The organism is Massiliimalia massiliensis, assembly GCF_900155615.1.
Lineage (GTDB): Bacteria > Bacillota > Clostridia > Oscillospirales > Ruminococcaceae > Massiliimalia > Massiliimalia massiliensis.
Genome location: NZ_FUHT01000003.1, coordinates 171,602 through 286,944, shown reverse-complemented (window position 1 = coordinate 286,944; position 115,343 = coordinate 171,602). Strand labels below are relative to the sequence as shown.

107 protein-coding genes, 1 tRNA gene and 1 pseudogene (2 of these 109 running past the window's edge) are annotated in these 115,343 nt (G+C 46.7%); 36 read left to right on the top strand and 73 right to left on the bottom strand.

What is annotated here, in order from left to right; genetic code table 11:
- Window positions 1–42, bottom strand: the 5' end (the start) of a protein-coding gene (locus tag CZ360_RS05405; RefSeq protein WP_077533178.1) for a MarR family winged helix-turn-helix transcriptional regulator. 408 nt of this gene lie to the left of the window's left edge; the window shows 42 of its 450 coding nt (coding positions 1–42); its start codon is at window positions 40–42; its stop codon lies beyond the left edge, outside the window.
- Between the two features lie 290 nt (window positions 43–332).
- Between CZ360_RS05405 and CZ360_RS05400 the strand changes: the two genes are divergently transcribed.
- A complete protein-coding gene (locus tag CZ360_RS05400) occupies window positions 333–1,223 on the top strand; it encodes an alpha-hydroxy acid oxidase (RefSeq protein ID WP_077533177.1) in 891 nt (296 codons plus the stop codon).
- Window positions 1,224–1,286: 63 nt separating this feature from the next.
- Here CZ360_RS05400 and CZ360_RS05395 read toward each other — a convergent pair whose 3' ends face one another.
- The 3 genes from CZ360_RS05395 to CZ360_RS05380 all read right to left on the bottom strand — a co-directional run bounded on the left by CZ360_RS05395 (window position 1,287) and on the right by CZ360_RS05380 (window position 7,117).
- Window positions 1,287–4,610 (bottom strand): PAS domain-containing protein, encoded by a 3,324-nt coding sequence (locus CZ360_RS05395; RefSeq protein ID WP_077533176.1) that lies wholly within the window; start codon window positions 4,608–4,610, stop codon window positions 1,287–1,289.
- A gap of 276 nt (window positions 4,611–4,886) precedes the next feature.
- Window positions 4,887–5,273: a TIGR04076 family protein gene (locus CZ360_RS05390; RefSeq protein WP_229407996.1), complete on the bottom strand. Its 387-nt coding sequence runs from the start codon at window positions 5,271–5,273 to the stop codon at window positions 4,887–4,889.
- 1,280 nt (window positions 5,274–6,553) lie between these two features.
- Entirely contained in the window at window positions 6,554–7,117 is a 564-nt protein-coding gene (locus CZ360_RS05380) for a hypothetical protein (protein ID WP_143530158.1), read from the bottom strand.
- Window positions 7,118–8,095: 978 nt separating this feature from the next.
- On the opposite strand from CZ360_RS05380, the gene CZ360_RS05370 reads away from it, so the two are divergent.
- Window positions 8,096–9,283 carry a hypothetical protein gene (locus CZ360_RS05370; protein ID WP_077533172.1) on the top strand — a complete coding sequence of 396 codons (1,188 nt, stop codon included), beginning with the start codon at window positions 8,096–8,098 and terminating at the stop codon, window positions 9,281–9,283.
- 80 nt (window positions 9,284–9,363) lie between these two features.
- Here the strand turns inward: CZ360_RS05370 and CZ360_RS05365 are convergent, their stop codons facing one another.
- The gene (locus tag CZ360_RS05365) at window positions 9,364–10,047 is read right to left on the bottom strand and encodes a hypothetical protein (protein ID WP_077533171.1); all 684 of its coding nucleotides are present in this window, start codon (window positions 10,045–10,047) and stop codon (window positions 9,364–9,366) included.
- 69 nt (window positions 10,048–10,116) lie between these two features.
- Here CZ360_RS05365 and CZ360_RS05360 point away from each other — a divergent pair, with 69 nt between their 5' ends.
- Window positions 10,117–10,668 carry a zinc ribbon domain-containing protein gene (locus tag CZ360_RS05360; RefSeq protein WP_077533170.1) on the top strand — a complete coding sequence of 184 codons (552 nt, stop codon included), beginning with the start codon at window positions 10,117–10,119 and terminating at the stop codon, window positions 10,666–10,668.
- 436 nt (window positions 10,669–11,104) lie between these two features.
- Here CZ360_RS05360 and CZ360_RS05355 read toward each other — a convergent pair whose 3' ends face one another.
- From CZ360_RS05355 to CZ360_RS05345, 3 genes are read right to left on the bottom strand one after another with little or no spacing between them, the layout of a single operon-like run.
- On the bottom strand, window positions 11,105–13,525 hold the full coding sequence (locus tag CZ360_RS05355; RefSeq protein WP_077533169.1) for a DEAD/DEAH box helicase: 2,421 nt from the start codon (window positions 13,523–13,525) through the stop codon (window positions 11,105–11,107).
- A 6-nt stretch (window positions 13,526–13,531) separates the two neighbouring features.
- Window positions 13,532–14,314, bottom strand: coding sequence for a hypothetical protein (locus CZ360_RS05350; protein WP_205411105.1), 783 nt, complete (start codon window positions 14,312–14,314; stop codon window positions 13,532–13,534).
- A 51-nt stretch (window positions 14,315–14,365) separates the two neighbouring features.
- Window positions 14,366–17,533, bottom strand: a complete 3,168-nt coding sequence (locus CZ360_RS05345; RefSeq protein WP_077533168.1) for a type I restriction endonuclease subunit R — start codon at window positions 17,531–17,533, stop codon at window positions 14,366–14,368.
- Window positions 17,534–17,629: 96 nt separating this feature from the next.
- Here CZ360_RS05345 and CZ360_RS05340 point away from each other — a divergent pair, with 96 nt between their 5' ends.
- Window positions 17,630–18,223 carry a restriction endonuclease subunit S gene (locus CZ360_RS05340; RefSeq protein ID WP_077533167.1) on the top strand — a complete coding sequence of 198 codons (594 nt, stop codon included), beginning with the start codon at window positions 17,630–17,632 and terminating at the stop codon, window positions 18,221–18,223.
- Here the strand turns inward: CZ360_RS05340 and CZ360_RS05335 are convergent.
- The 7 genes from CZ360_RS05335 to CZ360_RS05310 all read right to left on the bottom strand — a co-directional run bounded on the left by CZ360_RS05335 (window position 18,220) and on the right by CZ360_RS05310 (window position 24,147).
- On the bottom strand, window positions 18,220–18,753 hold the full coding sequence (locus tag CZ360_RS05335) for a restriction endonuclease subunit S (protein WP_077533166.1): 534 nt from the start codon (window positions 18,751–18,753) through the stop codon (window positions 18,220–18,222). The genes CZ360_RS05340 and CZ360_RS05335 overlap by 4 nt on opposite strands.
- Before the next feature lie 11 nt (window positions 18,754–18,764).
- Window positions 18,765–19,748 carry a site-specific tyrosine recombinase/integron integrase gene (xerA, locus tag CZ360_RS05330; protein WP_077533165.1) on the bottom strand — a complete coding sequence of 328 codons (984 nt, stop codon included), beginning with the start codon at window positions 19,746–19,748 and terminating at the stop codon, window positions 18,765–18,767.
- A gap of 135 nt (window positions 19,749–19,883) precedes the next feature.
- Window positions 19,884–20,060: a hypothetical protein gene (locus CZ360_RS14145; protein WP_162841206.1), complete on the bottom strand. Its 177-nt coding sequence runs from the start codon at window positions 20,058–20,060 to the stop codon at window positions 19,884–19,886.
- On the bottom strand, window positions 20,057–21,193 hold the full coding sequence (locus CZ360_RS05325) for a restriction endonuclease subunit S (protein WP_077533164.1): 1,137 nt from the start codon (window positions 21,191–21,193) through the stop codon (window positions 20,057–20,059). The genes CZ360_RS14145 and CZ360_RS05325 overlap by 4 nt, the downstream gene beginning before the upstream one ends.
- Window positions 21,183–22,688 carry a type I restriction-modification system subunit M gene (locus CZ360_RS05320; RefSeq protein WP_077533163.1) on the bottom strand — a complete coding sequence of 502 codons (1,506 nt, stop codon included), beginning with the start codon at window positions 22,686–22,688 and terminating at the stop codon, window positions 21,183–21,185. Before CZ360_RS05320 ends, CZ360_RS05325 begins: the two co-directional genes overlap by 11 nt.
- A 62-nt stretch (window positions 22,689–22,750) precedes the next feature.
- Window positions 22,751–22,954, bottom strand: coding sequence for a helix-turn-helix domain-containing protein (locus CZ360_RS05315; protein WP_077533162.1), 204 nt, complete (start codon window positions 22,952–22,954; stop codon window positions 22,751–22,753).
- A 143-nt stretch (window positions 22,955–23,097) separates the two neighbouring features.
- On the bottom strand, window positions 23,098–24,147 hold the full coding sequence (locus CZ360_RS05310) for a hypothetical protein (RefSeq protein ID WP_077533161.1): 1,050 nt from the start codon (window positions 24,145–24,147) through the stop codon (window positions 23,098–23,100).
- 382 nt (window positions 24,148–24,529) lie between these two features.
- Between CZ360_RS05310 and CZ360_RS05305 the strand changes: the two genes are divergently transcribed.
- The 19 genes from CZ360_RS05305 to CZ360_RS05220 all read left to right on the top strand — a co-directional run bounded on the left by CZ360_RS05305 (window position 24,530) and on the right by CZ360_RS05220 (window position 39,265).
- The gene (locus tag CZ360_RS05305) at window positions 24,530–24,853 is read left to right on the top strand and encodes a hypothetical protein (protein ID WP_077533160.1); all 324 of its coding nucleotides are present in this window, start codon (window positions 24,530–24,532) and stop codon (window positions 24,851–24,853) included.
- Between the two features lie 57 nt (window positions 24,854–24,910).
- On the top strand, window positions 24,911–26,257 hold the full coding sequence (locus CZ360_RS05300; protein WP_077533159.1) for a ThiF family adenylyltransferase: 1,347 nt from the start codon (window positions 24,911–24,913) through the stop codon (window positions 26,255–26,257).
- A gap of 17 nt (window positions 26,258–26,274) precedes the next feature.
- The gene (locus CZ360_RS05295; RefSeq protein ID WP_077533158.1) at window positions 26,275–27,759 is read left to right on the top strand and encodes an AAA family ATPase; all 1,485 of its coding nucleotides are present in this window, start codon (window positions 26,275–26,277) and stop codon (window positions 27,757–27,759) included.
- 249 nt (window positions 27,760–28,008) lie between these two features.
- A complete protein-coding gene (locus CZ360_RS05290; RefSeq protein ID WP_077532447.1) occupies window positions 28,009–28,572 on the top strand; it encodes an MT-A70 family methyltransferase in 564 nt (187 codons plus the stop codon).
- A gap of 6 nt (window positions 28,573–28,578) precedes the next feature.
- Window positions 28,579–28,773, top strand: a complete 195-nt coding sequence (locus tag CZ360_RS05285) for a hypothetical protein (RefSeq protein ID WP_077532448.1) — start codon at window positions 28,579–28,581, stop codon at window positions 28,771–28,773.
- A 16-nt stretch (window positions 28,774–28,789) separates the two neighbouring features.
- A complete protein-coding gene (locus CZ360_RS05280) occupies window positions 28,790–30,946 on the top strand; it encodes a type IV secretion system DNA-binding domain-containing protein (protein WP_077532449.1) in 2,157 nt (718 codons plus the stop codon).
- Complete coding sequence (locus CZ360_RS05275; protein WP_077532450.1) at window positions 30,943–31,908, top strand: replication-relaxation family protein; 966 nt, start codon at window positions 30,943–30,945, stop codon at window positions 31,906–31,908. Before CZ360_RS05280 ends, CZ360_RS05275 begins: the two co-directional genes overlap by 4 nt.
- A gap of 111 nt (window positions 31,909–32,019) precedes the next feature.
- Entirely contained in the window at window positions 32,020–32,286 is a 267-nt protein-coding gene (locus CZ360_RS05270) for a hypothetical protein (RefSeq protein ID WP_077533157.1), read from the top strand.
- Window positions 32,283–32,471, top strand: coding sequence for a hypothetical protein (locus CZ360_RS05265; RefSeq protein ID WP_077533156.1), 189 nt, complete (start codon window positions 32,283–32,285; stop codon window positions 32,469–32,471). The genes CZ360_RS05270 and CZ360_RS05265 overlap by 4 nt, the downstream gene beginning before the upstream one ends.
- A gap of 301 nt (window positions 32,472–32,772) precedes the next feature.
- Entirely contained in the window at window positions 32,773–33,003 is a 231-nt protein-coding gene (locus CZ360_RS05260; protein ID WP_077533155.1) for a hypothetical protein, read from the top strand.
- A 78-nt stretch (window positions 33,004–33,081) separates the two neighbouring features.
- Complete coding sequence (locus CZ360_RS14000; RefSeq protein WP_159438119.1) at window positions 33,082–33,222, top strand: hypothetical protein; 141 nt, start codon at window positions 33,082–33,084, stop codon at window positions 33,220–33,222.
- A 242-nt stretch (window positions 33,223–33,464) separates the two neighbouring features.
- The gene (locus CZ360_RS05255; protein ID WP_456085450.1) at window positions 33,465–33,674 is read left to right on the top strand and encodes a DUF5049 domain-containing protein; all 210 of its coding nucleotides are present in this window, start codon (window positions 33,465–33,467) and stop codon (window positions 33,672–33,674) included.
- Between the two features lie 29 nt (window positions 33,675–33,703).
- Window positions 33,704–34,363, top strand: a complete 660-nt coding sequence (locus CZ360_RS05250) for a DUF5688 family protein (protein ID WP_077533154.1) — start codon at window positions 33,704–33,706, stop codon at window positions 34,361–34,363.
- A 31-nt stretch (window positions 34,364–34,394) separates the two neighbouring features.
- Window positions 34,395–34,643, top strand: a complete 249-nt coding sequence (locus CZ360_RS05245; protein ID WP_077533762.1) for a DUF7678 domain-containing protein — start codon at window positions 34,395–34,397, stop codon at window positions 34,641–34,643.
- Window positions 34,644–34,657: 14 nt separating this feature from the next.
- A complete protein-coding gene (locus CZ360_RS05240) occupies window positions 34,658–35,722 on the top strand; it encodes a hypothetical protein (protein WP_077533153.1) in 1,065 nt (354 codons plus the stop codon).
- Window positions 35,703–35,927 carry a DUF4314 domain-containing protein gene (locus CZ360_RS05235; RefSeq protein WP_077533152.1) on the top strand — a complete coding sequence of 75 codons (225 nt, stop codon included), beginning with the start codon at window positions 35,703–35,705 and terminating at the stop codon, window positions 35,925–35,927. Before CZ360_RS05240 ends, CZ360_RS05235 begins: the two co-directional genes overlap by 20 nt.
- A 90-nt stretch (window positions 35,928–36,017) precedes the next feature.
- Complete coding sequence (locus CZ360_RS05230; RefSeq protein WP_077533151.1) at window positions 36,018–36,305, top strand: helix-turn-helix domain-containing protein; 288 nt, start codon at window positions 36,018–36,020, stop codon at window positions 36,303–36,305.
- A 67-nt stretch (window positions 36,306–36,372) separates the two neighbouring features.
- The gene (locus tag CZ360_RS05225; RefSeq protein ID WP_077533150.1) at window positions 36,373–37,686 is read left to right on the top strand and encodes a recombinase family protein; all 1,314 of its coding nucleotides are present in this window, start codon (window positions 36,373–36,375) and stop codon (window positions 37,684–37,686) included.
- Window positions 37,679–39,265: a recombinase family protein gene (locus CZ360_RS05220; protein WP_077533149.1), complete on the top strand. Its 1,587-nt coding sequence runs from the start codon at window positions 37,679–37,681 to the stop codon at window positions 39,263–39,265. Before CZ360_RS05225 ends, CZ360_RS05220 begins: the two co-directional genes overlap by 8 nt.
- 396 nt (window positions 39,266–39,661) lie before the next feature.
- On the opposite strand, the gene CZ360_RS05215 is transcribed toward CZ360_RS05220, so the two are convergent.
- The 12 genes from CZ360_RS05215 to CZ360_RS05160 all read right to left on the bottom strand — a co-directional run bounded on the left by CZ360_RS05215 (window position 39,662) and on the right by CZ360_RS05160 (window position 49,109).
- Window positions 39,662–39,743 (bottom strand) — tRNA-Leu (locus tag CZ360_RS05215).
- Window positions 39,744–39,796: 53 nt separating this feature from the next.
- Entirely contained in the window at window positions 39,797–40,720 is a 924-nt protein-coding gene (locus CZ360_RS05210; RefSeq protein WP_077533148.1) for a bifunctional riboflavin kinase/FAD synthetase, read from the bottom strand.
- A gap of 7 nt (window positions 40,721–40,727) precedes the next feature.
- Window positions 40,728–41,624, bottom strand: a complete 897-nt coding sequence (truB, locus tag CZ360_RS05205) for a tRNA pseudouridine(55) synthase TruB (protein ID WP_077533147.1) — start codon at window positions 41,622–41,624, stop codon at window positions 40,728–40,730.
- A gap of 65 nt (window positions 41,625–41,689) precedes the next feature.
- The gene (locus CZ360_RS05200) at window positions 41,690–42,640 is read right to left on the bottom strand and encodes a DHH family phosphoesterase (protein ID WP_077533146.1); all 951 of its coding nucleotides are present in this window, start codon (window positions 42,638–42,640) and stop codon (window positions 41,690–41,692) included.
- 28 nt (window positions 42,641–42,668) lie between these two features.
- Complete coding sequence (gene rbfA / locus CZ360_RS05195) at window positions 42,669–43,010, bottom strand: 30S ribosome-binding factor RbfA (RefSeq protein ID WP_077533145.1); 342 nt, start codon at window positions 43,008–43,010, stop codon at window positions 42,669–42,671.
- A gap of 58 nt (window positions 43,011–43,068) precedes the next feature.
- Window positions 43,069–45,636 carry a translation initiation factor IF-2 gene (gene infB / locus CZ360_RS05190; protein WP_077533144.1) on the bottom strand — a complete coding sequence of 856 codons (2,568 nt, stop codon included), beginning with the start codon at window positions 45,634–45,636 and terminating at the stop codon, window positions 43,069–43,071.
- The gene (locus CZ360_RS05185; RefSeq protein WP_077533143.1) at window positions 45,626–45,970 is read right to left on the bottom strand and encodes a L7Ae/L30e/S12e/Gadd45 family ribosomal protein; all 345 of its coding nucleotides are present in this window, start codon (window positions 45,968–45,970) and stop codon (window positions 45,626–45,628) included. The genes infB and CZ360_RS05185 overlap by 11 nt, the downstream gene beginning before the upstream one ends.
- A complete protein-coding gene (gene rnpM / locus CZ360_RS05180) occupies window positions 45,963–46,244 on the bottom strand; it encodes an RNase P modulator RnpM (RefSeq protein WP_077533142.1) in 282 nt (93 codons plus the stop codon). The genes CZ360_RS05185 and rnpM overlap by 8 nt, the downstream gene beginning before the upstream one ends.
- A gap of 21 nt (window positions 46,245–46,265) precedes the next feature.
- Complete coding sequence (nusA, locus tag CZ360_RS05175) at window positions 46,266–47,348, bottom strand: transcription termination factor NusA (protein ID WP_077533141.1); 1,083 nt, start codon at window positions 47,346–47,348, stop codon at window positions 46,266–46,268.
- Window positions 47,349–47,385: 37 nt separating this feature from the next.
- Window positions 47,386–47,862, bottom strand: a complete 477-nt coding sequence (locus tag CZ360_RS05170; protein ID WP_229407995.1) for a ribosome maturation factor RimP — start codon at window positions 47,860–47,862, stop codon at window positions 47,386–47,388.
- Between the two features lie 127 nt (window positions 47,863–47,989).
- Entirely contained in the window at window positions 47,990–48,340 is a 351-nt protein-coding gene (locus tag CZ360_RS05165; RefSeq protein ID WP_077533139.1) for an MmcQ/YjbR family DNA-binding protein, read from the bottom strand.
- A gap of 16 nt (window positions 48,341–48,356) precedes the next feature.
- Complete coding sequence (locus tag CZ360_RS05160; RefSeq protein ID WP_077533138.1) at window positions 48,357–49,109, bottom strand: exodeoxyribonuclease III; 753 nt, start codon at window positions 49,107–49,109, stop codon at window positions 48,357–48,359.
- 234 nt (window positions 49,110–49,343) lie between these two features.
- On the opposite strand from CZ360_RS05160, the gene htpG reads away from it, so the two are divergent.
- Window positions 49,344–51,242, top strand: coding sequence for a molecular chaperone HtpG (gene htpG / locus CZ360_RS05155; protein WP_077533137.1), 1,899 nt, complete (start codon window positions 49,344–49,346; stop codon window positions 51,240–51,242).
- A gap of 30 nt (window positions 51,243–51,272) precedes the next feature.
- Window positions 51,273–51,791, top strand: coding sequence for a peptidylprolyl isomerase (locus tag CZ360_RS05150; RefSeq protein ID WP_077533136.1), 519 nt, complete (start codon window positions 51,273–51,275; stop codon window positions 51,789–51,791).
- A gap of 96 nt (window positions 51,792–51,887) precedes the next feature.
- Here the strand turns inward: CZ360_RS05150 and CZ360_RS05145 are convergent, their stop codons facing one another.
- The 31 genes from CZ360_RS05145 to CZ360_RS04995 all read right to left on the bottom strand — a co-directional run bounded on the left by CZ360_RS05145 (window position 51,888) and on the right by CZ360_RS04995 (window position 83,595).
- Window positions 51,888–52,151 carry an HPr family phosphocarrier protein gene (locus CZ360_RS05145; protein WP_077533135.1) on the bottom strand — a complete coding sequence of 88 codons (264 nt, stop codon included), beginning with the start codon at window positions 52,149–52,151 and terminating at the stop codon, window positions 51,888–51,890.
- 234 nt (window positions 52,152–52,385) lie between these two features.
- The gene (trmD, locus tag CZ360_RS05140; RefSeq protein ID WP_077533134.1) at window positions 52,386–53,093 is read right to left on the bottom strand and encodes a tRNA (guanosine(37)-N1)-methyltransferase TrmD; all 708 of its coding nucleotides are present in this window, start codon (window positions 53,091–53,093) and stop codon (window positions 52,386–52,388) included.
- Window positions 53,083–53,607 (bottom strand): ribosome maturation factor RimM, encoded by a 525-nt coding sequence (gene rimM / locus CZ360_RS05135; RefSeq protein ID WP_324612699.1) that lies wholly within the window; start codon window positions 53,605–53,607, stop codon window positions 53,083–53,085. The genes trmD and rimM overlap by 11 nt, the downstream gene beginning before the upstream one ends.
- A gap of 148 nt (window positions 53,608–53,755) precedes the next feature.
- On the bottom strand, window positions 53,756–53,989 hold the full coding sequence (locus tag CZ360_RS05130; RefSeq protein ID WP_077533132.1) for a KH domain-containing protein: 234 nt from the start codon (window positions 53,987–53,989) through the stop codon (window positions 53,756–53,758).
- A gap of 13 nt (window positions 53,990–54,002) precedes the next feature.
- Window positions 54,003–54,242 (bottom strand): 30S ribosomal protein S16, encoded by a 240-nt coding sequence (rpsP, locus tag CZ360_RS05125; protein WP_077533131.1) that lies wholly within the window; start codon window positions 54,240–54,242, stop codon window positions 54,003–54,005.
- A gap of 91 nt (window positions 54,243–54,333) precedes the next feature.
- Window positions 54,334–55,707 carry a signal recognition particle protein gene (gene ffh, locus CZ360_RS05120; RefSeq protein ID WP_077533130.1) on the bottom strand — a complete coding sequence of 458 codons (1,374 nt, stop codon included), beginning with the start codon at window positions 55,705–55,707 and terminating at the stop codon, window positions 54,334–54,336.
- A 31-nt stretch (window positions 55,708–55,738) separates the two neighbouring features.
- Complete coding sequence (gene ylxM, locus CZ360_RS05115) at window positions 55,739–56,101, bottom strand: YlxM family DNA-binding protein (protein ID WP_077533129.1); 363 nt, start codon at window positions 56,099–56,101, stop codon at window positions 55,739–55,741.
- A 157-nt stretch (window positions 56,102–56,258) separates the two neighbouring features.
- Window positions 56,259–56,642, bottom strand: coding sequence for a DUF4190 domain-containing protein (locus CZ360_RS05110; RefSeq protein WP_083712055.1), 384 nt, complete (start codon window positions 56,640–56,642; stop codon window positions 56,259–56,261).
- Between the two features lie 22 nt (window positions 56,643–56,664).
- Window positions 56,665–57,315 carry a glycerol-3-phosphate 1-O-acyltransferase PlsY gene (plsY, locus tag CZ360_RS05105; RefSeq protein WP_077533127.1) on the bottom strand — a complete coding sequence of 217 codons (651 nt, stop codon included), beginning with the start codon at window positions 57,313–57,315 and terminating at the stop codon, window positions 56,665–56,667.
- A gap of 15 nt (window positions 57,316–57,330) precedes the next feature.
- Window positions 57,331–58,665: a ribosome biogenesis GTPase Der gene (gene der, locus CZ360_RS05100; protein ID WP_077533126.1), complete on the bottom strand. Its 1,335-nt coding sequence runs from the start codon at window positions 58,663–58,665 to the stop codon at window positions 57,331–57,333.
- 408 nt (window positions 58,666–59,073) lie between these two features.
- On the bottom strand, window positions 59,074–59,256 hold the full coding sequence (gene rpmF, locus CZ360_RS05095) for a 50S ribosomal protein L32 (protein ID WP_077533125.1): 183 nt from the start codon (window positions 59,254–59,256) through the stop codon (window positions 59,074–59,076).
- A gap of 35 nt (window positions 59,257–59,291) precedes the next feature.
- Window positions 59,292–59,792 (bottom strand): YceD family protein, encoded by a 501-nt coding sequence (locus CZ360_RS05090; RefSeq protein ID WP_077533124.1) that lies wholly within the window; start codon window positions 59,790–59,792, stop codon window positions 59,292–59,294.
- A 196-nt stretch (window positions 59,793–59,988) separates the two neighbouring features.
- Window positions 59,989–60,393 carry a hypothetical protein gene (locus CZ360_RS05085; protein ID WP_077533123.1) on the bottom strand — a complete coding sequence of 135 codons (405 nt, stop codon included), beginning with the start codon at window positions 60,391–60,393 and terminating at the stop codon, window positions 59,989–59,991.
- Between the two features lie 79 nt (window positions 60,394–60,472).
- Complete coding sequence (locus tag CZ360_RS05080; RefSeq protein WP_077533122.1) at window positions 60,473–61,810, bottom strand: glucose-6-phosphate isomerase; 1,338 nt, start codon at window positions 61,808–61,810, stop codon at window positions 60,473–60,475.
- A gap of 193 nt (window positions 61,811–62,003) precedes the next feature.
- Window positions 62,004–63,218 (bottom strand): D-alanyl-D-alanine carboxypeptidase family protein, encoded by a 1,215-nt coding sequence (locus tag CZ360_RS05075; protein ID WP_077533121.1) that lies wholly within the window; start codon window positions 63,216–63,218, stop codon window positions 62,004–62,006.
- Between the two features lie 204 nt (window positions 63,219–63,422).
- Window positions 63,423–64,334 (bottom strand): ornithine carbamoyltransferase, encoded by a 912-nt coding sequence (gene argF, locus CZ360_RS05070; RefSeq protein ID WP_077533761.1) that lies wholly within the window; start codon window positions 64,332–64,334, stop codon window positions 63,423–63,425.
- A gap of 75 nt (window positions 64,335–64,409) precedes the next feature.
- A complete protein-coding gene (locus tag CZ360_RS05065; protein WP_077533760.1) occupies window positions 64,410–65,597 on the bottom strand; it encodes an aspartate aminotransferase family protein in 1,188 nt (395 codons plus the stop codon).
- Window positions 65,598–65,629: 32 nt separating this feature from the next.
- Window positions 65,630–66,508 (bottom strand): acetylglutamate kinase, encoded by an 879-nt coding sequence (gene argB / locus CZ360_RS05060; protein WP_077533120.1) that lies wholly within the window; start codon window positions 66,506–66,508, stop codon window positions 65,630–65,632.
- A gap of 54 nt (window positions 66,509–66,562) precedes the next feature.
- Window positions 66,563–67,804 (bottom strand): bifunctional glutamate N-acetyltransferase/amino-acid acetyltransferase ArgJ, encoded by a 1,242-nt coding sequence (argJ, locus tag CZ360_RS05055; RefSeq protein WP_077533119.1) that lies wholly within the window; start codon window positions 67,802–67,804, stop codon window positions 66,563–66,565.
- A 32-nt stretch (window positions 67,805–67,836) separates the two neighbouring features.
- Window positions 67,837–68,880: an N-acetyl-gamma-glutamyl-phosphate reductase gene (gene argC, locus CZ360_RS05050; RefSeq protein WP_077533118.1), complete on the bottom strand. Its 1,044-nt coding sequence runs from the start codon at window positions 68,878–68,880 to the stop codon at window positions 67,837–67,839.
- A 33-nt stretch (window positions 68,881–68,913) separates the two neighbouring features.
- Window positions 68,914–70,311: an argininosuccinate lyase gene (gene argH, locus CZ360_RS05045; RefSeq protein WP_077533117.1), complete on the bottom strand. Its 1,398-nt coding sequence runs from the start codon at window positions 70,309–70,311 to the stop codon at window positions 68,914–68,916.
- A 96-nt stretch (window positions 70,312–70,407) separates the two neighbouring features.
- The gene (locus CZ360_RS05040; RefSeq protein ID WP_077533116.1) at window positions 70,408–71,628 is read right to left on the bottom strand and encodes an argininosuccinate synthase; all 1,221 of its coding nucleotides are present in this window, start codon (window positions 71,626–71,628) and stop codon (window positions 70,408–70,410) included.
- A 209-nt stretch (window positions 71,629–71,837) separates the two neighbouring features.
- Window positions 71,838–72,287, bottom strand: coding sequence for a GNAT family N-acetyltransferase (locus tag CZ360_RS05035; RefSeq protein ID WP_077533115.1), 450 nt, complete (start codon window positions 72,285–72,287; stop codon window positions 71,838–71,840).
- Window positions 72,288–72,382: 95 nt separating this feature from the next.
- On the bottom strand, window positions 72,383–74,500 hold the full coding sequence (rnr, locus tag CZ360_RS05030; RefSeq protein ID WP_159438117.1) for a ribonuclease R: 2,118 nt from the start codon (window positions 74,498–74,500) through the stop codon (window positions 72,383–72,385).
- Window positions 74,501–74,760: 260 nt separating this feature from the next.
- Window positions 74,761–75,015 (bottom strand): preprotein translocase subunit SecG, encoded by a 255-nt coding sequence (secG, locus tag CZ360_RS05025; protein WP_159438116.1) that lies wholly within the window; start codon window positions 75,013–75,015, stop codon window positions 74,761–74,763.
- A gap of 251 nt (window positions 75,016–75,266) precedes the next feature.
- Window positions 75,267–77,513, bottom strand: a complete 2,247-nt coding sequence (locus CZ360_RS05020; protein WP_077533112.1) for a DNA gyrase subunit A — start codon at window positions 77,511–77,513, stop codon at window positions 75,267–75,269.
- A gap of 30 nt (window positions 77,514–77,543) precedes the next feature.
- The gene (locus CZ360_RS05015; RefSeq protein ID WP_143530157.1) at window positions 77,544–79,523 is read right to left on the bottom strand and encodes a DNA gyrase/topoisomerase IV subunit B; all 1,980 of its coding nucleotides are present in this window, start codon (window positions 79,521–79,523) and stop codon (window positions 77,544–77,546) included.
- Between the two features lie 37 nt (window positions 79,524–79,560).
- Window positions 79,561–80,733 (bottom strand): hypothetical protein, encoded by a 1,173-nt coding sequence (locus CZ360_RS05010; protein ID WP_077533110.1) that lies wholly within the window; start codon window positions 80,731–80,733, stop codon window positions 79,561–79,563.
- Window positions 80,734–80,797: 64 nt separating this feature from the next.
- Window positions 80,798–81,277: an acetolactate synthase small subunit gene (gene ilvN / locus CZ360_RS05005; protein WP_077533109.1), complete on the bottom strand. Its 480-nt coding sequence runs from the start codon at window positions 81,275–81,277 to the stop codon at window positions 80,798–80,800.
- Between the two features lie 16 nt (window positions 81,278–81,293).
- On the bottom strand, window positions 81,294–82,982 hold the full coding sequence (gene ilvB / locus CZ360_RS05000; protein WP_077533108.1) for a biosynthetic-type acetolactate synthase large subunit: 1,689 nt from the start codon (window positions 82,980–82,982) through the stop codon (window positions 81,294–81,296).
- Between the two features lie 214 nt (window positions 82,983–83,196).
- A complete protein-coding gene (locus CZ360_RS04995; protein ID WP_229407994.1) occupies window positions 83,197–83,595 on the bottom strand; it encodes a helix-turn-helix domain-containing protein in 399 nt (132 codons plus the stop codon).
- 250 nt (window positions 83,596–83,845) lie between these two features.
- On the opposite strand from CZ360_RS04995, the gene CZ360_RS04990 reads away from it, so the two are divergent.
- Complete coding sequence (locus tag CZ360_RS04990) at window positions 83,846–84,133, top strand: sigma-70 family RNA polymerase sigma factor (protein ID WP_159438114.1); 288 nt, start codon at window positions 83,846–83,848, stop codon at window positions 84,131–84,133.
- A gap of 573 nt (window positions 84,134–84,706) precedes the next feature.
- Here CZ360_RS04990 and ftsH read toward each other — a convergent pair.
- The 7 genes and pseudogenes from ftsH to CZ360_RS04955 all read right to left on the bottom strand — a co-directional run.
- A pseudogene (gene ftsH / locus CZ360_RS04985) lies at window positions 84,707–86,575 on the bottom strand (ATP-dependent zinc metalloprotease FtsH); the annotation flags it as partial.
- A gap of 47 nt (window positions 86,576–86,622) precedes the next feature.
- The gene (hpt, locus tag CZ360_RS04980) at window positions 86,623–87,165 is read right to left on the bottom strand and encodes a hypoxanthine phosphoribosyltransferase (RefSeq protein ID WP_077533105.1); all 543 of its coding nucleotides are present in this window, start codon (window positions 87,163–87,165) and stop codon (window positions 86,623–86,625) included.
- Window positions 87,155–88,522 carry a tRNA lysidine(34) synthetase TilS gene (gene tilS / locus CZ360_RS04975; RefSeq protein ID WP_159438113.1) on the bottom strand — a complete coding sequence of 456 codons (1,368 nt, stop codon included), beginning with the start codon at window positions 88,520–88,522 and terminating at the stop codon, window positions 87,155–87,157. Before tilS ends, hpt begins: the two co-directional genes overlap by 11 nt.
- On the bottom strand, window positions 88,506–89,861 hold the full coding sequence (gene dnaB, locus CZ360_RS04970; RefSeq protein ID WP_077533103.1) for a replicative DNA helicase: 1,356 nt from the start codon (window positions 89,859–89,861) through the stop codon (window positions 88,506–88,508). Before dnaB ends, tilS begins: the two co-directional genes overlap by 17 nt.
- 81 nt (window positions 89,862–89,942) lie before the next feature.
- On the bottom strand, window positions 89,943–90,389 hold the full coding sequence (gene rplI, locus CZ360_RS04965) for a 50S ribosomal protein L9 (protein WP_077533102.1): 447 nt from the start codon (window positions 90,387–90,389) through the stop codon (window positions 89,943–89,945).
- 23 nt (window positions 90,390–90,412) lie between these two features.
- Window positions 90,413–92,401 carry a DHH family phosphoesterase gene (locus CZ360_RS04960; protein WP_077533101.1) on the bottom strand — a complete coding sequence of 663 codons (1,989 nt, stop codon included), beginning with the start codon at window positions 92,399–92,401 and terminating at the stop codon, window positions 90,413–90,415.
- Between the two features lie 152 nt (window positions 92,402–92,553).
- Window positions 92,554–94,596, bottom strand: a complete 2,043-nt coding sequence (locus CZ360_RS04955) for a ribonuclease J (protein WP_229407993.1) — start codon at window positions 94,594–94,596, stop codon at window positions 92,554–92,556.
- A 609-nt stretch (window positions 94,597–95,205) separates the two neighbouring features.
- On the opposite strand from CZ360_RS04955, the gene nadB reads away from it, so the two are divergent.
- Together nadB and nadC are read left to right on the top strand one after the other, a co-directional pair.
- Window positions 95,206–96,651, top strand: a complete 1,446-nt coding sequence (gene nadB / locus CZ360_RS04945) for an L-aspartate oxidase (RefSeq protein ID WP_077533099.1) — start codon at window positions 95,206–95,208, stop codon at window positions 96,649–96,651.
- A gap of 13 nt (window positions 96,652–96,664) precedes the next feature.
- Window positions 96,665–97,504, top strand: a complete 840-nt coding sequence (gene nadC, locus CZ360_RS04940; RefSeq protein ID WP_077533098.1) for a carboxylating nicotinate-nucleotide diphosphorylase — start codon at window positions 96,665–96,667, stop codon at window positions 97,502–97,504.
- A 69-nt stretch (window positions 97,505–97,573) separates the two neighbouring features.
- On the opposite strand, the gene CZ360_RS04935 is transcribed toward nadC, so the two are convergent.
- Window positions 97,574–97,834 carry a Smr/MutS family protein gene (locus CZ360_RS04935; RefSeq protein ID WP_205411104.1) on the bottom strand — a complete coding sequence of 87 codons (261 nt, stop codon included), beginning with the start codon at window positions 97,832–97,834 and terminating at the stop codon, window positions 97,574–97,576.
- Between the two features lie 292 nt (window positions 97,835–98,126).
- Here CZ360_RS04935 and lexA point away from each other — a divergent pair, with 292 nt between their 5' ends.
- On the top strand, window positions 98,127–98,702 hold the full coding sequence (gene lexA, locus CZ360_RS04930) for a transcriptional repressor LexA (RefSeq protein WP_143530155.1): 576 nt from the start codon (window positions 98,127–98,129) through the stop codon (window positions 98,700–98,702).
- Window positions 98,703–98,744: 42 nt separating this feature from the next.
- On the opposite strand, the gene CZ360_RS04925 is transcribed toward lexA, so the two are convergent.
- Window positions 98,745–99,854 carry a Gfo/Idh/MocA family protein gene (locus CZ360_RS04925; RefSeq protein WP_077533096.1) on the bottom strand — a complete coding sequence of 370 codons (1,110 nt, stop codon included), beginning with the start codon at window positions 99,852–99,854 and terminating at the stop codon, window positions 98,745–98,747.
- Between the two features lie 346 nt (window positions 99,855–100,200).
- On the opposite strand from CZ360_RS04925, the gene rplM reads away from it, so the two are divergent.
- From rplM to CZ360_RS04910, 3 genes are all read left to right on the top strand, one after another.
- Window positions 100,201–100,629 carry a 50S ribosomal protein L13 gene (gene rplM, locus CZ360_RS04920; protein ID WP_077533095.1) on the top strand — a complete coding sequence of 143 codons (429 nt, stop codon included), beginning with the start codon at window positions 100,201–100,203 and terminating at the stop codon, window positions 100,627–100,629.
- Between the two features lie 17 nt (window positions 100,630–100,646).
- Window positions 100,647–101,045 (top strand): 30S ribosomal protein S9, encoded by a 399-nt coding sequence (rpsI, locus tag CZ360_RS04915; RefSeq protein WP_077533094.1) that lies wholly within the window; start codon window positions 100,647–100,649, stop codon window positions 101,043–101,045.
- Between the two features lie 207 nt (window positions 101,046–101,252).
- Window positions 101,253–101,435 (top strand): DUF6472 family protein, encoded by a 183-nt coding sequence (locus CZ360_RS04910; protein WP_077533093.1) that lies wholly within the window; start codon window positions 101,253–101,255, stop codon window positions 101,433–101,435.
- A 42-nt stretch (window positions 101,436–101,477) separates the two neighbouring features.
- Here the strand turns inward: CZ360_RS04910 and CZ360_RS04905 are convergent, their stop codons facing one another.
- The 6 genes from CZ360_RS04905 to glgB all read right to left on the bottom strand — a co-directional run bounded on the left by CZ360_RS04905 (window position 101,478) and on the right by glgB (window position 112,203).
- Window positions 101,478–103,322, bottom strand: coding sequence for a glycoside hydrolase family 13 protein (locus CZ360_RS04905; RefSeq protein WP_159438111.1), 1,845 nt, complete (start codon window positions 103,320–103,322; stop codon window positions 101,478–101,480).
- 128 nt (window positions 103,323–103,450) lie between these two features.
- On the bottom strand, window positions 103,451–105,925 hold the full coding sequence (locus CZ360_RS04900; protein ID WP_229407992.1) for a glycogen/starch/alpha-glucan phosphorylase: 2,475 nt from the start codon (window positions 105,923–105,925) through the stop codon (window positions 103,451–103,453).
- Between the two features lie 292 nt (window positions 105,926–106,217).
- Window positions 106,218–107,648 (bottom strand): glycogen synthase GlgA, encoded by a 1,431-nt coding sequence (gene glgA / locus CZ360_RS04895; protein ID WP_077533756.1) that lies wholly within the window; start codon window positions 107,646–107,648, stop codon window positions 106,218–106,220.
- A gap of 143 nt (window positions 107,649–107,791) precedes the next feature.
- Window positions 107,792–108,910 (bottom strand): glucose-1-phosphate adenylyltransferase subunit GlgD, encoded by a 1,119-nt coding sequence (glgD, locus tag CZ360_RS04890; RefSeq protein WP_159438110.1) that lies wholly within the window; start codon window positions 108,908–108,910, stop codon window positions 107,792–107,794.
- Window positions 108,911–108,948: 38 nt separating this feature from the next.
- Window positions 108,949–110,139, bottom strand: coding sequence for a glucose-1-phosphate adenylyltransferase (locus CZ360_RS04885; RefSeq protein ID WP_077533089.1), 1,191 nt, complete (start codon window positions 110,137–110,139; stop codon window positions 108,949–108,951).
- Between the two features lie 33 nt (window positions 110,140–110,172).
- Window positions 110,173–112,203: a 1,4-alpha-glucan branching protein GlgB gene (gene glgB, locus CZ360_RS04880; RefSeq protein ID WP_324612698.1), complete on the bottom strand. Its 2,031-nt coding sequence runs from the start codon at window positions 112,201–112,203 to the stop codon at window positions 110,173–110,175.
- 408 nt (window positions 112,204–112,611) lie between these two features.
- Here glgB and CZ360_RS04875 point away from each other — a divergent pair, with 408 nt between their 5' ends.
- The 4 genes from CZ360_RS04875 to CZ360_RS04860 form a co-directional block, all read left to right on the top strand.
- Entirely contained in the window at window positions 112,612–112,974 is a 363-nt protein-coding gene (locus CZ360_RS04875; RefSeq protein ID WP_159438108.1) for a DUF134 domain-containing protein, read from the top strand.
- Between the two features lie 23 nt (window positions 112,975–112,997).
- Window positions 112,998–113,825, top strand: coding sequence for an Mrp/NBP35 family ATP-binding protein (locus CZ360_RS04870; protein ID WP_077533087.1), 828 nt, complete (start codon window positions 112,998–113,000; stop codon window positions 113,823–113,825).
- A 130-nt stretch (window positions 113,826–113,955) separates the two neighbouring features.
- Window positions 113,956–114,627, top strand: coding sequence for a response regulator transcription factor (locus CZ360_RS04865; protein ID WP_077533754.1), 672 nt, complete (start codon window positions 113,956–113,958; stop codon window positions 114,625–114,627).
- An 11-nt stretch (window positions 114,628–114,638) separates the two neighbouring features.
- On the top strand, window positions 114,639–115,343 hold the 5' portion of the coding sequence (locus tag CZ360_RS04860) for a sensor histidine kinase (RefSeq protein WP_077533086.1). It continues 969 nt past the right edge of the window; 705 of the gene's 1,674 nt are visible here — the first part of the coding sequence; it begins with the start codon at window positions 114,639–114,641; its stop codon lies off the right edge, out of view.

The window sequence follows — 115,343 nt, the reverse complement described above, 5'->3', positions numbered from 1 at the left end:
AATTCTTCGTATACTCATTAACAAATCGGTGGTATGCGCCATATTAGACATCCTCTCTGACCAGTCCATAATAGTTCGCAGAAAAATAGTTTTTCAGAAAACTATTTTTCTGCGAACTATTATACCTCTTTCCTTCTTCCCTGTCAAACAGTGAAGATAACAAAGATTTCTCTAAAATACGGTACTTATTTGGCCGCTATTGTGGGGGAGAGAGTATTTGACACATTGCTCTGTCCCGGTTACAATAGAATTAATGAAAGACAGGCCTATACAGATTCTGTCAAAACAACAGCATACTTTTCAACTGATTTGATTAAAATGGAGGGAACGAGATGAACACAGCAGGAAATCCAGCCAGTTCAAACGAGATTACCCGGAATTATCTGGACTCTATCCTTATTGAAATGAGGCATATTGATAATACTCTGCCGGATACCACCTTTCGCCTGTTTGGGGAAGAATTCGCAACGCCGATTACTACTGCGGCATTATCCCATTTGGGGAAGGATTCCGAACATGGGATGGTCGAATTCGCACGGGGCGGCGCAATGGCAAATGCCATAGTCTTTACTGGGATGGGTGATACCAAAGAGCTCGAAGACATGGTCGCTACCGGTGCCAAGGTAATCAAAATCATCAAGCCATATGAAGACGAAAACCTGATCTGTGAAAAAATTCGGCACGCGGAGGACTGCGGAGCGTTTGCTGTAGGGATGGACATTGACCATGCGTTTAACAAAAAAGGGGAATATGACAACATCCTGGGATTTCCAATGCGTCCTAAAACGCTTGACGATCTGAAGCGCTATGCGGGCATGACCTCTTTACCCTTTATTGTGAAAGGGGTGCTGAGCAGGGTTGACGCGGAAAAATGCGCGGAGATCGGAGCATCTGGAATCGTCCTTTCCCATCACAACGGTATCATCGATTATGCGGTTCCCCCGTTGATGATCCTGCCGGAAATTATGAAAGCCGTAAATGGGAAGCTCGCTGTTTTCGTCGATTGTTGTATGGAAAACGGAGCAGATGCTTTTAAAGCCCTGTCATTAGGCGCAACGGCTGTCTCTGTAGGACGAAAGCTGATGAAGCCGCTGTCGGAGCAGGGTGCAGAGGGTGTTGCTGAGACGATCAGGCTTATGACTACACAGCTTAAAGGAATCATGGCAAGAACCGGTGTTGCCAATCTTTCCAGCTTTGATCCGTCCGTGCTGCGGCTCCCATAAGCAGAAAATAGGAAGTGAAGCTAATAGCTTCACTTCCTATTTTTATTTTATCCGATAGTTACTCTATTCTTTTTCCAGCCATTGCCGAAGCGCCGCCATCATCTGTCGGATATCCAATGGTTTGGCAAGATGCATATTCATTCCCGCCTGCTGCGCAGCATAAATATCATCCGCAAATGCATTTGCGGTTAGCGCAATAATAGGAATCTGGGAAGCGTCCGGCCGTTGCAGCTTTCGAATCGCTTTGGCGGCTTCATAGCCATTCATCACCGGCATCTGAATATCCATCAGAATCAGGTCATAGTACGCCGGGAGCGAATCATAAAATCGATCAAGAGCAGCTTGCCCATTTGCAGCCTCTTCTACAATCAGACCTTCCATTTCAAGAAGCTCCCGTGCGATTTCCCGGTTTAGGTCGTTATCGTCTACCAACAAAATTCTCCATTGACGATCTGAAGAAAGCGGCGCCTGTGATAAACTTTTAACGTTTTCCTTTTCCCGCAAAGCATTAGAAAGCCGCAGGTAAATTGTTGTAATAAAGCGGGAGCCCTGATTCAGCCGGCTTTCCACCTCAATCGTTCCGTTCATCATACGAACCAGGCTTTGGGCAATTGACAGACCCAGGCCAGTACCCTGCACTGAACTGGTACGGGCGTCCTCTGCCCGTTCAAAGGGTTCAAAGAGTTTTTCCATAAACTCCTCTGAAATTCCATACCCGTTGTCCTCGACGATAAACTGATAACAGCCAATTCCACTGTCCGAGCTGAGCAGCTCATTGACAATCAGCCGAATGGTTCCATGCTCCGGCGTATATTTCACGGCGTTTGTCAGCAGATTCAGCAGGATCTGCCTTATGCGAACCATATCTCCCTCTACATTATCATGTATCAGCTGCCCAATCTCTACAGTGAGCCTTTGATTTTTGCCTTCTGTCTCCTGAAGGATAATTCCTTCCGTTTCCTCCAGCAGCTGATGAAGATGAAAAGGCGCAATATTGAGCTGGGTATTCCCGCTTTCAATCTTAGACATATCTAGAACTTCATTAAGAAGCTGAAGCAGATGATCGCTGGACAAACGTATCTTTGCCAAGCAATTTTTGACCTTCTCTGGATCCGATAAATTCTGTTCGGCAATACTCGTCATACCGACTACTGCGTTCATTGGTGTCCTGATATCATGGGACATACGGGAAAGGAAGTCGCTTTTTGCCAGATTCGCGCGCCTCGCCGCCTCATAGGCTTCCTGCAGCGCATGCTTTGCCAGCTCCTCTTCCTGCTTGCGCTCCAGCTCCTGACGGTGTTCCTCTGTTACATTCCGAAAGCTTAGAACCAGGCTGCCCACCTGTTCCTTATCCCGTTCAGCCAGATAAATTTCCATCCGCAGCCAACGCCCCGCTCCCTGGCGCTCTTCCCAATATTCTATCGATATGCTGTCATTCACGCTGTGCAGAGAACGGTTTAGCTCTTCCGAGTCCAGTAATATAGAAAGCCGTTCCTGATCCTGTTCGGCCACACAGTTTTTAAGATATGCCCGAGTGTTTTCAAAAAACCCATCCTGACGTTCATAACGCAATAATGTTCCTGCCATCCCCGGCAGACGGATGCCATAGCTCCAGTCACCCCGGATATCTACATAGTAAATCCCAAGATAGGCACTGTTGACTGCACGGATCGCAGATTGATTCATCTCAAGCTGTTGGATATTGGCACTCAGCTCCTGCTTTTCCTTTTGAATATTTCGAATGGTTCCAACAACTTGGCAGGGAGCGCCATGCCGGCGTATCACCTTACCGGTAACATGATACCACCAATAACCATCCTCCTCCGGCACCTGCGGTGTACGAAAGCGGCAGTCAAACGCTTCTCCCCCTCCGCCGCAGATGTTATGCAAAGCCTTGGGGAGATCCTCCGGATGAATCACCTTTTCCCTTTTCAAAAGCTTTTGATAGTCCGGGAATTCATTCATCTCCACATAGCTTTTTCCATGCTCGTCTATTTGCGGCTCATAAGCGATGAACGTATCAGTCTCCATCGTATATTCGTACATAACATCGGAGCTGCTTTCCATTGCCAGCCGGTACATTTCTCTTTCCCGCTTCAGCTGTTCTTCCAGTTCCCTGCTTTCCGTAACGTCAATAAACATTCTCTGGATTACCTGAGTTTCATCCGACAGCCGCAGAAGCGCATTGCTTCCTTTCAGCCAATGAATACTCCCATCCGGCCAGATTACACGGTATTCCAGCCACACCCGGTCTCCCACCTGCCGCAATGACCGATAAGAGTCGCGCAAAATATGACTATCCTCAGGATAAACCGTATCAGCGATGCCCTGACTCCAATCGCGCTGCTCCACAGTAAGCGGATCGCATCCAAGCAGGGTAACCGCTGCAGGGTTAATCGAAACCAGTTCGAACTCATCTTCCTTTTTCAACAGCCTGAGAATACCGCAGGGTACCGTGTTATAGATACTGCTAAGCAGTTCCTGTTGACGCCGCATATTCTCGGCGCCGTGCTCCGCATCCGTAACGTCAAGATAGAGTGTATTGAGGATGGTCTGCCCATTTTCATCCTTAGATTTCCTGCCGCTGTCCAACACCCACTTAAGAGACCCGTCCTTACACCGGACGCGATATTTCCGTGAATATTCCTTCCTGCCATTTTGAAAATCCTCAGCAAAGCCTTTGCGTACCATCTCACGATCCGGCGGATAAATTGCACCAACCCCATTGCCGCCGGTCACCTGCAAAAACTCCTCTACTGTATATCCAAACAAAGCCGCCGCGTCATTGCTGACATAAAGATAGCGATAAGGATCGGAAGCCTCACAGATTGCCAAGCCACCCGAAACAGACGACATAATTATCTCTAGCTGATGGTTTTTTTGTTTCATTTCTGATTCAAGCTGCCTCAGACTCTCCTGAACGTATTCATAGGATTGTCTGCCAATGCCATCCGGAAACTGCTCATTTTCCAGAAGCTCCATGTAGGGGTTGGAGCAGTGCAGATGAATACATTCCGGCTCTGCATCCGCCCACCGGAATACAAAGGTCATACGTTGATGCACCTTCAGATACATTTCTGTTGCAGGATCTGTAGCAATCCACATCCGTCCCGTACAGATAAAAAGATTCTGTGCTCCTTCAATTACATCATAGTCTTCCTCGGTGACAGTGCATTTCGCAATAGCGCCTTTAAATTGTCTGAAAAATGAGGCGACCTGTTCCCTGCCAACCGCATACTGCTCCTCCCCGGCCCCAAACCAGCTAATCTCCGGGCCAAAGGTCGCAATAACACCCTCCACATCATTTTCACAATAATGCAGATGCATCATCCGGCTGGCTTCCGCTTTCACCCGGTCGATTTTCTCCTGACATCCTCGATACTCCATTATTTATCCTCTACTTTTCCCAAATCAAATCCTCTGGTCATCCCATAATACAAGCTGGAAATCTCGTATAGATCGTCCTATAGTTCAAATGATGTCTCGTTCTGATATCCTTATTATAAAGAATGTAGGAAAGAAAAACAAGATACAGTCTGCATACCTGACCATATAGTATCAAAATTTAAGGAGGCAAGCCTCTCTCTTCCGCTTTAAAATATCAGCGCTGTACAGAATATCCGTACAGCGCTGGCCAAAGCTTCCGGCACTAAAGAATATACTCTAGTCCTCTGCATCGATTCGCTCAATTTTAAATATTACCGGTCGTGTCCCATCATTGCAGCAGGCAATCATCATTTTCTCGTCGTTGGTCCATCCCTTCATAATCGATCCGCCCTGTAACGCAGTATACACATACCGGCTGATTGCGTCCCATGCCTCAGAACAGAATTTTCCGTCCAGCATATGCCAAAAATCGTCTCGCTCTTGGTTCCTTTCCAGAATAAACTCCTGGCCCACCTCAAATATGGGACATTCTCCTGATTTAGGATCAGCCAGATACTGCTCCTGTAAATCCTGATAGCATTCCTTACGGATCACTGTAATCTTGCATTTGTGTTCCATATCAAATTCCTCCATTCGTTCTGCCCGGAAAACAACTATGGTCATTTTCGGCCAAGCCTCTCTTTTCAGCCGATACGGAAATACCTGTATATATGCCCTGTATCATTTTGTCCGTATTTCAAAAAGAAGCCCGCCCGAGCTATACCATCATTATACATGATTTATTGTTCAAATAAAAGTACGGAGATTCTTAAGACGAGAAAAGCAGAGACTTCCAAAATTACAGTAACGAAAATCGGAGACCAGCTCCTTCAGCATGACTATTCTGTTAAAATCTTAAAAGCAAATCATGGCGTGCTTTGCCGCTCAGTAAAGAGCTTTCTGTTTGATTCCGGCGACACCTGCTATGACGAAGCTATTATCCAACCTCAAAAGAATGGTTCCTTTCATTCGAATTATCATCAATGTGATTTATATCCTGCGATCTTTTATGAGCATAGTATAAATGAAATACAAAAATAAGAAACAGAGGCCGCAATTTGGAACTCAAAAATGAGACATCCAAATTTCGGCCTCTGTTCACATGTCTGCCGGATATAACAAAGACGCCGGCTAAAGCGCGGGCATCTCGTCCGTGATAAAGAAAAGAACCCGGAGCGCAAATTGGCTCCAGGCCCTGCCTGTCTTATGACGTCGCCCTTGATACAAGAAAAACCTTCGCACGGCTTGCTTCTTAGCTTAATTCTTTTGCGTGATATACGAAAAACGTATGCACCAATTATGTCAGACATGCCTGTACGGTATATCTATATGCACCAGTTTTTTCCAGCCTATATTTAAAGTGAAACTTTGCACCAATTTTAGATAAAAATCTCACGGCCCTGCCCTGCGGTTGTGTGTAGAGTAGAAGCCGTGAGAAAATAAGAAATTGCGCTAATTTTGACGTTAATCTAGGAGCGCGGTACTAAAGTTTGATAGTCGCCGTTTTATTAGATCAGAGTGAATCCTTATAACCGTTTTACGTAAACAGAGCACTGCGAGTTGAAAGGCGAAGCGGACAAGCCAAAAATCAGAGTAGAAATATTACTAAAACTTTAAACTGGATAACGTTTAAAATATCGCAAGAAAGATTGGCCGCAAAAAACACTATTCTGTACTATTTTACAAAAGCTTACTATCGAAATCGTTAGCGAATCTAAACAGATTCTCTGCTGAGTCTGAATTGAAAAATACAAGTCCGATATTCTTCACTTCCTGGTAACCTTGAGCTTTTATTTTTTTCATGAACTCAATATCTGCTTTCGTATCTTTTCTAGTAGGATAATAAGAAACCCCTGAGTTCTCATGAATATCTAAAAGAGCATCCTCTTTCCATTGGTCATGCTCTAGGATATGTCCGCCTTTCGGTTCGATAATACATTGATAATACATTGATAATACATTGCGTGGTTAATGTAGTCATTAATAATCATCAAATAATCAGGGAAGAAACGTCGGCCATCTTCTGGATTATAGAAACAGTAATCAAGTTCGTTGCGAATGACGTAAATTTCTGCATCTTTATATTTTTCTCTAAGCTTGCCAATTTGGCCGCCTATCCATTTTACAAAACGTTTTTCTTCACTAGTGCCATAATTTTCGTCATAGGCATACCATTCCGCATGCTTGATATCGTATCTTAAATCCGGCTTAGCATTCTCGCTCTGAGATTTTGAGCGCTCGTCATTTGTAATAAAGGTTTTCTTACCGGTAATAGGGTCTATGGTTGGAAATGATGTGAGATAAATAGACTTTTCTACTTCGAAGATTTCGCGAAGCGGACGAGGTCTAAATTCGCGGTCACCAATTATCCTTGGCATTCCAAGATCAATTTTCTTTCGTACTTCCGGTAGAATTGTACCGACTAATAACTGAAGCTTTTCTTGTGGACCTATCGCAACTTTATTCAAACCCATTTTTACAGATAAGCAGCTTCAAGCAACAAATTGACCCACAGGTTAGCGCTCATAGTCCCGAACCCCTCACCCTAGAAGATAAACTCGAAACTAATGTGAATATATCACCAAAACGGCAAAATGTCTATGGTGAGACTGAAGTATGTCGCATACGTCAAAAGCAGAAAGCATTGTCCGAGATAGAAATTCAAGCCGTATGCAAAAGATACCAGTCAGGAGATTCAGTTTATAAACTAGCCGAAGACTTTAAGTGCCATAGAAGTACCATAAGCGCGGTATTGAAGCGTAATGGCGTAGAAGTATCACATAAAGCATCCACGAAGCCGGAACTCGTCAAAAGAGTAATAGAACTATATGCAGAAATGAAGACCCCAAAAGAAGTTGGCGCTATCGTAGGACTAGACTGCGGAACGGTACGGCAAGTACTAAAAGAGAACGGAATCTATATCCGCAAAAGCTGGGAGTATCCCAAGAACAAATAATCAACCTTAATATAGAAATAAGTTAAAATATCAATATGAGTCCATCGAACCACAGTAAAAGGACAAACGATTCAGGAAAATGGTCTTTCATATTCTTTATAGTACTTTTGGTTGTCATGATAATATATAGCGTTACAAAATCAAATCGGTTAGACGAAACAATAGAAGCATGTTCACGCTATGGGATCGATAGTACAACCTGTCAGCAAAAGCAATCTACATATCACATTGAATGCAGAAAGCTGGACGACATAGGCGTTTCTTACAGAATCTCATGCAAAAACCTATAATGCTATAAATATTAATCATAAGACTTATTCCTCTGTCCATTGTTTTGCATAATCGAGAATGCGACGGTAATGGTTCATGTTTCCAAACATCTTAAGATCGCCCAAGGCGCTGTGCGTACTACACCAATTGAGTTCCTTGCATCGAGGAAGTAATTATCGTTTTTCTTGATATAATAAAGACAGTAACTGGATGAATCATAATGACAAATTCAAAATCAGGAAAGAAAACGACACTAAGCAACCCTATCAGTAAACATAAAGACGATTCTTCAAAATCAAAAGCAGCAAAAATTAAGAAGAAACTAATCATCCTTAAGCTTCTCGTTCTCGTTCTTTGTATTATAGTAATTGGCTCCATAATAAGGTCATTATTAGCCAAACCATCTGATAATGAAGTAGATTCCAGCATAAAATTCAATATGAATGAAGCCATTATTCTTACTCCCCTTGAAGATTATAGGAATATGCTCAACGACGATAGGATGTCAATGGAGATATATAAGGATCGCTTTGGGGAGATTCCGGAGTTTGAGCGAACCAATCCTGACGACGATTCTCTTTATAACTTATACGTGGCCAAAATCACCGATACCTTAAAAATGTATATAGTAGCTTATAATGAAAACCACTCAATTGCTCAAGTCAGATGGGTATTAGATAATTCTGGAGAAGACATAACGTCCGAGAGGTTATTGGCAGAAGATCTGTTCGAAACAACCATTGTCTATGAGTACGGCGATTCGGTACAGAAAGAGGATGAATTTAAGGAGCTCGAAAACGCAATGGGAGCTATCGCACTTGAAACCGCCAGCGATTCCGATAAAACATATAAATTCAAAGACGATATTTACAGAATTAGAAAGAGCGGAAATATTATCACTTACTATTTTACTGATGTGGAATATGATCATATAGAGGAAATGTACATCAAAATAACCCCTGATGTTACATATGACATAATAGATTCGCAATATTATTCGTCAAACAATTCTGGTGATTCGAAGGGTTCTGTGACGACCGATACAAAAGAAGGTGTAGAAAATAAAATCAGAGGTCTCATTAATGAAGAATTTGAAAATACTGATATTATATCTATTTCAATTATTGATGATTTCGGAACAGAAGAAAATGATGACTATGTTGCTATCATCTCACTAAGATATAATCAAGAAAATAATGGAATAAAATCGAAAAAAGTATTAGGACTCTATAATACTGATCTTGCCGCATACATCGGTACAGAAATTCCTAATGTAGAAAAACTTACAATAACTTGGGAAGTTCCGCATCTAGAGAATGCTGCCGCAAAAAGATCCTACGAACGAAAAGGCGAATGGATGCAAACGTCTGACGAACATTGGGACCCACAATTCAACTCTAACAAATAATTGAATCACTCTTCTCAAGACATAGAGACGAGCTGCTAAACTTCTTAGCTATTTTATGAAATCAACGAAGAAGAATGTCACTACCCAGTGACAGCTATTGCGCGAAATAGCGAACTTGTAATAAATATATCAACTAACGGAAATGGATCGCCTTCCAACTTTTGATCCACTAATGCATAAGCTATTTCCCCAAGCTCTGGGGAGCCTCCGATAGTTTCCGGCATCTCTATAGTCATGGGATCTTTCAAAAAAGAAACACAGTTCCCAGCCATTTTAAATACAAGTTTTTTATTAGAGATGTTTGTCTCATTCAAGTCTTCTTTTATCTTTGCTATGATTTTCTTTTTATCCTTCTCCATTTCTGAATAAATGTCGCTCACTTCAGTATATTCGGAGTTAATTGAGCCTCTCTTTGCATCCTTATGTTGATTATAAGTTTTGCAATATAATGCACCAAGAACGGCACCAAATAAACAAGCCGCTAATTGGTTTAGTTTATCCGAGTCTTCTTCTATTTTATCAGCTAAAGTTTCATAGTAGCTCATAGGCTGGAATGTTAAAGCTTCTCTATTGGAGTTACTATAAAATACCGATGCAACATTTTTGCACTTTACATCTAATGATCGAACAAAAGAACCATAATCATTGATAGCAGCGTAATCTTTACAAAACTCAGAGCAGCGAGACGAAACAAGATCACAAATCTTATCGAGTCCTTTTTTCTCTTCGCTTTCATTAGCATAGCCCCAATTAAATAACGACATAAGTAATCCTTTTTAAAATCTACTGCATTTAGTATAATATATGCAAGGATAAATAGCGAGTTTTCGAAAATGTATTGTACGTCATGCGGAAGCCAGATAAATCAGAATGATAACTTTTGTGCCTCATGCGGAACTCTGGTTAAGAATAAAACAAAGAAAAAGAATAGTAAAAACCAAGAACTAATAGAAGGACTAAAGAGTTTTGCGAAAGCTAGAGATAGTTACTACTTGCAGACACTTAGAGCTGAGATGTCCGACGATGAAATAGCCGAAGCATCGAAGTATGCTACTATTATTCTGGTTGATGCCTGGAAGTGGGAAAATGTATTTGGAAAACTAAAACCTCCAACAAGGCAACAATGGAATTGGGACAGTAAAAGGGTGACCGTAGTTTTCACATATTTCGGAATCACCAATCAAGAAAAAGAATTAATCCTTCGTGAGCTTGGAACAAACCTTACAGTAAATGATGTTTATTGGGTCAGTGGCTTTTCGATATATCCAGTTAACAATCTACTACAAAAAGGCTGGTCGTGCTATTCATGCGACAATATGTCCTTTATCATGTATCCTTCTGATAGGTCAACCATAATAAAGAAGGCAAAAATAAAGTTTAAATAAAAAGTGAGAACAGAATGGCAGCCACGAATAAAAACAATAAATCATTCCATGTAGTACACGAAGGTGAAGCGCTAGACGACTTGTTTAGCGATATTGAGACACCAGCAGGAAAGGTTGTAGCTTGGATTATTCTAATGGTCATACTTATAGCCTTAGGGTTTCTTTTAGGTGTTTTTTGACAAGAAAAGTGAAAAAACATTTTCATTTAATAAGCCCGCATTAAGGCGAGCTTATTATTTATGGCATTTTCTTTAGCTTCCTATTCAGCTTATATCGCCCCCACAGAGCATGAATCCACCAGCCTATCCTCTCGAGCATATCGAGTCTCCTATTTAAGTATGAGTACAAGATACTCATCTTTCCGTAACCATACAAGCATGAGTTTAATACTCTTGTTATCTTATTCTCGAATCAGAAAATTCTAAAAACGAGGAAATTACAGAAAGCGACTAAGCTCAAATCTATAAAAGTCGTCGGCTTCTTTCAGATAGGTCTCAAATAAAGCATTTGTAATAAGGTTTCCATTCCTATCAAATGTAATATTTTGCAGCTGGTTATCTTTTTCTAGTCGATTGATCAAATTGATCGTTAAACCGGTCTTTACGAGATATATCTTTTTCCTATCCGTCGTTCCATAAAGAATTTCATAGTATTCATCTTCACTCAGTATAGAATAGTCCAACATCAGCTGGAAGAACATACGTAATTTGAAACTTACAAAGTCCTCCTCAATCTTCTGCTTTACAATAGCGATGTTCGCTAATTGCCGACTGTTCTTTTTGCTTAGATCAATATAAACATTATGATAGGACTCGCGTCCGATTGTTGTATAGGGCTCTTCACCATAGCTTTCTCCGATGTACATTAAGCTATCGCCTTCAGCAATACGCCTTTGGAAATAGGCAACTTCTCCAGCAACGTTCTCCTTAAGCGACTGCTTTCTATTTTTAAAAAACATCTTATAATATGCGATCGCTTTATCGTTCTTTAAACGGGCGAATTCATCATCGATAATACTACCATCACAATGTCTAATAAATAGGTAGCGTAATCGCTCCAAAAAATGGCTCTCGTGTAGCTTAGGATGATCCTTAATTCGATTGATTTTTTCCAGGATCATCTGACAAAGATCGTCTGAAATAGTATATATAGTATTCATCCCGAGGGCAATCATTTGACGTTTTAGCTCTTGTATCGGATCTTTAGCAATAGAAAAGAAAAGGTTTTCATTCTCGACAATCTCTTTACACTTGTCGACATTGTCCTTATTTTCCTTATTCTCGATATCGAAATTCTCGAGGGTAGGATTCTTAACGTTATCCGCAAAAACCGAACTGCGTAAAAGTCGCATTTTATTTTCAAAATTACCTCTACGTCTGTTGTATTCTTCGCTATTGACGAAATGAACCTGAGGCATTAGTAACCCAAGGTTCGGTGGTTGTGAAAAAACAAGGTTTAACCTGTTCACTCGACCTATTAGATTTGTAAGATCTTTCCCATATAAATTAGTTCCGTTAAGGATAAATAGCGAACTAATAGGTAAATTGATACCCTCCAGAATGACCTTGTTTGCAATTATGAACTTAAGCTCAGGAATTTGAGAGTATTTGTATTCTAAGTATTCTTTTACGTTATCTGGCATTTTACCATGCAAATAGATGATGCCTTTCTTAATATAGTCGATAGCGTAAAAATCGTCATGGACGTATTCTTTAAGGCTTTTAATAACCTCCTTCAATACTGGACTGTCTTGAACTGTTGTTATTAATTGAGAAAACTCTTCTGCAAATTGCTCAATTTTCCTAGGCGCATACAGATAGCAGAAAGATTTATCAGTTGCATTTTGATTGATATAGCTAAACATTGTTTCGCTATGACCGACAGGAAAGAACGTGTCGGTAAAACGATTGTACTTCTGGACTGTACCATCTATGCAATACTCGAAAAGCTCGGGTTCTTTAATGTTGAATCTAATGCGCTGTTCAAATATCTCCTGCGATTCATCTGTTTTGAGGTTGTTCGTATCCGTAACTAACGGGGACAGATATATCACTTCAGATTCTTTACTGCGCTGACGATTAAGCCTTATTAAGCGAGATAGTAGTATTGACCGAGAATCACGTTCCAGGAGCCTATGAGCCTCATCAATATATAAGCAGTCAAAGAATATATCGTGCTTATCGAGAAGCCTTAACGCTCTTTCTTGAGTCAATACGGCAATAAAACGTTCTTCATTGCTATACATTTCATCGTGTATAATAATTTTAGCGCCAAACTTCTTACGGCGAATAGTACGATAGCTTTGCATCAAAAGGGATTTTGTAGGAACAATAACGGCAACCCGCTTAAAGGTCTCCCAATGCGTAGCAATATGATCAAGAATAATACTGCTTTTTCCAAAGGAGGTAGGGGCAATATAGCAAATGTCTTTACTGGTACTATTTAATATCCGATCTCTTGTATGCTTTTGCCCATACGTTTCGATAATCGACTCGCGTTTATAGCCATCATCAATCAGGGTGGGGATAATTGCAGAAGTGATATTGTCTATTTGTATCTGTTTAAGATCAGCTATAGCACGAGAGATAGGATAATATCCAATATTAATACTAAAATCATAGAGCGGAGTAAAATCATTAAAAGACAAGGAGTATTTCAAAATGATGAAATAGGCCAACTCCACAAATGAGGTAAGCCGGTTGTCTCTTTCATATTTTCTCAATAGTATAATCGCTACCGTCAAGAGAAAAGTCTTTTCATTTTCGTCGAGTCGCGTCGGAGCGACGGTCAATTTTTCCATCGCTGCATTATATAGCGGCAGCGTTCTTAAATTTTGGATCAGCCTATTATCATCCATTCATTATCACTCCGATTCAATATATTCTATAAAAAGATCTGTCGAACGATGTGTTACGCATATTACGTGGACATGCTTACCCTTCAGTTTATCTGAAAGGTGTTCAATGTCTCTTTTAATAAGAACATGATCTGGTTGCGACCAAACTCCAGAAAGAAACACAGTTCCGCAAGGCATAGTATTAAACTCTTCAATTGAACGGAATTTACCATTTGTGAAGTCATTTGCGAGTTCTTTTATGTTTTTACGAATATTAGCTGCAGTGCCTACATCGTACTGACTGGCGTGAGAATAGGCTTCTTGCCATGGATTGTTTGGTAGTTCTTTTTTCCCACTTTTATCTCTACCGGATACCTTCGCCGAAAGATCATTTATGGCCAGAGTAACTTTTCCTGCATGAGATACATCCTTTGAATCTATAGATCCCGCCTTACTTTCCATCAACCATTCCAGTCCGTCCTTAGAGTAATATCCATCAAAGCCCTTCTTAATTGAATTCTCTTCAAGGTTTAGAAACAAGCATTCCTGCTTGAAATCAGCGAGCCTGATATATAGATGAACAAAAAACTCAGCCGTTGCTCCCATAATCCATTCTGGGTTCTTGGAAGAAAATAAGTTCCTTACACGTGTTTTTACCGTAGAGAGACTTGATCCCGATTTTCCCTCACATATCGACACGAAATTCTCATCAAGAACGGCTTTTGTTGCTTCGTCTATATTTTCAATATCAATAATTGTAAGAACTGTATTGTCGGAAATCGCATGTTCCTCACAAACAAATGGAATCATATAATCATAACCTCTCACTCAACAAGAATCAGTATTAAACGGGCCACATCTCTAATCATTTCTCTTTCCGTATGGAGCACGTTCTTCGGCAACCATGGAAAGCTCCTCGTCGTGGTAAGAATTCTCATAAGGAATGACTTTTTTGGCGACATCCTCAGTATCCATTACATTATCCGTCCAAAGCTCACACTGTAACATTACAGTCTTAAGCGCATCGTCCATGCCTTCTGGCGGATACTTGTGCTTTTTCAGAAGTTTCTTAATCAGCATACGCATCTTAGCTCTGGCTGAATCTCGCTTTTGCCAATCAATCGTCCTATTCTTTCTAAGCGTTTCTGTGAGCTCCTTTGTGATAGCAATAAGCTCATCGTTTTCGTAGAAATCTTTAATGGCACGAGGCTTCGTCAGAGCATCATAAAAAGCAAGTTCATCTGCGGTAAGTCCGAGATTTTCGCCTTCCTCCTGAGAAGCGGCAATCTGATGGGCTAGATTCAAGAGTTCCTGAATAACTTCTTCGTTTGTCAGCATGCCATTCAAGTAGGCTTTCATCATTCTCTGAATAATCTCACTAAACTTTTCCGACTTGACGACATTTGTCCGGCGATAAATTGAGACCTGTTCCGCTATCAATTTCTTCAAGAGCTCAACAGCAAGGTTTTTTTCTTTCATTTTCGCAATTTCTTCAAGGAACTGCGGATCAAAAAGATTAAACTCTCCGCCCACATCGGTAAATAGATTTATAACTCCATCGCTCTTGATACTTTGCTTGAGAAGTTCATTGATGCGCCTATTCATTTCCGGCAATGAAATTTTCTTCTCCCCGCCAGTATTTGACAGCCTTAGAACAAGTACCCGGACTGACTCGAAGAATGCAGCCTCAAAGCGGTCATCCTCGTTCACCAGGGAAGAACAGAGCGATAAAGCTTGATGGAGTAATAAAGCTTCACGGATAAAGCCTTCTCTCTTTTTCTCATTTCGAACATCAACAATAAAGTTGACCGCACCGCTGATAGCCTTTGCACGCTCAAGGTCTGTGCCAGTCTTAAACTTGGAATAATCATACCCATAGAACAAATCTCGACAAATGGAGAGCTTCTCGAGGAATTTCGGGTATGCGACCTTTGCAACATCAGTGTCGCCATAGTTCTTTTTATCTCGTGCCGTATAATCATTCATTGCTTGTTTGAGAGCAGAAGCAATTCCGACATAGTCTACGACCAAGCCACCTTCCTTATCTTTGAATACACGGTTTACACGTGCGATAGCTTGCATGAGATTATGTCCGGACATTGGCTTGTAAACATACATCGTAGCAAGCGACGGAACATCAAATCCAGTAAGCCACATATCTACCACAATAGCAATCTTCATTGGGCTATTGTTGTCTTTAAAGAGCTTCGCCAAGTGATCTTTGTGGCGTTTATTTCCGATAATCTTGCGCCATTCTTCCGGATCTTTATTGCTTTCGGTCATCACGACACCGACTTTTTCAGTCCAGCTCGGACGGAGTTCCAGAATGCGATTATAGATTTTCATGGCAATTGCCCGAGAATAAGCTACAATCATCGCCTTTCCGGTCAAGAGATTCTCGCGGTAATTCTCATAATGATCAAGGATATCATTTACAAGCGAGTTTATCGTGTTGTCGTTGCCAAGAATCGCCTCCATTTGGCCTAGCTCACGCTTACTACGTTCCACAACGGACGGATCGGCGTTATTTGCCATGATTTCATATTCTGTATCAATCAGCTTCAAAGTATCAGCATCAAGATTCAGCTTAATAACACGGCTTTCATAATACACCGGGCGGGTTGCGCCATCCTCGACAGCCTGAGTCATATCGTAGACATCAATATAATCACCAAAGACTTCACGGGTACTGCGGTCTTTAGAGGAAATCGGAGTACCTGTAAAGCCAATATATGTAGCATTCGGAAGGCTATTACGAATAATACGTGCCGTACCTACTACACGCTTGGCGATTTCCTCGCCTTCCTCGTTGGTTGTAATCTTAATCTTTTCTGTTAATCCATACTGGCCACGATGCGCCTCGTCTGCCATCACGATAATATTCTTACGTTCAGAAAGCGGTTCTTGAGATTCCTCAAACTTCTGCATCGTTGTAAAGATAATACCATTCGCCTGACGTCCGGCGAGCAATGTTTTTAGATGCTCGCGACTTTCAGCATGCATCGGTTCCTGACGCAGAAATTCCTTACATTTTGCAAATTGACCATAAAGTTGATCATCAAGGTCATTACGGTCAGTCAGAACTACAATAGTCGGGCTATTCAATGTTTTCTGCAAAAGATGGGCATAGAAAACCATCGACAGAGATTTGCCACTGCCTTGTGTATGCCAAAATACGCCACCCTTACCATCACCGCCATCGGCGGATGCTTTCTTAGTGGAGGCAATGGCTTTATTTACGGCGAAATACTGGTGATATCCTGCCAGAATCTTAAAGACATTTACGCCTTCATTAGAGAAACAGATAAAGTTTCTTATGATGTCCAGCAGCCGCTCTCTCTGAAACATTCCTTCAAAGAAAGTATCAAACTGGGCATACTGCGTGTTCTCGTAATTTCCGTCTACGGTTTTCCATTCCATAAAACGGTCTTCGCCAGAAGTGATGGTTCCAGCTTTTGACATTAAATGGTCGCTTATAACGCAGATCGCATTATAGACGAACATAGACGGAATCTCATGCTTGTAGTTTTGAAGCTGCAAATACGCTTCACTTGCGTCGGTTTCTTCTCGCGACGGAGATTTCAGCTCCACAATAACCACAGGAATACCATTCAAGAAGAGCAAAACATCCGGGCGCTTATTGCTGTTTTCAATAAATGTCCATTGGTTAGCCACAATGAAAGAGTTATTGTCGGGGTTCGCATAATCTACAAGATATACGACAGCAGAACGCTCAGCGCCATTAACAAAATATCTAACCGGAATACCGTTTTGAAGATAGTCCATAAAGACAGAGTTTTTCTGGACGAGCGAATCATTTTCAATATTCTTCAGCTTATTAAGAGCCTCAATGAGCGCATCCTGCGGCAGTGTTGGATTTAAGCGCGACAAAGCATCCTCTAATACTTCTTCGTAAAGAGGATTGTGGAGATCACGTTCAATATCTGGGCCATACAAATGTTGATAGCCCATATTTTGGAATAATTCTATGACGGAATTCTCATAATCCGCCTCTGTATAACCAGGCATAATATTTCGCTCCTTTGCGTATATTTTACCCCATTCATAAGGTTCGGTCTATTAAACAAGAATTTAGAGCAGCAAGCTCAGGCAATATATCAGCAGATGTTTATTGATAACGCAAGCTCAGATTGGACAGAAGGCACACTGAGCGATATAGCCGATATTACAATGGGACAGTCCCCAAACGGAAGCAGCTATAACGAAGATGGTAATGGTACAATTTTCTTCCAAGGTCGAGCTGAATTTGGTTTCAGATTTCCAACTGTTCGCCTTTATACAACAGAACCGAAGCGAATGGCTTGTGCTAATGACACTTTAATGAGTGTTCGAGCACCTGTAGGCGACCTAAATGTGGCTCATACCGATTGTTGTATCGGTCGAGGACTTGCCACTATTCATTCAAAGAATAATCATCAGTCTTTCGTGCTATACACAATGTTTTCTCTCAAAAAGCAGTTGGATGTTTTTAATGGAGAGGGTACTGTGTTTGGGTCAATTAACAGAAATTCGCTAAACGAAATGCCTCTCCTCATACCATCAAGTGAAAAGCTTGATGAGTTTGAGGCGTTAGTTGCTCCAATGGATGCCGCTATTCGCAACAATTACGATGAAATCTGTCGTTTAGAGCAACTTCGTGATTCGTTATTGTCTAAACTTATGTCAGGTGAGCTTGATGTTTCCGACATTGAGATTTAAACCGCTAAATTCTTGTTTATCTCTGCATTTGCAGCTATCTTATCATCCAGCGACTTTAAGACTCCGGATATACGTTTCTGTTCATCATAAGGCGGAATCATGATATCCAAATTCTGAACCACACTCGTCTGTACCCGCTGTCTGCCAGATGATCCTACCATCGACTTTATTGCAGGATCACGAACCAGAGGGCTACAAACAAGATAATAAACAAAGTCTTCATCCACGCCATCCTTAGCGCGGAACACAATATACTCGGTAGAGCCGAAGCCGACCTCCCCGTCATCAAGAATATTCACTTTCGCAGTTTTTCCATTCTCTAAGCAAGGAGTAATTCTAGCCATAATCGTGTCTCCATTGCGAAACTTCGTGCCACCAGAAAATGATTCAAACTCATATTCTGGTATATCTCGGCAGAACGGCTGTAGCTTGTCCATGGCAATTTTCTTAGCAATCGCTCCTTTTGTAATTGATTCCTTCGGATTGAAATCTGCTATATCTTTCAGTTTTCTTGATGTCCAACCAGTCATTTTAACCCTCTCTATCCTATGTATTTCTTGTGCGCCAACTTAACGTTACTCTGTTTAACCATTGCATACTGTAAGGTTGTGTCTATTTTACTATGCCCCAATAGTCGCTGCAATTGCTCAATAGGCATTCCTTTATCTATCGCCATCGTTGCTAATGTCCGACGGAACTTGTGTGGATGCACCTTTTGGATGCCCAGCTTCTGCCCAAGCTCCCTAAGCCGAACCTCAACGCCGCCGATATTTAATCGCTCATGCGGAGCTCGTAAAGAAACAAAGAGAGCGGGGCAAGAATCTGAACGGCTTTCCAAGTAGTTCTGTAGGTGGATTTTTGTTCTCGCATCAAAATATACCACACGTTCCTTGTCGCCTTTTCCGAACACAACGCATTCTCGATCTGTAAAGTTAATGTCCTCACGATTCAGTAGAACCATTTCTCCCACACGCATTCCGGTCGAGGCGAGCATATCTATCATCGCCAAATCGCGTAATTCCGTACATCCATCCCGCATCAGTTCCAAAGATTCATCGGTATAAGTTTCTTTGATGCTGGTAGCTGTTTTGACCTTATGTATTCTGCGAACCGGGCTTTTTAAGATATAATCTTCATCTTCAAGCCAGGCAAACAGGCTCGACAGTATCCGGCGCACATTATCCACAGTTACACGGCTTAGGTTCTTTCGTTCCTGATATGTCGTCAAATAATTACGCAAGTCCTCCGTAGTAATTCGGCGCAAACTTTTTCTAATCCCCGAACGCATGGCGTCAATGGTAGTCTGATAGTATTTCAGCGTCTTCTCGGAACATCCTTCTATTCGCTTTGCGGATAGGAATGCCTTAATCAGGCTTTCGCTGTCGTCCTCCTGTTCGATTTCAGATGCTGTAACCTCATAATAAAATAGTGTATGCTCCAGCACTTCTTGTAGCTTTTTTACTCCAAAATTATCGAGGAAGGGAAGCATTTGCTGCACAACCTCGCTGACGATTTCTTCTTTCATCTCGTCATCCTCCTTCATAATGATTATTCCAGAGAACGACGCCAACGGCTGTTCAAATGGCTAACTCTCGCCGTTGATGAGAGTTTTAAACAAGAATTTAGCGGCTTAACCTTTGAGCTTCTGGTACTGCTTTTTTCATGCACGAGATGGCTTTCTACAAATTCCATCCTTGCTTACAAAGGCGCAAACACCAGTAAGCCCATTATTCCCGCAGATATCAGGATTATTTTGACGGCAACCATAGGTCTGTAATTCGGTGTCCACCTCGTTAAGAGGTGCATTAAAGGGAACCCTCAGTTCCTTTTCATTCATAAAGGCACCTCCGAAACATCAAGATGTCCTGACATAAGCTGAGGGAGTAACTCATCGCGAAGGGATGCAAGTTCACGGTTCTCTATATGATTCGCAATAACAAGGTCGTACAGAGGAGTAAGCATACCACCTATTCGGTCATAGTCGGAATGTGGGGGAATCAGCACTTCAGCTTTTGCTAGTTCTTCACGCTTGATATGTCCCATTGTCGTAGCCATGTCTGCAGCGATAGCCGCGAACTTTTGCAAGTGGTGGTTTGTCCATGCGTAATAGAACCATTTATCGTAAGAGGAGGATGTGACTTTGAATAAATGCTGATTCAATCCGCAAGTCCCTCCACACCAAAGGTCAACAAGGAGGCTGCCTGACCATGAGAATATTACGTCGCCATCATGGACAATGTACTCAGGCTTGATTGAAGGCGAGCATAATTCGCTATTTGAATCGCAGAAACCTTGGCGCAGTTCCTTGATTTTAAGAACAGGTAGACCTTGCTCATCATCCTTTGGACGGTATTTCTGCATGGCGAGTCCATTTAGGTAATCTGCAATACCAAGGAGAGAGCTTTCTTGCCAGCCATCCGGGATGCTGTCGAGCGAGAGGAACTCTTGGGCGAAAATATTCTGTGCTTGCTGAAGTAAATTCTTGTTTATCTTCTTATTTAATGCAATCTTGGCATCTATATCAGATAAAATTCCTGCAATTTTCTGTTGCGTTGATAAATCAAACGCAGGTACCTCATATTGCATGATTGCAGTTTTATCGCCACGGGGCATTTTTGTGCCTTTCGATGTAGCAGTCGAATACTCAAAGAAAGCGTCGTCTGCGAGCACATAATAAAGGAATTTGGCATCCATATCTTCTTTTGCTCTAAGAACTAAGACATCATTAGAGCAGCCGCCGTCATATTCAGCAAACCAAATCTTCTTAAAGTATGGTCTGATGTTTGATACTAAAACATCGTTTTTTCGATATGCTTGCGTCTGAACGACGCTTGGTAACGAAGATGCGACATCAACTCCGCCTCTATTAGGTAGCATATTTTCTGTGGAGATGTAAGTTGTATCTGTTAGGCTTAATACCTCAACTTTTTCCTTGGCATAGGAGCAAATATCGCCTAATTTATATTTCATACCCGATCGCCCCCAATTTCTTGCGGATTTCGTCCTCTAGCTCATGAGACTTCGCAAACATATCAGAGAGTTCGGATGTCAAACGCACCATCTTTTCCTCGAAGGGCTCGCCATCATCCTCTTTTTCCTCAATACCTACATAGCGACCCGGCGTGAGAATATAATCCTGTTTTTCAATATCCTGCAGAGTAGCAACAGAGCAGAATCCTTTCTCGTCTTCAAGCTTTCCTTCTTGGAATGCTGTAAAAGTATCCGCCAGCTTTTCAATATCTTCATCTGTAAAATCACGATGCTTGCGGTCAACCATATGTCCCATCTTACGAGCATCAATGAAAAGTGTTTTGCCTTTCTGCTTTTTATTCTTGGATATGAACCACAAGGTTACTGGTATTGTAACGCTATAGAAAAGCTGTGTCGGTAAGGCAATAATACCCTCAACCAGATCTGCTTCGATAATCTTTTTGCGAATGTCACCCTCACCTCCAGACTGAGTCGAGAGCGCCCCATTCGCCAATACGAGACCAATTTTTCCATTCGGGGCAAGATGGTAGATCATGTGCTGAATCCATGCAAAGTTGGCATTATTGGCAGGAGGCAGACCATACTTCCAGCGTGGATCATCTTTCAGCTTTTCTTGATTCCAAGGATGATAGTTAAAAGGTGGATTCGCCAAAATGAAGTCTGCTTTTAGCGTTGGATGAAGGTCATGCGTAAATGTATCCGCCTGATGTTCGCCGAAATCAGCATCGATGCCGCGAATCGCCATATTCATCTTCGCCATTTTCCAAGTATCGGCCTGCGCCTCTTGGCCATAGACAGCAACAGTGCCTCTACGTCCGCTGTGCGCTTGAACAAATTTTGCACTTTGAACAAACATACCACCAGATCCACAGCATGGGTCATAGACACGGCAGTTATCAAATGGCTTCAAGATAGAAACGAGAGTCTTAACAACGCTGGATGGAGTGTAGAACTCACCGCCTTTTTGGCCTTCAACTGCGGCGAACTGAGCAATACAATATTCGTAAGTCCGACCGAGTAGATCTTTGCTGCCATCAGTATCGCTCATATCCATATTTGTGAAGAGGTCGACGACATTACCAAGTACACGCTTGTCCAGATCTGGATTGCTGTAATTCTTCGGAAGAACATTCTTTAATTTTTTATTATCCGCCTCAATGGCTCGCATGGCATCATCAATAACTGTTCCGATTTCCGGAGTGTGTGCGGCGGCAGCAATAGTAGACCAACGTGCTTTTTCCGGAACAAAGAAAATATTTTCTTCTTCGTAGGCATCCGGATCATCTTCAAAGCCATCACCTTCGGCTAATAGCTCTTGATAACGTTTATCAAATGCGCTGGAAATATAGCGTAGGAAGATGAGACCGACAATAACTTTTCTATAATCGGCAGCAGGAATATGTCCCCAAAGGACACATGCCGCATCCCAAATTTGTTTTTCAAAACCAATATTGGCATTATTTTTTTCAGCCATGAATGACTCCTCCATCTGTATCTTTTAAGAATATCATAATTAATCTATTAGAATCATCGTCTCTATTCATCGACAAATTCCATAATATCATCCATAGTAACATCAAGCGCTTTGCAGATTCGTCCGAGGACATCCGTTGTTACATTATCGCCATGTGTAAGTTTGTTCATTGTATAGTGGCTCACATTTGCCATCTGCTCGAGATCTTTCTTTTTTAAGTCCCGATCAATAAGAAGTTTCCAGAGCTTTTTATAGCTTACATTCATAGTCTCAACCTCGCTTACATTTTATCAGTAAGTTACTACAGCTTATTATATCATACTGAGTTTGAAAATTCAAATAAATGTTAGTGTTCAAAAACAAAAATAAAAAGTAATCCGCCAAGATATTAAAAATCTTGGCGGACTTTTTACTCTTGTCGCAGAGTCCATTCATAATCTTTTAATACTTCAGCATTTTCACAAATCATTTTTCCTTGCTCGTCGACTCTCATTGAATATCGAATTGGTTCTCCACTGGATGTGTCCACGTATTGTGCCTCGATAACGGAAGGCGGAAATATAATATAAGGTGCTGGAGGTACACGAAACTTTGCGAATAGACTATTATACCCCTCCTGAGAAGCCATTGGTGGAATTCTATTGGACTCAATTCCAATAGCAAATATTTGTAATAATGAAGCGTAATGCATGAACTCATCTGAAAAAATGTCTTGTAGTGGTGCTATCGCAGCCATAAGTTCCACAAAATCGTCATCCGTATATTTCGTATGATTTACCGTATCTAACGCGAATTTATCACCGACACGTGTTTTCTGCTTTTCGAGTTCGGTAAACATGTCATAAACAAGCGCTTTTAGAAATTCTGATTCTTGTTTATCTCTTTTGAGTTCTTTAATCACAAAGGCAACCCTTGGAGACAAATTAGGCGTATTCCTGATAAGTGTTTCTCTCAGTATTGCATACTTTAGTGCAGTGGCTAGGAATAAACATAGACCTTCCACTTTCCCTTTTCCAATTGATATTTCTGAACTTCTTGCCAAACACTCTAAAGTTATAGATACTTCCTCCGGGATAAATACATCGGTTTGAATAATATTCCATATTGCCATAGAAAGGTCAAAGTACTCATGAGGCGATATCACTTCGGGTATTATTTTTATGAATCGCTCTACTGCAATACCTACTGCACCATCTTTTTTAAATGCAGCTACTACGGCTTTTGGTACTGGACGCTCACCTTTTCTGAATTTTGATAGTGCCGTCTTATCAATTGCCTCATTGAATACGAGATGCTTCTCTTTTTCGTCCTTTGTCATAGCTGCTGGCAAGAGAATATATCTGTCTATGTTTTCGCGAGTAGGTTTAACTTTTCCTCCATATTCTAATTCAGTGTCGATATCTCCACTACAAAATTTCACAAATTCATTTTCAAATGCCACATAGTTTAATTCTTGCATCTCTAAGGCCCCTTTCATGTCAACTCAAACGTCAACTCTACGTCAACCTCACTGTCGGCTACATTTAAATTTGCCTGCAATATAATAACGTCAAGAAAAGCGAGAGGTGCTAAATACGAGACCTAACCACTCTCAGATTTATATATTATAACATTTTTTCTCGCTTTTCTCAATCTCGAAGAAGGAGGTGAGACTTATGAAAAAAAGAGATGACATCATCTCTAGAGTTAATGCCGGATCCAAAGGTGGTAGCAGCGAAAGTCAGGATACTGATTTTACGCGTTCATTGCCCCCAGGGACCTTCAGGAACTCTTAACCCCACATCTTTTGGCGAAGAGCCTTCGGGCTCTTCGCAATCTTCAACCGAAAGAAGGTGCAAAGAATGTATGGAGAACACGTAAGGCTAAAGTACCGGGATATAGACGACCTTATGACTTATGAATTCGTGTTCTTCGATTATGGAGATGACGAAGAGTCATGGTGTATCTACATTATCTCGGATATTGATTATGGCACGAGGCCAAGCGACTGCCACAGTGCGCATTGGCTGAAAAACGAAGACGAATCATTCAGATATATATGCTGGGAGGGAGAAATTACAAGTTTTGAAGATGCATTGACCATTGCTTCTGTTTGGGCTGATTGCACAACCAGGTATATAGAAGGCCCTTTCGACTTCGACTTTTATGCGCACTCTTATCAATAAGCGCCCAACGCAAATGTATCCGTAAAAATCTAACAAAACAAAAAGGAGAAAACCACTATGAAGTTTACGAAAAAAGAACAATCATTAGCTCCTACGAAGGAAGCACTCAATAGAATTCAGCAGTTTATCGCATGCAAACAGCCTGAACAGCTCGCCATGCTCGGTTCGTCGGATGGAAAGCATATAGATACTGTATTTTTCGTTGATAAATCAAAATCTACACAAACCAGCTGCGAACCAGATGTTGAAGTCTGTAATAAAAAGATTCGGGAGTGGTATGAAAGAGGCATTGAATTCCGTGGATTCGTGCATTCGCATCCAGGCGCTTATTCTCAGCTATCCGACGCTGACATTGAATATGCCGATAGGATTATGGAAGCCTTCGACATGGAAAGTATCGAACTTCCAATCATAATCTTAGATCCACGATATGATGGCGGCTGCGCCATTTTCTGGTATACGCTGGAACGCAATAAAGAATTTACTGGCGAACCTCGCGAAGTTAATATCTTACCCGGAAGCCAACCACAGGTTCCATCGAACTTATTTTCTAAAATTCAGAGCACGGTTCCCATCAATGAGCTTCAGGAATCTACTATCATCCAAGTTGGCTGCGGTGGTTCTGCTGGGGCTACAGAAGCGATGGCGAGATGTGGTGTAGGCAATTTTATCCTTATAGACCCCGATATTTGCGAGGCTCGTAACGTCTTGACTCAGCGTTCCTATATAGCCGACTCGGGACAAGCAAAAGTAAAAGCACTCGCCAATAAGATTCTCAATGTTAATCCAAAAGCGAAAGTAGATATTCATTGGAGGGCTATTGCTAAAGATACTACTATCGAAGAATTCGTCGAAATGCTTCCGGAGAACACATTCAAAGATCCGAGCAAGGTTCTCATAGTAGCAAGTACAGATGATTTTTCTGCTCAGGATGCAATCCTAAACCTTGCATTAAAACTATGTGTTCCGTTTATGGCTCCACAGATGTACGCCGATGGATTGGCTTCCGAAATCACTTTCTATTACCCTGGTATCACCAAGGCTTGCCCAAAATGCATCCTGCACAATAGATACGAGGAATACGCAAAAGGATATAAAAATACTGTAACATCCGAAGGAACGATTTATCCGTCTGTTTTGCAAACAAATGCTCTTGAGGTGCAGATAGCCATGATGCTTTTGCTGTACCGTAAAGGAAATAATCGATATACAAATATGCTTGATGAAGTAGCCGATCGGAATCTCGTACTTTTACTCCTCGCTCCAAATGCAGGCAAAAACTATGGTTTAGATTTCATGGATACTGCGATGCATGAAGAATTCTCTTTCTTTGGCGAAACGCTTTGGGTTCCAGTAAAACCTTTGTCTGGTTGTCCTATATGTAGTTATAGTCTCGATACATAATCCGGGAGGTGATTTAGTTGATTGAGCTTAGCATTTTCAGAGATGCAGATCTTGCGAATTTAAAAATTGATTTAGATACACTGGATAATGAGCCGATTGGCGCCACTTATGACTATGAGTGCCGCCTTACAGAAAGCTGCTCTCCGAGGGAACTAGTATTGAGGTTCTGTAAGCCAACCCGAGATACTTACGGTATATTCACGGAACCATATTTTGCATACTCGGGAGGAAACCTATTAATAAAGGCACTGTCAGATATCCATGCACTGAAATTCGACTGTTGGAATACTTTCGAACGAGGGCTTCGTTTACTTGGGGAGGGAGACAATGTCTCTCCCGCCCCATCATTAAATACTTCACCATCAGGGCAATCTCTGCAATTAGAAGTCGATGAAGAACTGGAATCACAAACAGATATAACGTCTGTTACAGACTGGAACGCTATTTCTGTGCCGGAACAATCCGAGTCAAAGATACCGAGTTTTGAACATCTAAAGGAACGTCTGCAAAAGATGGTGATCGGCCAGGACGATTCCACCGAAGCTATCGCCTATATTGTGGCGCAGCACCTTGCCAAGAAGAATCCTACAAAGCCTGTCTCCATATTGGCCTCCGGGCCGCCTGGTGTCGGTAAATCTGAAACTGCAAAGACACTGGCGAAGATTCTATCTCAAGATTGTGAGCAGGAATATGCCATATCCTGGACAGACCTCAATAACTTTACGGAGGCTTTCTCAGTTTATCGCCTGATCGGCGCTCCTGCCGGATATGTCGGTTATGAGGATGAAGCTGTTTTTGAAGTGGTTGCTAGGAATCCCTACACGATATTTATCTTTGATGAGCTGGATAAGGCGCATCCAGAGGTTTTGAAAACCTTTATGGCCATTTTGGACGAAGGCCGTTGCGCATCCCGAAAAGCACTCAGCGATGGTTCAAGGGAGTTCGACTTTAAACATTGCATTTTCTTCTTTACTTCCAATTATGATCTCAGCTCCAGTCAGCCCGCTAAACGTAGGATAGGCTTTACTGTATCGGATGACGTTGAGGATATTCATCTGGCGGAAAATGAGGTACATATCAGCTACCGGGGTGGTCAGACAGATCCTGTATCGGATATATCCTTACCTATGCGCATCTACCGGGAAAATGAGGCGGCACGAAAAGCTTTTGTTGGCGTAGGCGTGCTCCGTGAGATTGCCTCCAGATTTCAGTGCTTTGTCAACTTCAAGCCCCTTTCTGCCAAAGCGAAAACCCGTATTCTGGCTAAGCAGATTATTGAGATGGGATTCGAATATTCTCACGCCATCTCCTACATTGCGCCGGGTATCATGCAAGGCCTTATTGATGCAGCTATGTCTGGCGATAGCCTGACGGTGCGATCCTTTAAGTCAGTGATTGAAGGTTACTTAGCTCCTGTATTCGCAAGAGCAGAAGCCATAGAAAACCGAACCTATCGGCTGGAGGGTACTCTGGAAGAACCACAGATGATTCCTGCAGATTAGAGGCAACAATGCCTTAAAACAACATATTTCAAGCACTTGTGCAAATATTACAACATCGTTTTTTGTATGCCACAAAATGCATTTTCACCTCTGTTAGCGGGTGTCGCATCGCTATAAAAGCGAAAACAAAATTGACTTTTTGTCAACCTGCTTTTGTGGTTTACTCACTGCAAAGGCCGACAAAGCCTGGCACATTAACAAATCGATTGGGCGGTCGCTGTGACCGCCCGGAAAGGAGAACAAACTATCATGCCCGCAAAGAAATATTCCACCATCCTTGCTGATCCGCCTTGGAGTATTAATCAAAAAGGGAAGCGAGGAGCTGTCATGCATTATCAACTCATGTCTTTAGAAGATATTAAAAATATGCCCGTCGCCGATCTAGCGGAAGAAAATGCACATCTATGGCTGTGGATTCCAAATGGGTTGCTCCAAGAGGGATTAGACGTCATGAAAGCCTGGGGATTTAAATATCGCGACCCCTTTTACTGGATTAAACCCCGTCTCGGGTTAGGAAACTACCTGAGAAATGCAAGCGAAACGGTTCTGTTTGGAACACGTGGAAAAGCTCCTGTGAAGTTTAAAGCTCAGCCAAACTGGCTCTTTGCGCCACTTCAGGATCATTCCCATAAGCCGGAGGAAATGTACCCCATTATTGAGCGCGTATCTCCCGGCCCGTATTTGGAACTGTTTGCCAGAAGACCACAGCCAAACTGGGATGCATGGGGCAACGAAATTGCATCCGATGTTATGATTCCCGGCTACCCCGTACCGGAATACAGCGATAAAGCAAAAGAACGTGAGGAGGTCTGATCATGTATGAATTCACCAGAAAGCCTTATTGCCAGAATTCTCAAATGGGCTTTTGCCCTCTTCATTGCTGCGATTGTGCTCCGCTGGACTGTATGTATCATCATGGAAATCTGGTGGGTACTCGTACTCCTCGCCGCCATTGGCATTGGAATTTATGTTGCTTTTCGTGTCTGGAAGAACCGTCATGGAGGACAATGGTAAGAAAGGAGGGCGAGCTATGACCAGGCATCAAATAGAAACCATATGCTGGAAGGAGTTCGTCTGGCGGCGCTCATTCAAACTGGAACAGGTCCATGAGATGCTGGCACACCTGGCTACCGTATCCTCCCGTGGAGCTGTCATTTGGGAAATCCGTGCGAGGGATGGCTTTATCAGGCACTTGCTGGGCGCAGACCCAGCAAGTATCCACAAAATCACCGAAGCACTCCAAGTACATGGAGAGATTGAATTCTATCCGGTTGACGAACATAACCGTAAGGCAGTTGATACGGTAAGGCAAATAAAAGTATCTCATCCGAGCTTATCGCTTCGTACAGATATCGCCGAATCTACAATTCGAGCAGGGCTGGCGGCTATGGCTGCCACAGCCCGTGGCGAGGAAGCGGTTTTACAGACCATTCTCGGTGCAGCCTATCCGCCCAGCACAATTCCGAAGAATCTTCCCGATCCAAATGCCGGATGGCTACAGGCAGTGCTTGGAAATGTATCTCAGGCCTCCACCGAAACTCGAAAATCCATCAAAGAGAAAGCAGAGCAACATACCTTTCAAGCTATTGTTCGCATCGGCGTTTCTGGTGCAAGTGCAAAATATCGTATTAACTGCGTCCTGAGCGCATTACGCACTCTGGAAGCGGCTGGCGTCAGAATCTATGATGAATTTGATAAACCCGCGAAGCTGAATACTGCCCATGTGCCATGGCATTTTCCGCTGAGGTTATCCGTTAAAGAACTTGCGGGATTTCTAATGCTACCATCTGGCGATGAGGAACTACCAGGAATGTCTGGCGTCCATCCTCGAGCAATGTACCCACCGACGTGGTATAGGGAACCGACAAACAGGTTTAATAGCCGTTCTTTTGGAGTAACTCTAAATCCAGCAAACGGTCAGAAACTTAGTATTTCTCCTGACGATAGCCTCATGCACACATGGCTTGTAGGCCCAAGTGGTGTAGGCAAGACAACAGTGATTTTGAATCTGGTATTATCTGACATTTACGCTGGGCGCAGTGTATTAGTGATTGACCCAAAGGCAGACTTGGTTACAAGTATCCTTGAACGCATTCCAGCCTCCCGTGCAGATGATGTCGTTGTGATTGACCCTTCCGACGATAACCCTGTAGGTTTCAATCCCTTGGCTTTGCCGGGCAACCCCACACTTATGGCAGATGCTATCTTAGCGGTCTTTAAAGAGATCTTCTCAGATAACTGGGGTGTTCGAAGTCAGGATGTGCTGAGCGCGGCGTTATTGACTTTGGTGGAGACAGACGGAGCATCACTGTTGTGGCTGCCGCCACTTCTGACAGACGAGAACTTCCGCCATAAGATCACAAAAGATGTCAAGGACAAAATAACACTCAAACCATTCTGGGAAACCTTTGATAACCTCCGCCCCGCCGAGCGCGAACAATGGGTTGCACCTGTGCTCAATAAAATGCGCCAGTTCCTGTTTCGACCGGGACTGCGGGGCGTCTTGGGGCAGAGCCATCCCAAGTTCCAGCTAACGGATTTGTTCTCTCAACGTAAGATTGTCCTCGTCCCCTTGAATCGCGGCACAGTAGGCGCAGAAAGCGCCAGACTGCTGGGTAGCCTAGTGGTAGGCCTTACCTGGACGTTAGCCCTTTCTCGGGCGAACGTCGCGCCGGAACGCCGCCATTTGGTCTCCTTGTATATCGACGAGCTGCAAGATTACCTGACCTTGCCTACGGATTTATCCGATGCTTTGGCACAGGCCAGAGGTTTAGGAGTTGGCATTACCATGGCGCACCAGTATCGCGCACAACTCCCCTATGAGATTCGTGCCGGTATTGATGCCAATGCAAGGAACAAAATCATATTTGGACTGAATGCCAGCGATGCCAGAGAAATTGCAACAATGGCTCCCGGCTTGGAAGCATTGGATTTTATGCTCTTGCCAAGATATCAAATCTATACAAATTTTATGTCGGGTGGTAGACAGACTGGCTGGATACAGGGAAAGACAATCCCCGCTCCACCGGCACTCCATACTGCGGCAGAAATTAAGGCACGAAGTCAGACTCGCTATGGCCGCTCCAGCGGTGAGGTTGAGGCAGAATATCTCAAACTATTTGAGGAAGCCCCGAGCCTGATCGGTCCAGATCTTGATGATTCTGTCATCGGTCGGAGGAAAATATGAAGACGAACCGCCCGACCTTTCGCAGCGATGAATATGCCGATGATTCTCCCGACATATCGGCACAAAAACCGTTTAAGGGAAGCGACCCCTACCGCCATGTAGCGGTAGCCTATTCCCCCGGCGAGGAGGTGATCCCCATAGGAGTCAGAGTCGGAAGAAACCAACTGGAAAAATACAACGAGGAGCTATCAACACGCGACCGAGAGATTCTTGCATCTCTAAAAAAGTGCAAGTTTCTGCTTACCGGGCAGATCCAGCGTCTACATATAATCAATGCATCTACGCAGAAGGCTGCTAGGCGAGCCGCCGCCAGAGAGCTTCGTAAGCTGAAAGATTATGGTCTTGTAAACACGCTCGAGCGAAGGATTGGTGGCACTCGTGCCGGATCAGGTTCTCTGATCTGGCATCTCACAGAAGCTGGAGAGCGTTTCCTGGCAATAGGAAGTTCTGAGCAATATTCGCGAAGACGCTATTTAGAACCCTCACGCATGTTTCTACGGCACTCTCTGGCTGTATCAGAATGTTATGTTCAGCTTGTAGAGATTTGTCGCAGGACTCCGGGGCTGACATTACTTACCGCTGACTGGGAACCGGATTGCTGGCGACCATATACCCAGCACGGCAAAATCGTCTCATTAAAGCCAGATCTGTTCGTAGCCACGAAAAGCGATGGCTACGAGGACAGGTGGTTTATTGAGATTGATTTAAGCACGGAATCGCCATCTACTGTTATCGGCAAATGTGATCGCTATCGCGACTACTATCGTTCTGGATTAGAGCAGAAGCAATTCGGTGTGTTTCCGGTAGTTGTATGGTTAGTGCTGGATGCAGGACGCAAGGAACGACTCCGTTCCGCCATCCAAGAGGCGTATCCGAAGGGTGGCAAATTGTTCATTGTCATTACGGCAGATGAATTTGAACGCCTGATCCGGCAAGGCTTTGACGCAAAAGATCTATGCTAGTGGTTATCCTCTGGCAGAGACGTCAAAAGCCTGCGGCATGCAAGTCGAGGCATCTCGCTGAGACGAAAAAGGCAAATGACTGTTTTTACTAATTTTAACGAAAGGAATTACATGATACAAAGACCAAGCCAGGAAGAGATTGAAAAAGGCTTAGCAGAATTTAAGGGCGACTACAAAAGAATTCTCCGAAACATCACGAATTGTTTGGAGTTCGATTATAAGGCAATCTGTTCGCTCAGAACGCTCTTGGCTGATTCTAAGGAAGATATCGCTGAAATCAAAAGAACCATCCGTCCATATGTCGTAGATCTCATCTATGTCTTGATTCTCGATGAAAAAGATCTGAATAGCGGCGAATACGGGGTGGATGAAGAATGACGCGAAAAACTCTCACCGAAGAAGAAATTAAAAGCAAATACAACTCTATTTCAGAATGCCTTGCCATCTGCTACATCCAATCCAAGAGAATATTGGAAGATGCAGAAATACTCAATATGGATACGAAGCCCATCAAAGAAGACTTAGCCTGTTTCACTCAAGAATTCATGCAGCTTTGTATGTAGCAAGTACCTTCCCCAAAAAACAAACACAGCAAAAACAAAACATTAGAGCCTTTTGTAGTCTATGCAAAAGATACTCTCGGCTTGCATACCCCAGGCCTTTGGCAAAAATGCAATTACGCTTGATCAAGAACGGATTAGCCGGCGTTTCCGGCTAAGTACCTTATACACCCCTAAAACAGACTAGCTCATAGTAGAACATTCTTAAAGTCGCCGGAGGCCTGAAGCGTGCAAGTCGGGCAAACATAATCAGCAAACGAAAACCTATCTATTTTAGACTATTAACTTTAACGAAAGGATCAATATGGATTACCACACACTCGTCAGTCTATATGACGCGCATAGCGATGCCGTCAGCGAGCTGGAGCACGCTTGCGAACACTTTAACCAAGCAGTTATCGATATGCATAGCTACAACATCTCGCTAATCGGCACAGCGGGGCAGCTCCGGGAATTTATAGATAAACTGGAATGTTGCTATAAAAGCATTATCGAATTTCAGGACAGTAAAGATAAAGAGTTGAAAGTAAAATAAGGTTTTCGCGAATTGAGACGTTTGTCTCCGGCTTGCATACTTCAGGCCTCAGGCACCATAAACGAAGGAGGTAAGCCAATGAAGAAAAATACGCGAGGTCGCAAAATGTGCTCAGACTCCGTCCGAGTATTCCCTGTATTCCGAAAAGAGCCGGATATTGAAAAACTTGGACTTGTATTAATCGAAATCGCAAAAGATCTCGCAGATAAAAACAACTAATTTAAAAAGGAACTTTATGAAAAATATCACCCCTATCTACAGCAAGGAGAATGAGATGTCATAACTATTATGACATCAGATATATAAGCTAAGGTCGTTTGGCTCGTATATTGTCATTCTTCTAAAACAAACGACGGCACCTTATAAAAGTATATATGTCCGTTAGAAAGGAGGGTTAAGGACAGCTCTAAAAGCCCAATCGCACATTAACAATCCAGTCTTTAGAAAAGGAGGTCTTCTCTATGATGACAAAAACCATTAAGGAACAGATTCTGGCTATCCGGGATACTGGAGAAACCAATATGTTTGACGTAAACGCCGTCCAGTATATCGCTAACCGCGAAGGATACTATGAACTGGTCGTTTACCTGATGGACAATCGTAAAGAGTACAGCAACTTCATCATGACAGGCACCGCACCAGGGCTTGAAAATGATGACGGCGAAATGTAACTGAAAGACGTAGAAAGGGGGATATTTCTATGATGTTAGATTTTAACGATGACAGAACCTACACCAAGGATGTAGTTCTTGCAAATGTCAGATACGCATTGCTCGATCCCGAATCACTGCAAGATGATGCGTTCTCTGCTGAATTTCTAGATATGGCAGTTGTATTCGCTATAGTTGACACTTCTAATCCATATCGAATTAGGTACAAGATTATTGATGCAGTAGATATAGTTTCATTAGACATTAAGCTCAATGAGATCATGGAAGCTGCCAATGAGAACTGCAAGAAAGCCGGGTACAATATCATGCTTATGGAAGATGCCATATCTGAGATTACCGGAACGGAGATCTCAAGCAACGCATTTTGTCCGATGTATGTTGGGACAAATCCTGAACGCATACTCGGAGCTTCCATTCTTATGTATGAGACATATCTTGAGAATCTTGCGGCGCAGATAGAGGATGACCTCTGTATTGCACCGTCAAGCATTCACGAGGTTCTCATTTTTCCGCTTTCGCTCATACATCCCACAAAGATCATTGAGACGGTACGAGATGTAAACCGAACAGTCGTATTACCACAAGAGAAACTCAGCGATAATGCATATATTTATCGCCGAGGCACTCATACTATCTCGCAGGCCACGCTGAAGAATCCTGATGATTCCACTTGCGAACAAAATGATTAAGAGCGATGAATATGTAAAGGAGAAACAAATTATGTGGCAAGAAGGAACTATTGGTATTCCGGTAAAGAAAGAGGCTGAAAAAGAATACATAGCGGTTCACTACACCTTAAAGGTATATGATGAGCCGAGCAAATTTGGAATCAATCACGGCAAAATCTCAAAATTGCAGTTAAAGCAAAACGGAAAAATTGTCGCTAACTATGACCGTGGCTGGGATATTCACCCAACCACAAAGGAAGCCGAAATGGCTCTCTGTATCTTGTTAACCCGACACAATTAAAGGAGGTCTCTATTATGACGACTATGAAATACGCCGCATCTGGCGAACAGAGAAAGCAACTCGTAAACGCATTGTCTGAGGTTATCGGATGTGAGTCCAAATATCTCAGAGCTCCGAGTTATGGTTATGAGGTTGGAGCGTGCATTGTGAATCGTGCCGGAGATATTGAATTTCCGGATGACATGACCGAAGAAGAAATCGAAGCTATTGTCAAGAAACTTACCTGGCATGGCTTTGAGAGAACTCTGGATGAGTCTACGGAAGAAATCGACGGCGCACCTGTATTGGAAGAGTCTTCTCCCGGAGCAGAAGATCCGACTGAGGAAAATGTATCCGATGCCGTGGATGCGACCGTCGAAGAATCTGAAGATATTTTAGACGAAACCGTCGTTAATGAAGACAAAATCGGCGCAACTGAGGATTATGATACTTCTACAGAAACATCAACAGAGTCCATTAAAGAACCGGAAGCTCCTGTTATGCCAGAAGGCAACTTTGAATCAGCGGAAGCTACGGAAGAAGTTACGGACGAACAATCGGAGGAAACTCCTCTTCCGGAAGCGACCGAGCCAAAGAAGATCGTGATTGAGCTGCCAGGCTCTTACCTTGATGAGGCTGAACTTGGCAGAGTCAGAGCGATTGTTGCCAGTAAAGCAACGGTTCTCAAGAAAGCGCTCGAAACAGACGATCTGTCCATTGAGCGTAAAGAGGACAAGGTTTGCTTTCCGTGGTTCACTGATCATGGCATTGACGGAGAGGCGAAAGCATATATGCAACTTGTATCTGGTATTGCGAAGAGAGCCAAAATGCTCACTCGCGTTACGACTACGGAAAGTCCGTCAGATAACGACAAATTTACAATGCGACTCTTTCTCGTATCTCTGAACTTCAAAGGGCCAGAATATGCCTTTGCTCGTAAATTCCTGCTTCGCAACCTGTCTGGAAACAGCGGTTGGCGAACCGAGGAAGCGAAAGCAAGACATGATGCCCGTAAGATCAGAACAGAAATTGAAGCACCGGAAGTAACCATTGGGCAAGCATCTGAAGGAGGCGAAGACCATGCAGAACTTTCCGAGTAAGGGAGTCGTCGAAAGACTACGAAGAATGTACCCGACAGGAACCAGAATAGAGCTTGTCTCTATGAATGATCCATATACTAAATTAGTTCCCGGAGATCAAGGAACGGTTGAATTCGTTGATGATATCGGGACAATTCATGTTAACTGGGACTGCGGCTCCGGCCTTGGTGTCGCTTATGGCGAGGATATTATCCGCAAAATTTAGGGCTATACCCACTCACACGCCAGCCCCAAGTGGGCTGGCAATTCTATAGTTAAGCCTATCGCACATTAACAGAGAGGAGGCATCAATAACATGCTCTTAAAAGACAAGCAGGCAATCGAAGCCCTTAGAAAAGAAAACTATTCGTATGCCTGTATTGCAAAAACACTTGGACTTTCGCCAAATACCGTAAAGTCTATCTGTCGCAGGAACGGCTATGTACCTAAGCAGGAGTTCAAGACAAAGGCCGAGAAAAGTGTCTTACAGATATGTAAAAACTGTGGTCGCATTTTGGATTGTTCTAATAGTCATAAGAAATACTTTTGCTGCGATGCTTGTCGCATAGAATGGTGGAAAAATGCCAGAAGAAAAGGAAAATAATAATCCATTTTCAACTGGATTTTTCTCCTTAAAAGAGTGATGAATGTCATTACAGGAGGTGAAATCTATGCAAATAACCGAAATAAATGCTACAAAACTGCCGGATATCGGAATAAAACGTGTCGCCGCATACGCCCGTGTATCTTCCGAAAAAGGAGAAGCACTACATTCTTTATCTGCACAAATCAGCTATTATAACGAGTATATTTCCAATCATATCGGCTGGGAGTTTGCTGGTGTGTATGCTGACGAGGGCATTTCCGGGACAAAGGACTCACGTCCCGAGCTCCAGCGCCTATTAGCGGATTGCCGCAAAAAAAGGATAGATCTCGTCATTACGAAATCTATCACCCGCTTTGCCAGAAACACAGTAACGCTCCTTGATACAATTCGGGAACTAAAGTTGCTAAATATTGATGTGTTATTTGAAAAAGAAAACCTTCACAGCCTTGGCGCAAATGGGGAACTCATGCTAACGCTCCTAGCAATGTATGCAGAGGAGGAAGCACGTTCAGCCAGCGAAAACCAAAAATGGCGCATCCGAAAGATGTTTGAGGAAGGACGACCAAATACTGGCCGCATGCTGGGATATTACCTGAAAGACGGTCAATTAACCATTATTCCTGAAGAAGCGGAAATTGTCCGTATGATTTTTGATGATTACCTCTCCGGAATGGGGAGGCTTGCTATCGCTAAAAAGCTGAATGCTATACATGTTCCTACGGTGCGAGGCTGTGATGATTGGCGCGAAGGCAGTATCTATCGAATTCTCCATAATGAGAAATATACCGGAGATATGATTCTGCAAAAAACCTACGTTGAGGATTTTCGAACGAAGAAAGGAGTCATTAACCGAGGTGAGAAAAGAAAATACTTTGTAGAAAACAGCCACGAGGCGATTATCTCAAAGGAAATTTTCGAACGGGCACAAGCCGAAGCAGAACGCAGAAAAGCCAAGATAAAGTTACCCGAAAAACGCATGAAAACTATCTTTACAGGTATGCTTATCTGCGCTTGCTGTGGTAAGCATTTCAATAGAAGAGTCGCGAATGCCAGCACTAAATATGCGAAGCCCGCTTGGATATGTGCAACATTCATGAGGAAAGGAAAGAAATATTGCAATAACCGGCAAATACCAGAAAAAATATTGATAGCAAAGACAAAGGAGGTTCTTGGCTTGCCGTCGCTCGAGGATATTGATCTAAAAGATTATATATCCGAGATTGTCTGCGGTAAAGATTACGACCTTACTTATATTATGAATTCTGGTGCGGAAGTTAAAACAATATGGCATCCCTATTCCCGAAAAGACAGTTGGAATGAGGAAATGCGACAACAAGCGCGAAATAGAACCTTAGAAAGGAGTACCTTGTATGAATAACGCAAAACGAGTGACTGTTTGGGAACCGATAGATATCCAAGCTATGTGTGAAGAAGAATCGGAAATTCCCAAACTAAAAGTTGCCGCATATGCCCGTGTTTCTACGGAGCAGGACGAGCAACAGTCCAGTTATGAGGCACAGGTGGATTATTATGGCAAATATATCCGTAGTAATCCGGCCTGGGAATTTGTCGGTATCTACGCCGACGAAGGTATAACCGGGACAAATACTAAAAAACGTGATGGTTTCAATCGTATGATCGCCGACGCAAAAGCTGGCAAAATTGACCTGATTCTTACGAAGTCAATCAGCCGCTTCGCTCGCAATACCGTTGATACGCTTCAGACAGTTCGTGAGCTTTCCGCCCTCAAAATCGAAGTAATCTTTGAAAAAGAGGGAATCCGAACCTTAGATAAGCAATGCGAAGTTATGCTGACAATCATGTCCAGCCTTGCGCAGGAGGAAAGCCGGTCTATCTCGGAAAATGTTCGCTGGGGAATGCAGAAAAGTATGCAGGATGGTAACATCTCTTTGCCATATAAACGTTTCCTCGGTTATAGAAAAGGCGAAGACGGCAGGCCGGAAATCGTACCAGAAGAGGCTGAAATTATCAGAGATATCTACAAAATGTTTCTTGATGGAAAAACGATCCGCACCATTGCGGACACTTTGACCGAACATGGCATTAAGACGCCCGGCGGAAAAGATAGGTGGTCAGTCAGTACTATTAAAAGTATTCTCTCAAACGAGAAATACAAAGGCGATGCCTTGCGTCAAAAGACCTACACTGTAGATTATCTGTCGAAAACAGTCCGAAAAAACAATGGCGAAGTAAAACAGTACTATGTGTCGAACTCGCATGATGCCATCATCGACGAAGATACTTTTAATCTGGTACAAGCAGAGCTTGAGCGAAGAAGCAATTTTAGGTCTGCCCTAAGAGATAACAGCGTGTTCAGTACGAAGATCATTTGTGGTGAATGCGGATATTTTTACGGCAGGAAAGTGCTTCATAGCAATAGTAAAAAGCATCGAAAGGTCGTGTGGTATTGTAACCATCGGTATGATGGTGAGGAAAAATGTACATCTCCCAGCATTTCTGAATCAGATATTAAAAAATACTATTTGGAAGCCTTGAAAAAACTACTTTCTAACAAGGATTCATACATTACAGAATGTCAGGAGCGTCTCGAGAATGAAGATATATTAGTACAGCTTAAGGAAACGCGCCTGCAGGCTGAGATTTCACTTGAGAACCTTATGGTAGAAATTCAGGAGTTAGTCCATGAAAATGCCAGAAAGTCTCAGGATCAGCAAAAATACCGAGCTAAATTCAATCAACTTGTCCAGCAAATTGATGAACAGAAAAAACGTATAGCCGACTTGAAAGCCGAAGAACTTAAAACGGTAGGTATGCGCGAGAAGCTCCACCGATTTGTAGAAACGCTGGAAAACTACCAAGATGTTACGGTATTTACAGAGCAAGAATGGAACAACTTAGTAGAGCGCATAGTTGTAAAGCCGGATTCGCTTGACTTCAAATTTAAGAATGGCGAGAAGATAAAAATCACAATCTAATCTCAGGCAAACTATATACCACAAAATATGAGCGGCCAGCAATGACCGCTCTTTTTCTTGCTTTAATTTATTGGTCTTTTACTACTCATAAGCCTCATGAAATTCCAGATTTTGTAAAATTGGTGCAGTTATGAAAAGCCGTGTGGCTTATGTTTATTTGCCTCAATTTCAAAAAAGCCGTGAGCTTATGCTTGCGATGCACCAATTCTATCAAACAAAGACCAGCAAAATTGGTGCAAACTGATACTGAATTTGTAACCGTGATTAGAAAAGCACTCGTTTTCTAAGCCTGCGCTCATACTTTTTCCATCAAAATTGGTGCAGATATAAAGAAAAACCCCCGAGAAATCGGGAGTTTTTCTCACGCCATTTTGTATCAAAAGTGACGTCTAAACCTGGTGCGGGAGATGGGACTTGAACCCACACACCGAAGTACTGGCTCCTAAGACCAGCGCGTCTGCCATTCCGCCACTCCCGCAAAAGCTGTTATAACAGCTTTATTAGTTTATCACATTTCTAAAAAACTGTCAATCAAACAGCCGAATTTCCCTGAAAGAAATTTTTTGCTTCATTGATATCGTGATGCATCCTGCCGGATAATTGTTCTAAGCTGTCAAATTTTTTCTCCCCACGAATGAACTGATGCAGCTTTACCTTTAATTTACAGCCATATAGGTCCCGTTCGATGCCAATAATATGTGTTTCTGCCAAAGGCTGCCGTTCTCCTTCAATAGTCGGCTTAATTCCAATATTTGTAATGCTGGGATATGCAATCCCATCAATTTCCGTCGAAGAGATATACACACCAAACCGCGGCAGACAGATAAACGAATCCAACTCCTGGTTAATGGTGGGGCAACCGAGCTGGCGGCCAAGCTGACGGCCATAAATCACCTTACCACTGATAAAATAGCAATAACCCAACAGCCGGTTAACGGTGTCAATATCTCCCTCGGCAAGACAAAGTCTGATTCGCGTTGAGCTCACAGGCTTGCCATGGTCTAAATATGGCGGCACCACCTCAACCCGCGCTCCAATTTGTGCTGCAAGCTCAGTTAAGAGCGAAACATCTCCCGATGCATTTCTGCCAAAGCGATAGTCTTCTCCGCAGCATATGATTTTTGCGTGAAGGATATCACAGAGAACCTGATTTACAAACTCTTCCGCTTCCATTTTCCGAATCTGTTCAAACTTCGGCATATAAACAGCCTGGACAGGAAGCTTCGCAAGCCGGTCAATCCGGCTCTCAGCTGTCAGAATATCCTTTTGATAAGCCTTTTTGTCCGGTCGGTCAGAACGAGCAAGAAAGGTCAAAACAGCAACGCGCAGATTCTCCTGATGCGCGGCTGCAGTCATGATTACCTGCTTATGGCCTAAATGCACACCATCGAACATCCCAAGAGCTACGGCAGTATCTGAACCGCTTTCCTGTGTTAAATCAAAGTAAACATCCATGCTGATCCTAATCCCTTTTAAACATTTTTTCGATCTTCAGTTCCATCTCTTTTAAATTCAGGCTTGCAAGTCCTAGAAAAGCCTTGTTCTGGTCAAAAACCCGGTGAAGTCCCTCTGCATTCTGAAACCTGACCCGGTTTAAATCCAGCTTCACGCCATTCTGAAATTTTGCCGCCTGCGTCCTGTTTAGATAAATCGCTGGAAAACATTCAAAAACCTTCTCAACAGGCAGCAGATGATGCTCCAGCTCTCCCCTGTCGGCAGCCTGTTGCAGTTCCTCCAATGTCAGGCAGTCCTGCAAGGTAAAATCGCCTGAACAATGCCGGATCAAGGCGGTCAGTACCGCCCCGCAGCCTAACTTGTCTCCGATATCACTGCAGAGCGAGCGGATATAAGTCCCTTTTGAACAAAGCACCTCTAGCTCGCCTTCCTGAGTCTGCTCGTCAAAATCGCGCAGCATAAGCCTGCTAACCGTCACCTGGCGGGGTTTTCTCTCTACAGTTTCTCCGCTTCTTGCGATATCATAAAGCCGCCGTCCGTTAACTTGTACAGCCGAATACATGGGTGGAAGCTGCGAGATTGTACCTCGAAATTCATCTAAAACCTGTTCCAATTGTTCTCTTGAAGCATGGCTTGGTTCATTTTTTAGGACAGTCCCGGTAATATCCAGCGTGTCAGTGGTCATTCCGAGCCGAAATTTAGCGAGGTATCCCTTTGTACTATTTGGCATAATGTCGCAAACCTTTGTCGCCGTCCCAAAAAACAAAGGCAGAACACCGGTTGCCATTGGATCCAGAGTTCCGGCATGGCCTACCTTTCGCGTCTGTGTGATCCCCCGCACCTTTGCCACCACGTCAAAGGAGGTCCAGCCGGAGGGCTTATTAATACATATGATCCCATTCATGTATTACAAATTCTCCTATTATGATTCTGCAAAAAACGGACAGTATGATCCTGTCCGTTTCTCCCCTACTGTTCAAAGCAAGGTACAATTACATCAAGAAGGGCTTTTTTCGCTTGCTCCAGGGGGCCATCCACTACGCATCCGGCAGCGCGGATATGTCCGCCGCCGCCCAGCTTTGCACAGACTGCGGCAGCGTCTACAAACTGGCAGGTACGCAGGGACACCTTATATCCGCCCTCAAGCCGTTCCCGCATTGTAACGCCAACCTCGACCCCCTCGATCTGCCGGGGTATCGCGGCGACGCCATCCAAATCAGCCGTATCAATCTGGGAATTGCGGATCATTTCCTGTGTGATCACAATCATCGCTACGCGATGTTCACAATAAAATTCCATTGTTTCCAGCACTTCTTTTTCCACTACGATCCGGCTTTTGGATTTTGTATCAAACAGACCCCGGTTAATCTGTTCATACGCACAGCCGCGTTCAAACAATTCAGCCGCAATTCGGTGGGTTTCTGCAGTTGTATTGGAAAACTTAAAGCATCCAGTATCGGTCGAAATACCGGTATAAAGACAGTTTGCCATAAGCGGACTAATCTCAGCACCCAGCTCAAGCACCAATTGGTAGATGATTTCACAGGTAGCCGCCGCTTTGCTGTCAATATATACCGCATCTGCTTCCATCGTATTGGATCGGTGATGGTCAATGCAAATATCAATCTGATCCTGGAAATGCTCCAGATAGGTTCCCAAAAGCTGCGGAGAAGCGATATCGACCGTTACAATACAGTCGGGCTCAAATTCATCCTCCTCAAACTCTTGAAACAGATAAGAGAATTTTTTCGGAAACGGATCAGAGCAGATTACGTTCGCCCGTTTTCCCAGCTTCCGCAGGGCATAGTAAAGCCCCATCCCGCTGCCCAGCGTATCTCCGTCCGGATTCTGATGTGTAATAATGAGAATCCGGTTTTTCTGTTTCAGCTTTGCTGCAATTTTCTGTAAATCTTCTGTCATGGCTTTGTTCCCTTTCTGAATCGGAAAATTACCGATTCAAATCCTCCAGCATTTGATTGATCTGCGCGCCGTATTCGATCGAATCATCTGCAATAAAGGTGAGCTCCGGGCATTTACGCAGATGAAGCCGGTTGGACAGCTCCCGCTTGACAAAGCCCGTTGCGCTTTTCAGCCCTTCTACTGATTCCTTCGATTTTTCAAAACCTTCAATCGCGCTGACATAAACTTTACAGTACGACATATCGTTGGACACGGATACCTTGACAATGCTGAGCATCGATGAGATCCGCGGGTCTTTCAGTTCCCGCAGGATAGCGCTGAGTTCCCGCCTGATATCCTGTGTCACTCTTCCTATTTTAAAACCAGCCATTTTGTTCCTTTTCCGAAACCGAGCCTGAATTTGTCAGTCCCGGCTTCTTATTCCTGGGCTATTTGTCTTCGATATATTCCTCCAGCAGGAAGGATTCGAAAATATCGCCCTCTTTGATATCGTTATATTTGTCCAGGCCAATCCCGCATTCATACCCTTGGGCAACCTCCTTGACGTCGTCCTTGAACCTTCTGAGGGAGTCGATCTTATCCTCCACCAGAACGATTCCGTCACGGACAACCCGGATCAGTGCGTTACGCGCCACTTTTCCTTCCAACACATAGCATCCTGCTACGACGCCGACATTGGAAATCTTATAAACCTGACGCACTTCCGCACGGCCAAGCTCCACCTCACGGGTTTTCGGAGTGAGCATACCGCGCATCGCCTGTTTCACATCGTCGATTGCGTCATAGATGATGCGGTACAGCCTGATCTCTACCTCGCCGGATTCGCTCATCTCGCGGGCATTGTTATCCGGCCGTACATTAAATCCAATAATAATCGCGCCGGAGGCCTGTGCCAGCATTACGTCGGAACGGTTGACCGCACCAACACCACCGTGGATTACATTAACTCTGACTTCATCATTACTGAGTTTTTCCAATGACTGGCGGACTGCTTCTACAGAACCGTTTACGTCTGCTTTCACGATGATCGGCAGTTCCTTCAGCTCGCCTTCCTTCATCTGATCAAACAGGTTATCAAGCGTTACCTTCTGGAACTGTTTAAACTGCTCTTCCTTCTGTTCGTGCTTCCGCTTTTCAACCAATTCTCGGGCAAGGCGTTCATTTGCAACTGCGGCAAATTCGTCCCCTGCAGTCGGCACCTCGTCAAGACCGGCAACCTCAACCGGCACGCACGGTCCGGCTTCCTCTACCTTGAGTCCCTTGTCGTTGGTCATCACACGGACACGGCCAACGGCAGTGCCTGCAATCAGCACATCTCCGCTCTTTAAGGTACCGTTCTGTACCAGCAGCGTGGCGATCGGGCCGCGGCCCTTATCCAGGCGGGATTCAATTACGGTTCCCTTCGCAAGACGGTTCGGATTTGCTTTAAGCTCCAGCATATCAGCAGTCAGAAGCACCATATCCAGCATCTGGTCGATGCCTTCCCCGGTCAGTGCGGAAACCGGACAGCAGATGATATCGCCGCCCCATTCCTCCGGCACCAGGCCATGTTCCGTCAGTTCCTGTTTTACCCGGTCGGGATTCGCAGTCGGTTTATCCATTTTATTGATCGCAACGATAATCTGTACCTTTGCCGCCTTCGCATGGTTGATGGATTCAACCGTTTGCGGCATGATACCGTCATCCGCCGCGACTACCAAAATTGCAATATCCGTTGCCAGCGCGCCACGGGAACGCATCGCTGTAAACGCTTCGTGTCCCGGTGTATCCAGGAAGGTAATGTTCCTGTCATGTACCTTCACCTGATATGCACCGATATGCTGGGTAATCCCACCGGCCTCCGTTGAGGTAACATCAGCATTCCGGATTTTATCAAGAATCGAGGTTTTACCATGGTCAACGTGTCCCATAACAACGACGATCGGACTTCTTTCCTCGAGGTTTTCCTCTGTGTCTGCTTCCTCTTCGAAAAGTCGTTCTTCAATGGTTACAATGACCTCCTTTTCAACCTTCGCGCCCAGCTCATCGGCAACAAGCGCCGCGGTATCAAAGTCGATTACCTCATTCTGGGCAACCATTGCACCCATCATCATCAGCTTTTTAATCACTTCGGAAACATTCACTTTTAAGCGGCTCGCCAGCTCCGATACAACAATTTCGTCTGGAATCTGGACGGTAAGCTGCTGTTTTCTGGCGCGCTGCAGAGCCAGGCGCTGGAGCTTCTCCGCCTCTGTTTCCTTTTTATTGGAATATTTGGCCTTCTGGCGCTGGGCGGCCTTATTGCCGAATTTCTGTTTTTTCACATTATTTTTATACCGGTCAGCAGGCGCAATCTGTTCATATTTTTCATTATATTTATCCAGATTGACTTCCACCTTCGAGGTATCTACATGCCGAACCACCTTTTCATACGCCTCGGAATTTTCTGCCATTTTCGGCGCATGAACGGTATTGACCGGCTGCTGCGGCCTTGCCGGCGCTTTGGTCTGTGGCTTTGCTGCTTTCGGTTTTGCATTCAGGGAAACATTTTTTGCAGCCTCAAAGCGGTTGCGGTCCTGTAATTTATTATGCCCGGTTTTCGCAGCCTGAGTCTGCTGCTGTGGACGCGGAGCTGGTTTTCTTTCCTGCACCTGGCCCTGTGATTTTGTCTGTCTGGACTGCTGCTGTGGTTTCACTGGCGCTTTGGCCTGTGGCTTCGCTGTTTTCGGCTGCGATTTTTCCGCATTTTCCACCTTGGCTGGTTTTGCTGTCTTTTTTGGCTGCGGTTTTGGCTCTTCCTTCTTCGGACGGTTCTGCATTGCAAAATAGGCATCCAGGTTCTGGACTGTTCCCTTCTGCGATACATAGTGCTCAAACACCACGTTAAGCTCCTCTTCGGTCAGTGCGGTCATATGTTTTTTGGTTTCACCAAAATGTTTTTCTATCAGCGCGATGATTTCCTTATTAGGGACATTTAAGTCTTTCGCGACTTCGTGCAATCTGTACTTAATCTCCATATTCGGCATCCTCCTTCTCATTTTCCATATGGTTTGCTTCATCTATGACGGTCAAAAGTTTTTCTGCAAATGCTGGATTGGTCACCGCGATTACGCCAGCTCTTTTTCCAATCAAATACCAAAACTCATCCAATGACAGTTCTGTCTTTTTCAGCGCAACATCAAATTGACCACACAGGAACCTAATCTCTTTCTCTGTCTTTGGGGAGAGATCCCTGGCCAGCAATACCAGCCCGGCTTCTCCTTTCTGCATTGCCTGCTTCACCAGGTCAAATCCGATTACCAATCCGCCGATCCTCTTGCAAAAGGTTACTGTTTCTATCAGTTTATTCATCCTGTTTTAGTTCGTTCTCCATTCCGTCATAAATTTCATCCGGGATTCTGCAGGAAAAGGCCCGCTCCAGGCCGTGATTTTTTCTTGCGGCCTGCAGGCATTCTACCTTGGGGCAAAGATAAGCGCCGCGTCCTGCCTTTCTTCCAGTCAAGTCCAGCGAAATTTCGCCTTCCTTATTCTTGACTACACGTACAAGCTCACGCTTCGGCTTCATTTCATTGCAGCCAACGCATTTTCTCATCGGTATTTTTTTTACCCCTTTTTTTCCTTGCATCGTTTTTTCTCTCCCGTTTTGTTAGATTTCTATCGGAGCGTCCTCGTCCTCATCTTCTCCATAAAAACCGCTTTCCGGCTTGATATCAATCTTATATCCGGTCAGCCGTGCAGCCAACTTCGCATTCTGGCCTTTATTTCCGATTGCCAGCGAAAGCTGGTTATCCGGTACCGTTACACGACAAATACGGTTTTCTTCATCTATAATCTCCACCTTCAGTACATCGGAAGGGGACAATGCCTGTGCGATAAATTCCTCCGGGTTTTCGCTGTAGCGCACGACGTCGATTTTTTCACCATGCAGTTCATTTACAATATTGGCTACCCGCATTCCTCTATTTCCAATACATGCGCCGACCGGATCTACCTGGCTGTCCTTGGAAAATACCGCAATTTTTGTTCTGGAACCAGCCTCCCTGGAAATGGCCTTGACTTCTACCGTTCCATCGAAAATTTCAGGAACCTCCTGCTCAAACAGGCGTTTCACCATATCCCGATGGGTTCTGGAAACCTTGATGGAGCAGCGGCGATCAGTGCTCACCACATCGCTGACATATACTTTGATCCTCTGGCCTTCCACCAGTGCTTCACCCGGAATCTGCTCGTTCTTGAAGAGGATCACCTCATTCTTGTCAATCTCTACAGTCGCGTTTCCGGTTCTCGGTTCCACCTTCTGGACTGTAGCAGTGACCACCTCGTTGAGCTTGGACTGATACTGCTCATACATCTGTGCCTTGACCGCATCGTTAATCGCCTGATGGATCAGGTTCTTCCCTGACTGCGCCGCGATCCGGCCGATCTGCTTGGTATCCAGCTTGATGGTAAGCTTTCCGCCCAGCTTAGCCCGCTTGTTTTTTTCGAGTGCCTCCTCCAGGCTGATCTGGGTGCCCTCGTCTTCCACTTCTTCCACGATATCCTTTACAATGGAAACCTTAAATTTGTTTTCCGCCTGGTTAATATCGATCACAACATTATCTTCCCCAACAGTGTAATATTTTCTCACCGCCACGTTGATTGCGTTTTTAATATTATCCAGAATACTGTCTACCGGAATTCCTTTCTCCGCCTCCAGCAATTCCAACGCTTCAAAAAAATCCTGATTCATTTTTCAATCATTCCTCTCCGGTTATTTCAATTTTAGTTTAAATTTCAATATCATCATCCAGCTTTACAAACGCGCAGTCCCGCAGGTGGAATACTGCTTCTCCGCCTTCCTGCCCTATCGCAAACTGTCCGTCGTCATAACGGAGCAGGCTGCCGTGGAATTCCCGGTTGCCGTTTTCATCCGGGCGGATCAGCTTGACCACCACAGCGTCCCCGATACAAACTTCAAAATGATCCGGCTTTCTCAGCTCCCGCATCACACCCGGAGAAGACACCTCCAGATAATAGCTTTGCTCAATCAGGTCCTCTTCATCCAATTTGCCGCTGAGCGGGCGGCTGACTGCCTCGCAGTCGTCAAAGGTAATCCCGTCGTCACTGTCAATAATGACCTTTAAAAACCAGGACGCGCCTTCCTTTTCAAACCGGACATCCCATAAATAAACGCCAGCCTCGTCTGTAATCGGCTTTGCCAGGTCATATACCATTGCCGCCGTATTCTTTTTCTGTCCTTTCACGAAAAGAATCCTCTCCTTCTTCATCGAGCCCCATTAACAGAAAGGAAAGACCGGGATGTTTCCCGGTCTTTCCTTTCTCTCTTTATTCAACTTCTTAAGTATAGCAACTTTTTTTGCGTTTGTCAACTTATTTCCGGCATTTTTTCCCTTTGTCCCGCACCTGCTCGTAGCTGTGCGCAATCATTTCACAGATTTCATCCTCTGTCATACTGCCGTCCAGCGTGATGGTGTTCCAGTGCACCTTATTCATATGGTAGCCCGGTGTGACCGCAGGATAGACGCTTCGCCAGAAATCAGCCTGCATTGGCTCGCATTTGACGTTAATCCGTAGCAGTCCCAGCCGTTCATAAATCGCCGCAAAGGTTTTCCGGTTCCCGGCCCGCATCATCGTCCAGTTATCATCGTGAAACGGATAATCCTCATAAGCTCCCGGAAAGCTCAGGCAGAATGTAATCCATTTTTTCCTCTGGCTTGTCATCTCTCGTCTGTCCTTTCTATTTTAACAGGAGCTCTACCGGACAATGATCGCTCCCAAAGACTTCCGTATGAATTTTGCTGTCCGCAATCCGGTCTTTCATCCGTTCAGAGACCAGAAAATAATCGATCCGCCAGCCTGCGTTCTTTTCCCTTGCCCGGAAACGGTAAGACCACCAGCTATAAATTCCTTCCGCTTCAGGATAGAGATACCGAAAGCTGTCCACCCAGCCGGCTGTGAGCAATTCGGTCATCTTACCGCGCTCCTCGTCGGTAAAACCGGCGTTCTTCCGGTTGGTTTTCGGGTTTTTCAGGTCGATCTCCTGATGGGCAACATTCATATCCCCGCAGATGACCACCGGTTTTTTCTGATCCAAGTCCCTGACATAAGCCCGAAATGCGTCCTCCCATTCCATCCGGTAGGAGAGGCGAGCCAGCTCCTGCTTGGAATTCGGCGTGTAGACATTGACCAGGTAAAAGGCTTCAAATTCTGCTGTGATAACCCTCCCTTCCCCGGTATGCTCTTCCCTCCCGATATCATAGGTAACGCAAAGCGGCTCTGTCTTGGTAAATACAGCCGTTCCGGAATAGCCCTTCTTCACGGCGCTGTTCCAGTATTGATGGTATCCCGAAACAGGCACCTCAGCCTGACCAGGCTGCATCTTTGTTTCCTGGATGCAGAAAATATCCGCTCCAGACTCTGCAAAGAAATCCAAAAAGCCTTTATTCATACAGGCGCGCAGCCCGTTGACATTCCATGAAATTAGTTTCATTTTCCTTTTCCATCCCTTTCAACTGAAATTCTTTTCACCTTTATTATACCAAATACAGGCGAAAAAAGCTATGGAAGCTTCGGCTTTTGAAATATGATCTAATTGTAAATTTTATCCTGATTTTTCTGTGAAAGGGTTGATTTCATAATAAAATTGTACTATACTGTTTTTAGCACTCAAAGAAAGCGAGTGCTAAAAATTTTATATTTTTGTTCTTTAAAGGAGATCGATCATATGGCAAAAAAACAATTCAAGGCTGAATCAAAACGGCTGCTGGATTTGATGATCAATTCCATCTATACACATCATGAAATCTTCCTGCGGGAGCTGATTTCCAATGCCAGCGACGCAATTGACAAGCTCTATTTCAAGTCTTTAACCGATCACAGCGTTTCAATGGCGCGGGAGGATTTTAAAATTCACCTCTCTGCTGACAAAGACAACCGCCTGTTAACCCTTTCCGACAATGGGATTGGGATGACCAGGGAGGAGCTGGAAAACAACCTTGGCACCATTGCAAAAAGCGGTTCATTAAACTTTAAAAAAGAACACGATTTGCAGGACGACGTCGAGATCATAGGGCAGTTTGGCGTAGGGTTTTACGCCGCGTTTATGGTAAGCTCCGAGGTAACCGTAATCAGCAGGGCATTTGGTTCAGACGAGGCCTACCGGTGGAACTCCAGCGGTGCCGATGGCTACACCATTGAGCCTTGTACAAAGGAGAGTTTTGGAACCGACGTGATCCTGAAGATCAAAGAAAATACCGAAGAGGAAAAATTTGACGAGTACCTAGAGCAATACCGGCTTCAGGGCATTGTGAAAAAGTATTCCGATTATATCCGTTATCCGATCACGATGGAGATGGAGCGTTCCAAACTAAAAGAGGGCACAGGTACCGATGGTGTTGATCCGGAATATGAAACCTATACTGAAACAGAAACCCTCAACAGTATGATCCCAATCTGGAAAAAAGGCAAGGATGAGGTCACAGACGAGGACTATAATAGTTTTTATAAAGAAAAATTCTATGACTTTGAGAATCCGATCAAGGTTATCCACAGCAAAACAGAAGGCGCCGCCACCTATAATGCGCTTTTATTCCTTCCGGCAAAGGCTCCTTATAACTATTATACCAAGGATTTCGAAAAGGGCCTGCAGCTTTATTCTAACGGCGTTCTGATTATGGACAAATGCGCCGACCTGCTGCCGGATTATTTCAGCTTTGTCAAGGGGCTGGTGGATTCGGAGGATCTCTCACTCAACATCTCCCGTGAAATGCTCCAGCATGACCGGCAGCTAAAGGTAATTGCTAAAAGCATTGAAAAGAAAATCAAGAATGAGCTTGCCAAGATGATGAAAGCCGACCGGGAAACCTACGTCAAATTCTTTGAAAGCTTCGGCCTGCAGCTCAAATTCGGCGTCTATAACCAATATGGTATGAACAAGGATCAGCTCAAAGACCTGCTCCTGTTCCATTCCTCCAGTGAAAACAAGCTGGTTTCCTTGAGCGAATATGTATCCCGGATGAAATCCGAGCAGAAATACATCTACTACGCAACGGGTGAAAGCGTCGCCCGGATCGAACATCTGCCTCAGACCGAGCTGGTGAAGGATAAGGGCTTTGAAATACTCTACTTTACCGATGATGTCGATGAATTTGCGATCCAGATGCTCCGTGAGTATGACGGAAAAGAGTTTAAATCTGTTTCCTCCGGCGATCTTGGGCTGGAAACAGAGGAGGAAAAGGAAGAACTGAAAAAGCAGGAGGAAGAAAGCAAAGACCTGTTTGTGGCAATGAAAGAAGCCTTAGGAGACAAGGTAAAGGAAGTAAGATTATCCCAGCGGCTGAAATCTCATCCGGTCTGCTTAACGAGCGACGGCGGGTTAAGCCTTGAAATGGAGAAGGTATTAAACGCAATGCCGACTGATCAGAAGGTCAAGGCAGACAGAATTTTGGAAATCAACGCCTCCCATCCAATTTTCTCTACCCTCCAAAAGCTTTATGCTTCTGATAAAGACAAGCTGAAAGCCTACAGCGACCTGCTCTACACGCAGGCAATGCTGATCGAAGGGATGCCAATTGATGATCCGGTCGCGTTTTCCAACGCAATCTGCGGCCTGATGGTGGAATAAACATTTTCTAAGAAAGGAATGAGCATTACTATGCCAAATCCAATTGTAACCATTGACACCGGCAACGATGTCAAAATGAAAGTAGAGCTTTATCCAGACGTAGCGCCGAACACAGTGAAAAATTTTATCTCCCTGGTGCAGAAGGGCTTTTATGACGGGGTGATTTTCCATCGTGTTATTCCCGGCTTTATGATCCAGGGCGGCGATCCGCAGGGAGTCGGAATGGGCGGCCCAGGCTATTCGATCAAGGGAGAATTCGCCGCAAACGGATTCCAAAATGATCTCAAGCATACTACCGGCGTCATTTCTATGGCCCGCTCCTCCCATCCGGACAGCGCGGGTTCCCAGTTCTTTATTATGGTGGACGACGCGCCGCATCTTGACGGCCAATATGCCGCCTTTGGAAAGGTAATCGAAGGGATGGAGGAGGCCCAGCGGATCGTCAGTGCTCCGCGTGATTTCCGTGACAAGCCGAAAGAAGAACAAAAGATGGTGAAGGTCACTGTCGATACCTTCGGCGTTGATTATGATGCTCCTGAAACATTATAAAAAAACAGCAGCCTGTATATTTGCAGGCTGCTGTTTTTCTGTTCAAAAAATATGGCTGTCTCCCCAGACAGCCATCCCCTAATTTTCAGTCAATTTCTATTCTGCGAACCCGGAATCAACCAGCTTTGCCAAGCCTTCTACTGCTTCCTGTTCATCCGCTCCATCAGCAATAATTTTTATATTGTTTCCGCCGAGGATACCCAAAGACAGGACACCCAACAGGCTTTTTGCATTGACGCGGCGTTCTTCTTTTTCCACCCAGATAGAAGATTTATATTCATTTGCTTTCTGAATGAAAAAGGTGGCTGGACGCGCATGCAAGCCCACCTGATTTTGCACTTCGACATCTTTTACGTACATTTTGCTACTCTCCTTAACCAACGTAATGATTACATTCGCCGGTTCCGTATGCGCGGAACCACTTTACCAAGATAAAATCACTGAACAATTAACATTATATCACAAACTTTTTTGCCGTCAATCATTTCATCGAGATTTCAGATTTTTCGATAGATTGAACATCTTTTCCAGCAATCTGTTTATGCAAAACCCCTACAATCTTTTCAACACTTTGTGTTATATTATCCAAACTTTTCAACATTTATCCGAATTGCGCCTTTGAAATTCCTGGAACATGTCCGGTCTTTTCGTCTCGGTGCGTTTCAGGGACTGTTCCATCCGCCAGCTTTCGATATTGGCATGATGCCCCGACAGCAATACGTCCGGCACCCTTTTCCCATGCCATTCCTCCGGCCGGGTATACTGCGGATACTCCAGCAGGCCGTTATAATGGCTTTCCTGTTCAAAGCATTCGCTCCCGGACAAAACCCCGTCGCAAAGCCGGATGACGCTGTCCGCAAGCACCAGAGCCGGGAGTTCCCCGCCGGTCAGGACATAGTCTCCGATCGAGACCTCCTCATCGACAATCTCCTCAATAATCCGTTCATCAATTCCCTCATAATGTCCGCACAACAAAAACAGATGCTCCATTCGACTGTATTCGACCGCGATTTGCTGAGTCAACACCCGTCCCTGCGGAGACAGATAGATGACATGCGGCTTGTCCCCAGACAGCTCACAAACCGCCTCATAGCAGCGAAAAATCGGGTCTGCCTGCATCACCATTCCTTTTCCTCCGCCGTAAGGAGAATCGTCCACGCGGTTATGCCGATCCAGCGTATAGTCGCGGATATTATGGCAGCATACCGTCACCAGATTATTTTTCCTTGCCCTGCCGAGAATACTCTCTCCCAGCACAGCCTCGCACATTTCCGGGAACAGAGTCGCTATATCAATCCTCATCGTCAAACAATCCCTTCAGCGGAGTAATTTCCATCCTTTGGCTGTCCACATCCGTCATCCTGATCACATCAGGAATCGCCGGAATCAGGACGATCTTCCCGGCTTCATCCTTGATATGGTAAACGTCGTTCGCGCCTGTCTGAGATACCTCAACCAAAACGCCATATTCCTTCTGGGGATCTTCATAATCGACAACATGACAACCAATCAGATCCTGGATAAAGTAAGTGTTTTCCTCTAGCTCAATATCGTCGCGATTGACATACAGCACGCGGTTGCGCAGCGTCTGTGCCGTATTCATGTCGTCGATACCCTTTATCTTCAGGATTACAATATTTTTATGTGTCCTGGCCCGCTCAATCCGGAGCGGAGTTTTTCCTTTGTCAAAATAGAGTACGGCAAATTCAGTTAAAAAATCATTGGTATCGCACCAGGCCTGCACCCGAACCTCACCGGCAATCCCATGCGTTGTTACAATTTTTCCTATTTCTAAAAACTGTTTTTTCATCATCATAACCCTTACTTTCCCATGGAATTAGAGCTGGTTTTTTCTAAAGCCTCCATTAAAAATTTATCCTTTTAACAGAATCCCAGCAGGCTATCATCAGAGCTTCCCCGCTTTGATGATAGCAAAAAGGGAAGCGTAACCGCTTCCCAAATCGTTATTCGATCTCAACCGCAATTTTCTGGTCTACCCTGCTGGCTCCAGCCCGCATGACCGCACGGATCGCCTTAGCAATCCGGCCCTGCTTGCCGATAATACGACCCATATCTTCCTGAGCAACATGCAGATGGTAAACAATGACGCCTTCCTCATTCGGCTCGTCAATCTTTACTTCAACCGCATCCTTATTCTCAACAAGACCTTTCGCAATCGTCTCTAGTAATTCTTTCATCTCAAATTACCTCTTATTCAGCAACGTTTTTCAATAACTTTTTCACAGTATCGGTTGGTTGAGCACCGTTTGCGATCCATTTCTGAACTTTTTCAGCATCCACTTTTACCACAGACGGTTCTTTTGTCGGATCATAGTAGCCGATTTCTTCGATGAATCTGCCATCTCTCGGATATCTGGAATCAGCAACCACGATACGATAAAACGGTGCTTTCTTAGCTCCCATACGACGCAATCTAATTTTAACAGCCATGAACTGTCACCTCCTGAATCTTTTCATTTTTATTCAAATCTATCTTTACAGAAAGCACAAGCCCCCTGCAAGAAACAACACTGATATGCCGCTACATCATCGGCATTCCCGGCATTCCGCCGCCCATGCCGCCCGGCATCATCGGGAAACCGCCGCGCCGGCGTTTCTTTTTCCCGCCTTTTCCGCCAAGCTGCTTCATCATCTTCTGCATCATTTCAAATTGCTTCAGCAGACGGTTTACATCCTCTACCTTTGTCCCGCTTCCCGTAGCAATTCTGCGTTTTCTGCTCGGATTGATGATTTTCGGATTCTCACGTTCAGCTTTGGTCATCGAGGTAATCATCGCCTCAAGCCTTACCATCTGACGGTCATCGATATCCTCATCCTTGATTTTTCCGCCCACGCCCGGAATCATGTTCACAATCTGCTTGAGCGGCCCCATCTTTTTGATCTGGGACATATATTCCAACAGGTCATTCATGTCAAAGCTGCTTTCCTTCAGCTTATTCATCATTTCCCCTGTTTTTTTCTCGTCAATAGTGGTCTGCGCCTTTTCAATCAGGGTAAGCACATCGCCCATCCCCAGGATTCTGGAAGCCATCCGCTCTGGATGGAATGGTTCCAAATCCTCCAGCTTTTCCCCGATACCAGCAAATTTTACCGGTTTTCCGGTAACAGCCAGAACGGAAAGCGCCGCTCCGCCGCGGGTGTCGCCGTCAAGCTTTGTCAAGATAACGCCGTCAATCCCCAGCGTCTCATCAAAGCTTTTTGCCACATTTACCGCGTCCTGGCCGGTCATGGAATCGACTACCAGAAGAATTTCATGCGGTTCTACTGAAGACTTTATGTTCTTCAGCTCATTCATCAGCTCTTCATCGATGTGCAGGCGTCCGGCGGTATCCAGGATGACAATATCATTGCCGTGATCCTTGGCATGAACCACCGCTTTTTTGGCGATTTCTACCGGATCGATCTGCCCCAGCTCAAATACAGGCGCTTCCGCTTTTGCGCCAACGACCTTTAACTGGTCGATTGCAGCCGGACGGTAAACGTCACAGGCCACCAGCAGCGGACGATGTCCCTGTGCTTTAAAGTGCTTTGCAAGCTTTGCAGAGTGGGTGGTTTTACCGCTTCCCTGCAGGCCGCACATCATAATGATGCAGGGTGGTTTTGACGGGATATTGATTCTTGCATTTTCACTTCCCATCAACCGGCAAAGCTCTTCATTTACGATCTTAATGACCTGCTGCGCGGGCGTCAGGCTTTCCAGCACATCCGACCCGACAGCGCGCTCACTGACATCCTTAACAAAGTCTTTGACCACTTTATAGTTAACATCCGCCTCCAGCAATGCCAGGCGCACTTCCCGCATTGCGGTTTTGATGTCGTCCTCATTCAGCTTACCCTTTGACCTGAGTTTTTTGAATGCGGCAGTCAGCTTATCCGACAATCCTTCAAAAGCCATCTGCGAACCTCCGTTTATTGTAACCAAATCATCAATCTAAATGTTTTTCTGCAATCTCCAGAATCTTTTTGGAATCCTGAATCACGTTGACCGAATACTTATAGCGGTCACTGATCTGATAAATCTCTGCGGATAAATCGCGGATCATCTGGAAGGTTTTCTGCGTTTCCCGATAGGTCTTTAAAAGCCCAAGCTTTTCTTCCAGCTCATACAGGAATTCTTCCCCGCGCTTAATACTGTCCCGCACGCCCTGACGGGTTATTTTCTGATGTTGAGCGATTTCACCCAGCGACAAATCCTCATTATAATACAGGTCAATCAAATCCCGCTGTTTTTCTGTCAGCATTTCTCCATAAAAATCAAGCAATACTGCAACTTCCAGATTTTTACTCATTTAAAAGTCCCCCGGATTTTTTCGCTCTCACAGCAATGTAAAGAAAAAGACTTAACATCTCACATTATACACAATGTATAACAGGCTGTCAAGTCTTTTTCTTTACATTTATTTCTGCATTATTTTTGGTTTTTCCATTCAATTCGCTGAAATCCTGCTATATGTAATAATTTTCTTCCATCATCATCATAACAAAATAAAACAGACTGAATACCAGACCCACGATAGACAGGACAATCCCAGCCATCGCCATTCCTTGATTTCCACGATATTTTGAACGATGGTAAAGTCCCAACGGCAATGAAACGACCGCCAACGGAACAGAAAAGAAGCAAAAGCAGCTGCACAAAACAGACAGGATTCCCAGAATCATCGAGGCAATTGCACAACCGCTCGGTTCAGCCCGCATATAAGGCGGCTGGGGCGGATAATACTGATATTGCTGCGGGGGAGCCGGCGGTTGAAGCGGCATAACGGCGCCGCAGCTTGGACAAAATTTCTCCTGATAGGATACTTCTGTTCCGCAATATGGACATCTCATGGAAAACATCCTTTCTCACCCTCTATGATTTTTTCTTTTTCCCGAAGCCATTCTCTTCTCCTCGGATCAGACGCTTGATATTGGCGCGGTGCATGAAAATGACAATTCCGCCAATCAGCAGTGCCATAGAAGCCTCTAAATATGGATGCGGGTATTTGCCGATAAGGCGAATAATCAACACCGCGACAGGGAAGGTCACTGCAGCAGCAATCGATCCGACAGAGACATATTTCGTTAGCAGCGTCCCGATGAGAAATGCCGCTAAGCAAAACGCAAAGGATAATGGAGATAAGGCAATCAAAGCGCCGGCAGATACCAAAATGCCCTTGCCGCCCTTAAAGCCGAAAAACACCGGGAAACAGTGTCCCAGCAAACCGCAGAATGCACAGAGATATTCTCCCACAAAGAAATCTGGTTGCTTTGCCACAAAAACAAACAGGGCGCGTGCGATCAGCACGGCAAACAGTCCCTTTGAAAAGTCTCCCAGCAGCGTAAGGGCGGCCGGCCCCTTTCCCAATGTACGCAGGACATTGGTCATGCCGGCGTTTCCGCTGCCGCAGCTTCTGATATCCTTATGGGCAAAGCCCTTGGTAATAATCAGCGCAAAATTGACACTTCCCAGCAAATAGGCGATTATCATTGAAACCAGCAGACAAAGTATGGTCACTAGCATGGTTTTCCCTCCAAACTATTTCGTGTCTTTTGTATCACGCTCCCGGACAATAAACCGGATGGGCGTTCCTTTTAGGCCAAAGGATTCCCGGATCTGATTTTCGATATACCTCTGATAGGAAAAATGGAACAGGTCAGCACGGTTCACAAAAGCAACAAAGGTAGGCGGGTTGGTGCTCGGTTGAGTCATATAATAAATTTTCAAGCGGCGGCCCTTATCAGACGGAGGCTGTACCCTTGCCGTGCAATATGCAAGCAGATCGTTCAGTACACCGGTCGTAATCCGGATAGAGTTCTGTTTCTTTACCTCACAGATCAGTTCAAAGAGCTTATTGAGCCGCTGTCCGGTTTGGGCAGAAATAAAAATGAATGGAGCATAGGACATAAAGCTGAACGCTTTTTCCAGGTCAGAGGTCATCTCCCGCATGGTCTTATCCGTTTTATTTTCCACAGCATCCCATTTGTTGACCGCGATAATACAGGCCTTTCCCTGTTCATGCGCATAGCCCGCAATCTTGCTGTCCTGCTCGGTAAAGCCTTCGTTCGCATCGATCATGATGACGCAGACGTCGCTTCGGTCTACCGCCATATGCGCGCGCAGGACGCTGTACCGTTCAATGTTTTCCAGCACCTTAGATTTTCGGCGGATTCCGGCCGTATCAATGAAAACAAACTTCCCATGTTCATTCTCGACCACAGTATCCACTGCATCGCGGGTCGTTCCGGCGATATTGGACACAATTGCCCGTTCTTCTCTGGCCAGCTTATTGATCAGGGAGGATTTTCCGACATTCGGTTTTCCAATCACCGCTACACGGATAAATTCCTCTCCGTATTCGTCCTCTTCATGCTCCGGCAGCAGCTCATAAACAGCATCCAGCAGGTCTCCGGTTCCGTGCCCATGTGCCGCAGAAAGCTGAATCGGTTCGCCCAGTCCCAGGTTATAAAACTCATAAAACTCTAACGGCGGTTCTCCAACCGAGTCGCACTTATTCACGCACAGCAGGATTGGTTTTCCCGTTTTCATCAGCATCTCCGCCACCTCGTGATCGGTCGCAGTCAAGCCGTCTTTCATATCGGTCAGCAGGATCGTCACATCTGCTGTATCAATCGCAATCTGTGCCTGACGACGCATCTGCTGGAGAATCACATCGTCCGATTTCGGCTCAATTCCGCCGGTATCCACCAGCATAAACTGTTTCCCGCGCCATTCGCAGGGTGCATAAATCCGGTCTCGTGTCACGCCCGGCGTATCCTCCACAATGGAAAGGCGCTGGCCGATCAATTTATTAAACAAGGTAGATTTCCCGACATTCGGCCGGCCAACTACCGCTACAATTGGTTTTGCCATCTCTTTGTATTCCTTTCTGGATCAGAGAACAATCTCGTTTCTCGGCTCCTTAGCCCTGTACCACCTCTACATACCGGCACAGTCCTGTCTTTTCCTTCCTCTAAATCTTATTCAGGTTCTGTTTTCAGAATACCTTATGATATTCTGCTCCCAGCCAGCTTGACGTACTCTTTTTCGTTCCCGCTTTTCAGAAAGCGTGTGCCCTGCCAAGCCAATCCTATGGTTTAAATTATGCCACTTTTCTCCGATTCCGTCAACCAGTTCTGCTAGGAAAAATGCGGCGCGTGTTTCGGTCTGCGTCTACATTTTAAAAAAATGCCGCTTGTGTTTGACAAGCGGCATTTTTCTGTTCATGAACTTCTTTACCGGCTATCTTCCAAGCCGCTTTGCTCCAGAAGCATTTTGCAATTATGCTTCTTTGTTGATAACCTGAACACCTTTGTAGTATCCACAGCTACCACATACTTTATGCGGGGCTTTTAATTCACCACACTGCGGACATTTTGACAATGCCGGCGCATCCAATTTCCATACGCTGGAACGTCTTTTATCTCTTCTAGCTTTTGATACCTTTCTCTTTGGTACTGCCATGGTTGGGCACCTCCTTCAACAGATTACACAATGGTTTATTTCAGCAGCTCACCCAGCGCCGCAAGACGCGGATCAACTATTTTTTCGGCTGTTTTACAGCAATCACAACTGCCGTGGTTCAGATTCTGTCCACAATGCTCGCACAAGCCTTTACAGTCTTCGCTGCATAGCAGCTTCGATGGTAGATACAACAAAATATCATCCAGCACCAACTCGTCCAAATCCAGGACAAAGTCGGGAAGCAGGATATATTCGTCGTTGTCTGTATTCAGCTTGTTCACCAGCACATGTTCATTCGAAACATGATCATTCCGTTCAAACTCATCCAAACATCTGTCACATTGGAGCCGCAGCGTAAAATCCGCCCGGTAACGGAGCGTTACTACACCAGCCCGGTTTTCAATTTTCCCAGAAACCACAACTGGCCGGATAAAGGGTTTTCCGCCAAAAAGCTCATACTCTGACAGGTTCAAACGGTAGTCAATTTCCTGAACCTCGCCAACAACTTCAAAGAGTTGCTTTAGATCATAGGACATAAAGACACCTCATCATGCTGTGCCATAATATTATAATACACTGTGACACAATTTGTCAATAATAAAATCCAACAATTTAAAATCCCGGGCGGCATTCCAGCAGTTTCCCCAGCTTTTCCGCCTGCCGAAGGAACGTTTTCTCACAAAATGACCGACTGCAAGTCAGCAGCCGGTCATTCTTCTTGCGATTTCCCGATTACAGATATGCCTTGAGGCTTTCCGGAAGATTCTCCGGATCAGTTGATACAGTGAGGGTGATCGCAACATCATCCTTCACAATTCCCTGTACCTTTTCCACCATGGTTGCCAATGCATCCAAATCACGGTTGCCAATTCTCAAAATCCCATCGACAAAAATATCGGTAATATCATAGTTCCCAGCTAATACACCACAGATAAACCCATAAAACTGGTCATATCCATTGATATCATAATCGTCCGCATGTACCAAACGGACAGAAGGTTTAATCGAAAAATTCAGGTTCATCGCCTTTTCTATGCACACAACGCTGCCTGTAGAGGTCTCCGCAGCCTTATTTACCAGATCAATCAACACTTTCGTTTTGCCGGATCCTTTGCTTCCTACGATCAATTTAATCATATCAGTTCCTCCTAATAATCACAGCCGGTCTGGCCGCTTGATTTATGATAACATCCTGACTAATCGGATGTTCGGGACTTTATTTCAGTTTTTCCAGGAGCGCTTCCTTTTCACTTTCATAACCTGGTTTTCCAAGCAGCGCAAACATATTCTTTTTATAGCTTTCTACGCCCGGCTGGTCAAACGGATTGACTCCCAGCAGATATCCGGAAACAGCGCATGCCTTTTCAAAGAAATAGATCAGATATCCCAGCTCAAATTCATTCATCTCCGGGATTTCCAGAATCATATTCGGCGTTCCGCCTTCCGTATGCGCGATTACAGTGCCTTCCAGCGCCTTATGGTTGATAACCGACATATTCTGGTTTGACAGGAAATTCAGTCCGTCCAGATTATCCGGGTCATCCTTGACAAAGAAATCCTGCTTCGGCTTTTGAATGTCGACTACTGTTTCAAACATCACCCTGGAGCCGTCCTGGATAAACTGTCCCAGAGAATGCAGGTCAGTGGAGAAGGTGGCGGAAGAAGGATAAATTCCTTTTTGGTCTTTCCCTTCGCTCTCCCCGAAAAGCTGTTTAAACCATTCGGTCATCATAGTAAACGCCGGGTCATAGCTGACCAGCATTTCTACCGATTTCCCTTTTGCATGGAGGATATTGCGGTAAGCCGCATAACGGTAGCAGTCATTCTCTGCGAGGCCAGGAGCAGCATACGCGTCCTGTGCAGCCTTTGCTCCGTCCATCAGCGCCTGGATATCACAGCCACTAACCGCAATCGGCAGCAGCCCAACCGGAGTCAATACCGAGAACCGGCCGCCGACATCATCCGGGATGACAAACGTTTCATAACCTTCTTTGTCTGAGAGCTCTTTCAGCGTTCCCCGCGCCTTGTCGGTTGTCGCGTAAATCCTGCCCTTTGCGCCTTCTTTTCCGTACTTTGTTTCCAGAAGCTCCCGGAACACCCGGAATGCCAGTGCCGGCTCGGTTGTTGTACCGGACTTGGAAATAACATTTACAGAAATATCTTTTCCGTCGCAGATAGAGAGAATTTCATTGAGATAGGTCGGGTTAATATTATTCCCAACAAAATAGATATCCGGCGTATCCTTTTTCAGGTTATTGTACATCGGGGAGCGCAATAGCTCGATAACCGCCCTCGCGCCCAGATAGGACCCGCCTATCCCGATTACAACCAACACCTCGGAATCCGCCTGGATTTTTTGCGCCGCCTTTTGAATTCGGGCAAATTCTTCCCGGTCATAATCTGCCGGCAAGGTAATCCAGCCCAGGAAATCATTCCCAAGACCCGTTTTATCATGAAGCTTTTGATGGGCCGCGTTCACAAGCGGCTGCATCCCTTTTAATTCATGATCGCGGACAAATGCAGTCAAGTGCTTTTCATTTAAAGTCACCGACACCTATAATACCCCCATCCAAATTTGTGTAAAATTTATTTTCATTCTTCTTTAAAACTATATTATTATTCTACTATAAACAGCCTCCTTTTTCAAGTCTCACAGCCTACATTTTAAATAAAATTGTTTGTGCAAACTGTGAACTTTTTCTGTCCGTTCACACAGAAAAAGCTGCCGGCATTCTGCCGGCAGCTTCCTACATCGTAAATATTCTATAAAAAATCATTTGGATCGCAGACCACACAGTTCGCTTTGTGACAGATTCTGCTGCTTTATATTCATAAGCCCCCACTTCTTTCCCATCTAAAGTAACAACCGTCTTTCCAACCACAGCACCCTCCTCCACCGGCGCGGTGACAGATTCTTCCAGCTCGGTTTTTATTTCCAGATTAGGCTCTGCGCCTTTTTTAATAACAACCGGGGCAGCCTGTTCTGCCGGAGGGACTACGGCGACAGCGCCCTGCGTTCCCATCTTCACGGGAATCTCGCCCGGCTGCTCAAAGGTCACCTCCGGGCGGTAAAGGTCATAATGCGCAAACGCATAGTCCAAAAGCTCCTTGCTTTCTTGAAACCGCGTTTTGCTGTCGCTCTCTCCGAGTACAACTGCGATGACCGTCATCCCGTTGCGGGTGGCCGCAGAGCTCAGGCAATGTCCCGCTGTCTGGGTATAGCCGGTTTTCAGGCCGATGCATCCGTCGTATTCTCGGACAAGGGCATTTGAATTGCGCATCATATATTCATTGGTATCAGAACGGATAGGATACCGGTCGGTCGAGGTGAATTCTGAGGCCTGTTCAAATGACAGAAGAAATCTGCTCATCAGGGCGATATCCCGCGCAGTGGTCAGATGGCCCTCCGCCGGCAAGCCGTTTGTATTTTCAAAATGAGTGTTTTCCATATGCAGCTCTTTTGCCTTCTGATTCATCATCTCAACGAACGCCGCTTCGCTTCCGCCCCCGACATATTCTCCCAAGGCAACCGCCGCATCATTTGCCGAGGCTACAGCAACTGCCATCAGCAGATCATAGACCGACATCTGTTCCCCGTCGTCCAGGTTAATCTGTGTGCCTCCCATTTCCTTGGCACGGGCAGTTGCCGTTACCATATCGTCCAGCTTGATTTTCCCTTTTGATACCTGCTCCAAAACCAAGGCCATCGTCATTACCTTAGTAACAGAAGCTGGTTCGAGTTTTTCATCCGCGTTTTTTTCAAACAATACTGTTCCTGTTTCCTGTTCGATCAGAATCGCCGCTTTTGCGTTTACAGCCAATTCCGTTTTTTTCTCTGCCGTACCCTCTTCTTCTGCTGAAACCGGCATCATACAGCCAACACATACCAGAAGCGACACCATCGCCGCCAAGAAGCGTTTTCCCATTTCGCTGGTCATTCCTTTCTCCGGAGCGTATCCCATCTCTGTAAAGCGCCGTCCCTGTACAGAGATATTTCCCTCCTGTCATGGTATCATATATATGAAATGCCCACTGAAAACTATGCTACCTTACAGCCGTTTTTTCTGAATGCCGTTCCGTTCAGCCATTCTTTCATTGTTTCCGCACCTTTTCTGATCAATATAACAAAAAGCCGGAGAACGCACTTCTCCGGCTTAATCGGCCAGCTATTTTTCCATCAATTTTACTAATACTGCTTTCTGCGCATGGAGACGGTTCTCCGCTTCTTCAAAAATCTCGTCTGCGTGCGCTTCAAATACGTCCTCTGCGATCTCCTCGCCGCGGTGAGCAGGCAGACAATGCAGCACCATAGCGTCCTTTTTCGCCGTTTCCATCAGAGAACGGTTAATCTGGTAGGTTCCGGCAAATACTTCCTGACGGGCTTTTGCTTCGCCCTCCTGTCCCATGGATGCCCAAACGTCGGTAATCATAACATCGGCATTCTTCGCCGCTTCCATTACATCAGAAGTCAAAAGGAACCTATCGCCATATTCCTTAGCAAATTCCAGCACCGCCGGATCCGGATGATATCCATCCGGGCAGGCAACGCTAACCTGCATCCCAACCTTCAGGCAGCCGACGATCAGAGAATTGGCCATGTTGTTTCCATCCCCGACATAGCACATCTTCAACCCTTGAAAACTGCCCTTAAACTCACGGATTGTCATCAGGTCGGCCAAAATCTGGCAGGGATGGCAGAAATCCGTAAGCCCGTTAATAATCGGAATAGAACCGTACTTTGCCAGATCCTCTACCTCTTTCTGTTCAAAGGTTCGGATCATGATTCCATCCAGATAGCGGGAAAGAACCCTTGCGGTATCCTGCACCGGTTCTCCGCGCCCGATTTGCAAATCATTGGAACTCAGAAACAGGGCATATCCGCCAAGCTGGTACATCCCGGTTTCAAAGGAAACCCGAGTCCGGGTAGACGCCTTCTGGAAAATCATTCCCAGTGTTTTCCCTTTCAGGCGGTGATGCTGGATTCCATGCTTCTGCTCATATTTTAACTGATCAGCCAGATTCAATAAACTAAAAATCTCCTCTGTGCTTAAATCCAACATCTTTAATAAGTGCTTCATCTTGATCATCCTTCCTTTCTGATCGCCGGAATACCATCCGGTTCCAATGATATAACGCTCAGACATAGAATATTTTTAAAGGAGAGGCTCCTCATATTCCAGCAGGATTCCCCGCAAAATTTCAAGCCCCTTTAACAGCTCGTCGTCTGTGATATTCAAAGGCGGCAGCAGCCGGATTTTCTCCTTCGCAGTCAGTACCATCAATCCGCTCTTTAAGCATTTTTGCGCGATTTCCTTTGCCGCCTGGGTACGCAGCTTAATTCCCACCATCAGGCCAAGCCCATTCAGGGATTCTACTTCCCTAATCCCCATCAGCGCATCCTTGATCATCAGAGATTTACGGCGCACCTCTTCCAGGAACACCTCGCTCGCAATCCGGTTGACGCATACATTTGCTCCCGCGCATACAACCGGGTTTCCGCCAAAGGTCGAGCCATGGTCGCCATAGGAAAGCACGCCGGAGGTTTTTTCATTGCAGAGGACAGCGCCAATCGGGAGTCCTCCCCCCAACCCTTTGGCAAGGGTGGTGATATCCGGTTTGATTCCAAACTGTTCGCTGGCCAAAAAGGTACCCGTCCTTCCGACGCCGGTCTGAACCTCGTCGGCGATGGTCAGGATATCCTTCTTCTCGCACAGGGAAATAAGCCCCTGCAGAAAGGCCTCATCCAACGGGATTACTCCGCCTTCTCCCTGCACACATTCAAACATGACAGCACAGATGCTGTCGTCCAGTTTTGAAACGACGTCAACAAGGTCGTTTGCTTCGGCAAAGACAAAGCCCTCAGTAAACGGGAAGAAATAGTTGTGAAACACATCCTGTCCCGTAGCTGAAAGGGTAGTCACTGTCCTCCCGTGGAAGGAATTCCTCAGGCAGACAATCTTATTTCTTCCTTCTCCGTATTTGTCAAAGCTGTATTTTCTTGCCACTTTAATTGCGGCTTCATTGGCCTCGGCGCCGGAATTTCCAAAGAACACCTTGTCATACCCGGTTGCCTCACACAGACGGTCTGCCAGCTCTACACAGGGTGCGGTATAATAGAGGTTGCTGGTATGCTGCAGCCTTCCCGCCTGGGCAGACACAACCTGCACCCATTCATCGTCGCAGTACCCCAGAGAGTTGACGCCGATCCCAGAGGTAAAGTCAATATAAGACTTTCCCTCTTCGTCCCAGCAGGTCGCGCTCTTTCCGCTGACAATCGCCAGGTCAAACCGTGCATATGTCCCTACAATCTGTTTTTTGTCATGTTCTTTAATCGCGCTCATGGCCATTCTCCATTTCTTTTCACATATATTTGTTAAGCTGTAAACAGCGTACCAATTCCTTCATCAGAGAAAAGTTCAATGACAATTGAATGCGGAATTCGGCCGTCAATAATCAGGGATTTCTGTACTCCCCGCCGGATTGCCTCGACACAGCACTCGATTTTTGGGATCATCCCGCCCGAAATAATGCCCTGCCGGATCAGCTGCGGCACCTCGCTGGCGGCAACCGCCGGAATCAGGGTATCCTCATCGTCTTTATCCCGAAGCAGCCCCCGGATATCTGTCATCAAGATCAGGCTTTCCGCGTGCAGCGCAGAGGCCACCTTTGCCGCCGCGGTATCCGCGTTGATATTATAGACATCGCCGGCATCATCGGTCGCTACCGTAGAAATTACCGGGATATAACCTGTTTCCAGCGCGTCCAAAATCGGCTTGGTGTTCACATCGGTAATATGGCCGACATATCCGAGATCCTGGCTGGTCTTTTTCTCACAGCGGATCATTCCGCCGTCAATCCCGCAGAAACCGATTGCGTTCCCGCCATGCTGGTTTAAAAGGCTCACAAGGTCTTTGTTCACCTTTCCGGCCAGTACCATCTGCACAATCCCCGCCGTTTCTTTATCCGTATACCGCAGGCCGCCCACAAACCTGGACTCTTTTCCTACCCGTTTAAGCATATCATTGATTTCCGGACCGCCGCCATGTACCAGCACCACCTTCACCCCAATCAGGGAAAGCAGCACAACGTCTGTCATTACAGCGTCCTTTAGTTTTTCACTTGTCATTGCGTTCCCGCCGTATTTAACGACGACAATCTTCTGGTAATATTTCTGAATATAAGGCAGAGCGCTGACCAGTACCTGCGCCTTTACCTCATCGGATATCCTTTCCAGCCTTTCCGCATTCATCATTTCCGACCACGCCCTGTCAAGCAAGGCTTCCTTTCTTCCCAAAATCATGCGGCATTAGGTTCGATAGTCCCCATTTATTTTAACATAATCATAGGTCAAATCGCAACCCCATGCAACCGCTTTTCCATTTCCATCGCCTAATTTTACCACAATTTTAATTTCATCCTCTTTGAGGATTTCAGCAGCCTTCTCCTCGCTGAATTCTACTCCCGCGCCCTTTTGACATACACAGATGCTCCCCTTCTGAGAAGAAAGGAGAACTTCTACTTTATGGATATCAAGATCCGCCTTGCTGTAGCCGATGGCGCAGAGAATTCTTCCCCAGTTTGCGTCGGCGCCGAACATCGCGCATTTAAAAAGGCTGGAGGTGATCACGCTCTTTGCAACAATCTTGGCATTTTCCCGGTCTGCCGCGCCAGTGACGGTGCATTCCAGCAGCTTGGTAGCCCCTTCCCCGTCTCCGGCGATCATCCGGGAGAGGTTCATCAGCGCCACATACAGTGCGTCGGAAAAAATCTGATACTCTTCGCTTTCTACGGAGTTGATTTCCGGGTTTCCCGCCAACCCATTGGCCATAATACAGGCCATATCATTGGTAGAGGTATCCCCGTCAATGGAAACCATGTTAAAGGTATCCTCAACCACAGCAGACAGCGCCTTTTGCAGCACCTCCGGATCAATTGCCGCGTCCGTGGTCAAGAAGCAGAGCATCGTTGCCATGTTAGGATGAATCATCCCGCTGCCCTTTGCCATACCGGCAATGGTACAGGTTTTCCCTCCCAGCTCGAAACGCACAGCAATTTCTTTTTCCTGCGTATCGGTAGTCAGAATTGCGTTTGCCGCGTCATGCGCCCCGTCGTAGGAAAGCGCCTGCGCAAGCTCCTTCGCATGGGACGCGATAGGTTCCAGGTCGAGTACCATCCCGATTACGCCTGTGGACGCCACAATGACATCTTCTTCCGGGATATTCAGTTCCTTTGCCGCAAGCTCGCACATTGCCGCCGCTTTTTCTTCCCCGTCGGCATTGCAGGTATTGGCGTTTCCGCTGTTGACAATCACTGCCTGCGCTTTTCCGTTTTGGAGATGCTCTTTTGTGACGATAATCGGCGCGCCCTTCACAAGATTCTGCGTATAAACCGCTGCCGAGCTGCACAGCGTATCCGAACAGATCATAGCCAGATCCTTTTTACTCCGGTTTTTCCTGATGCCGCAGTGCAGGCCCGCCGCGCGGAAGCCCTTTGGCGCGCAGACGCCGCCGCCCACCAGGTCAAAGCCCTCATATTTTATCAATGTCATATTCAGTCTTTCCTTTCTAACCGCTCAGTTGTTTAAAAAGCCGGCGGCGCCATGCCAAGTCCGGTTCCCTCCGGGAGCCCGAACAGCAGGTTCATATTCTGAATCGCCTGTCCTGCCGCCCCCTTGACCATATTATCAATGGCTGAAACTATAATCAGCCGGTTGGTACGCAGATCAAAATGAAGGGATATATCGCAGTAATTGGAGTATTTTACATTCCTTAAATTCGCCGTGGATCCATCCTTCAGCACCCGGACAAATTTCTCGTCCTGATAGGCCTTTTCGTAGAGGGAACGAATCTGTTCCGGATCAGCCGCTTCGTTCAGAGTCAGGTAGATCGTCGAGACAATTCCACGGTTCACCGGTAACAGATGGGGTACAAAGGTGACCCTGACCTTCTCGCCCGACAGCTCCGACAAGGTCTGTTCAATTTCAGGGGTATGCCGGTGGCAGGCTGTTTTATACGGAGAAAACGCCTCGTTGCAGTCCGGGTAATGGGTGGTCTGGGAAAGCCCCCGTCCCGCGCCGGTTACACCGGATTTTGAATCGATCACCAATGTAGACAGGTCCGCAAGCCCGCTTCTGACTACCGGCGCCAGGCCCAGCGCGATGCTGGTTGGATAGCAGCCCGGATTGCCGATAATCGAAATCCTGTTATTGATCCGTTCTCTGTGAAGTTCCGGGATACAGTAGCAGGATTTCTGATGCAGCTCCTTATCGTTGTAGCTGAGCCCATACCATTCCTGGTAATCCGCTTCCTCCGCCAGACGGAAATCAGCACCCAGATCGATGAACTTTTTGCCCTTTTCTACAGCTTTTCCAGCCAGCTTCTCACACAGCCCATGCGGCAGGGAAGCAAAGATCACATCGCTTCTCTCGATTACAGTATCCTCATCCGTCAAAACCATATCGCAAAGCTGATACATAGACGGATAAACCTCGCTCAGCGCCTTCCCCTCAAAGCTGACCGAGCTGATGGCTGAAATGGTTACATCAGGATGCCCAAGCAAAATACGGATCAGCTCTACGCCCGCATATCCAGTCGCCCCGATGATTCCCGCTTTGATCTGACTCATTTTGATGATCCCCCTTTATGACAAAGTCCTTTCTCAGTCCATTTTGGACGTCATTTCATATTCCAGTTGTTTTCTTGCCTCCACAATCTGCTGTTTCACCATCTCCGGCGCAGGGCCGCCCAGAACATTCCTGCCCTTTACACAGGTATCCAGGCTGATCGCGTCAAACACATCGCTTTCAAAGGACGGATGCATGGACTGGTATTCCTGCAGGCTCAGCGTTTCCAGCGTCTTGTCATGGTCAATGCAGTAAGCAACCAGGGTGCCGGTGATTTTATAGGCGTCCCGGAACGCCATCCCCTTTTTCACGAGATAATCCGCACAGTCGGTCGCGTTGATAAACCCACGGGCCGCGGCGTTTCTCATGTTTTCTTTCAGCACCTTCATTGTTTTCAGCATCGGCGTCATGGTGCTCACACAGAGCTTTGCCGTTTTGCAGGAATCAAAGACCGCTTCCTTGTCCTCCTGCATATCTTTATTATAAGCGAGCGGCAGCCCCTTCATCATGGTTAAAAGGGTCGTGAGATTTCCGATAGCCCGGGCCGTTTTCCCCCGGACAAGCTCCGTGATATCCGGATTTTTCTTTTGCGGCATAATACTCGAACCAGTAGAATAAGCATCGTCCAGTTCAATAAATTTAAATTCCCAGGAGCACCAGAGGATCACCTCTTCAGACAGGCGGGAAAGATGCATCATCAGCGTTGCCACCGCGCTTGCAAGCTCAATGCAGAAATCCCGGTCGGAAACACCGTCCAGGCTGTTCTGGGTCGGAGCGGAAAAACCAAGCAGATCACTCACCAGCCGCCGGTCAATCGGATAGGTGGTAGAGGCAAGCGCCCCGCTGCCAAGCGGCATGACGTTCATCCTCTTATAAGTATCCTGCAATCTGCCGATATCACGCAGCAGCATCTGGACATAAGCCATCAAATGATGTCCAAAGGTAATCGGCTGGGCACGCTGCAGGTGGGTGTAGCCCGGCATCACTGTTTCCGTGTGCTCTTCGGCAATATCGCAGAGCGTTTCCGCTAGTTCCTTCACAAGCACTTCAATCTCTTTGGTCTCGTCCTTTAAATACATCCGGATGTCCAGCGCTACCTGGTCGTTCCGGCTTCGGGCAGTATGCAGGCGTTTTCCAGTTTCGCCCAGCCGTTTGGTGAGCTCGGCCTCCACAAACATATGGATATCCTCTGCCGTCATATCAAATTCCAAAACGCCGCTCTCGATGTCCGCCAAGATACCCTTCAGTCCCTGGACAATCAGCTCTGCTTCTTTCGGGTCAATGATATTCTGTTTCCCGAGCATCATCGCATGGGCAATGCTTCCCTCAATATCGTGCTTATACATGACAGCGTCAAATGAAATGGAGCTGTTGAAATCATTAACCTTTGCGTCAACCTCTTTTTTAAAGCGTCCGGCCCACATTTTTGCCATTGGTTTGGTTCTCCTTTTCCCGTTTGTATAGACAAAAGGCAATATCAAAGGTTACTTGACATTGCCTTTCCTGATTCTTAAATCAATTCAGCCTGATTATTTCTGTTCCCTTTTCTGGTCCAGCATTGCCTTAACCTTGATCGGCAGCCCAAACAGATTGATGAATCCGGCGGAATCGGCCTGGTTGTAAACCTCGTCTTCTCCAAAGGTTGCAACGTCCTCGTCATACAGGCTGTATGGGGAGGTAACGCCGGCATTGATCATATTCCCCTTATAGAGTTTAAGCTTCACTTCGCCGGTAACAGTTTCCTGCGTTTTGTCAACAAAGGCGGACATTGCCTCGCGCAGCGGGGTATACCACTGTCCGTTATAAACCAGGTCGGCAAATTCCAGAGCCAGTTTCTGTTTGTAGTGCTGGGTCATCTTATCCAGGCAGATGGTTTCCAAAACCTCGTGCGCATAATAAAGAATGGTTCCGCCCGGAGTTTCGTATACGCCGCGGGATTTCATCCCAACCAGACGGTTCTCCACAATATCCAGAAGCCCAATCCCGTTTTCGCCGCCGAGCTTGTTCAGAGCCTTGATTAAGGACACGCCATCCATCTTTTCGCCGTTTAACGCAACCGGAATTCCCTTTTCAAAGCTCAGGGTGATATAGGTCGGCTTGTCCGGAGCCTGTTCCGGAGCAACGCCCATTTCCAGGAACCCTTCCTTCGCATATGCCGGTTCGTTAGCCGGGTCTTCCAGGTCAAGGCCTTCATGGGACAGATGCCATAGGTTCATATCCTTCGAATAGTTGGTTTCACGGGTGATTTTAATCGGGACATTATGTGCGACGGCATAGTCAATTTCTTCATCACGGGATTTGAGCTCCCATGTCCGCCATGGGGCAATAATCGGCATATCCGGCGCAAACGCCTTGATTGTCAGTTCAAACCGCACCTGGTCGTTTCCCTTTCCGGTGCAGCCATGGCAGATCGCATCCGCGCCTTCCTTCTTCGCAATCTCTACTATCCTTTTTGCAATCGGAGGTCTGGCAAAGGAGGTTCCAAGCAGATAATTTTCGTATTTCGCGCCGGCCTTTAAGGTCGGGAAAACAAAGTCGTTGACAAACTCGTCCTGAATATCCTCTATGTACAATTTGGAAGCGCCGGTTTTCAGCGCCCGTTCTTCCAAGCCATCCAGCTCCGCGTCCTGTCCAACGTTGCCAGCCACGCAGATTACTTCGCAGCCGTAGTTTTCTTTCAGCCATGGAATAATAATCGAGGTGTCAAGTCCTCCTGAATAAGCTAAAACTACTTTGTTATACTTTGCCATTTTGATTCCTCCAATATTATTTGCTTTCTATCAACAATGTATATTATACTCTTTTGAATGGAAAATGCAAGAAATTTTTGCATAATTATTCACAAAATTTGTATTTTCATGCAATCGGTATAAATCTATCCGGAAATCCGTTCCGCTTTTTGGCAATTCTCTTTATTTTTGATGAACGCAAATGTATAAACTTTCTGTTTATACATTTTTTATTCATTTTCGAGATCCAAAACCATCTGCCTGTAATCCAGCGGCTGATATCCCAGCGCCTCATAGAGCTTGATTGCCCTCAAATTATCTTTTGTGACTTCAAGCCGGTAACGCCTTGCTTTTCCGTCAAATTCCCTCCGGATAAAGGCGAAAAGCTCTTTGCCAATCCCACAGGAACGAAATTGAGCTTCGACATACGCCTCTTCAATCCAGACGACCAGCCCACCGGCTTCATTCGACCAAGTTAGAGAGAGAAGGGCATACCCCGCTGGTTTTCCCTCATACTCCGCAAGCATTCCGGCCGCGTAGGGCGTACCGGAAATAATCGCATCAAAAGTCCTCTCAAAATAGGACTGGTCTACACTGTGCAGTACTGCAGGCATATGATAAAACCGGTCTGCCATTTCCAAAAAGGCCGTTTTATCCTGCTCTTTAAAATATCGTACCATATTCCTATTACTTCCTTTCAATATCGGTTTGGCAGTCTCCCCGCAGAAAGGGTATCGCTCGCTGCCAGAGAGACTGCCCTACAGGTCTATACTATCTATTCGCTGTCATCCCCGACCGGGATAAAGTCAATATTCCCGCTGCTGACCTGGGCGGCGATGCATTTTACGCGAACCGGCTGTCCGACGCGGTAGCTCTCACCGCTAAACCGGTTGCGGAACGACATCACGCCGTCAAACTCATAGTTTCCTCCCGGCAGATCCTCCGCGCGGATTAAGCCTTCTACCGTATTCGGAAGCTCTACATAGACCCCATGGGAAGCTACAGACGAAACAATCCCATCAAATTCCTCGCCGATTCTTGTTTTCATATACTCCGCCTTATAAAAATCCTCGCAATCCCGTTCCAGCTTCATGGCGTTGATTTCGGTCTGGGTTGCCTGTTTGGCCGCTTTTACCACATACTTTGTGTAGCGCCGGCGGATTTCGGCAATTTCTTCTCCGGCGATCAGGTCGCTCAGTACCCGATGCACCATCAAATCCGGATACCGCCGGATCGGAGAGGTGAAATGAGTATAGTTTTCCAGCGCCAGTCCATAATGCCCAAGCGGGCTTTCACTGTATTTTGCCTTTGACATCGCCCGCAGCATCTGGAGGTTCACTATCGGAGCGATGTCCTTTCCTTTGGCCTTTTCCAGAATCTCTGCCATTGCTTTTGGCTTGACATTCGGAGAAAGGCTCCTGGTCTGAAGACCCAACAGCCGCAGAACGGTATTGAGCTGATCCAGCTTTTCCGGTGCAGGCGGTTCATGAACACGGTAAAGGTACGGAACCTCCTTCATCTTGCCCGCAACCGCAGCAGCCTCGTTTGCAGTGAGCATGAAGTTCTCGATCAGGGCTTCCGCCAGTCCGCTGGTTCTCGGCAGAATCTCAGCCGCCCGTCCCTGATCATCTACAATAATCTTGCTCTCCTGCGTTTCGAGCTCCGGAGCGCCGCGCCGCCTTTTATTCCTTTCCAGAATATCAGACAGTTCCTTCATCAGCAGAAGCTTGTCCCTTACTTCCGCGTATTTTTCTTCGATTTCCCTGTTTGCCGTACCTGCAAGCAAGGCGTTCACCTCACTGTAGACTCCCTTGACCCGCGAGCAGATCACTCCTTTTCGGAAATCAAAATCAATCAGTTCCCCATCCAGGTCGAGCGTCAGGACTGCGGACAGGGTCAGACGGTCTTCTCCGGGATTGAGGGAACAAATGCCGTTGGAAAGCTCCTTTGGCAGCATCGGGATTACCTGGTTTGCATAGTAAATGCTGGTTCCACGGTAAAACGCTTCCCGGTCGATCTCCCCCTTATAATGCACATAATGGGAAACATCCGCAATATGCACTCCCAAGACATAACAATCCTCATACTTCTCCAAAGAAACCGCGTCATCCAGGTCTTTGGAATCTGCGCCGTCAATCGTAAAAATCGTGTCACCCCGGAAATCAGTTCTCCCCTCCAGGTCGCGGCTCTTAATTCCCCGTTTCTGGAGATACTGCGCCTTATCTATCACCTCAAATGGAAATTCGGCGGCAATCCCGGCCAGGTCAAGCGCTGCGGCCGCACAGGAACAGGCAGATTCCGAATCTCCGTATGCAGACAGGACTACTGCCTGATGCTCGCTGTGACGTTTCCCTCGATGGCTTATTTTTGCCAGCACCTTATCGCCGGCCTCTGCTCCGCATAAATCCTGCTTCTGCACATGCAGCGGGGTTTTCCCCATCGTGTCCGGCAGCAGGAACCACGCCCCGTTTTCAAAGCAGACCTCCGCCGTGAATTCTCCGGGGCCATAGCTCACAATCCGTACCACTTCACCCTCGGGCGAGCTGCCCCTTCCCTTAATCCGTCTCAGCAGGACATGATCCCCCGGAACAGCGCCCATCAAATACTTTCCCGGAATAAAATATTCAGTTTCTTCCCGAAGCTCCTTGGCAAACCCAAATGTCCGGTTTATGCGGGTAATCTCGGCAGAAATGAGTCCTAACGCCGCAGACGAATAAATTTTGTTTTTCTTTTCCAGGATCATTCCCTGCTCGGCCATATCCGTCAGGACGCGCCGAAGCTGATCTCTTTGTTTGTTTTTTATCTTTAATTTCTGGCAGACCTCCTTAAAGGAGACGCCAGACCTTCCGTGCTTTCGAGTCCATACCTCGATTTTGCTGATCCATTCATTCATTATTATGACCATTCCTTTCTTGGGAATTGTGCGGCTTTGGCATAGCCAAAACAGCGGCGGTATCCCTGCCGCCAAGGCTCAAACTCCCACAGCTTTCGCAAGAGCGAAAGCACTCTTTTCCATTGCATAGGAGCTGGTTTTGCAATGCAAAACACCGTTCGGATAATCCAATCTCCAGGTCTCCGCTTCCCTTTTCCTTTACCAGATGGATATAAAAACACCCTGCGTTCTTATGATACGCAGGGCACCCTTATTTACTCTTACTTAACAAAATGAATCACGAGATTGATAATTACAGTCACTACAAAAAAGACGACTGCCAGCACCTTGGTCAGCTTTGCATAAAAGGCGTCTTTCGTCCTTCCGCCTTCTCTGCCGTAGAAGTTATTGCTTCCCGACTCACCTGTAATAGCGCCCATACCAGCCTGCTTGCTTTCCTGTAACATAATTATTAAAATGATTAACACGCTCGCGATAATCAATAAAATGCCACCGACAATTTCAATAGGATTCATCGTCCTGCCTCCATACACATAATGATACATTACATATCATACCACAACTATCTGGGTTTTTCAACCATTATTTTTATTTTTTTCTGTGCGTATTCTTTTGGCCTTTTCCGGTATAATAATAGTACATTGTTCTTCACAACACAAAAAGTTCTTGCGTTTGACCCATATATAACATCGAAACGTTGTATATGACGAAGAATAATGTGCCCGCCGAAATGAATTTCGGCGGGATTTTTTTAGCTCAATTATAGCTATGACTCTCCAAGCAGGCTCAGCTGCTCGCCAAAGTCCTCCTCACGCATTAAAGCGCCGGCCGCAGGCAGGGTTTTGGTGCGGAAACGGTGCGGGTTTGCAAACATGCCCTCAGCATACCGCTCCACCTTTTCCACAAAGTGATTCTTTTTCAGGGTCATCACTGCAACGCCCTGTGTATCCCGCGTTGTTTTAGGGAGGATCACCGCGCAGTGGAACAGGAGCTTGCGCTTGGCGCTGGAGGTGAGGACAAACTCATCCTCCTCGCCGCATTCAAAAAATCCTGCCAGCGCAAACTTCCCGCAGTAAGCATTGGACAGCTTCTTCCGTTTCGTCTTGGTTTCATAGGACTTGATCGGCACCTTTGCCACCTTTCCGTTATCGAAAAAGAACAGCACGTTTCCGCTGTAATCCTTGGTAACGATCATCCCGATTACCTTCTCATTCTCATCAAAGCCAAGCTTTGCCGGGATATAATCCCCAAACAGGCTCGCTTTCGTATCCTCAAACTCGCAGGTTCTGGATTTATAAACCTGCTGCCGGTCGGTAAAAAACAGCAGTTCCGTATCATTGGTAGTTTCCACATGCTGCGTAATAAAGTCGGTTTCCTTCAGCTTGTGCTCCCCGCTCATCCGCAGGCTCTGCGGCGTAATCTTTTTAAAATACCCGTCATTGGTCAAAAACAGGTTGACAGGATAGTCCGGAATCTCTTCTGCCGCTTCGTCCTCCTCCGCGACATCCTCCGCAAAGATCAGCATAGTTTTTCGTGGCTTGCCGTATTTTTTGACAACATCCTTCAGCTCCGATACGATAATGGCCTGCACCTTTTTATTGCTTTTCAGGATTCCTTCCATCTCAGCAATATCCCGTATCAGGTCTTCAATCTCCTGCGTCCGCTTCAGGATATATTCTCGGTTCAAATGTCTCAGCTTGATTTCCGCGACATATTCCGCCTGGGTCTCGTCAATCCCAAACCCGATCATCAGGTTCATGACTACTTCGCTTTCCTCTTCTGTTTCCCGGACGATCCGGATCGCCTTGTCAATATCCAGGATAAGCTTCTCCAGCCCCTTTAGCAGATGCAGCTTCTCCTGCTTTTTCTTCAGGTCAAAGTAAACTCTCCTGCGCACACATTCCGTCCGGAACGCCAGCCATTCAGTCAGCAGCTCCCGCACGCCCATAACCCTAGGCTGTCCGGCGATCAAAACGTTAAAGTTGCAGGCAAAGTTATCCTGCAGCGGCGTCATCCGGAACAGCTTTGTCATCAGCTTGTCCGGGTCGATTCCCCGCTTCAAATCAAGGGTGAGCTTTAATCCGGACAAATCAGTTTCATCCCGCATGTCCGCAATCTCCCGCACCTTGTTCTGCTTGATCAGCTCCACGATTTTATCCATAATCGCTTCCACCGTGGTGGTTGGCGGGATTTCTGTAATCTCGATGCAGTTGTTCGATTTGTCATACTGGAACTTTGCCCGGATTTTAATGCTTCCACGACCGGTATGATAAACCTGATCCAGTACGGCACGATCAAAAATCATATATCCGCCGCCCGGAAAATCAGGGCCTTTCAGTGTCTCATGCAGATCGTATTCCGGGTCACGGATCAGCCCGATGGTAGTCTCGCAAAGCTCCTTGAGATTAAACGGGCAGATACTGCTCGCCATCGAAACCGCGATCCCGACATTGGAATTCACCAGCACCGACGGAAAGGTTGCCGGCAAAAGGGTCGGCTCCATCATCTGGTTATCATAGTTCGGGACAAAATCCACCGTATCCTTATCAATATCGCGGAAAAATTCCGCACAGATTGGATCAAGCTTTGCCTCAGTGTATCGGGAGGCCGCAAAGGCCATATCGCGGGAATAGGCTTTCCCAAAGTTTCCCTTTGAATCTACATAGGGATGAAGCAGCGTTTCATTTCCGCGGGTCAGGCGCACCATCGTCTCATAGATCGCCTGGTCGCCATGCGGGTTTAGCTTCATGGTCTGGCCGACGATATTCGCAGATTTAGTCCTCGCCCCGGTCAGCAATCCCATCTTGTACATGGTGTACAGGATTTTTCGATGGGACGGCTTAAAGCCGTCGATCTCCGGCAATGCGCGGGACACAATGACGCTCATCGCATACGGCATATAGTTCTGCTCAATCGTTTCGGTGATCGGCTGGTCAACAATAATTCCGCCGCCCTCGATGGTCGCGTTGACATTCACCTTTTTATGGTTTGTCTGTTCCTTTTTTCTTGCCATTTTTCTTATTAAACCTCTTTCTCGCCAGTTTTACGAGATATCCGCGAGCTCCAGATAGTCTTGCCCAAACTCCGCGATATAATCCTTTCTTCCCTGGAGATTGTCCCCCAGCATCAGGTCAAACATCGCGGCGGTTTTCTCCACTTCCTCCGCATTCACCCGGATCAGCCTCCTGGTTTCCGGGTTCATAGTTGTCAGCCACATCATCTCAGGCTCGTTTTCCCCAAGCCCCTTGGAACGCTGGATTGTATATTTTGTTTTGCCGACCTCCTCCAGAATCGCCTGTTTCTCTTTTTCTGTATAGGCAAAATAGGTTCGGTCTTTTGTATTGATTTCATAAAGCGGTGATTCCGCAATATAAACGTATCCGTCGTCAATCAGCGTCGGCGTCAGGCGGTAAAGCATCGTCAGGATCAGGGTGCGGATCTGGAATCCATCCACATCGGCGTCGGTGCAGATCACTACCTTATTCCACCGGAAATTACTGATGTCAAAGGTGGAAAGGTCTTTATTCGCCTTGGAATCAACCTCTACGCCGCATCCGAGTACCTTGACAAGGTCGGTGATAATTTCACTTTTGAAAATTTTGTTAAACTCTGCCTTCAGGCAGTTTAAAATTTTCCCGCGTACCGGCATAATCGCCTGAAACTCCGAATCACGTCCCATCTTAACGGAACCCAGCGCGGAGTCGCCCTCCACAATATAAAGCTCCCTGCGGGACAGGTCTTTGCTCCGGCAGTCCACAAATTTCTGCACCCGGTTTGCCACATCAATGGTTCCGGAAAGCTTTTTCTTGAGGTTCAGCCTCGTTTTTTCCGCATTTTCCCGGCTGCGCTTGTTTACCAGCACCTGCTCGGAAATCTTATTGGCTTCGTCCGGGTTTTCGATAAAATAGACCTCTAGCTGATGTTTTAAGAAATCGGTCATCGCCTCATAGACGAATTTGTTGGTAATCGCCTTTTTCGTCTGGTTTTCATAGGAGGTCTGCGTTGAGAAGGAGGATGAAACCAGGATTAAACAGTCCTCTACATCGGTATAATTGATCTTAGACTCTCCCTTGAGATATTTCCCGTTCTGCTTCAGATAAGCGTCAATCTGGGAAACAAACGCCTGCTTGACCGCGCGCTCCGGGGAGCCTCCATGCTCCAGCCAACTGGAGTTATGGTAATACTCTGTCATCTTAAATCGGTTGGAAAACACCAGGGAAACCGATAGCTTCACCCGGTATTCCGGTTTATCCTCCCGGTCGCGGCCCATCCGTTCCGTCTCCCAGTACTGGACAGTGGTCATGGCATTGTCTCCGGCCAGCTCCTTAACATAATCGGTAATCCCGTCCTGATAGAGGAATTCCTTTTCCTTCCAGCCCTCCGGCGTTTGGAAGCGGTAAGTAAACAGCAAGCCCTTATTGACGACTGCCTGCCGTTTCAGAATATCCTCAAAGTAAGAATCCGGAACCTGAATTTCAGTAAAGACATCCAAGTCCGGACGCCATTTGATCTTTGTCCCAGTTTTTTTCAGGCGGGTCGGCTTCTTGTCAAAGCTGACATTCTCTCCCTTTTCAAACCGGAGATTATATTGAAATCCATCCCGGAAAATCTCCACCTCCATATATTCAGAGGAATACTGCGTCGCACAGAGTCCCAGGCCGTTAAGCCCCAGGGAAAACTCGTAGTTTGCGCCCCCCTCATTCTGGTATTTCCCGCCTGCATACAGCTCGCAGAAAACCAGCTCCCAGTTGTAGCAGTTTTCGTTTTGGTTAAAGTCAACCGGAATGCCGCGTCCAAAGTCCTCGACTTCGATTGACTGATCCGCATACCGGGTTACGATAATATGGTTGCCATGTCCTTCCCTTGCCTCGTCAATCGAGTTGGAAAGGATTTCAAAAACCGAATGCTGGCATCCTTCCAGCCCGTCAGACCCAAAGATGACCGCCGGACGCTTCCTGACCCGGTCGGCGCCCTTCAGCGCGGTGATGCTTTCATTCGTATATTCCTGTTTCCGTTTTGCCATATTCATTCTCCAATAATTTTATTCCTGTTTATATTGCTCAATCCATTTCAGTATATAACCCAAAGGTGATTTCCGACTGTCCGCCGTGAACGGCAAACCATTCTGTCATTGTTCCGTCCCAGCCAGAATAAAGCTGGTTCCAGTCCTCGTCTCCGTCCTGCTCCGACACCAGGAAAAGATCCTCATATTTGTCGGGGAAAAAAAGATGGATGCTCTGGTTTTCAATATCAAATTCTGTCTGCTCCTGCTTTTGCCGCCCCGTAATCTGGTATTGTTTGCCATCCCAGGTCACAAACCGTTTATCAAGGGCAACAGTAGTTTCCGGCGCTTTTTCTTCCTTTACATCAACCTCCAGGGTCTCTGTATCATACACTAAGCTGATCCCGCCGTCCAAAGCTAACAGGTCATAATGATGGTAGGTTACATCAAGCTCCTCCGGATAGACATAGGTGTCTGTTTCCGAATCATAGGACTTCCACCGGTCAATGATGCAGGTCTCGCTGACCGATTCATTCACCTCATTCATCAGTTCGTCCATCTGCCGCCAGGACAGGTCACCGGGCAGAGAAGTCCGGAAGCTCACAAACCCGATCTGAAGCCTCCCGATCTCCCGATCCATCGGAATCAGTTTTTCCCCTTCCGCCTCAAGCGGGCGCAGATACTCGTCCACATACTGGAACAGTACACGGATATTGGACTTTCCCTGATACAGAAGCTGTTCAAAAAGCTTGGTGTTCGGCTGCGCAAAGCCGAAACAGGCGCTGTCCGGGATCTCTGTAATCTCAATCGGGAAATATTTAAGCAGTACCGCCTCCGGCTTCGGGATTCCGCCCCGGGAAACGGCATAGCGCTGCATCGACTCGTTGACCGAATCTTCATACCGGTTGTCATATCCGGCTCCGGTTTCGACGTTCACCAGCACCTGGAAGCGTTCCTGCTTTACTTCTACAGAAGCCCTCACATAATTGCTGGGATGGTCATAAAAATCCGGAATCGGGCCGCCGTCCTTCGCCTGATTGATGCATTCTATCTCCTGAATTTTTGCATACTCTCCATAGTTTTCTGCGACATAGGCCTTTACCAGGCCCCGGCCCGTCCTGACATTCTCCTTCGCAAGGGCCTTATCCTCTTCGGTCATGCACCCGCACAGCACTGCGAACATTCCAATTACCAGCAAGCCTGTCCCGCACAGCTTCAGAAACTTTTTCATCCGCCACCTCCGAACTCCGTTTATCCGAAAAATGACCTGCCGGTTTCACTGCAGGCCATTTCCTCTATTCCCGTTCCAAAGCCAGCAAACCGGAGCGCATCATCTTTTTGATGCCAAACGGTTTTACAAGCTGAATGAATGCGTCAATTTTTCTGGGCTTTCCGGTCAGCTCCAGCATCAGGGACTGCTCGCTGACATTGATAATATTTGCCCGGAACAGGTTTGCAACCTGAATCAGGGAAGCGCAGTTTTCCTCGCTGTTTCCCGCTTGGATGATCACATGCTCCCGCTTTACGGAATTTTCGCTGGTCATCACCCGAACCTCCCGGACATCCACCAGCTTAGAAAGCTGTTTGTCAATCTGTTCGAGCGTATCCGCGTCGCCGTTGGTTACAATCGTCATCCGGACAACATCCGGGTTTTCCGTCTGAGCGGCGGCGATGCTTTCGATATTATAGCCTCTGCGGCTGAATAAGCCTGCAATCCGCAGCATGACGCCGGAATTATTATCCATTAATATTGATAAAACATGCTTTTTCGGCATCCTGGTTTCGTCCTTTCTATTCATCATCGATCTTAATGTCTAAAATCGGCTTGTCAATTGCAGCGCCGGCCGGCACCATCGGGAGTACATTGATATCCTGGTCAATGACGCACTCTACAAACACCGGCGTATCGTGCGCGAGCGCCTTTTGCAGCACATCCCGAACCTCTTCCTTCTTGGTGATCCGGTAAGCCGGGATATGATATGCCTCCGCCAGCTTCATATAGTCCGTATTTCGGTCTAGTGTGGTCTGAGAGAAACGTTTTCCATAGAACAGCCTCTGCCACTGACGTACCATACCGAGCACATTGTTATTAAACAGCAGCTCTATAATCGGGATATTGTGCTTATAGGCAGTCACGAGTTCATTACAGTTCATGTGGAAGCTCCCGTCACCGGCAACATTGATGACCTGCTTGTCCGGACGGCCCACCTGCGCGCCCAGGGAAGCGCCCAGGCCGTAGCCCATTGTACCTAAACCGCCGGAGCTGATAAAATGGCGCGGGGCTTTGAAATCATAGTATTGCGCCGCCCACATCTGATGCTGTCCGACCTCAGTGGTAATGATCGCGTCTCCGCCGGTCAGCTCATCCAACGTTTCCAGCACATACTGCGGGGTTACAAGCTCTCCGTACTCTTCCGCCACATGAAGCGGAAACTCTTTTTTCCATTCCTTGATCCTGTCCATCCAATCCGAATGGCTTTGCTGTTCCAGCATCAGGTTTAAGTGATCCAGCACATACCGGACATCTCCGATCAACTGATAATCTACCTTGATGTTTTTGTTGACCTCTGCCGGATCGATATCGATATGCACAATCTTTGCTTTCGGCGCAAATGAGACAATATCCCCAATCACCCGGTCTGAAAAACGGGTTCCGATCCCGATAAAGAGATCGCATTCAGAAACAGCTTTTGAGGAAGCCACCGTCCCGTGCATACCGAGCATCCCAACATAACGCGGGTCGGTGTTGTCGAACCCGCCCTGTCCCATCAGAGACGAAGAGACTGGCGCGTCCACTAATTCTGCAAACTTTTTCATTGCCTGATCCGCACCAGAGCTGATAATTCCACCTCCGGTATACAAAAACGGCTTCTTGGCAGAACGGATCAGTTCTGCCACTTGTTCATACTCCGCGTCGGCTGCAAGACCGCTGTAATTATCCGGTTTTACAATCTCCCTGCGTGTATATTCATAGGTATTGGCAGTTATATCCTTCGGGATATCCACCAGAACCGGGCCGGGCCTGCCGGTATTTGCAATCTCAAACGCGCGGCGGATCGTATCGGCCAGATCGGCAATATCCTTGATGATGAAGTTATATTTGGTAATCGGCATGGTAATCCCGGTAATATCCACCTCCTGGAAGCTGTCCAGCCCCAGCGAGGATACCGGCACGTTTCCGGTAATCGCAACAATCGGAATCGAATCCATATGTGCAGTTGCAATTCCAGTGACCAGGTTGGTAGCACCCGGCCCGGATGTCGCGATGCAAACTCCAGTTTTCCCGGTTGCCCGCGCATAGCCGTCAGCCGCATGGGCGGCACCCTGTTCGTGTGCAGTCAGGACGTGCCTAATTCTATCGCGATATTCATAAATTGCATCATAAAGATTGAGAACAGAACCGCCGGGGTAACCGAAAACAGTATCCACGCCCTGTTCCAACAAACATTCAAGGATGATTTGCGCTCCTGTTAGTTTCATATTCTAATTGTGATACGGCTTCCAGTCCGCATCACTTGTCCTCCTCTCAGACACCAGGTTTCTTTCCTCTCAAACAGTCCAGGCGATATTATGCGCACCGACTGTCTTTTAACGATATATAATTAATTATATCAAAGCAGTGATATTTGTCAACGACTGGAAGCTTCCGAATCCGTTCTCCCAGCCGGCCGGTCTTTTGTTAAAATTGCTGATTTTAGGCTTCATTCTTCTCTTGCAGGCCGGCTGCGCAACTCTTTTCCAAAACCGAGTCTACCGCGGCGCGAAGCTCTTCCATTAAGGCCCGGCGTTCCTCTTCCGAAGCAAGGCGGGAAGAAGCCGCAGACATATCCCGCTTCACAAGCTGTTCCAGAAGCTCTTCTTCCGATTTCCTCCATTCCGCTTCCGGATGCTCTAGTCCCAGCAGATAATCGGTTGTGACATGGAAAATCAGTGCAAGACGAATCAGCGTATCATAATCCGGTTTCCGCCTTCCCTGTTCATACATGCCCATTGTGCTGGCCGCGATTCCCAGCCGGCCGGCTAATTCCTGCTGGCTGAGACCGGCATTTTTTCTAAGCTCTTTCAAACGGTTTGTATTCATCCTGATCATCATGGCCTCGCAAGACCGAGGACTATCCTTTCTTCTCAAGTGACAACATGCCAGTTCCTTTTAACCGGATCATAACAGCATACCTTCATTCTACACATTTTGCAGGATAAAAGCAAGCATTCAAGAACAAATGTTCTTATTTTTATTGACTCTGGACAATTCGAATGATAAAATCAGGTTATGCTACTTCTATATTCCCCAATTTCTCATAGCTCCTGGTCGAATCACGAATGCAGAGAAGGAAAAAGCAAAAATGGAAAAAATAAGTTTTGATGAAACCAAATATCTCAAGCCGGCCCAGGCTCCCTATGTCAATCGTCTGGCTCCTCCAAGGATTGTGAAGCTTGTATTGCGCGAGGGGGTAACACAACGGCAGCGGCAGATTCTTCTGCTCTATTTCTATGAGCGAAAAAATATGGCAGAGATCGCGGAAATACTGGGCATTAACAAATCTACCGTGTCACGAACGATGAAACGGGGACTTAGGCATCTCCGCCAGTATCTGCAATTCTATGCAGAACAAAAAAAGGACGATGAATGACATCGTCCTTTTTGGTTATTTCTCATTATTTTTATTCTCAGATGCGTCTGTGCTTTCCGCACTGCCTTCTGATTTTTCCGGTTGTTTAGCCGGCTCTGCTTTTGCCGCCTGCGGTTTTTTCGGCGCGCGTTTTCGGGAACGGTTAGCCTGTGGCTTCTTCGCTTTCGGAGATTCTTTTTTCTCCTCTTTCACTTCTTCTGCCACCGATTCAGCAGGCTTCTCCGCCGCTTCCTCCGGCTTAATCTCTACTTCCTTTTCCGGCTCTGCAGGGGATTCTGCCTTTGCCTCTTCCGCTTTCCCGGCAACAGGCGGTTCCTCTTTTTCGAGTTCCGCCGAAGCAGACTCAGCCTGGGTAATCTCCTCAGCCTGATTTTCCTCAGAAGATGTTTCCTCCTGAGCTTGGGCAGGCTGCTCCTCAGCTTTAGCCACAGTACCCTTTTCTTCTGCAGTTTCCGGAACCGGTGCTTCTGTCTTTTGGGATCCAGAAGCTGCCTCGCCGGCTTCTCCCGCCGCCAGCTTCTGCTCCTTTTGCTCCAGTTTTGCCAGTTCAGCATCCAGCTCCTCCACCTTGATCTCACCATTCATGAGTTGTTTAAAGGTGTCAGCGTTGATTTTTTCATTAATCAGCAGATATTTCGCTACCAGATCCAACTGGCTGTAATGACTGCTGAGAATTTCTTCCGCGCGGTTATAGGCCTGATCAATCAGGAGACGAACCTCTTCATCAATCTCTGCGGCAACATTCTCGGAATAGTTGCGCTGATGGCCCATATCACGTCCCAGGAATACCTCTTCCTGCGCTTCGCCGTAAACAATCGGCCCCAAACGGGAGCTGAACCCATAACGGGTAATCATATCTCTTGCGGTTTTTGTCGCGCGTTCAATGTCATTTGATGCGCCAGTGCAGATATCATCCAGTGCAATTGCTTCAGCTACACGCCCGCCGAGCAGAACAGACAAGCTCTCCTGCATCTTTGTTTTCGAAACATGCTCGCGGTCTTCATCCGGCAGGTTCATGGTATATCCGGCCGCCATTCCACGCGGGATAATCGAAATTTCGTGTACCGGATCCTGTGTCGGGCTATAGTAGGTCACCACCGCATGGCCCGCTTCATGATAAGCGGTAATTTTTTTGTCAACGTGGTGAATCTTATGTGATTTTTTCTCCGGCCCGGCAACTACCTTAATGGTTGCTTCCTCAATATCAACCCCAGTTATTGCCTTTCTTCCGCGCCGCGCCGCCAACAGCGCCGCCTCATTAAGCAGGTTTTCCAAATCAGCACCGGTAAAGCCTGCGGTGCTTCTCGCGATTACCTTTAAATCCACGTCAAAGCCGAGCGGCTTGTTCCGGGAATGTACCTTCAGGATTTCCTCGCGGCCCTTTACGTCTGGATAACCGACAACAACCTGCCGGTCAAACCTTCCCGGACGGAGCAATGCAGGGTCGAGAATATCGCGGCGGTTGGTCGCCGCAATCACGATCACGCCCTGATTCATGCCAAAGCCATCCATTTCAACCAGCAGCTGGTTTAAGGTCTGTTCCCTTTCGTCATGGCCGCCGCCTAAGCCGGCGCCGCGATGACGTCCGACAGCATCGATCTCATCGATGAAAACAATAGAAGGCGCGTGCTTTTTCGCCTGCTCAAACAAATCTCGGACACGGGAAGCCCCGACGCCGACAAACATTTCTACAAAGTCAGAACCGGAAATGGAAAAGAACGGTACAGCCGCTTCTCCGGCGACCGCCCTAGCAAGCAGTGTTTTACCGGTACCCGGAGGGCCCAGAAGCAGGACGCCCTTCGGGATTCTTGCTCCCAGCTCATTAAACTTTTTCGGATTTTTCAGAAACTCGACGATCTCGGCAAGTTCCTCTTTCTCTTCATCCGCGCCGGCTACATCAGCAAAGGTTGTCTTGATTCCATGCTGAACCGGATTTTTCATATTCGCTTTTCCAAATTGGTTCATCTTCCCGCCCGCGCCGGCCTGGCGCATCATAAAGATGAACAGAGCAACCATCGCAACAATCAGCAGGATTGTCGGGATAAACTGCATCAAAAGACTGGTATTGCCGCCGCTATAAGCATAGTCCCAGGTGATTTTGCTGTCCGGGTGCTTTGCGTTATTCTCCTTCACTACATCCTGGATGTCATCCAGGAAAACGGAAACAACCGGCACCTTATAGGTAAAGGCCGATTTTCCCTCTGCTGTTTTCTGCGCACCAGTAAAATTCACGCCGTTGCGCAAAATTACCTTCAGTTCGCCGTTTCCAAGGTCAAGGTCAAAATCCTCTACCTGGTCGTCTTCAAACAGCTCGACTACATCAGAGTATTTGAATGTTGGCTCCATTCCCTTTTTGACCGTCTGCGTAATCGCATACATCGATATTAACAAAACGGCAAATACAACGACATAGATCAAGATTGTCTTTTTTTTGTTCTGCAATGCTCTTACCTCTCCTTAACCAACAGATTCTCAGACAGATGTTTCACTCAGTCGGAATAAACTTCCGGTTTTAGAACGCCAAGATATGGTAAATTCCGATAAGTTTCCGCATAGTCAAGCCCATATCCAACAACGAATTCATCCGGTACGATGAATCCCTTATAATCCGCTTTGATGTCCGGCACCTGTCTGCGTTCCGGCTTATCAAGCAGCGTACAGATTTTAATCGAATTTGGTTTTCTTTCCAGCAAAATCTTTTTAATATAGCTCAGTGTTTTCCCGCTGTCCAAAATATCCTCTACAATCAACAGGTCATATCCCGCGATATCAATGTCCAGATCCTTGATGATTTTTACCGTTCCGGTCGTCTTTGTTCCGGAACCATAGCTGGAGACATTCATAAAGTCGATCTGGCAATAGGTATCAATCGCCCGCATCAGATCGGCCATAAAAACGACAGAGCCTTTCAGAACGCTGACCAGGAGCAGCTTTTTATCCTGATAGTCCTTTGTGATCTGCGCGCCCAGTTCCCTAACCTTAGCCTTGAGCTCCTCTTCCGTCAGAAGTACCTTTAAAATATCATCCTTCATCCTTTTCTGTTCCTTTCACTAGGCGTATCTCAACAGCCTTTGTTGTCATCGGATCACAGCATATCCGCTCGGCAACCCCGAAGCCCTCTACCGCGACCACGCCGGTTTCATCCGCTGCCACAAACTGTTTGAGCCTGTCGTCCGGCCGGATGCCGCTTTCCTGAAACAGTTTCTTCAGCGATTTTGTACAGCCCCGACCAGCCAGACGAATCTCGTCCCCCGGCCGTTTCTGGCGAATGGTAACACTACCTGATATTTTACCACAATCCAGAAAAATATCAAATACATTTTTATAAATTTTATTAACAAGAGCAGAAGTATCTGTGTCTAAAGTTTTAATTTTATACACTTTACCTGTTTTACTCTGATAAAGCCCGTCATGAAGCCTTTCTTCAAAATAAGGACAGGGAAGCTCCGGCCTCTCTGTCCGCAGCAGGCCCCTTTCACAAACCACATCATAATTGGCTGAAAGGGAGCTTCTCCCTTTTCCCGCGCGCACCATCTGATACAAGGTTTCCACCCTGTCAAACGAGGCCGGAAGCCGATGCGTTTCCAAAAACAGAGCCAGCATCCGCCGGCAAAGCGCCGGATGGCAGTCTGACAATTCCGCCAGGGACAAGCCTTCTATGCAGAGCGCCTTCTGATAAGCCTCCCGGGCCATGCCATCCAGCCAGGCCTCCTCTTCCCGGAACAGCTCGGCCATCTGCCCGATATGCCGTTCTGCCGCCGGATTGATTTTTTTCAGAGGCGGGATCACCTCCAGCCGAATCCGGTTTCTGCTGTAATCCGCGGAAAGATTGGTACTGTCAGTAACGTAGGAGAGCCGATGCTCGCTGCAATAGGCTTCCACCTCTTCCCGGCTGATCCCCAGCAGAGGACGCAGGATTCTCCCCCGCTGTCCGGGAATTCCGCACATGCCTTTATGTCCGGTGCCCCTTGCCATCCGGAACAGGACTGTCTCCGCCTGATCAGATAAGGTGTGGGCGGTTGCAATCCAAACCTTCCCGCGCACATCCTGTCCGAGCCGTTCCGCCGTCCGTTCAAAGAACGCGTAGCGCGCTTCCCGCCCTGCTTCCTCCAGTGTCCAGCCGTTTTCCACTGCCAAATCCCTGACACAAACCTTCTCCACAACACATGGTATGCGCCATTCCTCACAGAAAGAACGGACAAACTGTGCGTCCCGTTCGCTTTCCTCTCCGCGCAGACTGTGGTTGAGATGGCAGGCGTAAAGGGAAATTCCTTCCCACCCTAGCAGGAGATGGGTCAGACAGACAGAATCCGCCCCGCCGGACAACCCGATTACAACAGCGTCGCCCTCTTGAAGCGGCAGATTTTCCAGCTTAGAACGGAGGTTCATCTCGGCTGACCTCCAGGTTGCCAAACCTTGTGAATTCCCCGATCCAGGACAGGTCAACCTCACCGGTCGACCCATGACGGTTTTTCGCCAGAATACACTGGGCAACATTCGGATTTTCAATTTCCTTATCGTAATATCCCGCCCGGAACAGGAACATGACGATATCCGCATCCTGCTCGATGGAGCCGGACTCACGCAGGTCGGACAGCATCGGCTTATGGTCGGGCCGCTGTTCTGCGGAACGGTTAAGCTGTGACAGCACAATGACGGGAATATTCAGCTCTTTCGCCATAATTTTCAGGTTTCTGGTAATTTTTGAAACCTCCTGCACCCGGTTTTCACTCCGTCCGCTTCCGGTCATCAACTGCAGGTAGTCAATAACAATCAAGCCGAGGTTTTTCAGCCGCCTTACCTTTGCCTTCATCTCCGCAACGGTAATCCCCGGCGTATCGTCCAGGTACATATTGGTTTTTGAAAGGATATCAGCGCTTGCCGCAAGCTGTACCCATTGATCCGGGCTCAGCTTTCCGAGACGCAGATCCTGACTGGAAATCTGTGCTTCGGAGGACAAAATCCTGCTTACCAGCTGCTCGCTGGACATTTCAAGGGAAAAAACTACAACGTCCTTTTCGTATTTCTTGGCCACATTTGTCGCAATATTCAGCGCGAAGGAGGTTTTTCCCATACCAGGACGCGCCGCCAGCAGAATTAGGTCGGACTTATTCAGCCCTGTCATCATGGCGTCCAGTCTGGAAAATCCGCTGCTTAATCCCAGATACAGGTCACGGTCCTCGCCGGTCAGCTTCTGGAGCCTGTCATAGGTGCCGATAATCACCTTGTCAATCGGGATCAGCTCGCTGTTATCCTTCCCCTGGCGGATATCATAGAGCTTCTGTTCCGCCATATCCATGAGCTGGGTCGCCGTTCCCTCTTCATCCCGGGCGTATTCCTCAATTTCCTTTGCCGCCAGAATCAGCCGCCGGCGGTAATACCGGTTTAGTACAATCTGGCAGTAATTGGTAATATTAGCCGTTGACGGAACCATTTCCATCAACTGTGCGAGATACACCTTTGCCGATGTCTCATCCTCAAAAATGTGCGCCTGGTTCACCTCGTCCAGCACTGTAATAAAATCGATTGGCTTGGAGAGATTAAACATGCTCAGAAAGATGTCGTAAAGCTCTGCATGCTGCCTGCGGTAAAACATATCAGAACGGGTTAATACCTCCAGCACCGTGCTGAAGCAATCCGGGTTAATCAAAATACCGCCCAGTACAGACTGCTCCGCTTCCAGGCTGTATGGCTGGTTCTCCAGGTCAAACTCTGAATATTCGGCCAAAGGTCTCCCTCCCTTCCAAAAAACAAACAGAACAGAACGTCCTGTTAAGACGTTCTGTCCCCGGCATTTCGCCTGTGTTTATTATTCCTCCGACACACTGACAAACATCTTTGCCGTTACGCCGGGATGCAGCTTCAGTTCAAATGTAAAGGTGCCAAAGGTCTTGATATCCTGCTCCAGGCTGATCTTTTTTTTGTTGACCTCCATGCCAAATTCTTTTTCTACCGCAGCCGCAATCTCCTTGGAGGTAACCTTCCCGAACAGCTTGCCGTTTTCACCGGCGCGCGCGGTCACCTTTACCGTTTTGTCAGACAGCCGCTTTGCCGCTTCCTTCGCCTCATCCAGCAACACCTGCGCATGGTGCGCCACCGCAGCGTCCTTTGTCTTTTTCTCATTGATTGCCTGGGCGTCCGCCGGAACAGCCAGCCCCTTTTTCAGCAGGAAGTTCTTTGCGTAGCCGTCAGCTACATTGACCAGATCGCCCTTCTTGCCGCTTCCCTTAACATCCTCTTTTAAAATAACCTTCATCTTTCTTCCTCCTCATTGTCCCATCACGCATTCTGGGACGTCTTTTTTCTAGCCATGTTAGTATTATAATCATCAATTGCATTCAGCAAAAGCTGCTTGACCTTTGGAATATCGGAATCTGCTATCTGTGCCGCCGCCATGGTCAGATGACCGCCGCCGCCCAAGGCTTCCATAATCACCTGGACATTCATCGCTCCCATCGAACGGGCCGATACGTTTACCGTATCTCCCTGCTCATACAGCACAAAGGAAGCGTCCACTCCGTCGATTCCCAAAAGATCGTCCGCAGCCTGTGCCGCCACAACCCGGATATCATCGGTTAACAGGTCGCTGCAGGCAATCGCGCAGCCGTGATATACCTCTGCAGACGCGACGAGCTTTGTTTTATTCTGGTAGGAATCCATCGAGCTGGCAAACAGCTTCCGCACCTCGATAGTATCCGCACCCATCTTTTTCAGATAGGCCGCCGCCTCAAAGGTACGCACCCCGGTTTTCATAATAAAGTTTTTGGTGTCAAGCATGATTCCTGCAAGCAGGGCCTCCGCATGATAATGCGCCAAAACACATTCATTGCCGAGATACTGCACTAGCTCCGTCACCATCTCAGAGGCGGACGATGCATAAGGCTCATGATAGAAAATAACCGCGTTATCGATATAGTCTACCATCTTCCGGTGATGGTCAATTACAACCACGTTTTTACATGCCTGATACACCTCTGCGCTCTCAACAAAGTGCGGCGAATGGGTATCGACCACAAACAGAAGCGTCCCTCTCCGGATAAACGAAAACGCCTCATGCGGAGAGACAAATAAATCGTCCTTCTCATACTTGCGGTAGTGGTCGACCAGGCAATCAGCAAGGCATTTATGGTAATCCAGCACCACATGCACGTCTTTGCCGAGACACTGGCAGGCTCTCGCCATCCCAATCGCGGCACCAACAGCGTCAAGGTCAGCAAATTTATGTCCCATAATCAAAATCTGGTCGCTGTTCTCAATCAGCTCCAGCATGGCGGAGGCAATGATCCGGCTCTTCACCTTCGTTCGTTTTTCAACGCCCTTGGAGGCGCCGCCATAAAATTTAAAGCCGCCCTCTATCTTCAATGCCACCTGGTCTCCGCCGCGTCCCAGCGCCATGTCGAGCGCCTGACGGGCGTCCTGCTCGTTTTCCACAAAGGTTTCGGCCTGATACCCAATCCCAATTGAAAGGGTAATCGGCACTCGCTCCGTAGTCAATATGTTCTTGGTCTGATCCAGGATTGAAAAACGTTCCTCCAGCATCCTGTCAAAATGCTGCTGCTCTACAATCGCCATATAACGATCCCGTTCCAGGCGGATAATAAAGCCGGTGGTCTGCCCGATATACTGCTCCAGCAGACGGTTAACCTCGCTTAAAATCTGGGTCTTTTCGCTCTCCCTGGCGTTTTTGACAATCTCCTCATAGCTGTCCAGCAGGATTACCATTATAACCGGGCGGGTCAGCTTATATTTCATCGCCGTGTCATACAGTTCGGTCACATCAATGAAATAAAGCAGATGCATCGGTTCCTCCTCAGAATCGGTACTGACAATATAAACCCGGTAATGCTTGTTTTTGTAGGAGATGATGTCCCCCTGATGGTGCTTGATCTCATCCAGGCTGCGGAAGGTAATCCGGTTGAGATAAGAACCGTACAAATCCTCCTGTGCCAGCACCTTCCGGAAGGCTTCGTTATACCAGACGATCTCCCGGCGTTGCGAAACCACCGCGGCAGGCATCGGCAGGTCGAACATTCCCTGGCGGTGCGTGACATTCAGATGCTGCCCCATATTTTTCAGCAGGCGGTAAATCTCCCGATGCAGACGGAAATAGCGGTAAAACATATAACCAAGCGCACCAAGGACAACCGGCAGAAGGCATACGAACAAGATCCAGTGCCGGGAGTATGCCACCAGCAGCAAAAGCGCGCCCAGCAGGACTGCAAGAACCATAAAAGGCCGCAGAATCCATACCTTTTTATACTTTTGCATCGGCTTTGTCCTCCTTTTGCTAGGAATAACTTCCCCGTCATAAATTTAGTTAGACCTATTATACAATATTTTAGCTCAAAAAGCAAAGGAATTCTGTCGGAAGAAAAAGAAAAGGACGGCCGCGGCCGTCCTTTTCCTTACGAGTCTTTATATTAAACTTCCATCATAATCGGCAGAATCATAGGAGAGCGTTTCGTCTTGCGGAAGATAAAGCTGGAAAGCGCGTCTTTGATTTCATTCTTAATTGTTGTCCAGTCGCGCACACCGCTGTCCAAGCATTTATCCAGCGCCCGTTTAACAATCACCCTGGCCTCTTCCATCAGCTCCTCAGATTCCCGGACATAGACAAACCCTCTGGAAACAATATCCGGCCCTGCCATACAAAGTCCGGTTTCCTTTTGAATGGTGGCGACAATAATAATCAGCCCGTCCTGTGCCAGGCGCTTCCTGTCCCGGATAACAATCGATCCGACGTCTCCGACACCCAAGCCGTCGACAAACACGCCGCCTGCCTCCACTGTCCCGATCACCTTCATCTCGACATTGTCAAGCTGAATCACCTGGCCGATATCGCCGATATGGATATTCGATGGAGGAATTCCAATCGACCGCGCCAGACGTGAATGGGCGATAAGATGCTTATATTCCCCATGAACCGGGATGAAATACTTCGGCTTTGTCAGGGAGAGCAGAAGCTTCAGCTCATCCTGACAGGCATGTCCGGATACATGGACTTCATACATTTTCTCATAAATCACTTCCGCGCCAAGCTGAAGCAGGTCGTTAACCACCCGGGTCACATGCTTTTCATTTCCCGGGATCGGCGTGGCGGAAATGATAATAAAGTCATTCGGCGTAACGCTGACCTTCCGATGATCGGAAGATGCCATCCGGGATAACGCGGAAAGCGGTTCCCCCTGGCTTCCGGTAGTAATCAGAACAATTTTATCAGCCGGATAACGGTTAATCGCATCAATCTCAATGAACAGGTTGTCCGGCACGTTGAGATAGCCCAGCTCCATCGCCTTTCCTACTACATTGATCATGCTGCGGCCGGATACCGCGACCTTCCTGCCATATTTAATGGCATTGTCCGCAATCTGCTGTATCCGGTGGATATTGGAGGAGAAGGTTGCGACGATGATCCGCTTTCCCTCCGCCTGGTTAAACAAGGTATTGAACGACTGCCCAACCTTGCTTTCACTCATGGTTGAGCCGGGTCGTTCCGCGTTTGTTGAGTCGGACAGCAGGCACAATACCCCTTTATTGCCCAGCTCTGCAAAGCGGGCCAAATCGATGATTTCTCCTTCAATCGGAGAAAAGTCCACCTTAAAGTCCCCGGTATAGACAATTACGCCGGCAGGCGTGTGGATCGCAACCCCTACAGCGTCCGGGATCGAATGGTTGACGCGGATAAATTCCACCGCCATGCAGCCCATTTTTACGGTCTGTTTTGGAGTAATTACATTTAGGTTTGCTTTTCCGAGCAGGCCATGCTCCTTTAATTTTCCTTCGATCAGCCCGATGGTGAGCTTGGTGCCGTAGATCGGCACGTTCATTCGTTTCAGCAGGTATGGAATCGATCCGATATGGTCTTCATGCCCGTGAGTAATCACAATCCCGCGGATCTTTTCTTTGTTCTTTTCCAGATAGGTGAAATCCGGGATGACCAGATCCACCCCCAGCATGTCCGCATCCGGGAAGCCCATCCCGCAGTCAACCAGGAACGCATCGTTTCCACACTCATAGACCGTAATGTTTTTCCCAATTTCGTGCAGGCCGCCCAGCGGGATAATCCGGACAGGCGTTTTCCGTGCAACTTTATTTTTAGAGCTCTTGGATTTTCCGGACTCTTTGGCTTTCGAAGTGGTTTTTTTGCCGGTCTCCGCCAGCTTTTCGACCGGTTTTTTCCCTGCCGTCCTGGCGGCCGGCGCCCGCCGTGCGGCTGCACCCTGTCTTTTGGTCGCGGCAGGCTTTTGGGCGGCTTTTTCCGCAGCAGGCGCCGCTTTCTGCATCGGCGGTTCTGAGACTGCCTCAGCCTGCGGATTCTCACCCGCAAAGCGCAGTGCCTTCAGACGTTCCTCTATTGTCATTTCACGCGGCTCCTGAACAATCAGGTTCGCGGGTTTTGGATTGCGATGCTGATAATTTCTTTTCTTTGATGGTATATTTGGTTTTGTGGTTTGTTTTGGCACAATATTCCCCTCTCTTCGTACAAATGGGAAAAGAAAGCCGACATTAATACAAAGCCGAGCATTTTCTGCTCCGCCGAATCTTTCCGTCCCCATATTCTGTTGATGTTCTTATGTATTCCGGTTTTCATCCAAGAGCGACTCATTGGGGATTCCCTTTGTCAGCCGTTCACATATGCGCTTCTTTGGAACACCGGAGGTGAAGAAAGCACAGCAAAAACGAAATTCAAAATTGTCTTGCTTCCTTCTGATCATAATAAAAAAACCTGCAACCGAACTGTTTCTTTGTTTTCATTGTAATGCCCTTTCTCCCTAATGTCAACTAAAATTGCAGGCTTTCCTGCGAGGAAACGCAGTTTGTTCAGTTTCCCTGGCAGGAACTGGTTCCAAATTATGCACTTTTCCAAAGAAAACAGCAATAACAGTATTGTCCGCATCCATACCGAATTATTCACTGGCGCCGAATCCCAGACAAAATGATCCTTTTTTCGGTGTCACAAATGAAAAAGTAAAGAAACCTGTTGCGAGGGGAATAGCAATTGTGATATACTAAAATTAGTATATCTTTTTATAAGCTATCAGACTGAATAATGACCTTGGGATGTGAACAATGTGAAAAAAGATTATGATGTCGTAATTGTTGGAAGCGGCGTCGCGGGCCTTTATGGCGCGCTGAACCTCGATCCGGCCCTGCGTGTTCTGCTGCTCTGCAAACGGAGCTTGGTGCTGAGCAATTCCGCTCTTGCACAGGGCGGTGTGGCCGCAGTAATTGATACCCAGCACGACAGCGTTGATTCCCATTTTAACGATACACTGATCGCAGGAGGCTTTAAAAACAACAAGGATTCGGTTGACATTTTGGTCAACCAGGGCCCGCAGGAGGTCCGCAAATTAATCGAGTATGGGGTTGACTTTGACAAGGTTGACGGAGCTATCCATTTCACGCTGGAGGGCGGACACTCCAAGCCCAGAATCCTGCATCACAAGGATTTCACCGGGCGCGCTATCGTGGAAACCTTAATCGAGACTGTCAAGTCCCGCCCGAATATCGATGTAGCGGAAAACAGCATTGTCTGCGGAATAAAAAAAGGGACAAACTTTAGCTTTGACATCTACATAGACGGTGAACACCAGGTGGTCAGCTCCTATTACTGCCTGCTGGCAACCGGTGGGATAGGACGGGTATATGAATACACGACCAACTCCAAAATTGCAACCGGCGACGGCATCGCGCTGGCCTACCGCCTGGGCGCAAAAATCCGAAACCTTCACCTGGTTCAGTTTCATCCGACCGGATTCGCCAACAAGCTCACCCGCGAGACCTTCCTGATTTCCGAATCAGTCCGCGGAGAAGGGGCTTATCTTCTGAACTGCCACAGAGAGCGCTTCATGCAGAAGTATGACGAGCGCCTGGAGCTGGCGCCGCGGGACGTTGTCTCCCACGCCATTATGGAAGAAGAGAAGGCAACCGGTTCCAGTGAATTCTACCTGGATATTACCCACAAGGATCCGGAAGCAGTGAAAAACCGGTTCCCGATGATCTATGAAAATGTCCTCAAGCAGGGCGTTGATATGACAAAAGAACCAATTCCAGTCTATCCCTGCCAGCATTACCTCATGGGCGGGATCGACGTATCCACCGAAGGAAAAACCTCAATCGACGGACTTTACGCCGCTGGGGAATGCTCCCATACCGGCGTCCACGGAAACAATCGGCTTGCCAGCAACTCACTGCTGGAGGCGCTCGTATTCTCCCACCGCGCTGCGGATGAAATCAACCGCTTGATGAAATCAACCGGCGGCCCGATTAAATCTGCTGTATTCCCGGAGGATGAAAACACCCTGCCGCTGCCGTCCGGCATCCGTACCGAAACACGCGCCATCATGCAGCGCGCCTATTTCGTCGTGCCGAACCAGCAGGAAATTGTCAAGGGCTATGAGCGGATCGCTGAACTGAAAAAAATGTTGGAACAGACGCCTTATCGGGTTGACCGCAACTATGTGGAGGCTCTCAGCCTGGTTACGGTTGCGTATATCATTTTAAAAGAACTGCTGTAAAGGAGAAAGGAAAATGGAACTTCCCTTATTTTATATTGATGATCTGATCAAACGCGCTTTGCAGGAGGATATCAATTATATCGACGTCACTACCGATTACCTGATTGACGACGACAGCGTCTCCAACGCAAAATTCCTGGCGAAGGACAGCGGGATTGTCTGCGGGATTGATATTGCGATGCGGGTATTTACCCTGTTGGACGATACCCTGCAGTATACCATTTACAAAAAAGACGGCGAGCCAGTGCAAAAGGGAGATATCATTGTAACGTTCACCGGCAAAACAAAGGCAATGCTCAAAGGGGAACGTACCGCGTTAAACCTGATTCAGCACATGTCCGGTATTGCGACCGCGACACGAAAATGCGTCGACCTGACAGCCGGGACGAACGCAGCCATCGCCTGTACCCGGAAAACCATGCCGGGGCTCCGCCCGATCCAGAAATATGCCGTCGTTGTGGGCGGCGGACGGAATCACCGCTATAACCTCAGCGACGCCGCCATGCTTAAGGACAACCATATCGACGCCTACGGCGGAATTACCGGGGCGGTCAACGCACTGCGGGCCAGGACTGGCCATATGGTAATGATCGAGGTTGAAACCCGGAATCTCGACGAGGTGCAGGAAGCGCTTGACTGCGGCTGCAACGTCATCATGCTGGACAATATGGATTACGCTGCTATGGCAAAGGCAGTCGAGATGGCCGCAGGCCGCGCAAAGCTGGAGGCCTCCGGGAATATCACGCTGGACAATATTGCCGACGTGGCAAAAACCGGGGTGGATATCATCTCTCTCGGCGCGCTGACCCATTCGGTTAAATGCTTTGACATTTCTATGAAAATTGAAAAATAAAAAACGCTGCTTTTCAACAGCGTTTCAGGCTTGCGTCCTTTTGACCGGGACGTTCGTTCCGAATATCCCCTATTCAATAACCAGGATCGTCTCCCCGGCATTCATCGTAAGAATCCGCCGTTTCAGACGGGTATGCTTCAGCTCTTTTCGCACCATTGTCTGCAAGCGGTTTCCTGCGTGATACCCGTGGATGACAATAATCTGCCCATAATCCTTCGGCAGACGGTCAATTTTTTGTAGCAGCAGCCGCTTGGCCTGCTCTGCTGTCATGCCATGAATATCTACTGTCATTGTCAAAACGCCCATTCTAAACCGCCTTTTCATCTTCATTCCCGTCCCCTGTGCCGTCAGTTCTCCAAAAAGACTGCGGACACAAAAACGGCGATGAAGTGGGGGCTTCATCGCGTTTTTGCAAATACTTACTTGAGGGGTATTTATTGAGGAGGGTAGAGTATAAAACTCACTCATCTAATGAGTGTCTTTATTATACACCATTTTTCTTGTATTGTGTTAAAAATATGTGAATTTATATAAAAAGTCACAAAAAATCGTGACTTTATACGGAAAATATGCTACAATATAGTAAATCTTCCATAAAGAAAATAAAGTTGAGGTGGCTCCTGTGAATGACAAGTCAAAGTTAATTTATGAATATATCGTCGACCGGATCTCGAACGATATTTCCCCTACTGTCCGGGAAATCTGCAAAGACCTCGGGATTAAATCGACCTCTACAGTCCACCGCTATATCAATGAACTGTGCGAGGAGGGGCTGATTGAAAAAACCGGAAACTCCAACCGGTCAATCCGCCTGCCGAATTCCAATGTTTCGCGTATCCCTATTGTCGGTGCGGTTGCAGCCGGCGCGCCGATTACAGCGATTGAAAATATCGAGGGCTACGTTCCCTTTGACAGCGGCTTCGGACATCCGGACGAGCTCTTTGCGCTGCGTATCCAGGGAGACAGCATGATTAACGTCGGCATCTTTGACGGAGATACTGTTATTGTACGGAAAACTCCGGTCGCGGGGAACGGGGAAATCGTGGTGGCTCTGGTAGACGATTCCGCCACTGCAAAAACCTTCTATAAGGAGGACGGGCATTACCGCCTGCAGCCGGAAAACGACGACTATGACCCGATCATCGTGAACGAGGTAGCCATCCTCGGCAAGGTCATCGCCTCGATTCGATATTTCTAATAAGGACAGAAAAAGCCGCTGATAATATCAGCGGCTTTTTTGTTATTCATCTAAAATACCGTGGATTGGGTTATGCTTCATCGGCTGGCGGCGGGTATATCTATGGATAATCGGGAGATATGCCCTTTTTGCGCTGCTCTTTTCAAACGCAGTCAAAATTTCCAGGACATGCAGCGTCTGCTGGACGTCCGCGCGGAATTCCCGTCCTGTTTGCAGCGCCTTCGCCATATCTGCCAGGCCCAGAGCGCGGCTGTTTTCCTTATAGTCAAACATGAGCGGGATTTCCCGGTATTCCCCATCTTCCGGACGCAAAAGCTGGATCTGCCCGCCGAAATAGTTCGGGTCGGGAATCAAAAGCGTCCCCTCAGAGCCATAAAGCTCAAACCGGGCCTGCTGTTTGTAGTGAACGTCAAAGGTAGTGAAAATCGTACCTGTCGCGCCGCTTTCAAAGTCGAGAATACCCGTCACATAGGTCGGGACTTCCACATCCACGATTTCCCCGCGATGCGGCTCGCTGGTAATGACCCGTTTCGGGAACGAGGATTTTGTCACGCCGGTAACACCCTTCACTCCTCCAAGCAGGTTAACCAGGGCGGTGACATAATAAGGCCCCATATCCATCATCGGTCCGCCGCCAAACTGGTAATAAAACGCCGGGTCAGGATGCCAGCTCTCGTGCCCGCGGCAGACCATAAACGCAGCCGCGCCAATCGGGTCACCGATCATTCCCTTGTCAATCAGTTCCCTGCAGGTCTGGATTCCGGCACCCAAAAAGGTGTCCGGAGCACCGCCCAGCATCAGGCCCTTCTCCTCTGCCAGCTTTGCCAGTGCTTCCCCTTCCTCCAGCGTCGCGCCCAGCGGCTTTTCGGAATAGACGTGTTTTCCGGCCTTCAGCGCTTCTGAGGTCACTTCAAAATGTTCGTATGGCCGGGTAAGGTTTAATACAATATCCACCTCGCTGTCGGCAAACGCGTCATGCATCGTTTCATAAAGCTTTGGGACATGATATTCCTGCTGTGCCTTTTCCGCACGCTCACGAATCAGGTCGCATACACCCACAAGCTCGATTTCATGGAATGTTTTTGTAATATTCTCCAGATAAATGCCGCTGATGGCGCCAACACCGATCATTGCGATTTTAACCGTTTTCATATGTGATCCTCCCTTATTTTCGATTTCTTGATGCTATCATACCACAATAACAATCAAATTCATACTCAAAACAAAAAGCTTCTCTGTCAAATATTGCTTTTGGAGGAAATTCTATTGTGAGAATCTCCAAAACCAACGCATTTTAGAGTCCCGGCTCCAGCTTTTCGACAAAATTCAAAAAATGAAACGAAAGTTGAGATAAAGAGAGAAACAGAGCAAAATAAAGAGATTTTAAGAGTATAAGAGATATATTTTAATATAAGCCAAAAATTTCAATTGACGATTTCTTCTGAATTCATTATAATAGGTCATGTTACTGATTCAAAATGATATTGGAGGAACGAATATGTCAACTACAATGCCAAAGGCTCAGGAAGTTAGCCGCAAATGGTATGTGATAGACGCCGAAGGAAAACCTTTGGGGCGTGTTGCCGCTAAGGCTGCCCACGTATTGCGTGGAAAACACAAACCTTCTTTCGCACCGCACTGCGACTGCGGCGATCACGTTATCATCATCAACTGTGAAAAAGCTGTTTTAACCGGTAACAAGGCGGAACAGAAATTTTACAGATGGCACACCGGCTGGATCGGCGGCCTGAAAGAAATCAAATATTCTCATTTAATGCAGAGCAATCCGGAAAAAGCCATGATGCTGGCTGTAAAAGGTATGCTTCCTGACACTGTTTTGGGTAGAAACCAGCTCCGCCGCCTGAGAGTTGTAAAAGGCTCTGAACACGGCCATGCTGCTCAGAAACCTGAAGCTTACACATTATAAGAAGGAGGCAACTACAGATGTACGATTCTAAACCTTATTTCTACGGCACCGGAAGAAGAAAAAGTTCTGTTGCCCGCGTAAGAGTATATGCCGGTACTGGTACGATCACCATCAACGGCAGAGATATTGACGATTACTTTGGACTGGAAACCTTAAAGCTGATTGTCCGTCAGCCGTTGAACCTGACCGATACCCTCGGTAAATTTGACATTGTCTGCAATGTCACCGGCGGCGGCGTTACCGGACAGGCTGGTGCAATCCGCCACGGTTTATCCAGAGCTTTATTGCAGTACAGTGAAGAGCTGCGTCCTGCTTTGAAAAAAGCTGGGTTCCTGACTCGTGACCCGAGAATGAAAGAACGTAAAAAATACGGTCTCAAAGCTGCTCGCCGCGCACCGCAGTTCTCCAAACGTTAACTTTTTAAGCACGAAGGAAAAATCCCCATCGGAAAGCATCTGGTGGGGATTTTTGTTTTACCGAAAGCTGATTGCCCCGTATTTTTCACCATCTTACTAAATTGTGATCGCGGAACAGAACACATATGCCGCCCTTTACCATGCGCGGGATCGATAGATTTAATACAGAAAGGAGCGCTTTCGCCAAAGCGAAAGCTGATAGTTTCAATGAAAGAGCAAGCCAATTGTGAATACTGCAGCCACTATGTATATGACGCGGCCTGCGAATGCTATTTTTGTGAACAGACCCTGGATGAGGATGAAATGGCACGCTTTATGCAGGGCAGCTTTTCTGATTGTCCGTATTTTCACTTTGACGATGAATATCAGCTTGTAAGAAAGCAAAATTAAAGGAGGGTATATCAGTACCCTCCTTTTTATAAGGTCATCCCATTAATCTGTACGGAACAACACATAACCGTATTTTTCAAGAACAAGCCTGCTTTCCTGCCTCTCAGCATTTCCAAGTGTGACCGGCTGATGTTCCAGAAAACAGTCATAGGAATCCCGTACGGAGACAAGAAATACCAGGTGTTCTTCCTCTGTCTCCCTTTCAAAACAGCACACCCCGTTTTCCGCGAACAAAAGCCTGATACTGCCAATCTGCAGGGCGGAATACTCCTGCTTCAGCTTTGCCAGAGACTGATAAAAGGTAAAAAGAGAACCGTCTATCTGTTCCCACGGAAAGCATCCTCTGTTAAACGGGTCTTCAAAGCCCTCCATCCCAGCTTCATCCCCATAATAAATACAGGGGCAGCCCGGCAGCACAAACTGCAGAAACGCGGCCAGCTTTAATTTTTCCGTGGCTGACCGGTATTCCCGTTCACTCATTCGGTATCCGGCCCGTTCTGAGCGTCTCTGCGGCGCGTTCTCCACACCCAGTACGGTCAGAATCCGCATGGTGTCATGGGTGGATAGACTGTTCATAACGCAGTCCAATACCGGCTTTGGATAATTCTCCGCAATGCTCATTACCGTTTCCGCCAGCTCCTCAGCACTTTTTGTTCCCTGCACAAAGCCGATGACCGCATCCTTATACGGATAATTCATCGTGGCATCCAGCTCCTGGTCAACAAAATACCGCCGCCGAACGCTGTAGCTGATTTTATAGGAAGCGTCCTCCCAAACCTCGCCCAAAACCAATGCGTCCGGCTTGATCTCCTTCACCCTCTGATGGAGTCTTTTAATGAATTCATCCGGCAATTCATCCGCGACGTCCAGCCGAAAGCCGTCCGCGCCCAGTCTCAGCCAGTGGGCGATCACACTGTCCTCGCTGTCGATCACATAATCAAGGAACCCCGGATCCATTTCATTGGTACACGGCAGGGTGTTAATCCCCCACCAGGAATGGTATCCGTTCGGGTTCTTTGTATCGAACTGAAACCAATTCCGGTAAGGAGAGTCCGGATGATTGCAGGCGCTGAGATTTCCATGCTCCTCATATTTATCGAAATAGATGCTGCGTTCTCCTGTATGGGAAAATACGCCGTCCAGCAGGAGCTTCATCCCCATCTGATGCGCCTGGCCGGCCAGCCTTTGAAAATCCTGTTCCGTTCCCAGCAAGGGGTCTATCTTTTTATAGTCGCAGGTATCATACCGGTGGTTTGAATAGGCTTTAAAAATCGGATTAAGGTAAAGAACCTCAACGCCAAGGTTTTTTAGATAGGGAAGCTTCTCGATTATCCCATTCAGGTTCCCGCCAAAAAAATCATTGTTTTGGATAATTCCCTTGGCATCGGGCCGGTATTCCGGCGTTTCACTCCACTTCTCATGCAGGGAAAACGGCCTGAGTTTATCGCTGGCGTCGCACTGCCCTGACCGATAAAAACGATCCGGAAAGATCTGGTACATCACCTTCCCGCAAAAGCTTTTCGGCGTATCGTATTCCTTGGCAAAGCAGGTAAGCTGCCATTTCCCGCCGGAATTCACTGCCGCCTGTCCCCGATTCTTCAGTATCAATAGCTTTTCCGTTCCGTCGTCAACCTGGAAATAGTAATAATACAGTCCGCATTCGGAAATAGAAAAGATACATTCATAGGAATGTTTCTGATCCTGCGTTTCGGCATACGGCATTGGGATTCCCCTTAACCGATTGCCCATATCGTCTTCTATAATCAGATATACCGCTGGTTTTCCTTCAGCCTTCAGTTCAACCGCCACCCTGCACGGTTCTTCCTGCCGGATGCATCCAAACGGCGATTTATATTTTTGCTGCCTGCTCTGAAAAAAAGCTTCCATCTTGATGACCATGCTTTGCCTGATGCAAAGCTCCTTTCCTACAAAATAAAAAAATTCCGCTTTGTTGAAAACAGGCGCTGCTACCCATCGGGTTTTACAGCAGCGCCTGTTTCACTGATCCATTATCTTTATTGAACGCCCTTTACATGCCAGATATTGTCCGCGTACTCTCCCACCGCACGGTCAGAAGAGAATAATCCAGCTTTTGCAATGTTAACCAAGGACATATTGGTAAACCTTCTCTGATCCAGATAGGCTGCAGAAACCTCCTCCTGCTTCCTGACATAAGAGTCAAAGTCTGCAAGAGTCATATACGCATCCGCCGCGCCAAACGCATTGGTGAGTAAGGATTTCTGGATATCGTCAAACCGGGAGCCCAGCACCCCTGAGGTCAGCATGTCAACCACCTGGCGCAGCTCGAGATTCGCGTTGTAGTACTCAATTGGGTTATAGCCCTTTTGCCACAGCTGCTCCACCTCTTGGGCTGTCATTCCAAACAGGAAGATGTTCTCATCTCCGACCTGCTCGTGGATTTCTACATTGGCGCCGTCCAGGGTTCCCAGCGTTACCGCGCCATTGATCATCAGCTTCATGTTTCCTGTCCCGGAAGCCTCTTTTCCCGCAATCGAAATCTGTTCGGAAATATCCGCCGCCGGAATGATAATTTCTGCCAGAGAAACCTTATAATCCTCCAGGAACACTACCTTAATCTTATCCCGGACAGCCGGATCAGAGTTAATCATTTTGGAAACCGCGTCAATCAGGCGGATCACCTGTTTTGCCATGAAATATCCTGCAGAGGCCTTTGCAGCAAATACAAAGGTTCTCGGCGGAATATCCAGGTTCGGGTTTTCCTTGACCGCACAGTACATGTGCATAATATTCAGTACATTTAGGAGCTGCCGCTTGTACTCGTGCAGCCGCTTGATCTGAACATCGAAGATAGAATGCGGGTCTACATTGATTCCGTTTGTCTTGGCAATGTAGCCGCAGAGATTCTGCTTGTTATACTGTTTGATTTTTCGCAGTTCTTCCAGCACCTGTGGATTGTCATAATATTTCATTAGCCCTTCCAGCGCGGTGCTGTCTTTGACAAACCCGTCCCCGATCCATTCCTTCAGCTTCTCTGTCAGGCGCGGGTTGGACTGGCACAGCCACCGGCGGTAAGCAATCCCATTGGTGACATTGGTGAATTTCTCCGGCGTAATATTATAATAATCCCGGAAAATGCTGTGGGTCAAAATGTCGCTGTGCAGCTTGGAAACGCCGTTCACCTTGTGGCAGCAGGCCAGGCAGAGGTTCGCCATCCGCACCTCATTATTGGCAATTACCGCCATATATTCAATTTTTGCCACATCCCCGGGATAAACTGTGTTCAGATAGTTTACTAACCGGCGGTTAATTTCTGCAACCAACTGATGGATTCGCGGAAGCTGTTCCCGGAAAATATGCTCCGGCCAGCGCTCCAGCGCCTCGCTCATGACTGTATGGTTGGTATAAGCCAGCGTTCTCTGGCAGATATCCCATGCAGTGTCCCAATCGTACCCATAGTCGTCCAGCAGGATTCTCAGCAGCTCCGGCACGCAGAGGGCCGGATGCGTATCATTGATGTGAACCGCAACCTTTTCCGGCAGGGAATCCAGGCTGTCATAATGCTTCAGATGGCTTTTCACAATACTTTGCAGCGAAGCGGAAACAAACAGGTACTGCTGTTTTAACCGCAGGATTTTTCCTTCTACATGGTCGTCCGCCGGATAAAGCACCTTGGAAATAGCCTCTGCCATCGCGTTCTGTTCAATCGCCTTGACATAATCGCCGCGTGAAAACGCACTCATATCCATATTATTCGGAGATTTTGCACTCCACAAAACCAGCTTATTCACCGCGTTGGAATGGTATCCGGAAATGAACATGTCATACGGTACAGCCAAAACCGGCGTATAATCGTACTGTTCTACCCTGAGCTTGCCATCCTCCATCCATTCATGGATTTTTCCGCCGAATTTAATCTCTACTGTGTCCTCTTTTCTGGGAATCAGCCAGACATCTCCCATCTCCAGCCAGTTGTCCGGAAACTCCATCTGCCAGCCGTCAATGATTTTCTGCTTAAAAATCCCAAATTCATACCGCAGGGAGAAGCCCGTCGCCGGAATATCCATAGAGGACATGGAATCCATATAGCAGGAGGCTAGCCGGCCAAGCCCGCCGTTGCCCAAGCCCGCGTCCGGCTCAATTTCATATAGGTCTTTGAGATCCACGCTCAAATCGTGCAGCGCCTCTTCAAAAACCTCTTCTATCCCCAGATTATAAAGGTTATTATGCAGGGAGGTTCCAACCAGGAACTCCATAGACATATAGAAAACCTGTTTTGCATGCTGCTTTTCATATTGACTGCAAAATTCCCGTCTCTGCTGCGCAAGGATATCCCGCACAACAAGGCAGACGGCGCGATAGGTCTGCTGCTTTGTCGCTTCATCCAGGTCACAGCCAAACGTATGTAGGCATTTCTCACTTAACTGTTCCAATACAGTTTCTTTCTTCATCTCATTCTCCAACTCTCTTATTTCTTTCTTCATCTTAATCACCAGGCTCTTGCTTCGCAAAGGCTTCCTTTCTTTGACTTTGATCCGGTTTTTATCTGCGAGGGATCAAAACAGGGGGGTTCCCGCGATCCCCTTCCTGGTATATTCTATCCAAAAGGAAGCGGTTTAGTCCCTGCCCGCAAAATGGAGCGGACTAAACAATATCCTTATGGATGGCGTACAATCCATAAGGATATGATACAGTTATTGTTTATTACAGCTTTATTTTACGATAATATACACAAAAAAACAAGATAAAAATTAGACAAAATCCATATATTCCGTCTTTCGTTTTTCACTCGTTCCGCACAAATTATAATCCCCTGTAAATGTCAAGGTACTGCTTTACCGGTTCCTTCCAGGAAAAATCACAGGACATAATATTCTTAACCAGAACTGCCCGTTTTTTCTGATCCCGCCAGAAATCAATCGCCATCCGGATAGACTGGAGCATATCATGCGCATTATAGGTTTTGAAGGTAAAGCCCCTTCCCTCCATCGTTTCAGGATTTAACGCCGGGACTGTGTCAAACAGTCCGCCTGTTTCCCGAACAATCGGAATGGTGCCGTAACGCATGGAAATAAGCTGGGACAAGCCGCATGGCTCGCTCTGCGACGGCATCAGGAACAGGTCGGCTCCCGCATAAAGCTGATTTGCCAAAACCGGGTCAAACAGGATATTGGCAGACATTTTATCCGGATGCTCCCATGCCATCCGCCAGAACAGATTTTGGAATTTGTCCTCTCCCGTACCGATTACAACAAGCTGGATATCCATCTGCATCAATTCATCCGCAACAAATTCCACCAAATCCAGCCCTTTATGGGCTACCAGTCTGGAAATCATGCCAATCATCGGGACGTCCGGGTTTACCGGAAGCTTCAGGCGCTCCTGAAGCATCCTTTTATTGGCCGCCTTTCCTTTCAGGTCGCCGGCTTTATAGCTTTGAAAAATTTTTGGATCAGTTGCCGGATTATACAAATCCGTATCAATCCCATTAACAATGCCGTCCACCTTATATCCATACTCCTGCAGGATGTCCTGCAATCCGTGCGCAAAATATGCGTGCCGGATTTCATAGGAGTAGGTCTTGGATACTGTAGTGACCTTATCCGCCATCACAATAGCGCCCTTCATCAAATTCAGGCAGTCGCCATAGTGCAGGACGTTAAACCAATATTCGTTCAGCCCCAGCACATCCTGAAAGAAGGCGTCCGGCATCTTGCCCTGGTATTCAATGTTGTGGATGGTAAACACCGTCCTAATTTTCTGGAACCGTTCCATATGGCAGTAATTTGCCTTTAAAAAGGTCGGAACCAAAGCCGTCTGCCAGTCGTTGCAGTGAATAACATCCGGTGTTTCATCCATATGGATCAGGGATTCCAGGATCGCCTTGCTGAAAAAGGCAAACCGCTCCCCATCGTCATAATCGCCATAGGTGGAGTCTCTTCCCCCAAAATAGTAATCATTGTCCAGAAAATAATAGCACCAGTTGTCTTTTTCCGTCGTCGCCTTGAACAATCCGCAATACAGGCTTCTCCAGCCCAGCGGAACGCCAAAATTAGTGACAAACTCCACCTTGTAATCAGGATTTGTTTTAATAGATTTGTAGTAAGGCATAAATACAGAGACTTCAACATCTTTCTGATTTGCCAGCTCATTCGGCAGCGCATACGCGACGTCTCCCAGCCCGCCTGTTTTTTTATACGGAGCTGCTTCGCTGGTTGCAAATAAAATTCTCATGATCATCACTTCTTTCCTTTGGAGGTTGCCGCCGCACTTGAGGCGGAAAAGGGGTTTCATGGATCTCTTGCGGAGAGACTTCCTTTCCCCTGATATCAGAACAACTGACAACAGGGCCTGTTGCCAGTTATCTGCTCCTTATCTTAGATTTTATTTCCCTTCTGGATAATGACAGGAGCAAGGTCGGAGCCAACTAGGGTTCTTCCCTCCGTAATCTCAACATCCTTGTCCAAAATAGTATAGCGGATATTCGCGCCGGCCCGGATCACAGTTCCCTGCATCACAACACAATGGTCAACTGTCGCGCCTTTTTCAATCGTCACATTCCGGAAAATCACCGAGTCGGAAACCTTTCCTTCAATCCGGCAGCCGTCCGCAATTACACAGTCGTCTACCTCGGCATCTCTGTCATAAAAGGCCGGAACCTCGTCGCGTACCTTTGTATAGATCGGATTCTGCGGGTCAAAAATGTCCTTGCGCACCTCTTCCTGCAAAATCAAGCAGTTGTTCCTGAAATAGGACGGGATATCCCGGTTGCGGAGAACGCTGCGCTTGAATTCATACACATTTACCGAGAGATGCCCGGTCAGAAATTCCTTCTGCACAAAATCACGTTCAAAATGGTACAGCCCATGGGAAACCGCTTCTTCGACCGCATGGAGCAGAAGGCTCTTCTCAATGATAAACATTCCCATTCCGCAGAGATTTTCCCTGGTAAAGGTGTGCCGGATCGCGAGGTCGGTCACAATTCCATCGTCATCCGCAGTAATCACAAAATCGCGCAGTTCGCCTTCAAACTGCGGATCCTCCCGGTTAGCGACTACGGTAAGCTGCGCGCCGGATTTAATATGTTCTTTCATCACCAGCTCATAATCGATGTTACAGATCACGTTGCAGTCGGACATCATAATATAGTCCTCTTTGGTTCTCCTTAAAAACTGCAGCGCACCGTATAAAGCCTCCAGCTTTCCCTGATAAACGCTGGTCTGTCCTGTTCCGAATGGCGGGAGGATAAACACCTTGCTGTTTTTCCTGCTCATATCCCACTCCTCGCAGGAGCCCAGATGGTCAATCAGGGACTGATAGTTATATTTTGTGATAATCCCGACATTGTTGATGCCAGAGTTGCTCATGTTTGACAAAACAAAATCAATTAAGCGGTAACGGCCGCCGAAAGGCAGCGAGGCCAAAGTCCTGTGCTTCGTCAAATCTCCCATATAAGCATCATAAATGTTGGAGAAAATAATTCCTGTCATGTTCATATAATCACCCATTCTTCCATTGACATATTTTGCTTTCGCTAAACCACCTGTTTTGGAGCGATAATTTCCTCATCGCCAATCGTTTTGTTTGTACCGACTACAGTGATCCCCCAGGCATTGATGGCATAGTCCTTCGGGGATTTTCCGATGACGGCGTTCCTGCCGATTACAGCCTTCTCGCCGATAATGGTAAATTCTATCCGCGCCCCGGCCTTGACGAGGGTGTTCGGCATAACCACACTGTCCTTAATAACAGCCCCCTCCTCAATTTTGCATCCGGTGAAGATAACAGAATTTTCCACCGTTCCCCGTACGTCGCAGCCTTCTCCTACAATCGAATTTTCAATGGCAGCAGACCTGCTGACAAAGCTTGGCGGCTTCGCATAGTTACGGGTGTAAATCTTAAAGTCATCATCCTTCAATTCAATCGGAACGGACGGATTGATCAGATCCATGTTGGCTTCCCAAAGACTTTCCAGCGTTCCGACATCCTTCCAGTAGCCGGAAAACGGATAGGCGAACATCCTCTGCTTATCCTCCAGCAGCTTCGGAAGGATATTCTTCCCAAAATCATTGGAGGAGTGCGGATCCTGTTCGTCCATTTCAAGATATTTCTTGAGGATCTTCCAGTTAAAAATATAGATGCCCATGTTGGCGTTGGTGCTCTTGGCATGCTCCGGCTTTTCCTCGAATTCATAAATGGAATTGTCCGGATTGGTATTGATAATGCCGAACCGGTGCGTTTCCTCCATCGGTACGTCAATCGCAGCAATGGTGCAGTCGGCGTTCTTTTCCTTATGGTATTCCAGCATCTTGGAATAATCCATCTTGTAGATATGGTCGCCAGAAAGGATCAGCACATATTCCGGGTTATACATCTCAATAAACGGCAGGTTCTGATAAATCGCATTCGCCGTCCCCTTATACCATTCAGACCGGTCGCTCTGCGCATAGGGCGGCAGGATCCTGGCTCCGCCGTAGTTGCGGTTCAGTCCCCAGGGCTGTCCGTTCCCAACGTAGGAGTTGAGCACCAGCGGCTGATACTGCGTCAGGATTCCGACGGTATCAATCCCTGAGTTTACACAATTGGAAAGCGGAAAATCAATGATCCGGTATTTCCCGCCAAACGGTACTGCCGGCTTTGCGATATCAGAAGTCAGCACCTTTAAACGGCTTCCCTGCCCGCCAGCCAACAGCATTGCTATACATTCTTTGCATCTTTCTAACATGAGTTTTCCTCCCTGTGTTTTATTTTTGTCAGTTTATTTGCTGAATTTTTCCTTCTTTTTCCCTTTGGCCGGGCTGGATCTTTTTTCTGCCTTGGCCTTTGCTTCTCCCGGCTTCTTGGGCTTTACAGCCCTTTGCTTCTCAATGATGTAGAAGGTGGCAGACATCGGTGGAATGGTCAGCACGATGCTTTGCCCGCATCCATGCATCGGCACTTCCTCGCTTGAAACAGTGGAAAGCTTTGTCCCCATACCGCCGTATTTTTTATCATCGCTGCATAAAACCGGTACATATTTCCCTGCAAACGGTGCGCCGATCCGATAGTTCTCCCGCAGTACCGGGCAGAAATTGCAAACAATCACCAATTCTTTTCCTCTCTGTCCAATCCGCCGGAATGCGATAATGCTCTGGTCGCGGTCATCATGGCTGATCCATTGGAAGCCCTGCCAATCCGTGTCGTTCTGCCAAAGAGCGGGATTCTCCAGATAGAAATGGTTTAAATCCCGGACGTATTCCTGCATCTGGCGATGACGCGGATAGTCGAGCAGCAACCAGTCCAGACCCTGCGCATAGTTCCATTCGATGAACTGCGCAAACTCATCTCCCATAAAAGTGAGCTTCTTTCCCGGATGCGCCATCATATAGCCATAAAAGGCGCGCAGGTTGTCAAATTTCTGATCATAATCTCCCGGCATTTTATTGATGAGAGAAGCTTTTCCATGCACCACCTCGTCATGGGAAAGCGGAAGCACATAATTTTCAGAAAATGCATAGGTAAGCGAGAAGGTCAAATTGTTATGAAGCCCCTTACGGTATAACGGATCGGTAGACATATACTGCAGCATATCGTTCATCCAGCCCATGTTCCATTTGAAATTAAAGCCCAGGCCGCCGTCAAATCCCGGCTTCGTTACCAGCGGGAACGCGGTTGATTCCTCTGCAATCATCAGTGCCGCGTGGTTCTGTTGAAAGGCGGCCGCATTCATCTCGCGCAAAAATTCAATAGCCTCTAAGTTTTTATTATCACCGTACTGATTCGGGCGCCACTCTCCATCCTGCTTGCCGTAATCGAGATAGAGCATCGAGGCTACCGCATCCACGCGGATTCCGTCAATATGGTACTTTTCCAGCCAGAACACTACATTGGAGATCAGGAAGGATTTCACCTCGTTTTTTTCGTAATCAAAAATCCTTGTCCCCCAGTCCGGATGTTCCTTTTTGAGCGGGTCTTCATATTCATAGCAGCACTGTCCGTCGAACTCATAAAGCCCCTGCTCGTCCTTCGGAAAATGCGCGGCGACCCAATCCACGATAACCCCAATTCCGGCCATGTGGCACTGATTCACAAAATTCATAAAAGCGTGGGGCGTTCCATAACGTGAGGTCGGCGCATAATATCCGGTTACCTGGTATCCCCAGGATGGGTCATACGGGTATTCCGAAACCGGCATCAGCTCAATATGGGTATATCCCATTTCCTTGACATAGGGGATTAACTGTTCTGCCAAACGGTTATAGCTTAAAAACTCTCCGTCGTCGGTCTGTTTCCAGGAGCCAAGATGAACCTCATAAATATTGAGTGGGTTTTTCATAATATTTCTGCGTGATACCGTCGAGCGGTAGCGCCCATCCGTCCATTTAAACCCATCAATATCATACACCTTGCCGGCCGTCCCGGGCCGGGTTTCCATATGGTAGGCGTAAGGATCGCTTTTATAGCAGAAGGAGCCGTCCTGCTTTTCTATATAATATTTATAAGCGTCATAAATCGCAACATTTGGAATAAAGCATTCCCAGATTTCCGGGGAGCTTTCCAGACGCTTCATGCTTGGCGCTTCGGTATAATCCCAATGGTTGAAATCCCCAACAACACGGATGCTCTTTGCATGGGGCGCCCAAACCCGGAACCAAAAGCCCTCCTCGTCATCGCAGACAGCCTTATGGCAGCCGAAAAAATCATAGGCCTTATAATTTTCTCCTTTATGAAACAGATATGCCGGAACAGTGTCCCGGGAAACTTCTTTTTCCTTGTTGGCTTCCTTTACTTTTACTTCTTCTTTTTTCAATGAAATCCACTGCCTTTCTATGATAAATTGCTGCGTATCAAGCAGGAAACCTCCGAAATGTGAGGCCTTTATAGATAAATACACAAAATTTTGGAAATTTACTCTTTTTCTGTTATCATTATTATACAATACTATATCAAAAATTACCATATAATATTTGTAATTAAAGTTATATTTATGTAAAATATACAATGATTTTCGTTAAATTCTGTATTTTCAGTTAGCTGTACCGAGAAAATATCCGATTTTTTGGGTATTTTTCCAATGTTTTCAATTCCTGCTTTCCTTTTCAGAGTTGACAAACGAGCATATGCACATTATACTTAAAATGAAAAGATTTCATACAGCTTTATTATAGCTTTTACAAAGCGGATTTCTTGTAGAAACATGAGCGAAAGGAGCATCAGCATGCCTGGAATCACCAAGAACCGAAAAATCTGTTATATTCCGGAGAGTAAAGTGTTCCGCCCTGACAACGAATGCCAGGAACGCATCACCTTAACCTTTGATGAAATTGAAGCCGTCCGGCTGGCTGATTATGAAATGCTGGATCAGGACACTGCTTCTGAGCGGATGGAAATTTCGCGCGCAACCTTCCAGCGAATCCTGCATTCCGCGCACAAAAATATCGCCGACGCCCTGATCAACGGGAAAATTGTAGAGATCAAGGGCGGAAAATATGTAGTGGCTGATAACCACTGCAAATGCGATACCTCTTGTATGAATTGCCGGTTCGAAGAAAAGATAAAAAAGGATCACAAAGCTCAGTAACAGAAAGGACAGAGAAAATTATTATGAGTGAATGTACACACAACTGCGAGACCTGTACCCAAAACTGCGATTCCAGAGATCCCAAAAGCTTTCTGGAACGGTCTCATGAAATGAGCAGCATCAAAAAAGTCATCGGTGTTGTCAGCGGAAAGGGCGGCGTTGGAAAATCCATGATTACCTCCCTGCTCGCCGTAACGCTCAAACGGCGCGGCCTTAATACTGCCATCCTGGATGCCGACGTTACCGGGCCCTCCATCCCAAAGGCATTTGGAATCAAGGAACGCGCGTCAGCCAGCAGCATCGGGATGTTCCCGGTTAAAAGCAAGACTGGGATTGACATTATGTCCGTCAATCTTCTGTTGGAGGACGAAACCACGCCGGTTGTTTGGCGCGGCCCGATCATTGCCGGTACGGTCAAGCAGTTCTGGACTGACGTAATCTGGGACGATGTAGACTACATGTTTGTGGATATGCCTCCGGGAACCGGCGACGTACCGCTGACTGTTTTCCAGTCTATCCCTCTGGATGGGATCATCATTGTCACCTCACCGCAGGAGCTTGTTTCGATGATTGTCGCCAAGGCGGTCAATATGGCAAAGGCCATGAATATTCCTATCCTGGGTGTGGTGGAAAATTACAGCTTTGCAAAATGTCCGGACTGCGGCAAAGAAATCAAGCTGTTTGGGGAAAGCCATATTGAAGAGACAGCGGCCGAGCACGGAATCGAGGTGCTGGCAAAGCTTCCGATCGATCCTGATTTGGCCAAGGCGAGCGACCAGGGTGTGATAGAACTGTATCAAGGAGATTATGCAGAGCATCTCTGCGATGTGATCGAGGAAAAAACAAAATAGCTAAAAAGGGCATGGCGCATATGATTCCGCCATGCCTTTTATCAATAAAATTCTTGTCAGAAAAGGAAAAACCGGATATACTAGTAATTGTATCATATACTTGAAAATAATTGAAAAGGGCGGGATAACCATGAACATATTTATTGTCGAAGATGACCGCGCAATCCGTGAGATGGAGCGGTATGCTTTGCAAAACAGCGGATTTGACGTCACAGAATTTTCAGATGCCGAGCAGTTCTGCCAGGTGCTCCAGGTTCAGATCCCCGACCTGATTTTGCTGGATATTATGCTGCCAGGCCAGGACGGCCTCACCCTGCTGGAACAGCTCCGGAAAAACCCCAAAACTGAACGGGTGCCTGTCATGATGGTAACGGCAAAAACCACTGAAATGGATAAAGTAAAGGGACTTGACACCGGTGCTGACGACTATATTACCAAGCCTTTCGGCGTGATGGAATTAATCTCCCGCGTCAAAGCGCTGCTTCGCAGGAGCCAGTCTGCCCCGCAGAAACGCGTTTATGAATATCAGGGGATCGCCCTGGACGATACCGGCCACAGCGTCACCGCAAACGGTATTCCCTGCGAGCTGACCTTTAAAGAATATGAGCTGCTGAAATACTTGATATCCAACCTTCACACCGTTCTGACCCGGGAGCAGATTATGAGCCGTGTCTGGGAATTCGAGTATGAAGGGGAAAGCAGAACGATTGATATGCATATTAAAACGCTCCGAAAAAAGCTTGGCGAATGTGGAAGCGCGATTAAAACCGTCCGCAACGTCGGATATAAAATGGGAGAATAACGACTGTGCATATGGAATCAAAGATCACCTCCAGTTTGTTTTATATGGGGCTGATCTCTGCAATCATGGCAATTATCCTTACCTCCTTCACGCTGCATGAAAGTCTCAAGGAACAGGTTGAGGATAATCTGCAAAGCCAGGCTCAAATTATTGCGGCAAGCTATCAGTTAATGGAAAATCCGTCAGAACAGCTCTCACAGCTCGAGACCGACGGCGCCCGCATGACATTAATCGATCCGTCCGGAGAGGTCCTATACGACAGCGGTGCACAGTCCGTAAGTCTCGGAAACCATGCAAACCGTCCGGAGGTAAAGCAGGCACTGGAAACGGGGAGCGGCTATAGCTCCCGTACCTCGGATACCCTGACAAAGGACTACCATTACTATGCCATCCGTCTAAAGGACGGAAATATCCTGCGTCTGTCTGTAGAGACCGGGAGCATGTACAATACGGTCTGGGACGCTTCCCCAGTTCTTCTGGGAATTTTACTGGTGCTGCTAATCCTGGCTGTTCTGTTTTCCATTATCCTGACCCGCAAGCTGGTCGCGCCGATCAAACAGCTCTCGGAACAGATTGACAGTCCGCAGCTCACCAACGATGAGGAGCCCGCAGTTTATGCGGAGCTCGTCCCGTTTGTTCAGGAAATTCAGCTTCAGCGGGCCCAAATCCAGCGCCAGCTCGCCGAGCTAACCAATGAAAAGGATAAGCTGGAGGCC

Coding starts and splice junctions, on each gene's coding strand:
- argH (WP_077533117.1), bottom strand. CDS start 70,311: ATGGCAAAAATGTGGGCCGGACGCTTTAAAAAAGAGGTTGACGCAAAG.
- CZ360_RS04935 (WP_205411104.1), bottom strand. CDS start 97,834: ATGAAGATGAAAAGGCGGTTTAGAATGGGCGTTTTGACAATGACAGTA.
- CZ360_RS04960 (WP_077533101.1), bottom strand. CDS start 92,401: ATGCAAAAGTATAAAAAGGTATGGATTCTGCGGCCTTTTATGGTTCTT.
- CZ360_RS05185 (WP_077533143.1), bottom strand. CDS start 45,970: ATGAATAAACTGATAGAAACAGTAACCTTTTGCAAGAGGATCGGCGGA.
- CZ360_RS05165 (WP_077533139.1), bottom strand. CDS start 48,340: ATGACAAGCCAGAGGAAAAAATGGATTACATTCTGCCTGAGCTTTCCG.
- CZ360_RS05220 (WP_077533149.1), top strand. CDS start 37,679: ATGAATAACGCAAAACGAGTGACTGTTTGGGAACCGATAGATATCCAA.
- CZ360_RS04910 (WP_077533093.1), top strand. CDS start 101,253: ATGAAAGAGCAAGCCAATTGTGAATACTGCAGCCACTATGTATATGAC.
- CZ360_RS05145 (WP_077533135.1), bottom strand. CDS start 52,151: ATGTACGTAAAAGATGTCGAAGTGCAAAATCAGGTGGGCTTGCATGCG.
- glgA (WP_077533756.1), bottom strand. CDS start 107,648: ATGAGAATTTTATTTGCAACCAGCGAAGCAGCTCCGTATAAAAAAACA.
- rimM (WP_324612699.1), bottom strand. CDS start 53,607: ATGATGATGAAAAAACAGTTTTTAGAAATAGGAAAAATTGTAACAACG.
- CZ360_RS05345 (WP_077533168.1), bottom strand. CDS start 17,533: ATGCCTGGTTATACAGAGGCGGATTATGAGAATTCCGTCATAGAATTA.
- xerA (WP_077533165.1), bottom strand. CDS start 19,748: ATGAAAGAAGAAATCGTCAGCGAGGTTGTGCAGCAAATGCTTCCCTTC.
- CZ360_RS05150 (WP_077533136.1), top strand. CDS start 51,273: ATGCCAAATCCAATTGTAACCATTGACACCGGCAACGATGTCAAAATG.
- CZ360_RS05250 (WP_077533154.1), top strand. CDS start 33,704: ATGATGTTAGATTTTAACGATGACAGAACCTACACCAAGGATGTAGTT.
- CZ360_RS05395 (WP_077533176.1), bottom strand. CDS start 4,610: ATGGAGTATCGAGGATGTCAGGAGAAAATCGACCGGGTGAAAGCGGAA.
- CZ360_RS05340 (WP_077533167.1), top strand. CDS start 17,630: ATGTTTATTGATAACGCAAGCTCAGATTGGACAGAAGGCACACTGAGC.
- CZ360_RS05130 (WP_077533132.1), bottom strand. CDS start 53,989: ATGAAAGAATTACTAGAGACGATTGCGAAAGGTCTTGTTGAGAATAAG.
- rplI (WP_077533102.1), bottom strand. CDS start 90,389: ATGAAGGTTATTTTAAAAGAGGATGTTAAGGGAAGCGGCAAGAAGGGC.
- rpmF (WP_077533125.1), bottom strand. CDS start 59,256: ATGGCAGTACCAAAGAGAAAGGTATCAAAAGCTAGAAGAGATAAAAGA.
- htpG (WP_077533137.1), top strand. CDS start 49,344: ATGGCAAAAAAACAATTCAAGGCTGAATCAAAACGGCTGCTGGATTTG.
- CZ360_RS04870 (WP_077533087.1), top strand. CDS start 112,998: ATGAGTGAATGTACACACAACTGCGAGACCTGTACCCAAAACTGCGAT.
- CZ360_RS05370 (WP_077533172.1), top strand. CDS start 8,096: ATGACAAATTCAAAATCAGGAAAGAAAACGACACTAAGCAACCCTATC.
- secG (WP_159438116.1), bottom strand. CDS start 75,015: ATGAATCCTATTGAAATTGTCGGTGGCATTTTATTGATTATCGCGAGC.
- infB (WP_077533144.1), bottom strand. CDS start 45,636: ATGGAGATTAAGTACAGATTGCACGAAGTCGCGAAAGACTTAAATGTC.
- CZ360_RS05360 (WP_077533170.1), top strand. CDS start 10,117: ATGTATTGTACGTCATGCGGAAGCCAGATAAATCAGAATGATAACTTT.
- rnr (WP_159438117.1), bottom strand. CDS start 74,500: ATGAATGAATGGATCAGCAAAATCGAGGTATGGACTCGAAAGCACGGA.
- CZ360_RS05015 (WP_143530157.1), bottom strand. CDS start 79,523: ATGGCAAAACGGAAACAGGAATATACGAATGAAAGCATCACCGCGCTG.
- argJ (WP_077533119.1), bottom strand. CDS start 67,804: ATGACATTGATAAAATATGAGGGCTTTGACCTGGTGGGCGGCGGCGTC.
- rpsP (WP_077533131.1), bottom strand. CDS start 54,242: ATGGCTGTTAAAATTAGATTGCGTCGTATGGGAGCTAAGAAAGCACCG.
- CZ360_RS05255 (WP_456085450.1), top strand. CDS start 33,465: ATGATGACAAAAACCATTAAGGAACAGATTCTGGCTATCCGGGATACT.
- tilS (WP_159438113.1), bottom strand. CDS start 88,522: ATGAACCTCCGTTCTAAGCTGGAAAATCTGCCGCTTCAAGAGGGCGAC.
- argB (WP_077533120.1), bottom strand. CDS start 66,508: ATGATGAATGCGGAAAGGCTGGAAAGGATATCCGATGAGGTAAAGGCG.
- CZ360_RS05305 (WP_077533160.1), top strand. CDS start 24,530: ATGTATGGAGAACACGTAAGGCTAAAGTACCGGGATATAGACGACCTT.
- CZ360_RS04925 (WP_077533096.1), bottom strand. CDS start 99,854: ATGAAAACGGTTAAAATCGCAATGATCGGTGTTGGCGCCATCAGCGGC.
- CZ360_RS04875 (WP_159438108.1), top strand. CDS start 112,612: ATGCCTGGAATCACCAAGAACCGAAAAATCTGTTATATTCCGGAGAGT.
- CZ360_RS05245 (WP_077533762.1), top strand. CDS start 34,395: ATGTGGCAAGAAGGAACTATTGGTATTCCGGTAAAGAAAGAGGCTGAA.
- CZ360_RS05300 (WP_077533159.1), top strand. CDS start 24,911: ATGAAGTTTACGAAAAAAGAACAATCATTAGCTCCTACGAAGGAAGCA.
- CZ360_RS05320 (WP_077533163.1), bottom strand. CDS start 22,688: ATGGCTGAAAAAAATAATGCCAATATTGGTTTTGAAAAACAAATTTGG.
- CZ360_RS05010 (WP_077533110.1), bottom strand. CDS start 80,733: ATGAAAAAGTTTCTGAAGCTGTGCGGGACAGGCTTGCTGGTAATTGGA.
- ilvN (WP_077533109.1), bottom strand. CDS start 81,277: ATGCCGAAAAAGCATGTTTTATCAATATTAATGGATAATAATTCCGGC.
- CZ360_RS05355 (WP_077533169.1), bottom strand. CDS start 13,525: ATGGATGATAATAGGCTGATCCAAAATTTAAGAACGCTGCCGCTATAT.
- CZ360_RS05335 (WP_077533166.1), bottom strand. CDS start 18,753: ATGACTGGTTGGACATCAAGAAAACTGAAAGATATAGCAGATTTCAAT.
- CZ360_RS05270 (WP_077533157.1), top strand. CDS start 32,020: ATGATACAAAGACCAAGCCAGGAAGAGATTGAAAAAGGCTTAGCAGAA.
- CZ360_RS05110 (WP_083712055.1), bottom strand. CDS start 56,642: ATGAGATGTCCATATTGCGGAACAGAAGTATCCTATCAGGAGAAATTT.
- CZ360_RS05285 (WP_077532448.1), top strand. CDS start 28,579: ATGAATTCACCAGAAAGCCTTATTGCCAGAATTCTCAAATGGGCTTTT.
- CZ360_RS05065 (WP_077533760.1), bottom strand. CDS start 65,597: ATGAGCGCGATTAAAGAACATGACAAAAAACAGATTGTAGGGACATAT.
- CZ360_RS14000 (WP_159438119.1), top strand. CDS start 33,082: ATGAAGAAAAATACGCGAGGTCGCAAAATGTGCTCAGACTCCGTCCGA.
- CZ360_RS05265 (WP_077533156.1), top strand. CDS start 32,283: ATGACGCGAAAAACTCTCACCGAAGAAGAAATTAAAAGCAAATACAAC.
- CZ360_RS05040 (WP_077533116.1), bottom strand. CDS start 71,628: ATGGCAAAGTATAACAAAGTAGTTTTAGCTTATTCAGGAGGACTTGAC.
- plsY (WP_077533127.1), bottom strand. CDS start 57,315: ATGCTAGTGACCATACTTTGTCTGCTGGTTTCAATGATAATCGCCTAT.
- CZ360_RS05290 (WP_077532447.1), top strand. CDS start 28,009: ATGCCCGCAAAGAAATATTCCACCATCCTTGCTGATCCGCCTTGGAGT.
- CZ360_RS05310 (WP_077533161.1), bottom strand. CDS start 24,147: ATGCAAGAATTAAACTATGTGGCATTTGAAAATGAATTTGTGAAATTT.
- CZ360_RS05085 (WP_077533123.1), bottom strand. CDS start 60,393: ATGATTAAATTGATCGTAGGAAGCAAAGGATCCGGCAAAACGAAAGTG.
- CZ360_RS05365 (WP_077533171.1), bottom strand. CDS start 10,047: ATGTCGTTATTTAATTGGGGCTATGCTAATGAAAGCGAAGAGAAAAAA.
- CZ360_RS05090 (WP_077533124.1), bottom strand. CDS start 59,792: ATGTCCTATGATCTAAAGCAACTCTTTGAAGTTGTTGGCGAGGTTCAG.
- rpsI (WP_077533094.1), top strand. CDS start 100,647: ATGTACGATTCTAAACCTTATTTCTACGGCACCGGAAGAAGAAAAAGT.
- der (WP_077533126.1), bottom strand. CDS start 58,665: ATGGCAAAACCAATTGTAGCGGTAGTTGGCCGGCCGAATGTCGGGAAA.
- trmD (WP_077533134.1), bottom strand. CDS start 53,093: ATGAGGATTGATATAGCGACTCTGTTCCCGGAAATGTGCGAGGCTGTG.
- CZ360_RS05020 (WP_077533112.1), bottom strand. CDS start 77,513: ATGGCAAGAAAAAAGGAACAGACAAACCATAAAAAGGTGAATGTCAAC.
- nusA (WP_077533141.1), bottom strand. CDS start 47,348: ATGAATCAGGATTTTTTTGAAGCGTTGGAATTGCTGGAGGCGGAGAAA.
- truB (WP_077533147.1), bottom strand. CDS start 41,624: ATGAATGGGATCATATGTATTAATAAGCCCTCCGGCTGGACCTCCTTT.
- CZ360_RS04885 (WP_077533089.1), bottom strand. CDS start 110,139: ATGTTAGAAAGATGCAAAGAATGTATAGCAATGCTGTTGGCTGGCGGG.
- rplM (WP_077533095.1), top strand. CDS start 100,201: ATGTCAACTACAATGCCAAAGGCTCAGGAAGTTAGCCGCAAATGGTAT.
- CZ360_RS05240 (WP_077533153.1), top strand. CDS start 34,658: ATGACGACTATGAAATACGCCGCATCTGGCGAACAGAGAAAGCAACTC.
- CZ360_RS05210 (WP_077533148.1), bottom strand. CDS start 40,720: ATGGATGTTTACTTTGATTTAACACAGGAAAGCGGTTCAGATACTGCC.
- CZ360_RS05230 (WP_077533151.1), top strand. CDS start 36,018: ATGCTCTTAAAAGACAAGCAGGCAATCGAAGCCCTTAGAAAAGAAAAC.
- nadC (WP_077533098.1), top strand. CDS start 96,665: ATGGAACTTCCCTTATTTTATATTGATGATCTGATCAAACGCGCTTTG.
- ylxM (WP_077533129.1), bottom strand. CDS start 56,101: ATGAGTAAAAATCTGGAAGTTGCAGTATTGCTTGATTTTTATGGAGAA.
- CZ360_RS05315 (WP_077533162.1), bottom strand. CDS start 22,954: ATGAATGTAAGCTATAAAAAGCTCTGGAAACTTCTTATTGATCGGGAC.
- CZ360_RS05325 (WP_077533164.1), bottom strand. CDS start 21,193: ATGAAATATAAATTAGGCGATATTTGCTCCTATGCCAAGGAAAAAGTT.
- CZ360_RS05260 (WP_077533155.1), top strand. CDS start 32,773: ATGGATTACCACACACTCGTCAGTCTATATGACGCGCATAGCGATGCC.
- ilvB (WP_077533108.1), bottom strand. CDS start 82,982: ATGAAACTAACAGGAGCGCAAATCATCCTTGAATGTTTGTTGGAACAG.
- CZ360_RS05160 (WP_077533138.1), bottom strand. CDS start 49,109: ATGAAACTAATTTCATGGAATGTCAACGGGCTGCGCGCCTGTATGAAT.
- CZ360_RS05400 (WP_077533177.1), top strand. CDS start 333: ATGAACACAGCAGGAAATCCAGCCAGTTCAAACGAGATTACCCGGAAT.
- argC (WP_077533118.1), bottom strand. CDS start 68,880: ATGAGTCAGATCAAAGCGGGAATCATCGGGGCGACTGGATATGCGGGC.
- CZ360_RS14145 (WP_162841206.1), bottom strand. CDS start 20,060: ATGAATGAAAAGGAACTGAGGGTTCCCTTTAATGCACCTCTTAACGAG.
- CZ360_RS05390 (WP_229407996.1), bottom strand. CDS start 5,273: ATGACCATAGTTGTTTTCCGGGCAGAACGAATGGAGGAATTTGATATG.
- CZ360_RS04990 (WP_159438114.1), top strand. CDS start 83,846: ATGGAAAAAATAAGTTTTGATGAAACCAAATATCTCAAGCCGGCCCAG.
- CZ360_RS05350 (WP_205411105.1), bottom strand. CDS start 14,314: ATGATTCCATTTGTTTGTGAGGAACATGCGATTTCCGACAATACAGTT.
- CZ360_RS05280 (WP_077532449.1), top strand. CDS start 28,790: ATGACCAGGCATCAAATAGAAACCATATGCTGGAAGGAGTTCGTCTGG.
- ffh (WP_077533130.1), bottom strand. CDS start 55,707: ATGGCTTTTGAAGGATTGTCGGATAAGCTGACTGCCGCATTCAAAAAA.
- CZ360_RS04905 (WP_159438111.1), bottom strand. CDS start 103,322: ATGGAAGCTTTTTTTCAGAGCAGGCAGCAAAAATATAAATCGCCGTTT.
- rnpM (WP_077533142.1), bottom strand. CDS start 46,244: ATGCAAGGAAAAAAAGGGGTAAAAAAAATACCGATGAGAAAATGCGTT.
- CZ360_RS05275 (WP_077532450.1), top strand. CDS start 30,943: ATGAAGACGAACCGCCCGACCTTTCGCAGCGATGAATATGCCGATGAT.
- argF (WP_077533761.1), bottom strand. CDS start 64,334: ATGAAGCACTTATTAAAGATGTTGGATTTAAGCACAGAGGAGATTTTT.
- rbfA (WP_077533145.1), bottom strand. CDS start 43,010: ATGGCTGGTTTTAAAATAGGAAGAGTGACACAGGATATCAGGCGGGAA.
- CZ360_RS04995 (WP_229407994.1), bottom strand. CDS start 83,595: ATGATGATCAGGATGAATACAAACCGTTTGAAAGAGCTTAGAAAAAAT.
- glgD (WP_159438110.1), bottom strand. CDS start 108,910: ATGAACATGACAGGAATTATTTTCTCCAACATTTATGATGCTTATATG.
- CZ360_RS05035 (WP_077533115.1), bottom strand. CDS start 72,287: ATGGTACGATATTTTAAAGAGCAGGATAAAACGGCCTTTTTGGAAATG.
- CZ360_RS04865 (WP_077533754.1), top strand. CDS start 113,956: ATGAACATATTTATTGTCGAAGATGACCGCGCAATCCGTGAGATGGAG.
- CZ360_RS05235 (WP_077533152.1), top strand. CDS start 35,703: ATGCAGAACTTTCCGAGTAAGGGAGTCGTCGAAAGACTACGAAGAATG.
- CZ360_RS05075 (WP_077533121.1), bottom strand. CDS start 63,218: ATGGGATACGCTCCGGAGAAAGGAATGACCAGCGAAATGGGAAAACGC.
- CZ360_RS05200 (WP_077533146.1), bottom strand. CDS start 42,640: ATGACAGAAGATTTACAGAAAATTGCAGCAAAGCTGAAACAGAAAAAC.
- CZ360_RS05225 (WP_077533150.1), top strand. CDS start 36,373: ATGCAAATAACCGAAATAAATGCTACAAAACTGCCGGATATCGGAATA.
- hpt (WP_077533105.1), bottom strand. CDS start 87,165: ATGAAGGATGATATTTTAAAGGTACTTCTGACGGAAGAGGAGCTCAAG.